Genomic DNA, 115,343 nt, shown 5'->3' with positions numbered 1-115,343 from the left:
CGACGAACTGTGGCTGGCCGGGTCCTCGACCCTGGAACCCGCGACGCTGTGGCTGACCGAGTCGGGGGCGGAGGAGGCGCCGCGCGTCGCTCGGCGCGCCCCCTCCTTCTTCGACGCCACCGGAATGACGACTCGTCTGCATTGGGCGACGTCGGCCGACGGCACGAAGATCCCCTACCGGATCACGGGGCTGCTGGACGACGACGGCGACGGCCGCGAAGGCGGCGCCGACGGCGGGGCCGACGACGAGTCCGGGGCCGTGTCCGGGGAAAACGAACCCCGCCCGACCCTCGTCCACGCCTACGGCGGGTTCGAGGTGTCGCTGGTGCCCGGGTATTCGGCCACGCGCGGCATGGGATGGATGGCCCGCGGCGGCCTGACCGTCGAGGCGAATCTGCGCGGCGGCGGCGAATTCGGGCCGGAATGGCATTCGCGGGCGGTGAAGCTCAACCGCGGGAAGGTCTACGAGGACCACCGTGCGGTGCTCGAGGACATCGTCGCCCGCGGCTACGCGACCCCGGAGACGCTGGCCATTCGCGGCGGCTCCAACGGCGGGCTGCTGTCGGCGGTGGCCCTGACCTCCTACCCCGAACTGCTCGGCGCCGTGGTCAGCCAGGTGCCGCTGGCGGACATGCTGCGCTACCACCGGCTGTCGGCCGGCGCTTCGTGGATGGCCGAGTACGGCGACCCCGACGACGACGCCGAGGGCGCGGCGATCCGGGAGTGGTCGCCGGTGCAGCGCATCGCCCGGCGCGAGGACCGCCCCTATCCCCCCGGCGCTGGTGACCACCTCGACCCGCGACGACCGCGTCCACCCCGCCCACGCCCGCTCGCTGGCCTGGCTGCTGCGCGAAGCCGGCCAGCCCGTCGATTACCACGAGAACACCGAGGGCGGCCACGCCGGCGCGGCGGACAATTCGCAGGTCGCGCACATGGAGGCGCTGATCCATTCCTGGCTGTGGAGGACCCTGTCATGAACGACGACGCCCATTCGCCGCGATCCGCCACCGCGTCGCTGGCGATCAGCGTGGCGGCGATCATCGTCACGCTCCTCGGCCCGCTGTCCGGGCTGGTCACCCTCGGCGGCCTGTTCATTCCCGTGGGCATCGCGGGCATGGTCGCCATGATCCTCGCCGCGGTGTCGCGGCACTGGATCCTCATCCTCCTCGGGGCGCTGACCGTGATTTTCCCGCTGATCACGCTGCTGGTGGTCTCGGAGACCTTCGGATTCGTGTAGTCCGTCCCCCGCTCCGTCCCCGCCGGCCCGGTCCGGGTGCACCGCACGGCGTCGACGTGGGCGTCGCAAAGCAATCATTTTCGCCCGCCCGGCGCCCCGCCCTCCCCACCCGTTTACAGTGATGGGCGTGCAACCGACCAACGACTACACCGGCATCCCGTTCAACCTCGGTTTCCGCGTCGACCACTACGACCTCGACCTCGACTACCGCGTCGGCCCGAACCGCCTGAAGGCGACGGCCGTGCTGCACATCGAGGTCAACGCGTACATCGACTCGCTGACGCTCGATTTCGCGGACGTCCTCGGCGTCGATTCCATCGACGCCGACACCGACGTGCGCAACTCAGACGTCGACGTCGCCCGCTGGCGGCAGTCGGGCCGGAAGCTGCGCGTGACGTTCGACCGGATGCTCGAGCCCGAGGAGACGCTGAACCTGACGGTGCGCTACTCCGGCAACCCGGGCCCCGTGAAGTCGAAGTGGGGCGAGCTGGGATGGGAGGAGCTGACCAACGGGTCGCTCATCGCCTCGCAGCCCATCGGCGCGGCCAGCTGGTTCCCCTGCGACGACGACCCGGAGACGAAGGCCCGGTACGACATCGCCGTGACCTGCGACGCGCCGTACACCGTCGTGGCCACGGGCCGCCCGGGCGCGCCGCAGAAGGTCGGGGGGTCGCGCCGCCGCTGGACCTTCGCCTCCGCCGAGCCGATCGCGTCCTACCTGGTCACCATCCAGATCGGCCAGTTCTCGCGCATCGAGCTGCCGTGCTCGGTCGCGCCGGTCATCGCCTACGCGCCGCCGCACCTGGTGCAGCGCGTCAAGCACGACTTCCGCGACCAGGGCCGCATGCTGGAGCTCTACCGCGACCTCTTCGGCGAGTACCCCTTCCCCGACTACCGGGTGGTCATCGTCGAGGACAACCTGGAGATCCCGCTGGAGGCCCAGGGCCTGTCGATCTTCGGCGCCAACCACGCCGACGGCAAGGACACGTGGAACCGCCTGATCGCCCACGAGCTGTCGCACCAGTGGTTCGGCAATTCGGTCGGGCTGTCGCAGTGGCGCGACATCTGGCTCAACGAGGGTTTCGCCTGCTACTCGGAGTGGGTGTGGGCGGAGGCCGCCGGCGGCCCGACCGCGGAGGAGTCGGCGAAGGAGCATTACGACGAACTGGCCGCCAAGCCCCAGGACCTGCGCATCGCCGATCCCGGGCCGGTCGACATGTTCGACGACCGCCTGTACAAGCGCGGCGCCATCACCGTCCATGCGCTGCGGCTGCTCTTCGGCGACGAGGTCTTCTTCGATTTCGTGCGCACGTGGACCGCGAAGAACCGCCATTCCGTGGTCGATGCGGTCGATTTCCGTGCGCTGGCCAACCGCATCTGCCGCGAGCGGGGCATCACCACCTCGCACCTCGACGCGATCTTCGATGCGTGGGTCAACCGCGCCGAACTGCCGCCCTTCCCCGTCGACCCGGCGGCGCGCCCGTGAAGTGGTTGACCCTGGCGACGCTCGTCGCCGCCGCCGGCAGTTTCGCCATCCTGTTCCTGTCGGCGTGGGGACTGGGCACGGACGTCAACCTGCAGTTCGTCGCCTACTGGGGCCTGTTCTTCGCCATGACGGGCGTCCTCGGCGGGCTGATGCAGGAAACCACGCGCGCGGTGGGTTCCTCGCTGCGGCCGGGTGCGGCGCCGGCGGCGGTTTCCGCTTCCCCGCTTGACGACGCCCCGATCTCCCCCGCCACACGCCCTGCCTCCGGCGGCGCCGGGCCGGTGCTCCGCGCCCGGCCGATCACGGTCGCCGCGGGAGTGGCGGCGGTGACGTTCGCGCTTTTCGCGGCGACGGGGCCGCTGTGGGTGGACCTCGTCGTCCACGACGGTCACGTCCTGGCGGTGCTGCTCATGGCAGGTGGCCTGGCCATGTACGCCATGCAGGCGGCGGTGTCGGGCGTGCTGTCCGGCGCGAAGCTGTGGGGGCAGTACGCGGCCCTGATCATCCTGGACATCGTCACCCGCGTCGTCCCCGCCGCCCTGGCCTGGTGGTTCGGGTGGGGGCTGGGCGCGTGGCTGTGGATCACCGTGATCGGCACGGTCAGCTGGCTGCTGTTGGCCGCGGTCTCCCCGGCCACCCGGCGGGCGATGGCGCTGCGCGCCGATGTGCCCGTGCGCCGCTTCATCCCGCTGATGATCACCGCCATGGGTGCTGCGGGCGCCTCGGCCGTGCTGGTCACGGGATTTCCGACGCTGGTGAAGATCAGCGCCGACCACGGCGCCGGTGCGCTGGGCGCGGTGACGGCCGCGGGCATCGCCTATGCGGTGACGCTGACCCGCGCACCGCTGCTGATGCCGCTGGAGAAGTTCCAGAACGCCATCATCGTCCACTTCGTCCACCGCGACGGCGGCCCGCTGGCCGCGCTGGCCAAGCCGCTGGGCGCGCTGTTCGCCTTCGGCCTGTTCGGGTCGGCGCTGGCGTGGCTGATCGGCCCCTGGATCCTCGAGGTCATCCTCCAGCCGGACTACTTCGTCCCCGGCCGCACCCTGGCCGGCCTGACGCTGGGCGCCACGTTCACCGCGGTGCTCATGGTCACCGGCGCGGTCACCCTGGCCGTCGGCCGCCACCGCGCGTACCTGATCGGCTGGTTGCTGGCCACCGTCGTCGCCGTGGCCATTCTCTTCGGCCCCGGCACCCTGGAGCTGCGCTCCGTGCTGGCCCTCATCGCGGGCCCGACGCTGGGCGTGCTGTTCCACCTCGTCGTGCTCAAGGCCGTGGTGCCGGAGGCTTCCGCGGACGAAGCCGCCGCCGCGCCGGTCACGCCGCCGCCCGCGCAAATCTAAGGTGAAGGCGTGACCGCCGACCGCAGCACCCCCGCGCCCCGCCCGGACCTCGCCGTCCTGATGACCGTCTACCACCGCGTCGACCCGCGCCATCTCGACGCGGCGCTGGAATCGCTGTGGTCCCAGACCGTCCGCGCCGGCCGCGTCGTCCTCGTCGGCGACGGGCCGCTGACACCGGAGCTCGACGCCGTCATCGCCCGCCAGACCGCGGCCCACCCCGAACTGGACTTCCGGCCGCAGCCGGAAAACCGCGGCTCCGGCCCCGCCTCGCAGACGGGCATCGAGCTCATCGACGAGCAGTGGTGCGCCCGCCTCGACGCCGACGACATCGCCGAACCGCACCGATTCGAGGAACAGCTGAAGGTCGCGGACGGCCGTGGGAGAACGTCGTCAAGCGAAAAAACGGCGACCACCGCCGACCCGCAGGCCCCCGACGTCATCGGCACCGCGATGGCCGAGTTCGACGACGACCGCGGTGGCGAGATCACCGGCGTCCGCGCGCTCCCCGAAAGCCATGCGGAGATCGCGAAATACGCGAAGCTGAACTCGCCGATCAACAACCCGTCCGTCATGTACCGCACCGCGCGCGTGAAGAAGGTCGGCGGCTACCGCGACGCGCCGTACATGGAGGACTACGACCTGTGGGCGCGGCTGCTCGCCGACGGCGCGCGGTTCGTCAACCTGCCGGAGCCAATGACCCGCTTCCGCGTCACCGGGATGCTCGATCGGCGGCGATCGACGGGGATCCTCGCGGCCGAGAAGCGGATGCAGGCGACGCTCGTGGAACTCGGGCTGGTGTCGCGGCCGCGGGCGGCGCTCAATTTCGTTGCGCGGTCGGCATTTCGGGCGCTGCCGACGGGACTGCTCGGCCGCGTCTACCGGGCGCTGTTCCACCGGGGCCGCTGACCGCCGACGGGTTCCTGGTGACTTCCCCGTGCCTTCCCGGCAGGTTCCCGTCGTGCTCCCGCCGGGCCCCCGGCCGCGCGCCATCGCTGATGAGGGCCCCCACCCGCTACGATGAGCCCATCATGGACCACAGCGCTACCACCCACGACGGCGGGACCGACCCCGCGAACCTGCCCGCACCGGGCGAGTTCGCGGACACCTGGCTCATCGTCCCCTGCTTCAACGAGGCCACCGTCATCCGCGGCGTCCTGGAAAACGCCCTGCGGACGTTCCCCAACATCGTCGCGGTCAACGACGGGTCGCGCGACGCCTCGGCCACCGAGATCCACGCCGCGGGCGCGCACCTGGTCAACCACCCCGTGAACCTGGGCCAGGGTGCGGCGATCCAGACCGGCATCGAATACGCCCGCGCGCAGGCCGACGCCGAGTACTTCGTCACCTTCGACGCCGACGGCCAGCACCAGGTCAAGGACGTCGTCGCCATGGTGCGGAGGCTGCGCGACGAGCCGATCGACATCGTCGTCGGCACGCGGTTCGGCCGCCCGAAGTCCGAGGACGACCAGGTGCCGCTGATCAAGCGCATCGTGCTGAAGACCGTCGTCGCGCTGTCGCCGAAGACCCGCCGCCTGGGCCTGACCGACGCGCACAACGGCCTGCGCGCCTTCAACCGCAAGGTCGCGCTGCAGACGAACCTGCGCATGAACGGCATGAGCCACGCGTCCGAGTTCGTCAACCTGATGGACGAGCTGGACTGGCGCGTCGCCGAGCAGCCCGTGGACATCCTCTACACCGAGTACTCCATGTCCAAGGGGCAGTCGCTGTTCAACGGCGTCAACATCCTCTCCGATTCGCTGATCGCCAGGAGGCTCCCGTGACCGCGACGATCATCCAGATTGTCCTGCTGGCGGCGATGGTCGCCCTGGTCTGGTACTTCGTGTCCAACCGCCGCAAGGCCCGCGCGAAGGCCGGCGTGAAGCTCGGCTTCCTTTTGTTCCTCGCCGCGTGCGTGTGGGCGATCGTGCGGCCCGACGACCTGACCGTGGTGGCAAACTGGGTCGGCGTCTCCCGCGGCACGGATCTGCTGCTGTACATGCTGGTGCTGGCGTTCGTGTTCACCACGGTGAGCTCCTACATCCGTTTCCGCGAGCAGGAGTTGCGCTACGCCCGGTTGGCGCGCGCCGTCGCGCTGCAGACGGCGGTCGTCCCCGGCGGCACCATGCCCGAGGCCACCGCGGGGCGCCCTTCCCGCGAGGATTGACGCCTGGGTCCGGGTCGGGAGGGATCGTGCGGGTCGGCCTCGTGGCCGGCCCGCTTTTTGCTTGACGACGACCCGGTTCAGCGTCCCCGTCGCCCACCCTGCACAATGGGCCGCATGACTCGACCCGACGATGCAGATCCCCGCACGCCCGACGATGCGAACGTGCCGGGCGGCCGTCCGGTCGGCGACTCCGGCGACGCCGGCCACGACGCTGACCACGACGGCGCCCCCGCCGGCACTCCCGGCGAGCCCGTCGAGCTGGGCTGGGGCCGGGACCCGGGCGATCCCGCCGGCCCGGCCGCCGTCGACGCGAATTCCACCGTCGGGGCGGTGTCCACCGCACAGGCGGCCGATGGCGACGACGCTGCTGGTGACGCTGCCGTTGGCGCGGCCGATGAGCGGCCCGCCGACGCCCGCTCCATGAAGACCGTTCCGCCCGCGTTGTGGGTGTGGTTCGCCGCGGTGCTGCTGCTGGTCGGTGGCCTGGGCTTCCTGGCGGGCGACCGTTTCGGACCCGGCGGCGGCGCCGGCGACGGCGTGAATCTCGCGGGCGCGACCGCGGGTTCGAACGACGGCGGCCCGGTGGCCAAGGAGGACGGCACCTACGACGCGACGATCATGGGCCCGCGCGCCGGGTCGGCGATCGCCACCATGGAGGACATCGCCGAGGTGCACCGCCGCGACGAGGCCGATCCCTTTGCCCTGGGCGCCGTCGACGCACCGGTCGTCATGACGATGTTCTCCGACTTCGAATGCCCCTTCTGCGCGCGCTACGCCCAGGACACGCAGCCGAACCTCATCGCGGACTACGTCGACTCCGGTCTGCTGCGCATCGAGTGGAACGACTCCGCCGGCACCCCGCCGTCGGCGCAGGCCGCGCAGGCCGGTCGCGCCGCTGCGGCCCAGGGCAAGTTCTGGGAGTTCCAGGATGCGGCCTTCGACGCGGCCGTGGCCAAGGGCAACGGCCACCCCGAATTCACGGTCGACGAGCTCGTGGAGATCGCACGCACCGCCGGCGTCGAGGACGTCGACCTGTTCAAGAAGCAGATCGAAGACGGCACGTGGGAGAAGCCCGTTCAGGAGGCCAACGCCTACGCACAGAGCATCGGCGTGCAGGGCACCCCGATGTTCGTCATCGGCGCCACTCCGCTGTCCGGCGCGCTGCCGGAGGAAAACTTCCGCGACACCATCGAGCTGGAGCTGATGAAGGCCGAGCGCGCCGAGCAGTAGTCCCCTCCCCCGCCCCGCCGCACCCAAGCCCGGACGCTTCCGCGTTTTCCCGCAACGAAAACGACGAAGCGTCCGGGCTTGGGTGCATCCGGGACCCGTCTACTCGTGCGGCGCCGAGTGGACGACAGGAGGGGCCCCGGCGCCGGACCCGGACCCGCTACCCGCGGAAGTAGTCCACGGTGCGGCGGACGCCCTCGGCGATGCCGACGCTCGGCGCCCAGCCCAGCACCTCTCCGGCCAGCGACGGGTCCAGCGCCGACCGCGGCACGTCGCCCTGCCGCGCCGGGGCGTGGTCGGGCTCGTCGGCGGCGCCGGCGGCCTCGGCGACCAGCGAATGCAGCTGCCGGTCGGTGGTCTCGACTCCGGTGCCGATGTTGAACCGCATCCCCGACCCCGCGGTCCCGGCCGCGCGGACGAACGCGTCGACGACGTCGCCGACGAACACGTAGTCGCGGGTGTTGCCGCCGTCGCCGAACACGCGGGTCCCCTCGCCGGCCAGCAGGCGCTGGGCGAAGATCGCCACGACGCCGGCCTCGCCGTGCGGGTCCTGCCGCGGCCCGTAGACGTTGGCGGGGGCGATGTGCGAGCAATCCAGGCCGTGCAGGCGGCGGAACATGTTCAGGTACTGCTCGGCCGCGGACTTCGACGCCGCATAGGGGCTCAGCGGACGGACTTCCTGGTCCTCGCCGACGGGGAAGGAATCCGGGGTGCCGGTAGATCGAGCCGCCGGAGGACGTGAACACGATCTTGCGCACGCCATGCCGGCGGGCGGCGTCGGCGATGCGGATGGTGCCGACGATGTTCAGCTCCGCGTCGTGCACCGGGTCGGCGACGGACTCGCGGACGTCGATCTGCGCGGCGAGATGGAAGATCACCTCGGGGCGCACGCGCTCGAGCAGCTCGTCCCAGTCGACGGCGAGGACGTCGGCCTCGACGAACTCGAAGCGGTCGGCGCCGGTCGCCCGCGCGCCCTCCAGGTTGGCGAGCTTGCCGTGCGACAGGTCGTCGACGACGGTCACCGCATGTCCATCCGCCAGCAGCCGGTCGACCAGCGTCGACCCGATGAACCCGGCGCCCCCGGTCACCAGCGCACGGCTGGGCGGAAAGGCGGTGGTGGGGGTGGTGTCACGCATGTCGGCGGGCATGAATCGCATGGTACGCCCACGGCCCGTGCTTTACGACGCCCCCGGCCGGGCACGTCGGCGTCGTCAAGCGAAATGGCCGGGGACCCATCCGGCCGGGGTCAGCCCTGCGGCAGCCCGCGGCGGGAATTGAGCGCGATGACGGCCGCCATGAGCACCGCGATGACCATGCCGCCGCCGAGCATGACGGGGTACGTCATCCACTCAATGGCCCCCGACAGCTCGGTCAGGATCGCCGGGAACGCGAAACCGATGTAGGTCAGGCAGTAGAAGACGCCCGTCAGGCCGGCGAGGTCGCGCGGGCCGGCGATGCGCTGGACCTCGTTGAGGCCGGTGAACATGGCCAGGCCGTAACCCATGCCCAGCACCAGCGCCGCGATGACCGCCGAGAGAACCGTCGGCGACGACGACATCCACATGGCCAGGCCCATGCCCACGATGACGATGCCCATGGCCGCCAGAGAACCGCGGGCGGACGTCTCCGATGCGATGGACGGCCCGAACTGCTGGATGGCGAAGCCGAAGAGCAGCGCGAAGAAGGTGATCAGCGCCGAGAAGAACACCGGCTGGCCGACCTCGTCCTGCATCAGCGTCGGGATGATGGCGTAGGCCACGCCGGCCGCGCCGAACACCCACGGCGCGACCATCGCCGCGACCAGCAGGAAACGCGGGCGCGTCACCGACGGGGTGCGCAACGACGACAGGATCGACTCGCGGGCGCCGCCGGCCAGATGCGGCGACTGGCGGGTCTCGGGGACGACGGTCATGGCGATGATCGTGGGGATGGTCAGCACGATGTGCAGGATGTACGGCAACTGGCCCGGCAGCGGCGCGAACTGCGCGAGCGAGCCGGCGATGCCCGCGCCGATGCCGAACCCCAGCGTCAGCGCCATCGACTGGCGTTTGGCGCCCGACGTCGACTTGGCCTTCTCGTCGAAGCGGGCGTGGGAGAGCTCCTTGACCCATGAACCGCCCACCGCCATGGCGATGCCGACGCCCACGCCCGACAGCGCGCGGCCGACCAGCAGCAGCGGGCCGGTGGTTTCGCCGGCGGCGATGAGCAGCGACCCTATGATGGAGAACACCGGCGCGGCCAGCATCACCGGCTTGCGGCCGATGCGGTCGGACAACGGGCCGGAGATCAACAACGCGGGGGCAATGCCCAGGGCGTAGATGAACAGCAGAAGGTCGACGAACACGAGGTCGAGTTCGCCGCCGAGGCGGTACATGACCATCAGCGGCGTGAACTGGTTGCCGCCCCAGGCCACCGCGAACACGGCGACGGCGACCAGGAACCAGGGCGGCATGGGGCTGCGGCGCGCGGCCGCTCCTTCGTGGCGTGGCATGCGGGACACTTTACGACTCGATCGCCCCCGTATTGCGCGTTGGGCCCAAACGCCGTTTGCCCGACCCCGATCAGGGTGGGGCATTCGCTAGTCTGGACCGCAACGACCGCATCCGGCGATCACCTGACCAATCCCGGAAATCCCGGCGGCGTTTTCGTCGCGCCCTGACACTTTTTCCGAGGAGCACCATGCACGAGCAGTCCCGATCGCAGTCCCGTTCGCTGTCCCTATCGCTGTCCCGATCGCGGTCCCGGTCCCGTTCGCTGTCCCGATCCCCGTCCACCTCCGGCCCCCGGCCCGGTTCCCGTTCCCGGTCCCGGTCCCTGTTGGCCGGCGCCGCCGCACTCGTGGTGTCCGCGCTGGCGCTGGCCGGCTGCGCCTCCGACGGCGAGGAGGCGCGCAGCGGCGCGGATTCCGGCGGCGGCGAGGGCAATTTCCCGGTGTCGGTGGCCACGGGCCCGGCGGGGTCGGGCCAGGAGCTGACCGTCGACGAGCGCCCGGAGCGCATCGTCAGCCTCTCCCCCACGGCGACGGAGTCTCTGTTCGCCATCGACGCCGACGATCAGGTCGTCGCCGTCGACGAGTACTCCTACTATCCCGCCGAAGCCCCCGTCGACGAGGGCCTGTCGGGATACCGCACCAGCGTGGAGGCGGTGCTGGCGCATGATCCGGACCTGGTGGTCATCGCGATGGAGGAGGACTCGCTGCTGCAGGGCATGGCCGCCGCCGACGTGCCGGTGCTGTTCATGCCGCCGGCGAAGAACCTGGACGACGCCTACGCGCAGATCGAGACCCTCGGCGTGGCCACCGGCAACGTCGGCGGGGCCGCCGAGGTGGTCCGCGACATGTCCCACGAGATCGGCGAGGCCATCCAGTCGGTTCCCGCGGAGATCCGCGACGCGGGGCTGAGCTACTACCACGAGGTCTCGTCGGACCATTACTCCATCACCGACGACACGTTCCTGGGCACGGTCTACGGCCAGTTCGGCCTGGAGTCCATCGCCACCGGCGACACCGAGTACCCGCAGCTCAACGCCGAGGCGATCGTCGGCGCGAACCCGGACCTGATCTTCCTGGCCAATTCCATGTCGGAGTCGATGACCGCCGAGGACGTCGCCGCCCGCCCCGGCTGGTCGGAGATCACCGCGGTGAAGGAGGGCCGGATCGAGGCGCTCGACGAGGATCTCGCGTCGCGCTGGGGCCCGCGCCTGCCGGAGTTCTTCCGTTCCATCGCGGCCGTGCTTTCCGACGCCGGCGTCCCCGCCGCAGCGGCCAACTAGACTCCGACCCCGGACATCCCCAGGCGAAGCGAAGGCCAGGCCCCATGACCACGGTGACCGAAGTTCGGCGGAGGCGCGTCGCAAAGCGGCCCCCCGCCCTGCCGACGATCGCCCTGTCCCTGCTGCTGCTGATCGGCGCGGCGCTGCTGTCGACGTTCACCGGCGCGGTGCGGCTGCCGGCGGTCGATGTGGCGCGGGAGTTGATCGGCGTCGGCGAGCTGTCGGCGCGCGACCACGCGATCCTATGGGACATCCGGCTGCCGCGCGTGGCCATGGGCATCGTCGTCGGCGCGACGCTGGCGGTGGCCGGCGCGGCGTACCAGGCGGTGTTCCGCAATCCGCTGGCCGACCCGTACCTGCTGGGCGTGTCCTCTGGCGCGGGCCTGGGCGTGACGCTGGCCGTGGTGGCCGGCGCGTCGATTGGGTTCGGCGGCGGCGGGGCCGGGGTGGTCGTGGCGGCGTTCGCCGGTGGCGTGGCCGCGGTGAGCGCCACGTACATGGTCAGCCGCGGCGTCGGCCACGGCGGCTCGGCGACCGTCGTGGTACTGGCCGGCGTGGCGGTGGCGGCGTTCGCCAATGCCGCGCAAACGTTCATCCAGCAGCGCAACATCGAGACGATCCAGCGCGTGTACTCGTGGATGCTGGGCAATCTGGGCGTGACGCGGTGGGGGTCGGTGGCGTTGGTCGCCGTGCCCGCCGTGATCTGCTGCGTGGCCGTGCTCGGCGCGGCGCGCGTGCTCGACGTCATGACCGTCGGCGATCTGGAGGCCCGCACGCTCGGCGTCGACCCCGCGTTCGCGCGGCTCGCGCTGGTGGCCGTGGCGACGCTGGGCACGGCGGCCGTCGTCAGCGTCTCCGGCCTGATCGGCTTCGTGGGCATCATCGTGCCGCACGCGCTGCGGCTGGTGGTCGGGCCGGGGCACCGGCTGCTGCTGCCGCTGACGTTGATCTGGGGCGCGATCTTCCTGCTGCTGGCCGATACCCTGGCCCGGACGATCATGGCGCCGGCGGAGCTGCCCGTCGGCGTGGTCACCGCCGCCGTGGGCGCGCCCTTCTTCCTCTTCATCCTGCGGCGGTTCAGCCGGGCTGCGAGGGCGGGCCAGTGAATCCGGTCAACGAGTCCCTCCCCGTGCCCGCGCATGCTCCCACGCATGCCCCCTCGGGCCCGCACGACGTCACCGTCGCCGCCCCGGCCACCGCCGTGGCGGACGTGGCCGCGCCGGCGGCCCCCGACAACTCGGTCCACTGTGACGGGGTCCGCGTCCGCCACGACGGCGCCGACCGCGACGCCGTGGCCGGGGTGACCTTCTCTGTCCCCGCCGGCGGCTGGCTGACGCTCGCGGGCCCCAACGGGTGCGGCAAGTCGACGCTGCTGCATGTGCTGGCGCAGGTGCTGGCCCCGTCGGCGGGCACCATCACCCTGGCCGGCCACGACATCGTCGGCGGCTCCGGCGCCCTGCACTCGCTGCGCAGCCTGTCCCCCGCGGCCGCCCGGCGCCGCCGGGAACTGGCGCGCACGGTCGCGTTGATGCCGCAGGTGCCCGTCATCCCCGAGGGCATGCGCGTGCGCGAGTACGTCCACCTGGGCCGCCATCCCCATGCCGGCGCCTTCGCGGCCGAGGACTACTCGGTCACCGATTCCTGCCTGGAGACGCTGAACCTGACGGCCTTCGCTGACCGCCCCGTGGCCGAGTTGTCCGGCGGAGAGCGCCAGCGCGTCACGTTGGCCCGCGCGCTGGCGCAGGAGCCGCGGATCCTGCTCCTCGACGAGCCGACCTCCGCCCTCGACATCGGCCACGCCCAGGATGTCCTGGAGCTCGTGGAGGGCGTCCGCGCCGTCCACGGCCTGACGGTCATCGCGGCCATGCACGATCTGACGCTGGCGGGCCAGCACGGGGACCGGGTGGCGTTGCTTCACCACGGCGCGCTCGAATGCGTCGGCATGCCGGACGAGATTCTCACGGCGCAGCGCATCTCCGACGTGTACGGCGCGGACGTGGAAATCCTGCATCGGCCGGATGGTCCGGTCGTGGCTCCCGTGCGCCGCCGCCGGCGCTGATTGCCCGCGCCATCCGGGCATAATCGGGGCACCGCCACCACGCGAACACCCCCGTACTGGGGTGGTCGAAACCCACCCCCGAATCGGGCTGCACATGCCCCGACACCCGGCCCGCAATCAGACCGTTGTCGTTCCGTGACCAACGCCGCAACATGCGACTCACGTACCCCATGCACCCCGCGCGACACGACCGGAAACCAGGCGGACCAGTTTAGTTATGTACTTATCCGGCGCACCCCGATCAGAGGTTCGCGCTGGTTGCGGATTCAACGCCGAACGGGGGCACCCGTCGCAAAGCAGAAGCGTTACCCCCGACCACTGCCCCCGCACGGTGGGCCCATGCCCGAGTCGCCCGAATGGGGTCGACGGCGGGCGCCCACGGGGTCACGAATCGACCGGAAATCCCCACCCCCGACCCCCGAAAACCCGATCTGCCCGGAAACCAAACAAGCTGCAGAGGACCCCGCCACTGTGTAAAAATACGATCCGCTCGCGACGCGTTCATGCGCCGCCCGCTTTCGTGGCATGCCAGCCGTGCCGCGCATCCGATTCCTCTCGCGGGAATTCGACCCCGGACAACGCCGCGCCCCACGGGGACGCCGCCGAAGACGGGGCCGAGCGACCGCGCCAGAAACGTTCCCAAAAGCCGGAGACTTCATGACCACGTCCCTCATCGCCGCTGATCCCAAGCAGCGCAAGCGCGTCCTGTCGGGCACGCTCGTCGGCACCACCATCGAGTGGTACGACTTCCTCATCTACGCGCAGGCCGCCGGCATCGTGCTGGCGCCCCTGTACCTGGAGCCCGCCGCCCAGGACAACGCGCAGTTCGCGCAGATCATCGCCTGGGCGACCCTGGGCATCTCATTCCTGTTCCGCCCGCTGGGCGCCGTCATTGCCGGCCACCTCGGCGACAAGTACGGCCGCAAGATGATCCTGGTGTTCACCCTCATCGGCATGGGCGTGGCCACCTTCCTCATCGGTCTGCTGCCGACTTACGACACCATCGGCATCGCCGCACCGATCCTTCTGATCCTGCTGCGCATCCTGCAGGGCGTCTCCGCCGGCGGCGAGTGGGGCGGCGCGGCCCTGATGTCCGTCGAGTACGCCCCGGACAACCGCCGCGGCCTGTTCGGCGCGTTCCCGCAGTCCGGCGTCCCGCTGGGCCTGACCATCGCCACCTCGGTCATGCTGATCACCATGGGCATCGTCGGCACCGAGAACTACCTCGCCTGGGGCTGGCGCATCCCGTTCCTGCTCTCCATCGTGCTGGTCGTCATCGGCTACGCCATCCGCCGCCTCGTCGACGAGTCCCCGGTGTTCCAGGCCATGCAGGCCGAGTCCGCCGAGCGTTCCGCCCCGCTGCCGCTGTTGTTCAAGAAGCACTGGGGCAAGGTCATCCAGGGCGCGCTGATCTTCGCCGCCCAGCAGGCCGCCGGTTACCTGGTCATCGCCTTCTTCGGTTCCTACGCGCAGAAGACGCTGGGCCTGTCCCCGGCCGTCGCGTGGACCGGCACCCTGGTCGGCGGCATCCTGTGGACGATCTTCATGTTCGTCGCCGGCGCGTGGTCCGACAAAATCGGTCGCCGCAACACGTTCATCATCGGCTACGTGCTGCTGGTCATCGTCGAGGCGATCATGTGGTTCCTCGTCGACTCCGGCAACCCGTTCCTGTACGTCCTGGCGATCGCCCTGCTGGCCCTGCCGCTGGCACTGACGCTCGGTCCCCAGCCGGCCATGTACGCCGAGATGTTCCCCGCCGACGTGCGCTACTCGGGCGTGTCCATCGCCTACGCCCTCGGTGCGGTCCTGGGTGGCGCGTTCGCCCCGATGATCGCCCAGCTGATCCTGGACTCCACCGGCCAGGCGTGGATGATCTCCATCTACCTGATCGGCCTGACCGTCCCGGCGTTCATCGCGCTGCTGATGCTGCCGAAGAACATGGAGGAGCGCGACCTCCTGACCATGCGCCACGAGGACGTGTAGTCCGCCTCCGCGCGGCTCTCCACCCACACCGCGCGATCTCCGGACCGCCCCCTGAGCGGCCCGCAGCGCGTCTCCGCTTCGACGCCCGCCCGCCCCGAGTTTTCGGCGCCGGCGGGTTTCGGCGTTGATGGGCCCCGGCGCACGAGAAAACCCCGGGCCAGAATCTGACCCGGGGTTTTGGCGGAGCCGCCTGCGAGAATCGAACTCGCGACCTTTTCATTACGAGTGAAGCGCTCTACCGACTGAGCTAAGGCGGCGTGGTCGCCACGACATGCGCGGTTACCGCCGAAATCTTAACGCACCGTCCGCGCGGCCCAAAATCCGGCCCCCACCGGCGCGAATCACGGGATCGCTTGACGACGTCCCACCGCTACCGCTGCCCCACCCCGCACGCCAATTGCAGCGTGCCCATCATCCCGTCGAGGGCGACGGCGGGGCGAACGTTGCGGCCCATGGCCTCGCGGGCGTCCATGACCGCGTCGATGCACGTGACGAGGCCTTCCGGCGACACCCGCCGCGCCAGCTCCAAGGACGTGCGGCAGCGATCCGGGTTGATGAGCGCCGGGCCGACCTCTGCGGCGTCGTCACCCGCGGCTGAGCCACCACCTGCACCACCACTGGCGCTACTGCCACCGCCCACGCCACCATTGCCCGAGCCGCCATCGACGTCGACGCCCGACGCCACCATCAGCGCATCGCGCAGCAGACCGACCATGTCCATCAACGCGATGTCCACCAGGTCGAACTCCTCGCGCTTGCGGCGGCGCTTCTGGTTCTCCTCCAGCTCCTTGATCACTCCGGCCGACCCGCGCGTGGCCGCCTGCGCGCCCTTGCCCTTCGCCCCGAGGCCGAGAGCATTGGTCAGCTGCTCCAGCTCCTTTTCCTCCTTGGGCTCGTTGCGCCGCTTCGACTCCTTCTCGGCTTCGGAGGACAACTCGCGCGTGCGCAGGTACGCGGTGGCGGGATCGAAGATCGCCTCGACCAGATCCAGCGCCCGCCCCCGCCACGCCCGCGTGCCCTCGTCGGTGGCCAAACCCTTCGCCCTCCCGATGTGGCCGTTGGCGATGGTCCCGGCCCATTCCGCCTGCTCCACGGTCAGCTCCGGATTGCCCATCCGCAGCGCGGCAACCACATGCGCCTTCGTCGGCGTGGGCACGTAGACGTGCCGGCAGCGCGACCGCAGCGTCACGGAGAAATCCGCCGGATCGGTCGTCGGTGCGGACAGCAGGAACACGGTGCGCTCCGGCGGCTCCTCCACCGCCTTCAGCAGCGCGTTGGCCGACTCGTCGTTGAGCCGGTCCGCGTCCTCGACGATCACCACCCGCCAATCCGCCGTCGTCGGCCGCCGGTGCGCCCACGGGATGACGTCCGAGCGCACCACCTTCACCTGGATCACCGACCCCTGCGTGGTCACCTTTTTCAAATCACCGTGCGTATCCGCCGCCACGGTCTGGCAGCCCCGGCACCGGCCGCACCCCACGACGTCCGGATCGGTGCACAACAGCGCCTGCGCGAACGCCTCCGACGCGATCGACCGCCCCGAACCCGGCGGCCCGGTGAACAACCACGAGTGCGTCATCGCCCCGTTCCGGTCCGCCGCCGCCCGCGCCCCCGGCTCATCCCCCGCCCGCGACATCGCCCGCGCCGCCCGCGCCGCGGCCTCCAACGTCGACCGGACCCCCGCGGCCTCGGTGACGCGGTCGAAAACGCTGGTCTGTTCCATGCGCACCACGATAGCGGGCGCGGCGGATCGGACCGTCGCAAAGCAACGCACCCGCACCGACGCCACCCCGCCCGCCCACCCACCGGCGGCGACCCAAGCCCCGGCGCGGGGCGATAAGGTGGACGGCATGCAACGGTTGTGGAGGAACCTCCGGTGGCTGCGCAGCACGCCCTGGCCCGCTTACGCGGCGGCGGTGTTCCTGTGCAACCTCATCGGCGCCGTCGGCGTCGGCCTGTTCCTCGGCGTGCTTCTGCCGCTGGAGGGGCTGTCCGGGTTCACCGAGCTGCCCGGGCCGGCGTTCATCGGCCTGCTGGTGTACCTCACCGCGGCGGTGGTCGCCGGCATCGGCACCACGTGGCTGCTGTTCAAACCCGTGCTGCGCTGGCAGCGGCACCCGGACCTCCACGACCCGCGGCGCGTGCGCTACCTGATCATGCGCATCCCCGTCTACCAGGCGATTCTCGGCGGGATCATCTGGGGCACCGGCGTGCTGCTGTTCGGCATCGTCGCGCTGGTGCACTCGCCGCGGCTGGGGCTGGTCGTCGTGATCACCTCGGTGTTCGGCGGGGCGATCGTCGCGCTGATGACGTACCTGATGGCCGAGCGCCTGGTCCGGCCCGTCGCCGCCGAGGCGCTGGCCCGCCGCGCGCCGGATTCGTCGCTGGAGCCGCCCATCGGCCAGCGCCTGCTGCAGACGTGGCTGCTGACCTCGGGCCTGCCGGTCGTCGCTATCCTGCTGGTGTTCCTCGCGCAGCGCCTGGGCTACTTCACCGACAACCTCGGCGACATCCTCCCGGCGATCCTCGCGCTGGCGGTGCTGGCGCTGGTGACGGGCTACGTGGGCACGACGCTGGCGACCATGAGCATCGTCGACCCCATCCGCGACCTCACCGGCGCCGTCAACCGCGTGCGCCGCGGCGACATCGACACCCGCGTGCCCATCTACGACGGCTCCGAGATGGGCGTCCTCCAGGCCGGCTTCAACGAGATGATGCGCGGCCTGCAGGAGCGCCAGCGCGTCCGCGACCTGTTCGGCCGCTACGTCGGCTCGGAGGTCGCCCGCAAGGCGCTGGAGGAGAAGCCGACGCTGGGCGGCGAGGATCGCCTCGTCGCGGTGCTGTTCGTCGACGTCATCGGGTCGACGACCTTCGCCGTGCAGAACTCGCCGGAGGTCGTCGTCCGCGAACTCAACGCGTTCTTCGAGCACGTGGTGGATTGCGTGCACCGCAACAAGGGGATCATCAACAAGTTCCAGGGCGATGCGGCGCTGGCGGTCTTCGGTGCGCCGCTGCCGCTGGACGACACCGCCGGCCACGCCCTGACCGCCGCACGCGAGCTGCGCCAGGAGCTGCGCGACCTGAAGCTGTCGGCGGGCATCGGCGTCGCCGCGGGGCGCGTAGTCGCCGGGCACATCGGCGCCCATGACCGCTTCGAGTACACCGTCATCGGCGACGCCGTGAACCAGGCCGCGCGCCTGACCGAGCTGGCCAAGGACACCCCCGGCCAGGTGCTGGCCACCGCGTCGACGGTGCGCCTGGCCAACGAGGACGAGCAGGCCCGCTGGACGTCGCTGAAGTCCGTCGAGCTGCGCGGCCGCACGCACATGACGCAGCTGGCGCGGCCGATTCGCGCGACGTTGGCGGATCGCTCCTAGTTTTTCGCTTGACGACGGGCCGGCCGCCCCACGACCGCCCGTTCCCCCTGGGCGCCGTGACAGTCGAGGGCGGCGCAGCCGTCGCCGGGTCCTGGAGCGTCGCAAAGTAGTGCCACGCCTCCACAAACCCCCAGGTCGCGGTTCTCGCGGCCACAAAAATGGGGACTTTCCGACGCCCGCAGCCCCCACGGCCGCGACCAGCTGCGGGCGCGGCGACGGCCCGGCTCCCCCGTCATTCGGCGGGGAGGCCGGGCCGTCGCAAAGCAACCGTGAAAAAACGCGCTAGGACTTCTTGGTGGTCTTCTTCGCGGTCTTCTTGCTCGACTTCTTGGAGGCCTTCTTCGTCGTCTTCTTGGCCGCCTTCTTGGCGGTCTTCTTCGACGACTTCTTGGCCGCCTTCTTCGCCGCGGGACCACCCGTCGCGGCCTCCTTCGCGCGGCGCTCCGACAGCAGCTCGTTGGCGCGCGCGTCGGTGAGCGTCTCGGGGTTGTCGCCCTTGCGCAGCGACGCATTCGTCGTGCCATCGGTGACGTACGGGCCGAAGCGGCCGTCCTTGACGCTCATCGGCTTGCCGGAGACGTCGTTGTCGCCCAGCTGCTTCAGCGGCGGCTTGGCTGCGGCGCGGCCACGGCGCTTCGGCTCCGCGTAGATGCGGCGGGCCTCGTCGAGCGTCACCGTGAACAGCTGCTCCTCCGACGACAGCGAACGCGAGTCCGAGCCCTTCTTCAGATACGGGCCATAGCGGCCGTTCTGGGCCGTGATCATCTCGCCGTCGCTCGGGTCCGTGCCGACCTCGCGCGGCAGCGACAGCAGCTTCAGGGCCTCTTCCAGGGTCACCGTGGACGGCTCCATGGACGCGAACAGCGACGCCGTCTTCGGCTTGAGCGTCTCCTCGACGATCTCCGCGATCCGCTTGGCCTTCTGGTTCGCCGCGGTCTTGGTGTCCCAGTTCTTCTTGCGCATGCCGTCGGCGGCGCGCTGGGCGTCTTCCGCGGCGCGCTCCTCCGCGACGATCTCCTCGGCCTTGACCTCGACGCCGGCCTTCTCCTCGTCGGTGACGATCTCGGTGACGTAGGGGCCGTAGCGGCCGTCCTTGGCCACGATCATGCGGCCGTTGGCCGGGTTCGGGCCCAGCTCGCGGCCTCCCTGCGGCATCGCCAGCAGCTTCTCGGCGGTCTCCAAGTCCAGCTCGTCCGGGGTCATCGACTCCGGCACGTTGGCGCGCTGCACCAGATCCGCGCCCGACTCGCCGGCGCCGGGGCGCACGCGCTCCAGGTACGGGCCGTAGCGGCCCACGCGCACCACGATCGGGTTGCCGTCGGCGTCGTCGAAGACGTGCAGCGAGTTGACCCGGCGGGCGTCGATGGCCTCGAGGTTGACGTCGATGATGTTCTTCAGGCCGCCGCGCGCCGCGATGACGTCGGCGCCGCCGGAGCCGTTCTCGTCCGAATCGCCGAAGTAGAAGCCGCTGAGCCAGCGCGTCCGGTCCTCGGAACCCGCGGCTATCTCGTCGAGCTCATCCTCCAGGTCGGAGGTGAAGTCGTAGTTGACCAGGTCGGCGAAGGAACTCTCCATCAGGCCGACGACGGCGAACGCCACCCACGACGGCACCAGCGCATTGCCGCGCGAGTACACGTAACCGCGGTCCTGGATGGTCTTGATGATCGACGCGTACGTCGACGGGCGACCGATGCCCAGGTCCTCCATCTTCTTCACCAGCGACGCTTCGGTGAAGCGCGCCGGCGGGTTAGTGGCGTGGCCCTCGGGCGAGACGGAATCGACGCCGAGGGACTGGCCGGACTCCAAGCGCGGCAGGCGGCGCTCGGCGTTGTCGGCGACCTTGCGGCCGTCGCCGGTCTCGGAGACCTCGACGTAGGCCTTCAGGAAGCCGGGGAAGGTGATGGTGCGGCCGGTGGCCGACAACTCGACGGCGCGGTCACCGCCGTCGGTCGCGGACGTGCCGGCGACGATGACCTTCATCGACGTGCCGCGCGCGTCGGTCATCTGGGAGGCGACGGTGCGCTGCCAGATCAGCTCGTAGAGCTTGAACTCCTCGGCGTCCAGGACACCGGCCAGCTCGCCGGGCGTGGCGAAACGCTCGCCGGCGGGGCGGATGGCCTCGTGGGCCTCCTGCGAGTTCTTGACCTTGCGCTGATACTGGCGCGGCGCGTCGGCGACGTACTCGCGGCCGTAGAGCTCCGACGCCTGGCGGCGCGCGGCCTCGATGCCCGACTTCGACAGCGTCGTCGAGTCGGTTCGCATGTAGGTGATGTGGCCGTTTTCGTACAGGCGCTGGGCGATGCGCATGGTGCGCTCGGAGGTGTAGTGGAGCTTGCGCCCGGCCTCCTGCTGCAGCGTCGACGTCATGAACGGCGGGTAGGGCCGGCGGGTGTACGGCTTCTCCTCGACGGAGGCGACCTGCAGGGTCGCGCCGGTCAGTCCGTCGGCAAGCGAACGGGCGTCGGCCTCGCGCAGGACGGTGACGCCCTCGGGCTTCTTCAGCTGGCCGCGGTCGTCGAAGTCGCGGCCGGCGGCGACGCGCTTGCCCTCGACGGCCGACAGGCGGGCGTCGAAGCGGCGCGGCTGGGTGCGGTCGGCGGGCTCGGACCCGGTGTCCAGCGTCGCGTCGAGGTCCCAGTAACCGGCGGAGATGAACGCCATGCGCTCGCGCTCGCGCTCGACGATGACGCGGGTGGCCACGGACTGCACGCGGCCGGCGGACAGCCGCGGCATGACCTTCTTCCACAGCACCGGCGAGACCTCGTAGCCGTAGAGTCGGTCGAGGATGCGGCGGGCCTCCTGCGCGTCGACCAGGTTCTGGTCGAGTTCGCGGGTGTTGTTGGCGGCCTCGAGGATCGCCGGCTTGGTGATCTCGTGGAACACCATGCGCCGCACGGGCACCTTCGGCTTGAGCACCTCGAGCAGGTGCCAGGCGATGGCCTCGCCCTCGCGGTCGGGGTCGGTGGCGAGGTAGAGCTCGTCGACGCCGGCCAGCAGCCGCTTCAGCTCGGCGACCTTCTTCTTCTTGTCCGGGCTGACCAGGTACAGCGGCTGGAAGCCGTTGTTCACGTCGACGCCGAGCCGCGCCCACGATTCCTTCTTGTATTTGGCCGGGATGTCGGCGGCGCCGCGGGGCAGGTCGCGGATGTGGCCGACGGACGCCTCGACGATGTAGTCGTCGCCGAGGTACGGCTGGATCTTCCGTGCCTTGGTCGCCGACTCGACGATGACGAGTCGCTTGGTGCCCTTTTCGTCTGCCACCTGGTAACTGCCCTGCAACTTTCACGGTCGATGTCGGGGCCCGAGGTCCGGGTTCCCTGGTGGGCCGATGTTGGCCCGAGCCGAATCTAAAGGGATACCGTACACATGACTTCCCCTGGTGCCGCCGAACAGGGGTGTGACGGGAATCCCCCTTCCGGGGGACGGTAGACGCCACTCACCATCGCTTGACCTGCGGGTTTGCGGGATGGTTTCACGTCCCGGGAAAACTTCGCGGCCGTGCTTGACGACGTCCCGGAAATGGCGTCGTCCTCCGTCGCCCGCGGTCGCTCGCCGCCGCATGGCGCACCCGGTGCGATTGCCCGGGAACGACGACGGCCCGCCGCGGAGCACCATCCCCGTGGGGACGGAACTTCACGACGGGCCGTTGGCCCCGCTTGCTTTCAGCGGAGCCGGCGTCTGTTCAGCTCAGGCGCGAACGCCCACAACCGATGTAGATGTGCCGAGATTTAGAGACCGTGGACGTTCAGAGCCTGGGGGCCCTTCTGACCTTCACCGATCTCGAACTCGACGGGCTGGTTCTCTTCGAGGGTCTTGAAGCCGGAACCCTGAATCTCAGAGTAGTGAACGAAGACGTCGTTGCCTCCGTCGGCCGGGGCGATGAACCCGAAACCCTTCTCCGAGTTGAACCACTTAACGGTGCCCTGTGCCATTGTTGATGTACCCCTTTAGGTTGTTGGACGTGAGCGCGCCGCCTTACAGACGACGATTCAGTAGGTCAGTGTGCCACGAATCGACCGAATGTTCTGCTTCCGGGGTAGATCGACCCTCGAAAAACACCGGCGACGGGGGCAATGGTTTTCCACGAGAAAGGCGGTCAAGTGCGAGGATTCGGTCGAGAATTGCTCGAACCCGTCATTTCCGCCCACCCCCGCGCGACCGTCACCCACATCGCGGATTTGCCCCCGCGGGAGGGTCGGGCGGTCGATTGGCCGTCGTGGGTGCCCTCCCATCTGGTCACCGCACTCGACGACAGGGGCATCGCCCGGCCCTGGACGCACCAGGCGATCACCGCCGACCACGCGTGGGCCGGCCGCCACTGCGTGGTGGCCACGGGCACGGCGTCGGGAAAATCCCTCGGTTATCTGTTGCCGGTGCTCACCGGGCTCATGGCGGATCCCGCCGCGACGGCACTGTATCTTTCGCCGACCAAGGCCCTGGGCGCCGATCAGCTCGCCGCCGCACGCGAACTCGCCCTCGATGCGGTGCGTCGGGGACGTGGCGGCGGGGCGTCGTCAAGCGATGAACCCGGCGACGTGCACGCCGTGCAGGTCGCGTCCTACGACGGGGACACCCCGAAGGACGTGCGGCGGGCGGTGCGCGAAGGTGCGCGGTGGATCTTCACCAACCCGGACATGCTGCACATCGGCATGCTCGCCCGGCACCAGTGGTGGGCGCGGGTGCTGCGGAAGTTGGAGTACGTCGTCGTCGACGAGTGCCACGCCTACCGCGGGGTCTTCGGCGCCAACGTCGCGCTGGTCCTGCGGCGCCTGCTGCGCATGGCCCGCCACTACGGCGCGAACCCCACGGTGGTGTTCGCCTCCGCGACGACGGCCGATCCGGCGGCGCAGGCCGCGCGGCTGATCGGCGAGCCCGTGGAGGCGGTGCTCGACGACGGCGCGCCGGTCGGCGAACGCACCATCGCCCTGTGGGAGCCCGGCCTGCTGCCCGACCTGACCGGCGAGAACGGCGCGCCCGTGCGCAGGCCCGCCGTGACGGAGGCCGCCGACATCATGGCGGACCTGCTCGTCGACGGCGCGCGGACGCTGACGTTCACGCGGTCGCGGCGCTCGGCCGAAACGATCGCCCTGGGCGTGCGGGAGCGCCTGGCCAAACGCGGCCGCGGCGACGTCGGCGACCGCGTCGAGTCCTACCGCGCCGGCTACCTGGCCGAGGACCGCCGCGAGATCGAGCGCCGCCTCGACGACGGCGATCTGCTCGGTGTGGCCACCACCAACGCCCTGGAGCTGGGCATCGACGTCGGCGGGCTCGACGCGGTGGTGCAGGCCGGCTTCCCGGGGACGGTGGCGTCGTTCTGGCAGCAGGCCGGGCGCGCGGGCCGACGCGGGCAGGGGGCGCTGGTGGTCATGGTCGCCCGCGACGACCCGATGGACACCTACCTGGTCCACCACCCGTCGGCCCTGCTGGGGCGCCCGGTGGAGGCCACCGTCTTCGACCCCGCCAACCCCCACGTGCTGCGGGGCCATCTTTATTGTGCGGCGGTGGAATTGCCGCTGACCGACGACGTGCTCGCCGGCTGGGATGCGCTGGACGTCGCCGCTGACATGGCCGCCGACGGTTGGCTGCGCAAGCGGGCCGGCCGCTGGTACCCCACCGACCGCGACGAGGGCCCGCGCATGGCCGGGGCGCACGGCGCGGTGGACCTGCGCGGCGGCAGCGGGCAGGACGTGGCGATCGTCGACGGCACCGACGGGCGGCTGCTGGGCACCATCGACGTCGGCCGCGCGATGCAGCAGATCCACGATGGTGCGGTCTACCTGCACCGGGGCGAGAGTTTCGTCATCGACCATCTGGACCTGGAGTCGCTGCTGGCCATGGCGCACCCGGAGGAGCCGGAATGGTCGACGCATTCGCGGATGGACACCGACATCCGGATCCTGGAAATCGACGTCGTGCGCGACGTCGCCCCGGGCATCCAGGTCGCCTCGGTGGAGGTCGAGGTCGAGCACCGGGTGACGTCGTACCTGCGGCGGCTGCCGTCGGGCGAGGTGCTCGATTCGGTGGAGCTGGATTACCCGCCGGAGGTTCTGGAGACCCGCGCCGTGGCGTACACGCTGTCACCGGCGGTGCTGCGGCGGTGGGGCGTCGACGTGGCCGACGTGCCCGGCGCACTGCATGCCGCCGAGCATGCCGCGATCGGACTGTTGCCGCTGGTGGCGACGTGCGACCGGTGGGACATCGGCGGGGTGTCCACGGCGGTGCACATCGATACCAAGCAGCCGACGGTGTTCGTCTACGACGGCCATCCCGGGGGCGCGGGCTTCGCCGACCGCGGTTTCGAGGCCTTCCCCGCCTGGATCCGCGCCACCCGCGACGCCGTGGCCGCGTGCGAGTGCGAGTCCGGCTGCCCGTCGTGCATCCAGTCGCCGAAGTGCGGCAACGGCAACGAGCCGCTGGACAAGGCCGGGGCGATCAAGGTCCTGTCCGGGCTGGCGGCGGCGCTGGAGGGCTGAGGTCGGGGGGGGGCGTGCCCGGGTCATCCCGGGTCGCCGGTCTTCGCGGCCTCCCGTGCGGCGACCGCCGGGCCGCACGATTAGTATTCCGAAACATGATCGACGCCGACCAGATCCCCGCCAACGCCCTGAAGGGCCTCAAGGTCCTCAACCTCGCCGTCAACGTCCCCGGCCCGTGGGCCGCGGCGCGGTTGGGGATGTTCGGCGCGGAGGTCACCAAGGTCGAACCGCCGACGGGCGACCCCCTCGAGGCGTGGTGCCCGTCCTGGTACGCCGAGATGGCGCAGGGTGCCACCGTCGAGCGCGTCGACGCCAAGTCCGGTGCCGGCCGCGCCCGGCTCAACGAGCTTTTCGACGGCGCCGACGTCCTGATCACCTCCGTCCGCCCCTCGGCGCTGGCGCGCATGGGCATCGCCGACGCCGTCGACGAGCACCCGCACCTGTGCCACGTGGAGATCGTCGGCGACTCCGAGGATCCCGAGCACCCCGGCCACGACCTGACCTACCAGGCCGCGGCCGGTTCCCTGAACCCGCCGTCGCTGCCGCGGGTGCTGCTCGGCGATCTTCTCGGCGCCGAGCGCGCCACCTCCGCCGCGCTGGCGCTGCTGGTGCGGCGCGGCGTCACCGGCCACGGCGGCCTGGCCCGCATCGGCCTGCGCCAGGCCGCCGATGCCGGCGCCGCCGGTCACCGCCACGGCATGACGTCCGAGGGCGGCATGCTCGGCGGCGGCGTGCCCACCTACGGCCTTTACGAGGTCGAGGACGGCTGGGTCGCCGTCGCCGCCCTCGAGCGGCATTTCCACTCCCGCCTGGAGGACCTGACCGGTGCCACCGACCGCGAGACGCTGGCGAAGTACCTCCGCAGCCGCAAGCGCGCCACCGTCCTGCGCTGGGCCCACGATCACGATCTGCCCATCGCCGCCGTCGAATAGGCCGGGCGCTGCCCTCGATCGCCTCCCTTCATCGCCTCCCTTCAGCGCTGCGCTTCATCGCTTCTCTTCAGCGCCTCCCTTCACCGCTTCCCGGCACCGCGTCACTGCATCGCTCCACCCCCTTCCCCGACGGGACCGGCCCGGGCGACCGCGGTTCTCTCGCCACGCTGGACGGTGACCTGCACGTCCTCGCCATCACGGGCGCACCCGGCCAGTTCCGAGCCGTTGGCCACCGCGATCTGACCGGCGGCGTCGCAGCCCCCTCCCCCTCGTTGCGCGTCGACGGCCCCGGCCACCGCCGCCAGGTCCGCCGCGATCCCCGCCCGACGCTGTTCCACCAGACCGGCTCCGGCGTGGATCGCCGCCAACGCCAGCGCCAGCACCAACGCGGTGATGAATGCGCCGGTCACCGTCGTCGAACCGCGGTCGTCGCGGAGCAGCCTCGATCCCGGCTCCGGTCCTGGCCCCGGATTCACTGGCCGGCCGGGTCTTCGATCAGGGCGGCGGCGCGGCCGGTGACGTCGTAAAGCGCGAGGCGTTTGGCCACTGTCACCTCGACCATGCCCGCGCGCTGCGCCACCGACACCTGCGCACCGCCGACCGCACTGCGCGCCGAAGCCGCCGCTTCCACGTCGCCCCGGGCCTCGGCGCGGGCGATGTGGCCGGCGGCGTCGGTGACCGCCAGATGCGTCGCCACCACCGCGATCGCGCCGAGGGCGACCATCAGCACGGCGATGAGCGTGGACAGCGCAAACGCCGTCTCCACCGTCGCCTGCCCCGAATCGCCGGCGAACAGGCGACGCACCCTGCGGATCATTGGGTGTTCAGCGCCCGCTCGATGATGTCGGTCAGGGCGTCGGTGATCTGGCCGCCCGTGACCACGGTGTACAGCAACGCGCCGAACGCCGCCGCGGCCACGGTGCCCAAGGCGTATTCGACCGTGCTCATCCCGTGGTCGTCGGCGGCGACGCCCAGCGCACGCTCGCGCAGCGTGCGGAACAGTCGGGCGACCGGGTTCGCGGCCGCCCGCGGGACCGCGGTGCCGGAGGTGGCGGTGCCGGTTTCGATTCCGGCGCCGGTGAGGATGCCGGTGCCGGCGGTGACAGTCGTGCCGGTGTCGGTGCTGGTCTCAATCTCGATGTCGGAGTCGATGTCAGCGGGGTTGCCGGTCCAGATGTCGGGGTCGATGGTGGTCATGGTTCCTCCTGAAAAGTGATGGATGAAAAGAAGCGGGTGAACAAGTTGCGTGGCAGTGTCGGGTGACAGTGCCCGATGAACGGGACCGGTGATTTTCCGGCTGTTCCCGCAGGTGACGTCGATGTATTTGACGTCGATGTGCTTGACGACGCCGGCGGCCCCCTGATCCGCCCGGCTCCCCCGGCATGCCCGATTCGCGTGCTCATGCCGGGCCGACCGTCAATGAGCCGAGCATCGTGCCCGCCAGCCCCGCGATGGTGGGGATCAGGCCCAGCACCACGAAGGCGGGCAGGAAACACAGCGCCAGCGGACCGGCGATGAGCACGCCCGCACGTTCGGCGGTCGCCTCCGCCGCATCGCCGGCGGCCGCCCTCCGTGCCACCGCCAACTCCGCCACGCCGGCGGCCATCGCGGCCCCCGAATCCCCGGAGCGGCGGGCCAACGCCACGAGGTCCGCCAGTTCCGGGACGGCGGCCAGCGCCGACCACGGGGCGGACGCCCCCAGCGACAATCGGCCCGCGACATCGGACAACGGGCGCGCCAACCGGGCGGGGACCGCCGACGCCGTCGCCGCCGCGGCATCTCCGGGAGGCATGCCGGAGTTCATGCAGGCGGCCAGCAGATCCAGGGCCGCGGCCGCATCGAGCAGCTCCATCGGATTCGGGGCCCTCGTCCGCGGTCCGGCCACCCGACGCAGCGCCGGTGGCAGGCGATCGAGCACTGCGCCGCGTGTTCCCCCGTCTACGGAGTCAGCGGGCGGCCCCTCGTCTTCGCCGCCGCCGGCCATCGCTTCGCGCTCACCGTCGATGCCCGGCCACCGATCCATCGAGCGGGCCCGGACCGGGATCAGCGCCGCAAGGGCCAGGAGCAGCAGCGCCCACGTCATGAGGCCCCCTCCGCCGTGGCCAGAATCCGCGTCCCCCACAGCACTCCCGCACAGGTCAGCCCCACCCCGACGACGAGAACGACCCCGCCCACACCGCCCCCGAACAGGAATTGCAGCGGCCGCGCGCCAAGCAGCTGCCCCATGACCACGCCGAACATCGGCAACGCCATGAGGATGAACATGGTCACCCGCGGGCCCGCCAACGCCGCCGCCGTCCGCGACCGGTGAGCCCGGCGCGCGGCGATGTCCCCTCGCCCGTGGTCGATGACGTCGGCCAACCGCAGCCCGTGGACTTCCGCGACCCGCCACGCATCGGCGAGCCTGCGCAGCTCGACCATGGCCGGCCCACCGCCGACGGCCCGGTCCAGCGACCCCGCCACCGCCCCTCCCAGCCGGGCGCGCGACGCCGCCTCCCCCAGCGCCCCGCCCAGCGGCTCGCCGGCTTCATCCGCCGCCGCGGTCAACGCCGACACCGGCGTGGCCCCGGCCCGCAGGTCGGCGGCGAGCACGTCGGCGGCCCGCGCGGCGGACGCCGTCCCTTCCTCGGCTCCCGCGCGCCGCCGGGCCTGCGACACCAGCGACATCGCGGTGCGCGCGACAATCACCGCCGCCAACGCCACGTGCGGTCCCGCCAACAGCAGTGGCGCCGCGGCGACGAACCATGCCCATCCGGGCAGCTTCACGACGCCGCCGCGGTCCGGTTCGCCGGCTCCGGGATCAAATTCGGGAAGCCGGTCACGGGCGTCGGGCGACGGCCACCCCCACAACGCCGCCGCGAACAACAGCGGCGCGAGCGCCGACGTGCCCATCATCGGGCCACCTCCGAGTCCGACGTGAGCCGCCGGAACGTCCCCATCGCCGCTCCTTCGCCGTCCCGGTGGTGCCACGCGGTGCGCACCGTCACGGGGTTGCCGTCGAGCACCCCGACCTGGGCCAATCGGCGCCGCCCCGCCGCACGCTCGACGGCCAGGACTATCCGCAGCGCAGGCGCCAGCTGTGCGTGCAGCGCAGTGCGCCCCAGACCGCCCAGCGCGCCCAACGCCTCGAAGCGCGCCGGCACGTCGGCCGCGGTGTTCGCGTGCACGGTGCCCGCCCCGCCGTCGTGGCCGGTGTTGAGCGCCGCCAGCAGATCGACGACCTCGCCGCCGCGGATCTCCCCGACCACGATCCGGTCGGGCCGCATGCGCAGCGCCTGCCGCAGCAGGTCCCTTTGGGTGATCTCGCCGGCACCCTCGATGTTCGGCGGTCGGGCCACCAGCTTCACCACATGCGGATGATCGGGGTGCAGCTCCGGGGTGTCCTCCACGCACAGGATCCGCTCGCGTGCGGGCACCTCGGCGAGCAGCGCCGACAGCAACGTCGTCTTTCCCGTGCCGGTTCCCCCGACGACCACGAAGGCTCGTCGTGACGCGATCACCCGCCGCACCAGATCCGCCGCGACCCCGGCCACCGACCCCGAAGCCACCAGGTCGTCGAGCCCCATCGCCGCGCGCCGCAGCACGCGCAAGCTGATCAGCGTGTTGCCGTCCGCCGGCGGCGACAGCATCGCGTGGACGCGCACGCCCGCATCACCGGCCCCGCCCGGCAGATGGCCGTCGACGAAGGGCTGCGCGTCATCCAGGCGCCGCCCGCATGCCGACGCCAACCGCACCGCCAACCGCCGGACCTCCGCATCGTCGCGGAATCCCACGTCGACGCGCTCGGGCCCGCCACCGCGGTCGATCCACACCGCATCCGGCGCGGTGACCAGCACATCCGTCACGCCGGGCAGACGCAGCAACCGGTCCAGCGGCCCCGCGCCGACCAGTTCACCGCGCAACGTCCGCAGCAGTGCCAGCAGTTCCGCATCACCGACGACGCCACCGGTTTCCTCCCGCACCGCCCGCGCTATGTCCTCCGCCCCGGTGCCCGCCGCCGATTCCACCAATCGCCTGCGCACCCGGTCGAGCAGTCCCGCGTCGATGGTCCCGGCCATCACCGTCACCACCGCTCCCCGCGGCCGCGCCCGTCTGCGAGGTCCAGCAGCGGTGCCACCGAACCGAGCAGCTTTCCGACGCTCCGCCCGAGTCCATCGACCTCGATCTCCCTGGGCAAACCCCGGATGTGAGGCAATTCGGCGACCACGTCGAGCCCCGTCGCAAAGCAAACGTCGTCGACCGTCACCCCGCCCGGGGCGGGCCACCTGACCACGGCCACCGGGTCCCCGCCCATGCGCCGCAGCGCCGATGCCCGGCGCGCCGCGGCGGCCAGGCCCCGGACGGTGGCGGGGACGACGATGGCCAGCGCGTCGGCGCGGGGTGCGACGACCTCCGCGATCGGTCCGGCAGCGGGCACGTCGACCACGGCGGTGCCGCCGGCGCCGACGACGGCGTCGATGACCGCCGCCACCGTCGGAGCAGATATCGACCACCCGTCGTCGGCGCGCGACCGCGGCCCCGTGAGAATCCCCGGCCCCGGCATTCCCGGGGCCCCGCCGAACTGCCCGGTCCCGCCGCGCATGCGGGCCGTCGGCACGGCCGCGAAGAGGGCCTCCGCGTCCAGGGCCCCGGCATCGGCGCGCACGTCGAGCCATCGCACGCCGGCTTCGGCTTCCGCCCCGAGCAGCAGGTCCGCACCGCCGGACCATTCGTCGGCGTCGACGAGCAGCGCATCACCGTCCCGGGCCGCGGCCAGCGCGATCACGGCCGCACACGTCGACGCGCCCGCCCCGCCGACCGCAGGGGTGCAGGCGATGACCCGCCCGGCGCGCACCATTCCGGGTCGCCCGATCCACCCCACCAGCTCCGCCCCGCAGGACGGCAACGGCACGGGATCGCCGCACCCCAGCTCGGCGGCCAGGCGCGCGGGAGGGTCGGAATCGTCGGAATGCAGCAGGTACAGGCCATCCCGGCCCAATCGGGCGGCATCACCGTGCAGAACGCCGCGCAGGCCTCCCCCAGCGCCGCTCCCCGCGCCGTCCCGGACCCCGGCGCGCTCCGCACGCTCCAGCAACCCCTTGGCCTGCCCCGCGTCGATCAGGATCGCCGCGCACCTGCGCCACGCGGCACCGCTCGGATCCGGGTCATCCACCCGCACCGCGCGCCGTCCCGTCGCCGCGATGATGGTCGCGGCCTCCTGCTCCAGCTCGGGGTCCTCGACGGCGATGATCACGTCTTCCGGGCCGGCGGGCCCGGTCGTCTGCTCGTCCATGCCCCGAACCATGCCGACGCGGCCGGAAATCCACGCGGCGGACGGCCGTCGCAAAGCCCCGGAATGTGGATGGATCCGCCCCTGTGGAAAACATTCACTTCGCATGGCTCCGCGCCCATTCGGCCGCGCGGCACGCGTGGAAATAGCGACGCCCCGCGCCGGGGGGGGGATTGGCGCGGGGCGTCTGACCCGGCTTCGGGGGGGGGTGAGCCGGGGGCGGCCGCACTGTATGTCGGGGCCAGCCAGGACAAGTATGACACAACACCAGAGGGCTGCCAACCTGAACGGGAAAAGCTTTCGCCGCTCTCGAAATCGCCCCGGATCACCGCCCGCACCTGCAGCGGAGCGTCACCGCGCACGGCGGACGCTCCCGGTGAATCCGTCACGTCGCTATGCTCGGCACCGTGACCGCAGAAGATCAGCGCCTTCCGACGCCGCCGCGCGCGACGTCGACCGTGGCCGCGTTCTTCGACCTGGACAAGACCATCATCGCCCGCAGCTCGGCCTACGCGTTCGGGCGGCAGTTCATGGAATCGGGCCTGCTCACGCCGTCGGGGATGATGCAGATGGCGCTGGGCCAGGCCATGTACATCTCCGGCGGCCACGACCACGACCAGATGGAGGCCGCCCGCGACCAGCTCTCGGCGATGGTCACCGGCTGGCGCGCCGACCACGTGCGCCGCATCGCCGAAGAGTCCCTGCACCAGGTGATTTCGCCGTACGTGTACAAGGAGGCCATCGAGCTGATCCGGCATCACCGGGCGCTGGGCCACGACGTGTTCATCGTGTCGGCCTCCGCCGCGGAGCTGGTCGAGCCGATCGCCGCGGCCCTGGGCGTGCGCGAGTGCGTGGCCACGCGCCTGGAGGTCGTCGACGGCGTTTACACCGGCGAGGTGCCCTTCTTCTGCCGCGGCGGCAACAAGGCCGCGGAGTTGCGCCGCATCGCCGCCGACCGCGGCTACGACCTGTCGCGCTGCTACGCCTATTCGGATTCGGGCACGGATGAGCCGATGCTCTCCGTCGTCGGCCACCCGGTGGCGGTCAACCCGGACAAGCCGCTGCGCAAGATCGCGGAGGAGCGCGACTGGCCGATCCGCATCTTCCGCAACCCCGAGCCCCTGTTCCGCCGCACGGGCCCGCGCGTGACGGGCATCGCCGCGGCGGCGGTGGGTGCGGCCGCGCTGGTGGCGGGCATCATTGCTTCACGACGCGGCGGGGACGGCGCATAACCGCCAACCCACTTCGCCGCGCCGCCGTGTGGCGCGGGCCTACACCGATTCGGCGATGCCGCGCGCCTCGACGGCACCGGCCTCGAGCCCGGCCAGGTGCAGCAGGATCCAGCGGCGCACGCCCTCCGGGCCGCCGGAGGCGAAGGCCTCCGCGGCGGCACGGTATTCGTCGCGGTGGCGGGTCCAGTGCACCTCCGGCACCGCCAATCCCCGGGGGTCGGAACCGCCGGCGATCGTCGTCAAGCGCGACGCCGCACGGGCCACGATGCCGTTGTTGGCGGCGAAGGGGCGCATGGTCAGCAGCTCGCCGTGGACGACGGCCGACAACACGGGGTCCGGGACCGACGTGCCGCCCGAGACCAGGTCGCCCAGCAGGTGCAGGCGCTGCTCCTTCATCGCCGCCGACAATTTGTCATCGCCGACGGGGCGGCCGGCTTCGGAGGAACGGGCGTCGGTGGGGGCGTCGGCGAGCTCGGGGCCGGTGGGCGACGCGATGAGCGCCAGGCGGGCCAGCACCTGGATCGGGGCGCGGCGCCACACGCGGACCGTTTCGTCGATGGCCTCCGGGGCGATGGGGTCGGCGGCGCGCAGTGCAGCGGCCAGCGTCGGGTCGGTGACGTCGCCGTCGGCGGGCAGGGCCGGCTCGCCGCCCTCCAGCCACGCGGAGGCGCGGGCGCCGCGCAGCACCGATTCGGCGCCGGTGACGGTCCACTTGCGCAGGTTGGCACGGTGGCGGTGCACCGCCGAGATGGCTTCGGCGGCGCGTTCGGCGGCCTCGGCGACGCCCTCCAGGTCCATCAGCGGGGCGAGGGGATCGGGTCGGGTGGTTCCGTCGGTCATGTCCCCAGATTAGGGGCGGCGCCCCGGCCCCCGGGCCAAAGGCCGGGAATTGCCGGCGGACCGCGGGGTGAATCGCGGTGAAAATGCGGACCAACCGCGCGCAGGCGGGCACAATGGGTACTATTGCCGGGAGAGTTGCGCCGTTGCCAATGGCGTCTCGGATCCCCAGCGGGCGTCCCACGGGCCGCCCCGCGAAGGCTCCGGCAGCATCGACAAGCAATCGACCGCACCGAGTACAGCACCGATTTACGCAGGAGGACGCACGTGAACAGCGACAACAAGAAGGGCCTTTTCACGGACGGCAGCGAGTCCGTGTCGCCGCGCGTGACGGCCGTGCCGCTGAGCGACGTGGACACCCACGCCCCGGGCGAGGCCAGCATCGGCACCCTGGTGCAGTCCGCGTCCGCGCAGGTTTCGTCGCTGGTCCGCGCCGAGGTCGAGCTGGCCAAGGCCGAGCTCGCGGGCGAGGCCAAGAAGGCCGGCGTCGGCGCCGGGTTCTTCGCCGTGGCCGGCGTCGTGGCCCTGTACTCCTCGTTCTTCCTGTTCTTCTTCCTCGCCGAGCTCATCGCCGAGTGGCTGCCGCGTTGGGCGGCGTTCCTCATCGTGTTCGTGCTCATGCTGGTCATCGCGGGCGTCGCGGCGTTCCTCGGCCTGCAGAAGGTCAAGAAGGTCGGCAAGCCGGAGAAGACCATCCAGTCCGTGCAGGAGCTCAAGACGGTCATCCCGTCCAGCGGCAACGCCTCGCGCAACCCGTCGCACGCCACCGCCGACGGCCTGTACACCTAGACCGGCCGGCGCGCGAGCGCCTTCCGGTCACCGGCTTCGACGCGAGGAATGACGCGGTGAACACCGAACTTCCCGGCGGCGCCGACGCCCCCGCCCCGCACCCCGACGACGTGCTGCTGGACGGACCGTGGACCCATCGCATGGTCCACGTCCGCGGCCAGCGGCTCCACGTCGCCGAGTGCGGGGCTTCGTCGTTTCCGCTGGTTCTTTTCCTGCATTCCGCCACGGGCGGCTGGTTCGATTGGCGGCGGGTGCTGCCGTTGCTGACGGACCTGCCCGTCCATGCCGTGGCGGTGTCGCTTCGCGGGTACGGCACGTCGGATCGGACGCCGTCGGGTTACCGGCCCGACGCCGCCGCCGATGATGCGGCGGGGCTCATCCGCGCGCTGGGCCACTCCAGCGCGATCGTGGTGGGCCAGGGTTACGGCTCGTTGGTGGCGTGGACGCTGGCCGCCCGCGCGCCCCGGCTGGTGTCGGGCGTGGTGGCCTGCGGCATGCCGCATCCGGTTGCTTGGCGACGGGAAGCGCTGCGCCGTCCCTTCTCCAAGCCGCTCAGGGCGTCATGGTCCTTCGGCAAGCACGCGACCATGTTCGGCAGGCTCGGCCGCGGGGGCCGTTCGGCCCGGGGCATCGTCGCCGATTCGATGAAGCTGTCGGGGCCGGGTTTCGCCGAGACCCCGGAGGGCCGGGAATCGGCCCGGCTGATGGACGCGTCGCTGCGGGCCGGTGCGCTGTCCCCCGCCCTGCGGCACCTGGAATGGCTCGCCTCCCCGACCGGCCCGTCGTGGCACCGCTGGATGTCCTCGTTGTCGGGGGCGGCCATGCCGCCGACGTGGATCGTCGTCGGCGCCGGCGATCCGCTCGTCTCGCGGCGGTCGCTGGCGGAGTCCCATGCCCTCGAGACGGTGATGCTGCCCGGCGTGGGCCATCACCCGCCGTTGGAGGCCCCCGACGAAGTCGCCGAGGTGATCGTCGCGGCCGTGCGCCGGGAGCACCCGGACCTGATCTGACCTTGCCCGATCGGGCGCAACCCGATCTCACTCCGCCCGGTCCGCGGCATCTCCGGGCCGCGGCGTGCCCAGGATCTACTGGGCCACGCACTCCCGGGTGTCGGCGGCCTCGATGAGGCCCCCGGCGGCGTCGATGTGGGCCCGGGCTTCCGCGGCGGTCAACGCGTAACCGGTCTGGTCGTCGTTGACGCCCGCGCCGAAGACCACGCCCAGCGCCTCACCCTGCGGGGTGATCAGCGGGCCGCCGGAGTTGCCGTGCCGGACGTCGGACCGCAGCACGTAGGCCTCGCGGTCGTGGCGGCTGGCGGCGTAGATGTCGGGGCCGCGGATCAGCAGCTTTTCCTCGATGCGCGCGGCGGTCGCCGTGAACGGGCCGGACTCGGGGAAGCCGAGCACCACCGCGCCGTCGCCCGGCGCGCCCTCCTCCGGCGCCCACGGCAGCGGATCCAGCGGCAGGTCCCAGGCGCGGAGGATTGCGATGTCGTCGAGCGGATCGAAGTACACCACGCGGGCATCGGCCATGCCGGCGACGGTTTCCAGGCGCACGGTCTCCACTCCGGCGACGACGTGGGCGTTGGTGACCACCAGATCCGGCGCCACCACGAAACCGGTGCCCTGCAGCAGGCGGCGGCACTGCGGCGCCTCGCCGAGCACGCGGACGATGGACGGCCGGATGCGGTCCACCACGGCCTGGTCGATGACCGCCGGGTCAGCGGGGGTGTCGTCGTGGACGGGCCGCTGGTCGAAGGGCGCGATGACGGCGGGCACGCCGGAATCGTCGATGCGGCGCACGATCGACGACGGCAGCCCCGCCCAGGACTCGGGCGCGACGCCGTCGACGGTGGCAAGGACGGTCGATTCGCGCACGGAGTCGCCGACCTGCCCTGGCATCACGGTGGCCAGCGGCAACGCCACCATCCAGGCCACCAGCAGCGTGGCCACGCCCTGCACCACGGCGCCGAATCCGGAGTCGAGGCCCACGGCCATGGGCGAGCGCATGCGGTTGCGCAGCGACTGCCCGGCCACCGCGCCGACCATGTGGCCGACGATGACCAGCCCGATGAGCACGCCGACGCCGACGATCAGCCGGGCCGCGCGTCCCTCCACCAGGTCCATGGCGATGGGCGCGAGCTCCAGGCCGACGATGCCGCCGGCGACGACGCCGATGATCGACAGCAGCGCCGCGACGGCCCCCTGCCGCCAGCCCAGGGCCATCGCGCCGAGGACGGCGAGCATCAGCAGCACGTCGAGCACGATTCCGCCGCTCATCGCCGCCATCATCGTCTGGTCCCGTCCATGCCGAAGGTTTCCCGGTTCGCGGACTTCGCGAGCGTCTCGCGCAAGTCCAGCACCGTGCCATCATCCCACGGCTCCGCCCAGCCGGCGCCTTCCAGCAGGTGATCGAGGACGCCGCCGGTGAACCCCCACACGACGAAGTCGCCGACGCGGAACGCCGGCCCGTTCCACGATTCCCAGCCGACGCGGATCCGGTTGGCGGGGTCGACCAGGTCGCTGATGCGCACGGGCAGCACTTCGGCGGTTTCGTTGGGGTCCATGGCGCGCAGGTCATGGGGTTCGTGCCAGTACGCCAGCACGGGGTGCACGGCGAAGCCGGTGCGGCTGATGTCGATGGGGTCGAGGACCTTCAGCGGCGTGACGGCGTCGGGCCGCAGCCCGGTTTCCTCCTCCGCTTCGCGCAGCGCGGTGTGCACGGCGTCGCGGTCGCCGGGGTCGCGGCGCCCGCCGGGGAAGGACATCTGCCCGGCGTGCCTGCGCAGGGTCGGAGCCCGGTGCGTGAGCACCACCAGCGCATCGTCGGGGCGTTCCGGCGCCGCGGGGTCGCCGCCGAGGAGCACCAGGACGGCCGATTCATCGGGGTTTTCGAGCGGCTCGTCGACGGTCGACGCCGCGCGCCGAAGGGCCGTCAATCCCGGGTCCTCCCCGTCTCCGAGCACCGGCGCCAGCCACGGCGGGGCGACCTCGAGGCGGTGGCGCACCGGTTGGATGCCGCTGCCGGCGGCGTCCGCCCTCACGCGAGCGCCCCGCGGACGGCGGCGTCGAGGTCGTCGACGGAATCGAATGCCCGCGGCAGCACCTCGGCCACCGAACCGTCGGCGCGCAGCACCACGGTGATGGGCACGACCCGCGGCAGCTCCAGCACGGGACCGACGGCGTCGAAACCGTCCTGGTAGGACACGAACGTCTCCACGCCGAGGTCCTCCAGCAGCGCCGAGCCCCGGGACTCGCTGGTGGCGGCCTGAACGCCGACGACGCGGACGTCGGGGTTGGCCGCCGCCCACTCCTCCAGCACCGGCAGCTCCTCGCGGCACGGCGCGCAGTTCCACGCCCACACGTTGACCACGGCGGGCTTGCCCGCCAGCGCGGCGCCGAGATCGATCTCGCCCTGCTGCCCGGCTCCCAGGCACGGCAGCGACACCCCGGCCAGCGGACCGGCACCGGTGACGCCCGGCGCGGCCTCGGGGCATTCGGGGCGCTCGGCCACGACGTCCTCCATCAAGGGCTCGTCGCCCTCGGCCGTCGCATCGGCACCGCCGCCCATGGTCTGGGACACCGCGAACCACAGCACCGCCACGGTGCCGATGACGGCCACCAGAACCGCGATGATCGTCGACGTCCTCGCCGATCCCCTGGGCACCGACACCGGCCCCACGGGCTCGCGTCCGTTGTCGTCGTTCACGCCGTCACGTCCTCACGTTGTTCGTCGCCGAGCCCCGCCATGGCCAGCAGATGGCCGCGGTCCGGGGACTTGATCAGCTTCTCCGCCGTCTCCGGTTCGGCGGGCCCGGCCAGACCATACGACGGGCAGTCCGCCGCCAGGAAACAGGCTCCGCACGCCGCACGCCGCGAATGGCACACGCGGCGGCCGTGGAAGATGATGCGGTGCGAGAACCACGTCCACTCGCGGCGCTCGATGATCTCCATCATCTCGCGCTCCACGCGGACCGGGTCCTCCTCCGCCGTGAATCCAAGGCGCCGCACCAACCGGCCGAAATGCGTGTCGACGGTCAGCCCGGGCACCCCGAAAGCATTGCCCAGCACCACGTTGGCGGTCTTGCGGCCCACGCCCGGCAGCGACGTCAGCGCCTCCAGCGACCCCGGCACCTCGCCGTCGAACCGCTCCACCACGCCCTGGGCGAAGCCGATGATGTTCGCCGCCTTGGCGCGGTAGAACCCCGTCGACCGGATGATCTCCTCGACCACCGCGACGTCCGCGCCGGCCAGCGCCACCGGATCGGAGAACGCGGCGAACAAACGCGGCGTGACCATGTTGACCCGAACGTCGGTGCACTGCGCCGACAGGATCGTGGCCACGGTCAGCTCGTACGGGTCCCGGAAATCCAGCTCGCAATGCGCGTCCGGGTACGCCACCGCCAGGGTCCGGTTGACCCGCCGGGCCCGGCGCACCATGCCGCGGCGCGTTTCCGCGCCTTTGGCGGCCGGGTGCGTCCCCGGCTTGCGACGCCGCGTGCCCGTCAGCGACCCCTCGGGGCGGGTCGGCTGCGGCACTGGCGTCGGGTCGGCGGACATGGCCACATCCTAGCGGCCCGCCCGGATCGCCCCGCGCGATCCGGGACGCGTGATCCGGGCCGCACCTGCTTTACACCGTCGGGCGGGCGACCGCCCCGCCCGCGATCGGCTCCTCTCCCCTCACTACGGGGGCATCCGGCGGGCGCACCCGCACCCCTCCCCGCCAACCGCGCCCCTCGCCCGAAATCGCCCCCATAACGGCCTCACCGGGGGTTCCCCGGCGCCCGATGTCGCACGCGGGCCGTCGCAAAGCGGAAAAATCCCCGGTTTGCGCTCCGCCCCCTCCCCATCAAAGAGGATATTCACCTAGAGTGGGATTCGTCACAGCACTGAGCGGCCAGACGCCGCTGAACTGCGGCGTGCCGCGAACCGGTGCGCCCCACCTTAACAATCAACGCCGCGATTCTGGCACGCGACAGGACAGGAGAACATGACCGTGGACGATGTACAGGAGATCCTCTCCCGCGCGGGAGTCTTCCAGGGAGTCGACCCGGAAGCGGTCCAGAACCTGTTGAACGAGCTGGAAACCGTGCGCTTCCCCCGGGGAACCACCATCTTCAACGAGGGTGAGCCGGGCGACCGCCTGTACATCATCATCGACGGCAAGGTGAAACTCGCGCGCCACTCCTCCGACGGCCGCGAGAACCTGCTGACCATCATGGGCCCCTCCGACATGTTCGGCGAGCTGTCCATCTTCGACCCCGGCCCGCGCACCTCCGCGGCCGTGTGCGTCACCGAGGTCACCGCCGCGTCGATGAACTCCGACCTGCTGCACCGCTGGATCGACGATCACCCGGACATTTCCGCCCAGCTGCTGCGCATGCTGGCCCGCCGCCTGCGCCGCACCAACAACTCGCTGGCCGACCTCATCTTCACCGACGTCCCCGGCCGCGTGGCCAAGGCGCTGCTGCAGCTGGCGAACCGCTTCGGCACGCAGGAGGGCGCGAACCTCCGCGTCACCCACGACCTCACGCAGGAAGAGATCGCGCAGCTCGTCGGCGCGTCCCGCGAGACCGTGAACAAGGCGCTCGCCGAGTTCGCGCACCGCGGCTGGATCCGCCTCGAGGGCAAGTCCGTGGTCATCTGCGACACGGAGCGCCTCGCCCGCCGAGCCCGCTAGATCGCACGGCCGGGCCATTCGGGCCCGGCACGCACTTCGCCCCGCCGCATGCTTTGCGACGAGGCGTTGTCCGTTGCCCGCCGTCCCCGCCAAGAAGGAGCGGGGACGGGCGGGGACGGGCGGAGCTACTGCGCCTGGAGGTACCGCATGGTCACGCGGGTCGACTGCTCGGCGGCGTGGCGCAGCACCGGGTCGACGTCGGTGTAGATCTCGTCGACGACCTGGCCGACGGTGGCGTCCTCGCCCAGCTTGTTCAGCGCATCCTTGACCTGCACCAGGCGCTGCTCGCGGCGCTCGATGTACTTCCGCGTCATCACCGTGATGTCCGGCAGATCCTCGCCGTGGCCCGGCAGCAGGCGCACGCCGGCGCCGCGTTCCTCGAGCATCTGCAGCGTCTTGATGTACTCGCCGAGATCGCCGTCGGTCTCCGAGATCATGGTGGTGTGGCGGCCGGCGATGGTGTCGCCGGTCATGATGCCCTCGACGTCATCGTCGCCGCCGCCGGTGTGCACGAAGAAGCAGACGGAATCGGCGGTGTGGCCCGGGGTCGCCACGACCTCCACCTGCGGGGTCACGCCATCGAGGACGATGCGCTCGCCGTCCTTCAGCGGCTCCTCGTTGCCGGAGCAGTACCGCTCGTCCAGCGCCCGGACGGGGGCGCCGGTGAGCTGGCGGAAACGGTGCGCGCCATCGGCGTGGTCGCCGTGGCGGTGCGTCAGCAGAATCAGCGCGACGTCGCCCGCGTAACGGTGCAGGACGTTGAGATGGCCCTCGTCCTCCGGGCCGGGATCGACGACGATGCTGCGCTCGTCGCCCTCCGCCTTGATGATGTAGGCGTTCGTGCCCTCCAGCGAGCTGTAACTGGGGTTCGGGCACAGGACGACGCCGACCGACTCGGTGATGGGACGCAGTTGGCTATACGCGGGATGCTCCATGACCACCATCCTACGTGCCCTCGCCGGGGGTTTCGCCGCCGACCACGTCACATCAGGGGAAAACGCCCCGTCCACGGCAGACGAAACCGCCCGGCGGATCATGCGGGCGCCGGGCGGTTGCGTCGTAAAGCGAAAAAGTGGTGCTAGGAACGGACCTGCACGATGATCTCGACCTCGACCGGCGTGTTCAGCGGCAGCTCGTTGACGCCGACGGCCGAACGGGCATGCTGGCCGGCGTCGCCGAAGATCTCGCCGAACAGCTCCGACGCACCATTGATGACGCCGGGCTGGCCGTTGAAGCCGGGCGCCGACGCCACGAAACCGGTGACCTTGATGATGCGCTCGACGTTGTCGATGCCCACCAGATCATCGACCGCGGCCAACGCATTGAGCGCGGCGACGCGGGCGGCGGCCTTGGCCTTCTCGGCCGACACCGAACCGGAGGAATCCGAATGGCCGGCGGCGGAGATGTCCTTCACCTTGCCGGAGTGAAGCAGCTCGCCGTCGACGAAGGGCAGCTGGCCGGAGGTGTAGACGAGGTCGCCGACTCGCACCGCCGGCACGTAGGCGGCGACGGGTGCGGCGACGGCGGGCAATTCGATGCCCAGTTCGCGGAGACGATCGGAAACGGTCATGGCTACTCCCCCTTGGGGCGCTTGAGGTAGGCGACGTGCTGTTCGCCGGTGGGCCCGGGAAGGACTGTGACGAGTTCCCAACCGTCCTCGCCCCAGGTGTCGAGGATCTGCTTGGTGGCGTGCGTGAGAAGCGGAACGGTGGCGTACTCCCAGTTTGTGCTCATGCTCACACAGTAACCGGCCCGCCCGTCTATCGTTGATGGGGTGAGCGATGGCAAAGCCCGGGCGAGCGCGGGACCAGGTGCGGGGCACGGAATTTCGGCGTCCCCGGGTTCGCCGTCCGCCGCCGCGGGGAGCCCTGATGCGGGAGGCTCGGCCGAGCCGGGTGCCGCGGCCGTGCACGTCATCACCGGCAAGGGCGGCACCGGCAAGTCGACGATCGCCGGAGCGCTGGCCCTGCGGTTGGCCGCCGGCGGCGGCCGGGTGCTGCTGGTCGAGGTGGAGGGCCGCCCGTCCATCGCGGCGACGCTGGGATTGCGCGAGTTCCCGGGCGCCCCGGCGAAGGTCGCCACGGCGGCCGGCGGCGGCGAGGTCCACGCCTGTTCGCTGGACGCCGAAGTGGTGTTGGAGGACTACCTGTCGTCGAACGTGGGGTCGTCGCTGGCCATCGCGGCGGCCCGGAAGTTCGGGGTCACCGAGTTCGCCACCACCATCGCGCCCGGCCTGCGCGACGTGCTGCTGTCCGGTTTCATCGTCGCCGAGGCGCGCCGCGGCGGGTGGTCGGCGGTGGTCGTCGATGCGCCGCCGACGGGGCGGGTGGCGCGGTTCCTCGACGTCACGCGTGCGCTCGGCGAAATCGCGACGTCGGGCCCCATTCACCGGCAGGCCGCGGACACCGCGGCGTTCCTGCGGTCGGGGTCGACGCGGGTGCACATGGTGACGTTGGCGGAGCCGCTGCCGGTGCGCGAGTCGATGGAGGCCCTCGACGAGCTCCGGGCCGTCGGCCTGCCGTTGGGTTCGGTGGTGGCCAACCGCCTGCTCGACGACGCCCTGTGCGACGCGGCCCTGTCCCTGTCCCACGACGATGTCACGGCGATTGCCGGCGACGGGCCCGTGGCGGCCGCGCTGGCCTCGGAGCTCGACGACGTCGCCGCCCGCGCGCGGGTGCAGCGCCGCTCCTTCGGCGATCTCGCCGCCGGCTGGCCCGGGCCGGTCGCGCGCGTGCCGGCGCTGCCCGGGGGCGTGCGGATCGAGGGGCTTTACGACGTCTCCGAACTCCTGTCCGACCTTGACCATCGGGAGGTGCGCGGTGAGTGACGAGAAGAGCGGCGCGGTGCACGAAGAGGAGAATCGCGCGGTGAATCAGCCGCGGGTGATAGTGATGGTCGGCTCCGGCGGCGTGGGCAAAACCACGTCGGCCGCAGCGTTGGCCGTGGGGCTGGCGGACTCCGGGCTGCGCACGGTGGTGTTGACCATCGATCCGGCGAAGCGGTTGGCGCAGGCGCTGGGGCTCGACGAGCTCGGCGGCGCCCCGCAGCCGGTGGCCGGCCAGGATGGGCTGCATGCCCTGATGCTCGACCAAAATGCCCGATTCGGGGCGCTGCTGGCGGAGGCCGGTGCGCCGGAGCTGGTGGACAACCGCGTGACCGGGACCGTCGCCCGCAGCTTCGGCGGCCTGCAGGAGTACCTGGCCATGGACCTGCTGGCGCAGTTGCACGATTCCGGAGAGTGGGACGCGATCGTGGTGGACACCCCGCCGGCGCTGTCGGCCCTGGACTTCCTCGACTCCGCCGACCGCGTGCGCCGCCTGGTGCGGCATCCGCTGATGAGGTTGCTGACGTCATCGTCGACGCTGGTCGGCACCGGCGTGATGCTGCTGGGGCAGATCGTCGGCAGCGACACCTTGGCGCAGGCGGCGACGTTCGCCCGCGGCATCCGGCCCGTGGCGGATTCCATGCTGGTGAGGTCACGGGCGATGCGCGACCGGCTGGGCGAGTCGGGCGAGTTCCTCGTGGTCACGGCGCCGACGGCGGAGGCGCTGCGCGAGGCGCGGTCCTTCGCCGACTCCCTGGGCGGCCAGGGCCTGCCCGTCACCGGCGTGGTGGTCAATCGGACGCATCAGGTGCCGGAGGCCCTGCGCGGCCTGGACCTGGACTTGGGCGGCGCCGCCTCCGATGACCCGCTGGCCGCCGCCCGCGCGGCGCTGCGGCTGATCCACGAATCCCGCGTCGAGCTGTCCAACGCGGAGGAGAAGCAGATCAACCGTTTCCTGCGGCGATTCCCCGAGGTGCCGTTGACGCATGTGCCGTCGACGCGCGGCGGGGTGACCAGCCTCGCCGACCTCCGCGGGCTGGCCCGCACCATCCTCCCCGCACTCGATTAGCCGGCGGGGCTCGACGGCGCACCGCCCCCGAGCACGGAAGAACCCCGGCGGATCATCGATCCACCGGGGTTCCGGAGCTGCGGGGCGCGCGCTGCGTTGGCCGCACCGCTCCTACTGCGCGCGCCGCACCTTCTGCGCGGCCTGCTGCGCCGCGACCTGCGAGGCGTAGTAATCGGCCCAGCTGGTGACCTCGGGGTGCTCGCGCAGCATCGCGCGGCGCTGGCGCTCGGTCAGCCCGCCCCACACGCCGAACTCGACGCGGTTGTCCAGGGCGTCGGCGCGGCACTGCAGCACGACGGGGCAGTGGCGGCAGATCACGGCGGCCTGGCGCTGGGCGGCGCCGCGGACGAAGAGCTCGTCGGGGTCGATGTCGCGGCACTTGGCGCGGGTGACCCATTCCTGGCGGTCGCGGAAACTGTCGGCGCCGTTGTCGCGCTCCTCCACGAGATCGCCGCCTCGGGCGGTGCGGTTCCGGTCTGAGATGGTGGCGGTCATCATGGCCTCCTTCGGTTTTCGGCTATCCCCCCGATTCGGACGGTGGGGGGTCGTTCCCCGGCCCGCATTTCGGGCCCGGTGTGCGGTTGCTTCCGGCGCGTGGTGCTGCCTGCCGGCGGTTCCGATACCAGCTCGGGAGGGTTCCCGGAGCCGATTCCGTGCTGATTTGTTGTTGTAAGTCTATTCACACAATTTAGACAATGTCACGCAGGTCACATCCCGGGGGTGATCGTGACACATTCCTCCAGGTCGTACCATTCGGGCGGACGGCCGACGGGGGTGGAGGGGGCATCCCCCGCGATGTAACGCCGAAGGCAATCCGGCTGATGTCGGCACTTCCCCCACGTTTTCGGCCCCCTCCGGCCGGGCCTCGTCGCCCACGTTGCTTTACGACGGCCACCGCCCCACCGGCACGGCCGGACATGGACGACGGTGACCGTCGTAAAGCAACCCGATGGCGCGGAAATTCCCGTGGCAGGCCCCTGCAACTAGGGTTGACCGCGTGAACGTGGGACGAAACCTGATGAAGCTCGCCGTGGCCGTGATGCTCGCCGGGCTCATCGTCGCCGCCGCGATCTTCCCCATCGCCGGCGGCGGCGGGTACCTGACGGCGCGCACGGCCGACGACCTGGCCATGTCCTCGCGCTCCGTCATCGGCGGCGAAGCCCCCGAGATCACCACCATCACCGACGCCAACGGCGACCCCATGGCCTGGCTGTACGACCAGCGCCGCACCTCCGTGGAGGAGTGGGAGATCTCGCGGGACATGAAGAACGCCATCGTCTCCATCGAGGACCGCCGCTTCTGGGACCACTCCGGCGTCGACTGGCAGGGCACGCTGCGCGCCGCGCTGGCCAACTTGACCTCCGGGTCCGTCCAACAGGGCGCGTCGACCATCGAGCAGCAGCTGATCAAGAACCACACCCTGCTCGTCGAGGCGGAGACCGAGGCCGAGCGCCGCGCCGCCACCGCCACCGACTACGGCCGCAAACTGCGCGAAATCCGCATCGCCCAGGACCTCGAAGACGAGATGACCAAGGAAGAGGTGCTCACCGGGTACCTCAACATCGTGCCGTTCGGCAACGGCGCCTTCGGCATCGAAAACGCGGCGCGCACGTACTTCGACGTCAGCGCCAAGGACCTCAACATCCCCCAGTCGGCGCTGCTGGCCGGGCTGGTGCAGCAGACCTCCGGGCTCAACCCGTACACCAACCCCGACGGCGCGATGGCCCGCCGCAACGACGTCCTGCGGGCGATGGCCGACACCGGGGCGATCACGCAGGCGCAGGCCAACGACGCCATCGCCACCGACCTGGGCGTCCTGCCCGAGCCGAACCGCCTGCCGCAGGGCTGCATCGCCGCCGGCGACCGCGGCTTCTTCTGCGACTACGCCATCGACTACCTGGCCACCCACGGCCTGGACCGCACCAAGCTCTCCCGCGGCGGCTACACCGTGAAGACCACCCTCGACCCGGTGGTGCAGGACAACGCCCAGCGCGGGCTGCGCGAACAGGCGTCGCCCACCGCCGGCGGCGTCGCCGAGGTGATGAGCATCGTCGAGCCCGGCGCCGATTCCCGCCGCGTGCTGGCGATGGCATCGTCGCGCGTCTACGGCCTCGACGCCGAAGCCATGCAGACCGTGCAGCCGCAGCCGTTCACCCCGGTGGGCAATGGCGCGGGGTCGATCTTCAAGATCTTCGCCGCCACCGCCGCCGTGGAAAAGGGCATGGGCATCGACACGTCTCTGCCGGTCCCCCGCCGCTACGAGGCGTCCGGCCTCGGCGACGGCGGAGCGGCGGGTTGCCCGCCGGGCCTGTACTGCGTCGAAAACACCGGCACCTTCCCGCCGTCGATGACGCTGCGCCAGGCGCTGGCCAAGTCGCCCAACACCCCCTTCGTCGCCATGAGCGAGCAGGTCGGCGTCGACGGCGTCGTGGACATGGCCGTGCGCCTGGGCATGCGCTCCTACACCGTGCCCGGCAGCTTCGACGGCGAGTCGTCGGTGGCGCAGTACGTCTCCGACAACACCCTCGGTTCCTTCGTCCTGGGCCCCACGCCGGTCGACGGCCTGGAGCTGTCCAACGTCGGAGCGACCCTGGCGTCCGACGGCCGCTGGTGCGAGCCCAACCCGATCGAGGAGATCACCGACCGCGACGGCAACCCCGTCCAGATCGACCGCCCCGCCTGCGAGCAGGCCGTCGACGCCGGCGTCGCCCACGCCATGGCGCAGGCCCTGTCGGCGGACACCGTCGACGGCACCGCCGAAGACGCCGCCCGCGCCTACGGCTGGGACGGCCCCGTCGCGGCGAAGACCGGCACCACCGAGTCGAACCAGTCGGCCGCGTTCCTCGGCTTCACCGCCGGCCTGGCCGCCGCGGTCTACGCCTACAACGACTCCCCCACCGTCACCGAGCTGTGCACGTCGCCGCTGCGCCAGTGCGGGTCCGGCGACCTCTACGGCGGCCGCGAGCCGGCGCGCACGTGGTTCAGCGCCGTGTCCCCGATCATCGAGGACCACGGCGGCAAGACGCTGCCGGAGATGGCCCCCGAGTACGGCGCCGGCACCGCCAAGGCGTCGCTGCCGCCGGTGGAGGGCATGCAGGAGGCCGACGCACGCAAAACGCTGGAAGACGCCGGCTACAAGGTCGACTCCGTCACCGCGTCGCAGACCGGCCGCCCCCGCGGCACCGTCACCGGCGTGCGCGTCCCCGGCCTGCTGCTCGAGGGCGGCACCGTGACGCTGGAAGTGTCCGACGGCTCCCGCCGCCCGCCGCCCCCGCGCACCACGCAGGCGCCGCCGCGGCCCGCCCCGGGCGGCGGGGCGCCGAACCTGCCCGATTCGATCAACATCCCGGGCTTCGGCCGCATCCCCTTGCCCCGGTAGCGCGGCGCCGGCTCATCGGGCTCCCGCAGCGCCGACCCCCAGTACCGCTCCCCGCGCCTACCCCTGCAGCCGCGCCTTCACGGCACCCGACAGTCGCTTGCCGTCGACGCGGCCGGCGGCCTTGGCCTGCGCCGCCTTCATGATCTGCCCCATCTGCTTCATCGACGCCGGCTCGTCCCCGCACACCTCGGCGACGGCGCCATCGACGAGTGCCGCGAGCTCGGCGTCGTCAAGCTGCTTGGGCTGGTAACGGGCGAAAACCTCCGCCTCCGCCAGCTCGTTGTCCGCCAACTCCTGGCGGCCATTGTCGGCGTACATCTCCGCCGACTCGCGGCGCTTCTTGATCTCCCGCTCGATGACCTTCAGCACCTCCGCATCCGTCAGCTCGTGCTTGGTGCCGGAGACCTCCTCGGTCTGGATCGCGGCCTTGAGCATCCGCAATGCGCCGACCGTGGCCTTGTCGCGGGCCTTCATGGCGGCGGTCATGTCGGAAACGATGGTTGCCTTCAGTTCGCTCATGGCAAAAACTCTACGCGCGCGTGCGGGGCGGTAGCGTGGCATCCGTGGCCAGAAACACCGAGAACGCTTTCCGACGTCCCCCGCGCGACCTCCCCACCCTCCCCGCCATCTTCGGCGGGCGGGGCGAATCGGCGGGGGCGGTGGCCGTCGTCAAGCGGGCCGCCCTGGTCGCGGGAGGAATCGTCGGCGGGCTCGGACTGGCCGGCGCGGCGACGTTCGTCTACGCCAACCAGATCGAGCTGAAGGCGTTCCGGCTCAAGCGCGTTCGCGTGCCCGCGCTGCCCGCAGGCCACCGGCCGCTGCGGATCCTGCACGTGTCCGACTTCCACATGACGCGGTCGCAGCGGAAGAAGCAGCGCTGGGTCGCCGGGCTCGACGCCCTGGAACCGGACCTGGTGGTCAACACCGGCGACAACCTCGGCGGCGCCTACGCCGTGCCCGCCGTGCTCACCGCGCTGGGGCCGCTGCTCAATCGGCCCGGCGTGTTCGTGTTCGGCACCAACGACTACTTCGGGCCGAAGCCCGTCAACCCGTTCCGCTACCTCACCGGCAAGAAGCGCCGGCCGTCCGCCGAGAAGCTGCCGTGGGAGGGCATGCGCGCCGCGTTCATCGAGCGCGGCTGGTCCGACGCCACCCACCGGCGACTCGAGTTCGTCGCCGGGGGCGTGCGCCTGGCTGTGACCGGCGTCGACGACCCCCACCACGGCCTCGACGACTACGACTCCGTCACCGGCGCGCCCAACGCCGACGCCGACCTGGCCATCGGCCTGTCGCACTCGCCCGAGCCGCGGGTGCTCGACCGCTTCGCCGACGACGGCTACGACCTGGTGCTGTCCGGCCACACCCACGGCGGCCAGGTGTGCCTGCCGTTCGAGCGGGCCATCGTGACCAACTGCGGCATCGACCGCGCGCGGGCGTCGGGACTGTCGCGCTGGACGGAGCGGATGTGGCTGCACGTCTCCAACGGTTTGGGGACGTCGCCGTACGCGCCGGTGCGGCTGTTCTGCCCGCCGTCGGCGACGCTCATCGAGGTGGTGGCGCGGGAAAGCTGAGGCGATACCGGCGGAGAGCTGCCGTTTTGCCTTTTCCGGCGGGGGCGGTCTAGAGTTGTCGACGTTGCAGCGTGCACCGCTGGTCCGAAATCGCGGCCCGGAAACGATGCGACTTTCTTTACCGGGGTATGGCGCAGCTTGGTAGCGCGCTTCGTTCGGGACGAAGAGGCCGTGGGTTCAAATCCCGCTACCCCGACCATGTGAATCAACCGCCGACCTGCGAAAGCAGGCGGCGGTTTTTTCGTGCGCGGGGGCGTGGGCGGGGCGGTCGCAGGTCGGCCGACGCGGGGCGGGCGGGCACCGCACACAACTCGATCGCACGGCGCGCAGGTTGGCCGGGGCCGGCGCGGGCGTGGGGCGTCGCAAAGTAGGGCCACGACTCCACAAAAGCCCAGGTCGCGGTTTTCGGGCGCGCAAAATTGGGGACTTTCTTACGCTCCGGCCCCTACCCGGCCCGCTCAATGCCGGTGGGGCCGCGTCGGGTGGCGGGAGTCAGGGTTCGTTTCGCTTGACGACGCCGCCCTCATCCCCGTCCGCCGGATCCCCGACTTCATCCCGGGCATCATCGCTGGTCGCACGGTCGTCGCCCGGGGTGGCGGCCTCGGCCTCGGCGGGTGCGGGGGATTCGGTGGTGGCCGGAGCGGTGGTCTTGGTGGTGGTCTTGGTCGTGGCCGGCTCGGGCGATGTGGTGGATGTCTTGGCGGCGGCTGCCGCGGCACGCCGGCGACCACCGCCGAACCGATCGATCAGCGCCCCAATGACCACCAGTGCCAGCAGCACGCCGGCGGACGTCCCCCACATCACCGTCGACCCGGCATTGCCCAGCGCCGTCAGCGCGGCCGTCGGGTGGTGCAGCGGCAACAGGGCGGCGGCCACTCCCCACGCGGTCGCCAACTCGGTGCCGCCGGACGCGGCCGTGGCGGCCGTCCGCCACACCCAACCGATGACGCCTACCTGCACCAACATGCCGGCCAGGATCACGGCGCGGCCCCACGCCGGACCGAACACGACCATCACCGCCCTCGACAACGCCGTCGCCGCCAGCGCCGCCAACGCCAACACGATCACGCTCGTCGCGCCACGCAGCAGGTCCATGCCGTCGGCCATGATGAACAGCACCAACGCACCAATGGCGACGATGCCCGCCAACGCACCGGCGAACGCACCGCCAGGCAGCACACGGCCCCACCAGCCGCCGCGCGAGGCGTCGGCGTCAAGATCTGCATCGGAATCGGGACTCGCGCCGACCACTCCCCGGCCACGACGCCGGGGCCCGTCGATCAGCCACAGGGCCGACGCCGCCAGCATCACCAGCGCGGAGACCATGAACGCCAGCGTCGGGGCCAGCGTCGCATTCGACCCGGCCGCCGCCCCTTCCCCGCCGTCTCCCGCATCTCCTGCCAGCCCGGCCGCCGCAAGCTGGTCGCCGGTGGGCACGGGCATCGCACGCTGGGCGTCGCCGATCTTGTCCACGGTGGTCTGGGCCATGTCGTCGAGGCGCCCCGCCCCCTCGTCGAGCTCGCGCAGTCCGCCGTCGAGCTTCTTCGCGCCTTCGTCGAGTTCCTCGGTCCCGGTCCGCAGCGCGGCGGCTCCGGCGGTGGCGTTGTAGATGCCGTCGCGGTACGGCGCGCCCGGGGTGTTGAGCTGGTTCGACATGTCATCGGCACCGCGCCGGAACCGCTCCGCCTCCCCGGCGATGGCGTCGAAGTCGACGGTGGCCAACTGCCGTTCCAGCGCCTCCAGGTCGGCGACGGCGTCGCCGGCATTCGGGTCGCCGGACGCGCGCAGCGCCTCCTTCGCCGGCCCGAGCGCCGCCTCGACCTGCCCGACGGCCACGTTGACCAGCCCGACGTTGTCGGCGATCGTCCCGGCGCCCGCGGCGATCTCCTTCGCCCCCGCACCCAGGCGCCCGGTGCCGGCCTGCAGTTCGGTCATGCCGGTCGCCAAATCGGCCGCGCCCTTGCGGACCTGCCCGGTGCCGTCGACGAGCTCGGTGCCGCCGTCCTTCAGTTCGCCGATGCCCTCGGTCGCCTGCCCCATCCCGGCGTTGAGGAACCCGGCCTGCGTGCCGGCCTCGCCGATCGCCCGGCGCGCATCCTGCACCTGCCCCACATCGATGCCGGGCACGGGTCCGGGGGCGCGCCCCTCCTCCGCACCGTCGGCGGTCCACGCGGCGGACGGGCCGATGCCCGCCCATCCGAGGTACGCCGCACCGGCGATCAGCGGCAGGATGAGGAGCAGGGACAACAGCGTGCGGCGGATGCCGCCCTTCCGGGGAGCCATGCTCTTCAACGTATCGCCCCGACCACGGATTTCGGGGCGCTACGCCGATGGTCGGCGGGTCCTGCTTTGCGACGCCCGCCCCTCCGCGCGGCGCCGATCATCGAATGGCACGCCGTGGGGGCACCCGACGGGACGTCGCAAAGCACGCAATAGAGATATATGAATCGGCCGATGTCGGGAAAGTGCGGCCCGTCATGGGGATTCGGGCCGGTTGATAGGGTGGAAAACGGTCAAATACCAGATTCGGGAGGCGTCCGCGCCCCCGGATCGTCCATTCGCATGCAGAAGGAAGGCGACCCCTGCCGTGACATTGCTCAGCGTCCCCGCCCTCGTGGCGGTAGCGCTGGCCCTCACCCCCTTGTTCGTGAAAGTTCTGGGCAGGCATGCCGGCTGGCCGATCGTGGCGTTTTTCGTCGCCGCGATCGTGCAGCTGGCGCGGCTGTCCGGCGGTGTCCTCGACGGGGATGCGGTCACGTGGCGGGCGATGTGGGCCGGTGCGCTGCTGCCGGGCGGACATGGGGTGGAGTTCGCGCTCCGCCTCGATCCGCTGTCCCTCGTATTCGCGCTGCTGGCGCTGGTGATCGGGTCGGCGGTGTTCATCTATTCCACCGCGTACCTGCCGCCGAAGGGCGGCACCATGAGTTTCTACGTCCTGATGACGGCGTTCATGCTGGCGGTGCTGCTGCTGGTGCTGTCCGACGACGTGGTGCTGCTGTTCGTTGGCTGGGAACTGGTGTCGATGGCGTCGTTCCTGCTCATCGCCCGGTCGGGCTCCTCCGGCGAGGCGGGGTCGCTGCGCACGCTGCTGCTGACGTTCACGGGCGGCCTGCTGCTGTTGGCCGCGCTGGGCGTGGCGGTGTGGGCGACGGGCACAACGAACCTCACCGACATGCTGGCCTCCGACGTGTGGTCGCCCGGCGCGGGCGGCGATGCGGCCGTGACGTCGACGGTGGCGGTGCTGGTGGCGCTGGGCGCGTTCACCAAGGCGGCGCAGCTGCCGTTCCAGGCCTGGTTGCCGGAGGCGATGGCGGCGGCGACGCCGGTGTCGGCGTTCCTGCACGCCGCGGCGGTGGTCAAGGCGGGCATTTACCTGCTCCTGCGCTTTTCGACGGCCTTCCACCACGTGCAGGCGTGGCAGATCCTGCTGATCGTCGTGGGCATGGCCACGGCCGTGTCGGCGGCGGTGTTCGCCATCCAGCAGACGGACCTGAAGCGCCTGGTGGCGTACTCGACGGTGTCGCAGCTCGGTTGGATCGTGGCGACGATCGGCGTGGGCACGCACTTCGCCATCGTCGCGGCGGTGGTGCACACCATCGCGCACGCGCTGTTCAAGTCTTCGCTGTTCATGCTGGCCGGCACGGTCGACCATCAGGCCGGCACCCGCGACATCCGCCGCCTGGGCCCGCTGTGGAACCGGATGCCGTGGACCTTCGGGTCGATGGTGATCGGCGCGGCGTCGATGGCGGCGATCCCGCCGACGCTGGGCTTCCTGTCCAAGGAGGGCATGCTCGAGGCGTTCACCGATGCGCCGCTGGCGGATGCGGGCGTCGTGGTGCTGCTGGTCGCGGCGACGATCGGCGCGATCGCGACGTTCACGTATTCGGCGCGGCTGATCTTCGGCGCGTTCGTCGACGGCCCGCGCGACATGTCGGAGGTCCGCGAGGCCCCCGTCGCGCTGTGGCTGCCGGCCGCGGTGCCGGGCGTGATCTCGCTGCCACTGGCGTTCTTCATCGGCCCGATGCTCGACGGTCCCCTGGATTCCGTGGCCCGCACGGTGCTCGGCGGCGACTACGCCGAGACGCACCTGGCGCTGTGGCACGGCGTCAACGTGCCGCTGATGATTTCGGTGGGCGTGCTGGTCGCCGGCGTGCTGCTGGTGCTGGTGCGCGGGCGCATGAACGAGGCGCTGGCCGGCCGGAAGCTGTTCCCGTTCTCCGGTGTGCAGGCGCTGTCGTTCGGCACGCGCTGCTCCGGCCGGGTGGGCCGCTGGTTCGCGGCGATCGGCGATTCGCATGCGCCGACGCGGCACCTGCTGCCGATGCTGTCGGTCATCGTGCTCTACGCCGGCGTCATGTTCTTCGTCCCCGGCATCGGCGGCATGGAGATGCCGGACAAGATCGACGGCATCGATTCCTGGATGGATCTGATCCCGCTGACCATCATCGTCATCGGCGTGGCGGCGACGCTGCGGGCGCGCAATCGCCTGCAGGCGGCGGTGCTGTTGGGCGTGACCGGCACGGGCGTGACCCTGCAGGTGCTGCTGCTCGGCGCGCCGGACGTCGCCATGACGCAGTTCCTGGTCGAGATCCTGACCGTGGTGCTGATGATGCTGGTGCTGCGCCACCAGCCCCGCGCCTTCTCCGGCACCGGCCGCAATCGCCGCATGGTCGCGGCGGTGGTCGGCGTCGGCGTGGGCCTGGCCACCTTCGGCGCGGTGTGGACCCTGACGGGCCGCCGCGGCAAGCCGGAGGTCGCCCAGTGGTACCTGGAGGAGGGCCCGAAGATCACGTCGGAGAACAACGTGGTCAACACCATCCTCGTCGAGTTCCGTGCCTTCGATACGTTGGGCGAGCTGGCGGTGCTGGGCATGGCGGGCATCGCCATGGCCGCGGTGGTGTCGTCGATGCCGCGCTGGCCGCAATACCCGGGCCGCCCGGGGCCGCTGCCGCAGGCCGGCCTGAACTCGCTGCCGCTGCGCAAGCTGGTGCAGTGGATGACGCCGCTGCTGTTCGCGCTGTCGCTGATCGTGCTCTACCGCGGCGGCAACGAGCCGGGCGGCGGCTTCAACGCGGCGCTGATCGGCGCATCGGCGCTGATGCTGAAGTACCTGTCCCAGCCGGATGACCGCCCGCTGATGGGCCGCAACATCCCGTACCTGTTCAGCGGGTTCGGCGTGATCGTGGCCATCGGCATCGGTTTCGTCGGGTACGTGGACGGGTCCTTCCTGGCCCCGCTGCATGGCACGGTCGCCGGGCAGCACCTGACCACGGCGCTGATCTTCGACGTGGGCGTGTACCTGGCGGTGCTGGGCATCGTGGCCACGGCGCTCAATCATCTGGGCGGTCCGACCCGCCCGGGTTCGCCGAAGACCGACGACGAGCTCGGCCCGCGGATCGTCCACCGCACGAGCATGCACATCCCGCCGCGGCAGAAGCCCGGCGAGGCCGGTGCCCCGGATTCCGCGTTCGGGGATCCGGCGGGCGAGGGCGTCCCGGATGAGCTTTACGACGGACCAGGCGGGCGCGTTTCGGCGTCCGGCTCCGGTTCCACCGACAACGAGGAGGTGCGGGCATGATCATCGCCCTCATTGCGGCCGTGCTGGCCGGCGGCGGCGCGTATCTGGTGCTGCAACGCGGCATGGTGCGCATCATCATCGGGATGACGTTCATCTCGCACGCCGCGAACCTGATCATCTTGTCGGCGGGCGTGGGCGCCTGGCGGCAGGAACCCCTGATGGCGCGCGCGGAGCCGGAGACGGCCGCCGATGCGCTGCCGCAGGCGTTCGTGCTGACGGCCATCGTCATCACCATGGCCGTGACGGCCTTCATGTTGGCGATGGCGGCGCTGGGCCGCGACGACGACACCCGCATCCACGAGGACCGCGAGGCCAACGCTCAGTTGTCGACGGCCGGCCGCGAGGCCCGCCGCCTGCGTCCGGTCGACGCCGGTTCCGGTGCCGGGTCGATCCGCCACGACAACTACCCGCCCGAGTCGCCCCAGGACGGTGATCGGCGATGACCGGCATGTCCGCGGAGACCCTCTCCGCCCTGCTGCCCCTGGTGGCGATCATCCCGCTGCTGCTCGCCGGCGTCGCCGCGGTTCTGCCGTGGGCCCCGGCGCGGGTGGCCCTGTCCATCGGCACGCCGGTGGCGGTGTCCGCCGTGGCGTTCGCGCTGCTGTACCGGGTGATGGATTCCGGGCCGATCGGCCACAACGTCGGCGGTTTCCCCGGCGGCGTGTCCATTCCCTTCGTCGCCGACGCGTTCGCCCTGCTCATGCTGGGCGTGGCGTCGCTGGTGGTCTTCGCCGGCTCGTGGTTCGCTCAGGTCGCCGGCGAGAACAAGTCGCGCTTCTTCCCGGCCCTGACGCTGATGATGCTGTCGGGTATGACGGGTGCGTTCCTCACCGCCGACCTGTTCAACTTCTTCGTGTTCATGGAGGTGATGCTGCTTCCGTCGTACGGCCTGATCGCCGTGACGGGCACGTGGCACCGCCTCGCCGCCGGCCGGTCCTTCGTGCTGGTCAACCTGATGACCTCCACGGTGCTGCTCATCGGCGTCGCCCTGGTCTACGGTTCGGTCGGCTCGGTGAACATCGCGCTGCTGGCGGGCATGGCCTCCGGCGGCGGCCCGGGCGCGGTGGCGCTGGGGCTGGTCATCATCGCGCTGAGCGTGAAGGCCGGCCTGGCTCCGGTGCACACGTGGCTGCCGCGCACCTACCCGTCGACGTCGCCGGCGGTGATGGCCCTCTTCTCTGCGGTGCACACCAAGGTCGCCGTGTACATGCTGTTCCGCATCTACGTGGTCATCGTGGACATGGAGCCGTCGTGGCACTGGCCGATCATCGCGCTGATGGCGGTGTCCATGCTGCTGGGCGCCTACGCGGGCCTGGCGGAGACGACCATGCGCCGGGTGCTGGCGTACCAGATGGTCAACGGCATGCCGTTCATCCTGGTCGTGCTGGCCTTCACCGACGGCGACGCCCGCGCGGTGCTGGCCGCCGGCATCTTCTACGCGGTGCACCACATGGTCACCGTCGGTTCGCTGGTGCTGGTTTCCGGCGCGATCGAGGAGACCTACGGCACGGGCACGCTGTCGCGCCTGTCGGGCCTGGCCCGCCGGGACCAGCTGGCTGCGTGGGTGTTCGCGGCGATGGCGTTTTCCATCGTCGGTTTCCCGCCGTTTTCCGGCATGTGGGGCAAGGTCGGCGTCGTCTTCGCGGCGGCGTCGTCCGGTGACGCCCGCTCCGTCGTGGTCATCGCGGTCATCGTCCTGGCGTCCCTGGGCGCCATGCTGGCGATGATCCGCGTGTGGCGCGGCGTGTTCTGGGGCCGCCCGATGCAGGGCGTCGACGACTCGCTGCGCGTGCGCGGCGCCCTCGTCGCCCCGTCGGCGTTCCTGGCCGTGGCCGGCGTGGCCATGTTCGTCTTCGCCGGCGTCGTCGCCGGGTGGACGGGCGCGGCCGGCGACGCGCTCGTCGACGTGCCCGCCTACGTCGAGGCCGCCCTCGGCGACCCGTCGGAGGCGGTCTCGTACGGCAACCTGGAGAACGTCACCACCGACACCGCCGCAGCCACCGACACCGACACCGTCCGGGAAGGGGCGACCCGATGAGCATCCTGCACATTCCCGTCTACGGGGCATGGCTGACCGGACAGGTCGTCATCGCCTCGACGCAGGTGATGGCCGACGCGTTTCGCCGGCACCAGAAGCAGAAGCCGATCCTGATCGGCATGCCGCTGCGCATCACCTCCGACAACGAGATCGTGGGCCTGTCGGCGTCGATCACCATGACGCCGGGCACCCTGGTGTGCGGCACCCGCGGGCTCGAGGGCGGCGGCCGCATGTTCATCGTCCACGCGATGTTCGGCGCCGACCCGGAGGCCCTGTACGACTCCCTCTACGACATGGAGGAGCGCCTGGCCCCGCGGGTGCGCGACCTGCCCCGGCCGCAGGGGTTCATCTTCGAGGGCTACGACCCGGGCGCCCATTCCGACCCCGGCGAAACCATCGGCACCGCCGCCGAAACCGAGGCGGGGCTGCCGGGCCTGCCCGACTCGGTGATCGTCGTCGACGATCCGGCGGAGGACGACGTCATCCCGGAGCAGACCGCCGCCAATCGGGGCGGGCCGGACGATCCGACGGTGGACGTCGTCAAGCACGACGACGCAGACCATCCGCGCGGCGAGGCTTCGGCCACCCGCGACGGCAAGAAGGAGGCGGGCCATGAGTGAATCCGTGGTGCACATCATCGGCGGCATCGGCGTCGCCCTGTGCGCGCTGGCGTTCCTGCTGGTGGTGATCCAGGTGTTCCGCGTGAAGGGCAACGTCTCGCGCGCCGTGATGTCCGACGTGGCGTTCTTCTCCATGGTCGGCGTGTTCCTGACCACCGCGCTGTTCCGCGAAACGGCGATCACGTTCGACATCGCGATGCTGGCGGGCCTGCTGGGCATCCTGTCGACCGTCGGCCTGGCGCGCGTGATCTCGCGGGGAAGGAGGTAGGCCATGGGAATCGGAACCGTGATCACGACGATCCTGTTCGGCCTGACCGTCATCGGTGGCTCGCTGTACCTGCTGGGCGCGGCCGTGGCGATGTGGCGCGCGCCGGACGCCCTGTCGCGCATGAACCAGCTGTCCGCCGGCGTGGTGTTCGGCGTGCCGTTGCTGGTCGTGGGCAACGCGATCCTCGAGTTCGACCAAGGGACGCTGACGGTGGGCAAGGTGCTCACCGGGTTGCTGGCGATCGTGGCGATGCTCGTCGTCGCGTCCGTCGCGTCGGAGGTCCTCGCGCGTGCCGTGTTGGGCTCGCGCGACGGATCCTCGGAGGATCATTCCGACCGACACTGAGTGCTTTGCGACGGCCGCCGGGCCCCTCTTCCCCGTTTTCGCGGGAGAGGGGCCCTCCGTCATTCGGGGTGCCGGACGGTGGCGGCGGGGACGCGGATGAGCGCCGCAGAATTGCGCGTTACAGGGGTCGGGCGAAATACCCCCGAACGGGGTGAATGAGCTGCATCGCGATCGGGCTGCGAATGTGCGTTAGGTCACATTAACCGACGTAACGCGGAAGTTAATTCGAACGATCGGGGGACGTCGCGATGAACGCCCGGAAAGGCGCCACCCGGGCCCCAAATTAGGTCAGGCTCACTTTGGCGAATAGCGTTACTCAACCATTTCCCCAGGCAGCGTCAAAATCGAGGCACGGATACACCGTTAGCCACCCGGCGAGCGAAAATGAACACCACGTAAACAACCGGCACGCAGCGCTTTTAGGGATACATCAATAAACCCCATAACCGTGCCCGAAACCGGCGTTTTCGGCCCCTGATACGGCCGTGGAAACGATTGCGCAATGCCAAGAACGGTCTTAGTCTCAAGCCCGAGAGATTCAGGGAGGCCTCAGGGGGCCGACCACCGCAGGGGGCAGCCCCGGCACGTTCTCGCCACCACATCATCTTCGAAAAAGGGGAGTCGTCACATGGACGCCAACACCATTTCCGCCATCGCCGAGGTCGTCGAGGCCCTGCCCGCCGGCCCGTACATCACCTTCGAGACCCCGTTCCCGGCCCTGGAGCAGATCGCCGGCCGCGACATCAACCTGGGCTCCACCTTCGGTAACGTCAACATGCCGTTCGGCGAGGACTTCCTCGACGTCCACACCGAGGAGACCACCGACGAGTCCATCAACGTCACCTTCGGCGACGTCGGCTAAGTGATGTGCCCGGGTCGCTGACCCGGTCTCCGCGCGAAGGTGATTCGCGCGGGCGGGGTTTCCCGCCACGACATCTGCCCCGGAGCGCTTCGGCGCCCCGGGGTCGCTTTTGGCCGAAATATTATTGCATCCCCGGTGTAACCCCGGCTGCGGCCCAGGCCCCGCCGGAACCCCGACGCCCATCGCCACCGCCGTATCGACGGTCGGCGCCGGGCCGGTTTCCCTCACAATTCGCTTACAGCTCCACACACAAAGGAAGCGCTTCATGGACGCCGCCACCATCTCCGCCATCGCCGAGGTCATCGACGCGATTCCGGATGGCCCCTACATCGTCGTCGAGTCCCCGTTCCCCGCTCTCGAGCAGATCGGCGGCGGCGACATCAACCTGGGTTCGACCTTCGGTGACGTCAACTTCCCGTTCGGCGAGGACTTCCTCGACGTCCACGACGAGACGACCACCGACGAGTCCACCAACATCTCGGTCCTCGACGTGGGACCGGACGTGGTCGTCGATTCCGCCATCGAGCCGACCCCCGAGCCCGAGACGGGTGAGCTGGTCGCCGACTCCGCCATTGAGCAGCCCGAGGTCATCATCGACGAGACCGTCGCCGATTCCGCCATCGAGTCGGCCGTTGCCGGCGAGCCCGGCGAGAACGTCGTCGATTCCGCGATCGTGCCCGCCGATACCGGCGAGATCGCCATGGATTCGGCCGTCGAGCCCGGCGAGGAGGCTGACCCGGACGGCTTCGGCGAGCCCGCCAAGCCGATCTTTGGTTCGCTCTAAAAAGCCGAGTACCGCACCAGCCCGTCCGCGGGCGTCGTCGAGCTTCTGGTTCGCGGCGTCATGCGGGCGGGTTTTGCTTTGCGACGTCTGCCCGCACCCCATTTGGCCGCCACCGCCACCGCTCCCGCGGTCCGGCACTTCGGCATTCCCCCGCCCCGCCCGCGCCCACGCCCCGTCGAGCCGCCGGCCCTCCGGCACTCCCTCGCCCCACCCGCGCCCCACACCCTTCAAGCCTCACGCGCCAGCTCGTGCCGAGGAGATGACAACGCCGCGTCGACAACCACGTTTCCCCAGGTCGCGGTTTTCGGTGGCATCTCCTCGGCACGAGACTGCCGGCCACCACCGCCCTGATCGTGATGCCGGCCACCACCGCCCTGATCGTGATGCCGGCGGATGCGCGGCCCGACATTGTCCACGAGATCGCGATTTAACGCCCCGATCGTTATCTCGTCGGATGTGCAGCCTCGGCCAGATGAGAAGACCCCCGCCGGCGGGTGCCGAACCACGGGATCAACATCGATCCCGTGGTTTAGATCCCGTGGTTTGGGCGGAGGGGCCCCTAGCCCCCTACGCGCCCTTGTTGGCGGTGAAGCGCTTGCGCACCTCGGCGCCGAGCCACTCGTCGACGTTGGTCCAGTACTGGTAGACGCGCTCCTCGATCTCCGGCGAGACACCCTCCATGGCACCGGCGATGTTGCCGGCCAGGCGATCGCGCGCGGCGTCATCGAGGACCTCGCGGACGAGGATGCCGGGCTGGATGAAGTCGTCGTCCTCCGGGTGCTGCAGGTACGCGCCGCGGAACGGCTCTTCGCCCTCGGCGGCCCACAGGCCCAGGTCACCGTGGTCGGCGGTCTCCTGGGAACCGCGGCCGGCGGCGTTGGAGCCATGGACGGGCAGCTTCGGGTCGGCGAAGCGGTGGGTGGCCGCGCCATCCTGCGCGAAGCTGTTCACCTGGCTGACCGGGCGGTTGACGGGGATCTGGTCCGAGTTGGCGCCCAGGCGGTAACGGTGGGCGTCGGCGTAGGAGAACGCGCGGGCCAGCAGCATCTTGTCGGGCGAGAAGCCGATGCCCTCGACCAGGTTCGACGGCGCGAACGCGGCCTGCTCGATCTGGGCGAAGAAGTTGCGGGGGTTCTCGTTGAGCGTGAAGTGGCCGACCGGGATGAGCGGGTAGTCCTTCTGCGACCAGGTCTTGGTCAGGTCGAACGGGTTCCAGCGGTAGTCCGCGGCCTCGTCGAACGGCATGATCTGCACCTTGACGTCCCACGTGGGGAAGTCGCCGCGCTCGATGGCCTCGAACAGGTCCTTGCGCGAGTGGTCGGTGTCCTGGCCGACGACCTCGGCAGCTTCGTCGTCGGTGAGGAAGTCCCAGCCCTGGCGGGTCTTGAAGTGGTACTTCACCCAGAAGCGCTCGCCGGCTTCGTTGATCCACTGGTATGTATGCGAGCCGAAGCCGTCCATGTTGCGCCAGGTCTTCGGGATGCCGCGGTCGCCCATCAGGTAAGTGACCTGGTGGGCGGACTCCGGCGAGGAGGTCCAGAAGTCCCACTGCATGTTGGCGTCGCGCAGGCCGGTGTCGGGGAGGCGCTTCTGCGAGTGGATGAAGTCGGGGAACTTGATGCCGTCGCGGATGAAGAACACCGGGGTGTTGTTGCCGACGAGGTCGTAGTTGCCCTCTTCGGTGTAGAACTTCAGCGAGAAACCGCGCACGTCGCGCCAACCGTCGGGCGAACCCTGCTCGCCGGCGACGGTGGAGAAGCGCGCCAGCATCGGGGTGACGGTGCCGGGCTGGAACAGGCCGGCCTTGGTGTACTTGGAGACGTCCTCGGTGACGGTCAGCTCGCCGAATGCGCCGCCGCCCTTGGCGTGGACGACGCGCTCCGGGATGCGCTCGCGGTTGAAGTGGGTCAGCTTCTCGATCAGGTGGACGTCGTGGACGCTGACGCCGCCCTGGGGGCCGGTGGTGATGGAGTGCTGCTCGGAGGAAACGGGTGCGCCGTTGAGTCGGGTGGTGGCGCCGGTGGAGGTTCCGGTGTCCATGCCCTGGTCGGCGATGTCCTTGCTCGAAGTCATGGGTGATTCTCCTTCTTGCTTCGATGGCGGCTCGTGCCGCGCGGGGGCCGGCGGTGGCGAAGCCGGCATCACCGTCCAGCATACAGAACTTATCAGTTTTGCGCTATCTATAAGCCGAAATTGATGGGGGTTAGCCTATATGACGCAAGTCACGTTCGATGGTTCGGGCCGAGAACCCTTGCTTGACGACGTCCCGGCGCCGCACCCCCACGCCCGTCCGGTCGCCGGGGCGACGTCCCCGAACCCCGCGTCCCCGCCGGCGGAACCGCTGGTAGGGTGTCCGACATGACCGATAGGCAGCGCGAAGACGACCGCGTCACCGCCCTGGCCCTCAAGGCCGGGCGCGGCGACCGCGCCGCGCTGACCGAGTTCATCCGCGCCACGCAAAACGACGTGTGGCGGCTGCTGGCCCACCTGGCAAACGCCGACGTCGCCGATGATCTGACGCAGGAGACCTACCTGCGCGTGATGTCGGCATTGCCCCGGTTCGCGGGGCGGTCGTCGGCGCGGACGTGGCTGCTGTCGCTGGCCCGCCGCGCGTGGGTCGATTCGGTGCGCCACGACATGGCCCGCCCCCGGAAGTCCGCCGTGGAGTGGGAGGACGCCACCCACGCGTCGTCGACGGGAACGTCGTGGGCGGAGCTCGTCGATGCGCGGGTGCTCATGGAGGCGCTGGATCCGAACCGCCGTGAAGCACTGATCTTGACCCAGGTGCTCGGCTACACCTACCAGGAAGCGGCGGACATCGCGGGCGTGCGCGTGGGCACAATCCGCTCTCGCGTGGCCCGGGCCCGCCAGGACCTGGTCGCGGCGACGGAGGCCCGGGGCGACGACCCCGCCGACGACGAGGACGAGCCGAGCAACCGCCACCTCACCGCGATGTGACGGGACAGAACGCGCCCCACGGCCGGGCGCGCGGAAGCTACACCAGCAGCTCGGCGATCTGCACCGTGTTCAGTGCCGCGCCCTTGCGCAGGTTGTCGCCCGACACGACCAGAACCAGGCCGCGCCCCTCCGGCACCGACTGATCCACGCGGATGCGGCCCACCAGGGACTCGTCGATGCCCGTCGCCGCCAGCGGGGTCGGCACGTCGACGACCTTCACGCCGGGGGCGTCGGAAAGCAGCTCCGTCGCGCGCTCGACGTCGATGGGACGCTCGAACTCCGCATGCACCACCAACGTGTGGCCCGAGAACACCGGCACGCGCACGCACGTGCCCGCCACCGCCAGCTCCGGAATGTCCAGGATCTTGCGGGACTCGTTGCGGAGCTTCTGTTCCTCGTCCGTCTCCAGCGAGCCGTCGTCGACCAAACCGCCGGTCAGCGGCAGCGCGTTGAACGCGATCGGCTCGACGTACGGGCCCAGATCACCGGCCTGCAGCGCCGAACCGTCGGTGGCCAGCTGCTCCATTCCGGCCTCGTTGGCGCGGACCTGATCAGCCAGCGTCGACACGCCCGCCAGCCCGGAACCCGACACCGCCTGGTACGACGACACCCGCAGACGCTGCAGGACCGCCTCGTCGTGAAGCGGCTTGAGCACCGGCATCGCCGCCATGGTCGTGCAGTTCGGGTTGGCGATGATGCCCTTCGGCGTGTTCTTCGCCGCAGCCGGGTTCACCTCGGAGACCACGAGCGGCACCTCCGGGTCCTTGCGCCACGCCGACGAGTTGTCCACGACCGTCGCGCCGGCCGCCGCGAACCGCGGCGCCTGCTCCTTCGACAGCGTGCCGCCGGCGGAGAACAGGGCGATGTCGATGCCCTTCAGATCCTCGTCCGACGCCGCGGCGACGTCCTCGACCACGACGTCCTCGCCGCGGTACTCGATGGTCTTGCCCGCCGAACGAGCCGACGCGAAGAAACGGATCTTGTCCGCCGGGAAATCCCGCTCGGCGAGAATGCTGCGCATCACGCGGCCAACCTGGCCCGTGGCACCGACGATGGCGATGGTGGTCATGTGAAACCCTCCTGGGGTTCCGGCCCCGCAGCCGCGGAACCGAAAAGTGTCAAACGTGAAAACTCGTGTACGGGGTCGGTGAACCCGACCCGCGCGAACCTGACGCCGGTGGGCCGGGTGGAAAACCCGGCCCGCCGGCCGCCCCTCCGGCCAAGTCTAGCGGCCGGTGCCGGCGTAGACGACGGCCTCTTCCTCGCCGCCGAGCTGGAACGCCTCGTGCAGCGCACGAACCGCCGTATCCAGATCGGTGTCGCGGATCAGGACCGAAATGCGGATCTCCGACGTCGAAATCAGCTCGATGTTGACGTCCGACTGGGCCAGCGCCTCGCAGAACGTCGCGGTGACGCCGGGGTGCGACTTCATGCCGGCACCGACAAGCGACACCTTGCCCACGTGGTCGTCGTAAAGCACATCCTGCCAGTCGCCCTCGACCTGCAGCTTCTTCAGCAGCTCCAGCGCACGCGGACCATCCTCGCGCGGGCACGTGAACGTGATGTCCGTGCGGTTGTCGTCGATCGACGACACGTTCTGCAGAACCATGTCGATGTTGATCTCCGCATCCGCCACCGCGCGGAACACCTGCGCCGCCTGGCCGGCGACGTCCGGGATGCCCAAGATGGTGATCTTCGCTTCCGAGCGATCGTGCGCGACGCCGGTGAGAACTGCTTCTTCCACGGGAATATCCTCCACTGATCCGTTGACGAGGGTGCCGATTTCATTGCTGTAGGACGACCGCACGCGCAGCGGCACATTGAACGCCCGCGCGTACTCCACGCAGCGCAGCTGCAGGATCTTCGCGCCTACCGCCGCCAGCTCCAGCATCTCCTCGAAGGAGATGGTGTCCAGGCGCTGGGCGTTAGGCACGATGCGCGGGTCGGCGGTGTACACGCCGTCGACGTCCGAGTAGATCTCGCACACGTCGGCGTTGAGCGCGGCCGCCAGCGCGACGGCCGTGGTGTCCGAGCCGCCGCGGCCCAGCGTGGTGACGTCCTTGGTCTCGCGGTTGACGCCCTGGAACCCAGCGACCAGGCAAATGTGGCCCTCGTCCAGCGCCTCGCGCACGCGGCCCGGGGTCACCTCGACGATGCGGGCGTTGCCGTGACGCTCTGTGGTGATCACGCCGGCCTGCGAGCCCGTGAACGACCGCGCCGACGCGCCCAGCGACGCGATGGCCATGGCCACCAGCGAGTTCGAGATGCGCTCGCCCGCCGTCAGCAGCATGTCCATTTCGCGCGCCGGCGGCACCGGGTTGACCTGGTTGGCCAGATCCAGCAGCTCGTCGGTGGTGTCGCCCATCGCCGAGCAGACGACCACGACGTCGTTGCCCTGCTTCTTGGTCTCCACGATGCGCTCCGCCACGCGGCGGATGCGCTCCGCGTTCTCCAGCGATGAACCACCGTACTTTTGTACGACCAATGCCATGGTCGGCGTCCTCCAGACCTCATCGTCCGTCAGCCCGGGCGCAGTCCGCCCGGACGGTTGCCTTCGCGCACGAACACGCGCGCTCGGGTTTCCCGTAAACGATACAACAGTGGTCGCCGCCGCGACTCGCCGAGTTTCCCGTGGCCGCACGCGCTTTGCACCCCCATTGCACATTCGGCCGATGCGACCGCTTTACGACGCCCACGCACGGGTAACCTGGCGTCGTGCACAATCAACTCCTCGCGGTCTTGCTGGGCCTCGGCTCGGCGTTGACCATCGCGTGGGGGACGGTCATCCGCCACCGGCTCGCCGACGAGCTGCCCGACGGCGCCGGCACCATGTCCGGGGTGTGGGCCGTGGTGTCGCGCCCGAAGTGGTGGGCCGGGGTCATCCTGGCGATGACCGGGTACGGGCTGCAGATCGCAGCGCTGGCTTTCGGCACGTTGCTGCTGGTCCAGCCATTGCTGGTGATGTCGCTGATGTTCACCCTGCCGCTGGCCGCGAAGATCGCGGGGCGGCGGATATCCAAGTCGGAGACCGCGTGGGCGATCCTGCTGACCATCGCCGTCGCCGTGCTGGTGATTCTCGGGCGACCGCTGCCGGGCGACCCGCAGCCGCCGTTGTCGCGGTGGATTCCGGCGCTGATCGTCGGCGCCGTGGTGTTCGCCGTGACCTACCACGCAGCGGGCACGCTGCTGAGGTCGGAGAAGGCGCTGGTGCTCGGCTTGGCCACGGGCTGGCTGTACGGCTTCGTCGCCGTGTTGTCGAAGGCCGTGGTGGACATCTGGGTCACCGAGGATCTGGCGACGTTCCTCCGCGCATGGGAGCTGTGGTCGCTGATCGGCGTGGCGGTGCAGCAGGCGTCGTTCAATGCCGGGGCGCTGCGCAATTCGCTGCCGGCCATGACGTGCGCCGAACCGGTGGTGGCGTTCGTGCTGGGTTACGTGGTGCTCGGCGAGAAATTCCAGGCGCAGGGCACGCAGTGGATCTGGATGGCCGCGGCCCTGGTGGCCATGATCGCCTCCACCGTCGTGTTGTCCCGCAAGAGCGTGTAACCCCGCCCCGTCAGATCGCCCACGGTCAGATCGCCCCGTCAGATCGCCCCGTCAGATCGCCCACGGGAATGGCACGAGCAGATATGCGCCGACCCACGCGGAACCGAAGATCCAGGCGGCGAGGATCCAGAAGCGATCGAAACGCCGCATCCTCGCGAGCACCGGCGCGAACACCAGCAGCACCAGCACGCCGGACAGGAACAACCGCGGCCGCGAATGCATCAGCCCGTCACTGACCAGCACCTGCCCCACCGCCAGGCACGAGAACAGCAGCACCGGCCAGCATGCGCCCCATCGATCCGGGAAAGTGCGGGCCGAGTCGTCGAAATCTGAGGCGTCGGCGGAGTCGGCAACCGAAGCGGCCCGCCGCACCCGCGCGGCCCCGATCCGCGCCAGCGCCCAGCCGACGAACGCCCACGCCAACGTCGCGGCCACCGCCACGATGATCACCGCCGACACGGCGTACCCGGTCTCCCGCGAGGTGCCCAGGCTCTCCCACAACCAGCGCAGCGTCGCCGCACCGCCGTCGACCTCGGAGTTCCAGCCGCGCGCCTGCGCCCCGAAATACCCGCCGGCGTCGCGAAGCTGCGCCGACGACCACAGCAGATACGCCGCCCACCCCAGCGGCGCCACGGCGACGGCCGCCCACGCCCTCGGATTGCGGCGGTCCCCCGCGATCACCGCCACGGCCAGCACGATGAACAGCCCCAGCGCCGTCGACCTGGTCAGCCCCGCAAGCAGGAACAGCAGCCCGGCGCGGCCCCATCGCTTGTCGACGACGCCCACCAGCCCCCATGCCGCCAACGCCAAAAACAGCGCCTCCGTGTAGGGCATCAGCATCACGACGGCCATCGGCGCCGTGGTTGCCAGCACCGACGCGAGGATCATCGAGCGGCGGAGCATCCCCATCCGGCCGGCGAGGGCCGCGGCCGCGAACGCGAACGACGCACCGGCCACGACCGAGATGATCACGCCCGACACCGCCGCCGGCAGGGCCGTCACCGCCGACAACGCCTTCATGGCGAACGGCATCAACGGGAAAAACGCCAGCGACCGCCAATGCCCCGGGTCCCCGTCGACGTCCTCGAGGCCGAAATACCCGCGCTCGGCGATGTCGCGCATCCACGCCGCATCCCACGAGTTGAGCGCCGCCCACGTATCCCGGGCCACGCCCGGCCACGTCACCGGCCACCCCTGGCCCACGAGATCCGCCACCACCGCCAACGCCACTGCGGCGATCAACACCACGCGGGTGGCCGCGTACCAGGCGATCACCGGCACCGTGACGGACCTCAACCGCGCCCCTCCACCGGAAGCGCCGCCCGCGCGCACCACTCCACCACGACGTTCGTTGTCGACCACCAACACAGGATGGCACGGGCATGGGCGTCGCAAAGCAAAGCAACCGGCGTTCCCCCCACATGCGCAATCGTGTTGGGCCACCCCCACCCCGTGTGTAGGCTGCATCACATGCAGCGCGCACTCCTCCTTCTGTGCCGCGGCGGGGCTCGACTGTAAAGGGCCGGCTCCCCGTCGCGGGTTTTTCCACGTGCCGGCCAGCTGCCCTTTAAACCCCCGCATACCGCGATCCCCCACACCCGCCCCCCCCGGAGCCGGGGCCACCACAGGCCCCCGCCCACCGCAACCGGGCGACCACGGGAAGAGCATCGCCCCGAAAGGTAAAGTCGAACCCCATGTCCCCCACTGACGCCTTCATCTCCGCCCCCTCCCGCATCACCACCCCCGACGGCGACGTACCCGAGGGCCAGGCCCCCTGGAACAAGCAGCGCAACTCGGCCATGCCGACCAACCGCTACCAGCCCTACGACGTCGAGGTGCAGGACTTCCAGCTGCCCGACCGCACCTGGCCGGACAAGCGCATCACCAAGGCCCCCCAGTGGTGCGCCGTCGACCTGCGCGACGGCAACCAGGCGCTGATCGACCCCATGAGCCCCGAGCGCAAGCGCCGCATGTTCGAACTGCTGGTGCAGATGGGCTACAAGGAAATCGAGGTCGGCTTCCCGTCGGCGTCGCAGACCGACTTCGACTTCGTCCGCGAGATCATCGAAAAGGGCATGATCCCCGACGACGTCACCATCCAGGTGCTGGTCCAGGCGCGCGAGCACCTGATCCGCCGCACCTTCGAGGCGTGCGAGGGCGCGAAGAACGTCATCGTGCACTTCTACAACTCGACGTCGATCCTGCAGCGCGACGTGGTGTTCCGGAAGAACCGCGACGAGATCAAGAAGATCGCCACCGACGCCGCCGAGCTGATCAAGACCATCGCCGCCGACTACACCGGCACCAACTGGCGCTGGGAATACTCGCCGGAGTCCTTCACCGGCACCGAGGTCGAGTACGCCAAGGAGGTCTGCGACGCCGTCACCGCCGTCATGCAGCCCACCCCGGACAACCCGATGATCCTGAACCTGCCGTCGACGGTCGAGATGATCACCCCGAACGTCTACGCCGACTCCATCGAGTGGATGGACCGCAACCTGGAGCGCCGCGACTCGGTGATCCTGTCGCTGCACCCCCACAACGACCGCGGCACCGGCGTCGCCACCGCCGAGCTGGGCTACATGGCCGGCGCCGATCGCATCGAGGGCTGCCTGTTCGGCAACGGCGAGCGCACCGGCAACGTCTGCCTGGTCACCCTGGGCCTGAACATGATGACGCAGGGCGTCGACCCGCAGATCGACTTCGGCGACATCGACCAGATCCGCCGCACCGTCGAGTACTGCAACCAGCTGCGCGTGCCGGAGCGCCACCCCTACGGCGGCGACCTGGTGTTCACCGCCTTCTCGGGCTCGCACCAGGACGCCGTGAACAAGGGCCTGGACGCCATGGCCGACAAGATCCGCCCGGGCGCCGACCCGAAGAAGCTGACCGACGACGAGCTGCGCGCCGCCGTGTGGGAGGTCCCGTACCTGCCCATCGACCCGAAGGACGTCGGCCGTTCCTACGAGGCCGTCATCCGCGTGAACTCGCAGTCCGGCAAGGGCGGCGTGGCGTACATCATGAAGTCCGACCACGGCCTGAACCTGCCGCGGTCCATGCAGGTCGACTTCTCCTCCGTCGTGCAGGCGGTCACCGACTCCGAGGGCGGCGAGGTCAACTCCAAGGCGATGTGGGACATCTTCGCCGGCGAGTACCTGGACCGCGAGGCCCCCGTCGAGCAGATCGCGCTGACCGTGGACGCGCCGCAGGTCGAGTCCGATGACACGAAGGTCCAGGCCCGCGTGGTCTACCAGGGCTCGGAGCAGGTCGTCGCCGGCCACGGCAACGGCCCGCTGGCGGCCTACGCCAACGCGCTGGAGCAGCTGGGCATCAACGTCGAGGTGCAGGAGTACAACCAGCACGCCCGCACCGCCGGTGACGACGCCGAGGCCGCCGCGTACGTCCTGGCCGACGTCAACGGCCTGAAGGTGTGGGGCTGCGGCATCGCCGGCTCCATCACGTACGCCTCGCTGAAGGCCGTCACCTCGGCCGTCAACCGCGCGCTGGCCGGGGCGTAAATGCCGCAGCTTCCGGATGGGGAGCCGCGGGTGGACGACGATTCGCCGTACGTCGCGGCGGTCGCCAAAACCACCGGCATTCACCCGAAGACCGGCCGCATGGTGTCGTTGGGCTTGGCGACGTTTTCCGCCGACGGCGAGATCATCCGCACCTGGCACGGGGTGTTCACCATCGGCGAGGATCCCGGCCCGGTGCACCTGCACGGCCTCGAGCCGCATGAGCTCGATGGGGCGCCGAGGTTCGGGACCACCCTCGGCACCGTGGGAGATTTCCTCGACGGCCGAGAGCTGATCACCCATGACCTCCCCCTGACCTGGGGTTTCATTGTCGAAGAGGCCAAGCGTGCGCGTCGTCACGCAAACCGCGCCAACCGGGGCCGGCGTGGCCGCGGGCGCGGACGCGTGCGCGCCGGACGCATCCCCGCGCCCGCGTCGGTGACGGACACCCTGGTCACCGCGCGCCGCCAGGACATCCAGCTGGCCGACACCCGCCTGCGTGGCGTGGCCCGCGCCTACGGGTTGGACGCGCCGTCGCCGGTGGCCAGCGTCGACAACATCGGCGTGCCCGAGCGCGACCGGACCATGGGCGACGTCGAGTTGCTCGTGGGGCTATGGCGCGCCCAGCGCGAGCGCGGTGCTTCGGGCGCCGATGGGACGCACGGCGGAGATGGGGAGGCGGGGACGTCGTCAAGCATCTTCGCCACCTGGCCCACCGACGACCTGCGCGCCGACCACGTCGGCCTGCAACGATCCAGCGTCCGCGTCGACGCGATGGAGGCGCCCCGCCCGGCCCCGAACCCCGGCAAATACGCGCCCGGCGGGAAGCTGAAGGCCGGCATGGAGTTCGCCATCGCGCCGGAGCTGACGTCGCCCGCCGACGACCTCATCGGCGCCGGCGTCGCGGCGGGGCTGGCGTATTCGGAGAAGGTCACGCGCGAGACGTCGCTGCTCGTGTGCAACCGGCCCGCCGACGTCACGCCCGAGGAGCTGACCGGCAAGGCCATGCACGCCCACCGCAAGGACATTCCGCTGGTCAGCGACGAGGCATTCCTGCGTCTGCTCGACCAGATGTAGCCGCCGGGCGGCAGCAGGGCGGTAGATCGTGCGGCGGGGCGTGGCAAAGTCCCCATTTTCGATCGCCCGAAAACCGCGACCCGGGGGTTTGCGGCGGGGTGGCACCACTTTCCGACGCCTCGCACCGCCGCCGGGCCGTCGTCAAGCGAAAAGGCCCGGAAGTAACAAGCCCTTAACGGCGCGGAGAACGGCCCCCGCCCACCGAGGGCCTAGAATGCCCCCATGACCAAGAGCAGCAAATCCCGCCGCATGAGCCCCCGGTCGCGCATCGCGACGGCCGCGGCCAAGGCGGCGACGTGGGCGTCGCGGCGCACCGGCCGCGGCTCCGGCGGCATGATCGGCGGGCTGATCGCCCAGAAGCTCGACCCCCGCATCCTGGGGCAACTCGGCGGCGGGCGGCCGGCGGCGATCATCACCGGCACCAACGGCAAGTCCACCACCACCCGCATGCTCGCCGCCGCCATGCGCGCCGCCGGCGACACCGTGGCCACCAACGAGGGCGGCGACAACATGGACGCCGGCGTGATCTCGGCGCTGATGGCCTCCCCGGATGCGGACACGCTGGTCCTGGAGGTCGATGAGCTGCACGTCGCGCACATCGCCGCGGACCTGAAGCCGAAGGTGCTGCTCCTGCTGAACCTGTCGCGGGACCAGCTCGATCGCGTGGGCGAGATCAACAAGATCGAGGGTTCGCTGCGCGCGGCCGTCGACGCGAATCCGCAGGCCACGGTCATCGCGAACTGCGACGACCCGTTGATCGCCTCGGCCGCCTGGGACGCGAAGAACGTCGTGTGGGTGTCGGCCGGCGGCGGTTGGACCAACGATGCGACGAGTTGCCCCCGCACCGGCGGGCCGATCATCCGCGACGGCGACGACTGGTACGCGGTGAAGGAGCTCCCCGGTGGCGGTGCTTTCCGACGGCCCGCCCCGGCGTGGACCATCACCGGCGACGGCATCGCCACCCCGTACGGCACGACCATCCCCCTGGATCTGACGCTGCCGGGCGCTGCCAACCGCGGCAACGCCACCCTGGCCACCGCCGCGGCGGTCGAGCTCGGCGCCGAGGCGACCGTCGCCGCGACGGCGACGGAGGGCGTCGACAACGTCGCCGGCCGCTACTCGACGGTGCGGGTCGGCGACCACGAGGTCCGCATGCTCCTGGCGAAGAACCCCGCCGGCTGGCAGGAAGCGCTGTCGATGGTCGACCGCGATGCCGATGGCGTGGTCATCGCGGTCAACGGCCACGTCGCCGACGGCGAGGACCTGTCGTGGCTGTGGGACGTGGTGTTCGAGAACTTCGGCGGCATGTCCGTCATGGCGTCCGGCGAGCGCGGCACCGATCTGGCCGTGCGCCTGCTCTACGCGGGCATCGAGCACGACCTGCTGCACGATCCGCTGGAGGCCATCGCCGCGTGCCCGCCGGGCCGAGTGGAGGTCCTGGCGAACTACACGGCGTTCCGCGACTTGAAGAAGGCCATCGAGCGTCGCGCCGCGGCGTCGGAAAGCGAGCGAAGCTGACCATGACCGACCTGAACATCGGCCTCATCCTCCCGGACGTGCTGGGCACGTACGGCGACGACGGCAATGCCCTGGTGCTGCGCGAACGCGCCCGCCGCCGCGGCTTCGACGCGAAGATCACGCCCATCAAGCTCGGCGAGCCCGTGCCGGAGGGCCTGGACGTCTACACCATCGGCGGCGGCGAGGACGTCGCGCAGACCATCGCGGTCGAGCATCTCTCCAACGACGGCGGCCTCGCGCGCGCCGCGGCGGCCGGCCGCCCGATCCTGGCCATCTGCGCCGGCTTCCAGGTCCTCGGCGAGTCCTTCCGCGCGGGCGGCCGGGAGGTCGCGGGCCTCGGCCTGATCGACTGCCGCACGCGGTCGCTGGAGACCCGCGCCATCGGCGAGATCCGCACGTCCCCGCTTTCCGACGAGCTGACCGCCACCCTGACCGGCTTCGAGAACCACATGGGCCTCACGGAGCTCGGCGCGGACGCGCGGCCGTTGGGCCGGGTCATCCGCGGCATCGGCAACGAGGGCCCCGAGCGCCAGCCCGAACCGGGCCGCGCGCCGGGTCCGGTGCGGGCGGCGGATGGCGGGAAGGTGGGCGTCGTCAAGCACGAAGCGACCGAAACCCCCACCGGCGGCGCCGAGGGCGCGGTGCAGGGCAGCGTGGTGGCCACGTACCTGCACGGGCCGGTGCTGGCGCGCAACCCCGAACTGGCGGATCTGCTGCTGGCGCGGGCGATGGGCGTCGACGCCGCGTCGCTGGAGCCGCTGGAGCTGCCGGTGATCGACCGGCTGCGCGCCGAGCGCATCGCGTCGAAGCCGCGGCCGAAGAGCGAGCGGTAGGTTTCGGGCGCGCGGGACTACGATTCCCGCGTGCAATCGATTCTCCCCGGCTTCCTGGTGTCGATCTCGCTGATCGCGGCGATCGGCGCCCAGAACGCCATGGTCCTGCGCCACGGCATCGCCCGCAGCCACGTCGCCGCAGTCGCCGCGTTCTGCATCGTCTCCGACGCCATCCTCATGTCCGCGGGCACCGCCGGATTCGGTGCGGCGCTGCAGGCCAACCCGCGGGTGCTCACGGCGGTGACGCTGCTCGGCGTCGCGTTCCTGCTGGTCTATGGCGCGATATCGCTGCGGTCCGCGTGGAAGTCGCTGCAGGCCAGGGCCACCGCGTCTGCCGCCGCCTCGGCCACCGCATCGGCCGGCGGACCAGGTTCCGCGCCGGGATCGTCGGAAAGCAACGGCACCCACGGCGACCCGCAGGAAGGCGAAGGCCTGTCCGCGAAGGGGACCGTGGCGCGCACCCTGCCGGGCGCCATCGCCGGCGTCGCCGCGGTGACGTGGCTGAACCCGCACGCGTACCTGGACACGGTGGTGCTGGTCGGGTCGGTGGCGGCGTCCTACGGCGAGCAGCGGTGGTGGTTCACGCTCGGCGCGATCATGGCGTCGGCGGTGTGGTTCAGCACCCTCGCTACCGGGGCTCGCGCGTTCAGCCGGCGGCTGGCGCGGCCGCGGACGTGGACGATCATCGATGCACTGACCGGACTGGTCATGATCGGCATCGCGGTCAAGCTTCTCGTCGGCCTGGCCTGACGCTCGACCCGCCGACCCGCCACATTTGACGCGGCTCTGCAGAAATGTCGTTTACGCGGCGAATCACAACGGTGAACGTAACCGCCGACACATCATCGTGAGATCAAACCCTCATCATCGGCCGCTCCACTTGTCATGACCAGTCGTACAATGGATGGCATGACCTCCTCCCCCGAGCAGCGCACGCTGGCCCTCCTGTCGCGACACAGCATCGAGCACGGGCCGACGCCGAAGCACGCGCAGCTCAAGGCCATTCTCACCGAGGTCTGCCACGACGATCTGCGGCCCGGCGATTCACTGCCCAGCGAGCGCGTCCTGGAGGAGGTCTTCGGCGTCTCCCGCATCACGGTGCGCCGCGCGATCAGCGACATGGTCGCCGACGGCACGGTGGAGAGTTTCCGCGGCAAGGGCACCTTCGTCGCCCATCGGCCGCTGCGCTCCGACCTGCACCTGGCCAGCTTCACCGCCGAGATGAAGCAGAAGGGCGCGGAGCCGTCGGCGATGATCCTGGTCTCCGAGAAGGCCGAGCCGCCGGAGTCCGTGGCCGAGTTCCTGGGCGATGGCCCCCACCTGCATCTGACGCGCGTGCGCCTGGGCGATGGCCTGCCGTATTCGGTCGACGACGCCTGGTACAGCGCGACGCTCGCCCCGGATCTGCTGGACAAGACGGTGCACAAGTCGGTGTATTCGATCCTGGCGTCGGACTACGGCCTGCCCATCGACGAGGCCGAGCAGGTCTGCACCGCGGCGGCCGCGACCGCGGACATCGGGCGCGCGCTGGGCCTCGACGCCGGCCAGCCGGTGCTGCGCATCCGCCGCATGTCCTACAGCCACGGCCGCCCGGTGGAGGTCTGCACGTCGACCTACCGGCCGGACCGCTACACGCTGCGCATGCACTTGCGCGACGGGCAGGCGTAGCCCGGGGCCTTCGCTTGACGACGGCCCGGCCGCCCCGCGAAGCAGCGCCCCGACGGATGTGCCGCGGCACGTCGCAAAGCAACGGGGTCAGGCGAGGAACAGCGGGTCCCCCATGGCGACGGGGGTGCCGGGGGCCGCGACGTCGCCGATGTCTTCGGCGACGGATTCCATGATGACCACGGGGCAGATGGGGTCGTGGCCGGCGGCGCGGATGGCGGCGACGTCGGCGGTGATGAGCACGTCGCCGACTTCCACGCGATCCTTCTTCGCCGCATGGACCATGAAGCCTTCGCCCTTCATGTGCACCGTGTCGATGCCGACGTGGACCAGCACGCCCCGGTTTTCCGGGGTCATGATGACCAGTGCGTGCGGCATGATCCGCATGACCTTGCCGGCCACCGGCGCCGCGACGTCCATGACGCCCTCGGCCGACGGCACGACCGCCAGGCCCGCGCCGACCATGCCGGAGGCGAAGACCTCGTCGGGCACGCCGGCCAGCGACGCGGCCACGCCGTCGATGGGCGAGCAGACCGCGGTCACAGAAGGTCCTCGATGTCCTCCGCGATCAACTCCGCTTCCGGGCCGACCACGACCTGGACGATGTCGCCCGTCGCCACGACCCCCATGGCCCCGGCCCTGGTCAAGCCATCCTTGTCCACCAACGACGGGTCGTTGACCACCGTGCGCAGGCGGGTGATGCAGCCTTCGATTTCGTCGATGTTGCCCGCGCCGCCGAGCCCGGCGACGATGCCGTCGATGTTGATCCTGGACATGGTGTTCCTCCTGGGGTTGCGGCGGACCCTCCCGACGATCGGGTGCGGGGCGGCCATCCGCCGTCCACCATCCGCCGTCCGCGGCCCACGCGGCTTTCGCGCGTCACGGCCCACGGTACCGATCGATCCCCGGAACGTGGGAAATTTGACCAAGTTGTCATGGTTGGTCATTACCAGCGCGGTACACTGACGGGGAGTTCAACTCCGCACGCCCCTCCGGCGCAGGTCAACGGCCGGCGGGCCATGAGTGAAAGGGACGACGATGTCCTCCACCGCCAACACGCCCGGGGGCGAGGCCGCCTCGGCCGGCACCGCCGCAGCGCACCCCGCACCACGCAACGACGCGACGCCGAAGAAGAAGTCGGCCGCGATGAAGAACCTGCAGAAGCTCGGCCGCAGCCTGATGCTGCCCATCGCCGTGCTGCCCGCCGCCGCGCTGCTGCTGCGCCTCGGACAGGCCGACATGCTGGGCCGGTGGGAGGACGTCACGGTCCTCAACTGGCTCGCCGCGATCCTCGCCGCCGGCGGCGGCGCCCTGTTCGACAACCTGCCGCTGCTCTTCGCCGTCGGCGTGGCCATCGGCTGGGCCAAGAAGGCCGACGGCTCCACGGCCCTGGCGGCCGTCGTGGGTTATCTCGTGCTCACCGGCGTGTTCAAGGCGCTGTCGCCGATGGTGCTCGTCGACCAGGTCGACCAGAACGGCGACCAGCTGATGATCAACTACGGCGTCCTCGCCGGCCTGATCATCGGCCTGGTCTCGGCGATCCTGTGGCAGAAGTACCACCGCACGCGCCTGCCGGAGTACCTCGGGTTCTTCAACGGCCGCCGTTTCGTGCCCATCGTCGTCGGTTTCGCCGCAGTGATCATCGCCATCCCGATGGTGCTGGTCTACCCGTGGTTCAACCAGGGCCTGACGTGGTTCGGCGACATGATCTCCGACAACACCGTCGGCGGCGGTTTCATCTACGGCACCGTCAACCGCCTGCTCATCCCCATCGGCCTGCATCACCTGCTCAACTTCGTCCCGTGGTTCATGCTCGGGTCCTTCGAGGGCGACACCGGCGTCGTCCACGGCGACATCGCCCGCTTCCTGGCCGGCGACCCCACCGCCGGCGCGTTCATGACCGGCTTCTTCCCGATCATGATGTTCGCCCTGCCGGCCGCCGCGCTGGCGATGTACCACACGGCCCGGCCGGCCCAGAAGAAGATCACCGGCGGCGCCATGGTGTCGCTGGCGCTGACCGCGTTCCTCACCGGCATCACCGAGCCGCTGGAGTTCGCGTTCATGTTCCTGGCGTGGCCGCTGTACGTGGCGCACGCGGTGCTGACGGGTTCGTCTCTGGCGGTGATGAACCTCATCGGGGCCCGCGACGGCTTCGGCTTCTCCGCCGGCGCCATCGACTTCCTGCTCAACCTCGGCATCGCCGAGAAACCGTGGGCGATCATCGTGGCGGGCCTGATCTATGCGGTGATCTACTATGTGATCTTCCGCTTCATGATCGTCAAGCTCGACCTGAAGACCCCCGGCCGCGACCCCGAGCAGGATCCCGCACCGGAGGCGGGCGCCAAGACGGAAGCGGCGTAGCGCCATGGCTTCGCTTGACGACGGCCACGTCATCGGCCGAGCCATCACCCCGGAGGGCGTGCTGCCGGACGCCTACGTGGCGTGGCGGGGCGGCGTCATCTCCGAGGTGCGCCCGGCGGCCCCGGGTGACCGGTCCCCCGAGCAGGTGCCGGGCGGTGCGCCCGATGATGCGCCCGGGGCCGATCCCCTGATCCTGCCGGGGCTCGTCGACGTCCACGATCACGGGGCGCTCGGCCACGGATTCCCCGGTTCCGACGCGGAGGGGTGCGCCGCCGCGGCCGCCCATCACCGCAGGTGGGGCACCACGACCCTGTTCGCCTCGACCGTGTCGGCGCTGCCGGCGGATCTGGCCCGGCAGGTGGCGGTGCTCGCCGACGTCGCCGACGACGGCCACATCGACGGCATCCATCTCGAGGGGCCGTTCATCAACGCATGCCGCTGCGGTGCCCAGGACCCCCGCGCCATCGTCCCCGGCGATCCCGCCGCCCTGGAGATGCTCCTCGACGCCGGCCGCGGCCACGTCCGCGCGGTCACTCTCGCCCCGGAGACCGACCGCATCGGCGACCTGCTGCGCATCTGCGCCGAACGGGGCCTGGTGGCCTCCTTCGGCCACACCGACGCCGGTTACGACCTCACCGCCCGCACCATCGACGCCGCCAACGCACTGGGCCTGACGGTGACGGCCACCCACTTGTTCAACGCCATGCCGCCCGTCCACCACCGCGAACCCGGTGCCGCCGGGGCACTGCTGGCCGCGTCGGCCCGCGGCGAGGCGATCGTCGAGCTCATCGCCGACGGCGTCCACCTGTCCGACGCCATGGTCGACCTCGTCCGCGCCACCACCGGCGCCGACGGCATCACGCTGGTCTCCGACGCCATGGCCGCCGCCGGCATGCCCGACGGCGACTACGTCCTGGGCACCTTGCCCGTCATCGTCGACGGCGGCGTCGCCCGCCTGAAGGACGGCGGCAACATCGCCGGCGGCACCTCCACCATCTTCGACCAGGTCATGCGCATGCTCCACCGCGGAATCGACCCCGCCGACATCGCGCGCATGGCCTCGGCGACCGGGGCGAAAGCAACGGGGTTCGCCGATCGGGGGGCCGTGGCCGTCGGCAAGCGCGCGGATTTGCTACTTTGCGACGATGCCCCCGAAGGCACCCCGCCCCACCACCACGGAGGGGCCACCACCCCGCCGACCGTGATCGTCGCGGGAGAGCGAAAGGAACGCTGACGTGGAGATCATCATCCTGGACACGCCGGAAGAGGTCGGGCTGCTCGCCGCCGACGTCATGGCGCGCTACGTCGAGCAGGGCGCCACCCTCGGCCTGGCCACCGGATCGACTCCCGTCGGCGCGTACCGCGAACTGGTGCGCCGCCACAAGGAGGAGGGCCTGTCCTTCGCGAATTGCCGCGCGTTCCTGCTCGACGAGTACATCGGCCTCGGGCCCGACCACCCGCAGAGCTACCACGCCACCATCCGCCGCGAGCTGACCGACCACATCGACATCGAAGACGCCCTGGTCCAGTCCCCCAACGGGCTCGACCCGCGGCACGCCCACGACTACGACCGCGCCATCACCGCCGCCGGCGGCATCGACGTCCAGTTGCTCGGCGTCGGCACCGACGGGCACATCGGGTTCAACGAGCCCGGCAGTTCGCTGGCGTCCGGCACCCGCGTGAAGACCCTCCACCCGCGCACCATCCAGGACAACGCCCGGTTCTTCGACTCCATCGACGACGTCCCCCATCACGTGGTGACCCAGGGCCTGGCCACCATCGGTCGCGCACGGCACCTGCTGCTGCTGGCGACGGGCATAGTCAAGGCCGAGGCCGTCGAGGCGCTGTGCGAGGGGCCCGTGTCCGCGCTGTGCCCGGCGTCGGTGCTGCAGTACCACCCGCACGCCACCGTCATCGTCGACCAGCAGGCGGCATCGCAGCTGGAAAACGCCGAGTACTACCGCTACGCCTTCCAGTGCAAGCCGGAGTGGCAGGAGATTTAGCGGCCATGCCCCGGTAGGTGCGGGCGCCGCCGGCCGGGACGCCGCGCGACCACGCGGCGCGGCACCGCCATGAGGGGCGGGGCGGGCCTAGATGGCCAGACGGCCGGTCAGGGCGCGCGACAGCGTCAGCTCGTCGACGTACTCCAGGTCGCCGCCCAACGGCATGCCCGACGCCAGGCGCGTGACAGCCAGCCCGGGGAAGTCCCGCAACAGGCGGGCCAGGTACGTCGACGTCGCCTCACCTTCGGTGTTGGGGTCCGTCGCGATGATCACCTCGGTGATCTCCGGCGGCGGCACGTTGCCGTCCGCGTCGATGACCCCGCTCGGCGAATCGTCGCCCGGGCCGAATCCCGGGGGCGCCGGGACGTCGGCAAGCACCCCGCCGATGCGCTGCAGGAGCGTGCGGATGTTGAGCTCGTTGGGCCCGATGCCGCCCAGCGGGTCCAGCGCCCCGCCGAGGACGTGGTAGCGGCCCTCGAACTCGCCGGTGCGCTCGATGGCCTGGATGTCGCGGGCTTCCTCGACGACGCAGATCAGACCGCGATCGCGGCGGGTGTCGGCGCAGTACCGGCACACCTCGTCGGCGGAGATGTTCCCGCAGACGCGGCAGAAGTGCACGCCGTCGCGCACCCGCGCCAGCGCCGACTGGAGGCGGTCGACGTCCTCCGGGTCCACCTTGAGCAGGTGGAAGGCGATGCGTTGCGCGCTTTTCGGCCCGATGCCGGGCAGGCGCGCGAACTCATCGATGAGATCTTGAAGAGGTCCTTCGAACAATTCGGGGCGCCGGTCCTAGAAACCGAGGCCGGAGGGGCCGTCGCCAAGCGCGCCGAAGCCCTGCGACAGCGGGCCCATCTTCTCTTCGGCCAGCGCCTGCACCTTGTGGGTGGCGTCGCCGAAGGCACCCAGGATCAGGTCCTGCAGGCCGTCGACGTCCTCGGGGTCGACGACCTTCGGGTCCAGCTCGATGTCGACGACCTCGCCGGAACCGCGCATGGTGACCTTGACCAGGCCATTGCCGGCCTCGCCGACGACGGAGGCGGCGACGATCTCGGCCTGCGCGGCTTCGAGCTGCGCCTGCATCTGCTGGGCCTGGGCGAGGATGGCGTTCATGTCGGGCTGGCTCATGGCATGTCCTTTTGGGTTGGTGTCGTGGGCGCCCGCAGTGTGGGGCCGACCGTACGGTGACGGCCGCCGCGTTCCCGCGGGGGTCGCCGCCGATTGTAGCGGCGCCCCCGGATGACCCCGCCCAGGCGCGAGGGGTTTTCGAACGCGTTCGCGCTGGGCGAATGGTGCCGGACGGAAACCCCGGCTTACAGCGGTTTCGCGCCGAGCTCCTTGGCCAGCAGTTCCATCACGACTTCCTTTTGATCACGGTGGTCCAGCTGGCCCGGCGTCAGCGCGGCGTCGAGCAGTTCCCGCTCGTCGTCGTCGAGGCCATCGTCCGGAGCCGAGTCGGCCGGAGCCTGCGCAGACTGCGGGGATTGCGGTGACTGCGGAGCCTGCTGCGACGTCGGAGCTGCCGAAGCCTGCGGAGTCTGCTGCCCCGGCGCCACCTGCTGTGGAGCCTGCGAATGCTCGGCCGGCTGGGACGGCTGACGCCCCTGCGCCCCCTGACCTCCTTGCGCAGGTTGCGCAGGTTGCGAACCGTAGCCGCCGTAGCCGCCGTCGTCCGGGTACCCGCCGTAGTCGGGTTCCGGGGGCGGAGGCACGTCGTCGTAGGGCTCGGGCGGCGGCGGGATGTCGTCGTGACGGCGCCGGCGCACGCCCTGCGTTCCCGCGGCGGGCGGCGGCGGGACGTACTTGCGCTTGCCGGCGTCCTCCGACTGGGATTGTGCCTGCGTGACGACGGTGTTCCGCGCATTGGCCAATCCGGAGGTGGCACCGGCCGCACCATTTCCGGCCGCACCTTCCCGGCCACCGGCAGCGGACGGCGAACCGGCGTCGGCGGCGCTTCCTGCTCCGGGCGCACCAGCCGCCCCGTTGCCCGCCGCGGCATTCTGCGCAGCCTCCATCGCCCGACGGCGCTCCTCGAGGATGCGTCGGTAAGCGGGAACGGGCTTGCCGGAATCGGCGGGCGGAGCCTGAGGCGGAACCGACTGCTTCGAATCCCCGCCCGCGGACCGTTCCGCGTCCTCGCGGGCCTGCTGCTGCGCGTCCTCGCGCTGTTCGACGCGGCGTTCCGCCTCTTCTTTCGGCATCTCCGTGATCGGGGCCTCTGCATCGGGGGCCGAGTGACCTCCGGCCATCCCCGCAGGTAAAACGTCGTCGTCGGCCGGCCCAATTGTTGGCCGCGACTGACCATCTGCGTTGTCTGACTTTTCCGCAGTCGGTTTCGCGTCCTCCGAACCCTCGGCGGCGGGCGCCTGATGTTGGCGGGGTCGCGCGCCGGAACGATCGGCACCGCCGCGCGGCGACGTACCCACGACGCATCGCACCTCGACCTCGATGCCCTGCACCCGCTGGACCGCCGCGCCGAGCGCCGCCGCATTGGCGGGATCGTTGAGCCGGTTGGCCAGCGCACCGGTGTGGTGTCCGATGGTCAGCACGCCGGCTTCCAACGAAATCGGCACCGCCTGCGCCGCCATGACTCGCACGGGGATGTTCGACTCGCCGGCGTACTCGACGACCTGCTGCCATCCGCTGCGAAGCTCACCGAGAACATCGCTTCCCGACGCCTCCGTCTCCGGCTCGTCCGCCTCTGCGGCGGGCTGCGGCGCAGGCTGTTCTGCCTGTGGCTGCGACGTCTGAGACGGCGGCGTCTGCCCCGTCTGTTCCTGCTGCGCCTGCTGCTCCGGGCGTTCGACGGGCACGGCACCGTCTTCACCCTCGGCGGCCCGGGTCGCGGCCTCGCGCTCCTTGGCGATGCGCTCGCGCTCCGCCCGCTCATGCTCCCGAGCCTGCTCCTGCATGCGTCGGGAGATCTCGCGCATCTCGCGCGCCTTGCGGGCCTGCTCCTCCTGGTCGGAGACCTCGGGCGCACCGGACTGCTGCCCGGTCTCCGGCTGAGGCGGCTGCTGAGACTGCTGCGGTGCCGGCGTCGGCTCCGCGGGCTGCGTCGGCTGCGGCACCGATGGCTGGGCGGGCTGCTGAGACTGCTGCGGTGCCGGGGTCGGCTCCGCGGGCTGCGTCGGCTGCGCAGGCTGTGCCGGTTGCTGCTGCGGCTTCGGCTGCCGTGCAAGGCGGGCACGCTGCAACGGAGACAGGTTCGCGTCATCGGGAATGTTCGCCGCCGGAGCCGACTGCCGCGGCGCAGCAGTCAGCGCTTGACCAGCCGGCGACTGTCCGGCAGGGGGCTGTCCGGGCTGCTGCGTGGACTGCGTCGGACGCGCCGCCGCACCGGCGCCGCCGGCCGCAGCACCTCCACCAGCGACCACACCGCCACGCTCCAACGCCTCGATGCGCTGGATCAACGACTCGACCGACTGCTCAGAGGCCGGCAGCAGCATCCGCGCGCACAGCACCTCGAGCAACAACCGCGGCGACGTCGCACCCGACATGTCCGGCAGCCCGCGCTGCAGCACGTCGGCGAAACGCGTCAACGTCCCGGTGGGCACCGCCGTCGCCTGCTCGCGCATCGCGTCCACGCGATCCTCCGGGGCATCGACCAGCCCCTCCTCCATCGCATTGGGCACCGCGGCGATGACCAGCAAGTCACGCACGCGCCCCAGCAGATCCTCGGCGAACCGCTTCGGGTCCTGCCCCGACCGCACCACGCGGTCCACGCACCCGAACAGCGCCGCACGATCGGTCTCGGCCAGCGCGCGCATCGCGTCATCGAGCAGGCTCTGGTCGGTCACGCCGAGCAGCCCCGCGGCGAGGTCGTACGACACGCCCTCCGGGCCCGCACCGGCGAGCAGCTGGTCCATCACGGACAGCGAGTCACGCGGCGAACCACCGCCCGCGCGCACCACCAGCGGATACACGTCGTCGGCGACCGGCACGTGCTCCTCGCCGACGATGCGCTCCAACAGCCCGCGCATCAGATTCGGCGGCAACAACCGGAACGGATAGTGGTGCGTGCGCGACCGGATGGTGGTCAGCACCTTCTCCGGCTCCGTGGTCGCGAAAATGAAAATGAGGTGCTCCGGCGGCTCCTCCACGATCTTCAGCAGCGCATTGAAGCCCTGCGGCGTGACCATGTGCGCCTCGTCGATGACGAAGATGCGGTACCGCGACTCCGCCGGCGCGTACATCGCCTTGTCGCGCAGATCGCGCATGTCGTCGACGCTGTTGTGCGACGCCGCGTCGAGCTCCACCACGTCGAGGTTGCCCGGGCCACCCGGCCCCAGCGCCATGCACGACGCGCACTTTCCGCACGGCGTCGCCGTCGGCCCCTCCACGCAGTTGAGGCTGCGCGCCAAAATGCGCGCCGACGACGTCTTGCCGCAACCGCGCGGCCCCGAGAACAGGTACGCATGGTTGATTCGGTCCGGGGCCCCGTCCGCGCCACGCGATTCCAGGGCCGCGGACAGGGGGTCGGTCACGTGCCGCTGCCCCACGACCTCGGCAAACGTCGCTGGACGATACTTCCTGTACAGAGCCACGCGCCCAGCCTACCGGCCCCGCCGGATCACCGACCGGCCGCGTTCGAACAACTCCGGCTGCTTTACGACGCCCACCGGGACCCCATTCACCGTCCCAACCAAAAAGGGGCGGGAGAACTCAGGCCACGACGGATGCGCGGCGCAGATCCCGCAGATCCGCATCGGCCGCGGCGAGCATCTGCATCAGCGAGTCGACGCCGCGCTCGTTGGCGTGGGCGTACTCGGCGTCGGTGATCGGCACCAGCTGGGTCACCGTGGTCAACCGGGCGCCACCGGTGACGGCGTCGGGGAAACCGGCGGTGCCCTCGTCCTCGTGCAGGGAAATCTTGCCCGGCTCCTCGGTGATGGTCGGCACCCCGTCCGGCCACACGTAGGGCACCACGCACAGCAGATGCGGCGTCGTCGAACCCGAGGCGGCGAAGCCCGATTCAGCTTCCTCGGCCTCCTGGCCGGCGGTGGAGCCCTGCCCCGCGTTCGGCTCGGAATCCTGCCCCGCGTCCAGCCCCACGCGCACCGCATCGGGGATGACGGAACCCGGCGTCGGGCGCGCGGCCTCCGGATCATCGGCGATCAACGCGGCGGCACCCGCGACGGCCCGGGCGACGACGGAATCTTCGGTCGCCGCCGCCTCCGCGCCGTCACCGACGCCCACCGAATCCGGGTACGCCACCAGGAACATCTCCACGCGGACATCCCCGCCGTCCGGGGCGCGCAGCCCCAGATCGACCCGCCCGAAATTCACGGTGAATGCGGCGATCTCGCGGCGCGGACCATCGATCTCCGCGGCGGCCGGTGCACCGTCGAAGGCCCCGGCCGAACCATCGGCGACGTCGGGAATGGCGTCGGGGTCGCTCGAGGCGTCGTAAAGCGAAAACTCGGCGACCTTCACCGGAATGCCCGGCCGCGACCTGCGGCGCCGACGACCCGGCAACCACGCCTGACGCACGCCGATGCGCACCGCCCCCGGAAAGAGGCGGCGCGCCCAAAAAGCGGTCTCGCGCAGATCCACGGATCTCCCGCTAGCGCGTCGAGAACTGCTCGGCCGCGGCCAGCAGCACGCACGTGGCAACGCCGTCCATCGCCGCCTCGAGCTCCTCGATCGGCGGCAGCGACGGCGCCAGGCGGATGTTGCGGTCGTTCGGGTCATCCTTCAGCGGGAACGACGAGCCCGAACCCGTCAGCGCGATGCCGGCTTCCTTGGCCAGCTCGATCACGCGGCGCGCCGTGCCGTCGACGACGTCGAGCGAAATGAAGTAGCCTCCCTTCGGGGTCGTCCACTCCGCAACGCCGTACTCGCCCAGGCGCTTCTCCAGCAGCTCCAGCACCCGATCGAACTTCGGCGCCAGCGACTCCTTGTGGCGCAGCATCTGCGCGCGCACGCCATCGGCGTCGCCGAAGAACTTCAGGTGCGCCAGCTGGTTGACCTTGTTCGGGCCGATGCCGCGGATCGACGCGTGGGACACGTAGTCGGCGATGTTGGCCTCCGACGACGCGAAGAACGCCACGCCCGCGCCCGCGAACGTGATCTTCGACGTCGACGCGAACTCCCACACGCGGTTGCCGTGGCCGGCCTCCTCGGCCCACGCGACGACGGGGTGGTTCACCGGGAACTCGTCGGTCAACGTGTGCACCATGTACGCGTTGTCCCAGACGATGCGGAAATCCGGGGCGGCGGTCGGCATCTCCACCAGGCGGCGGCACACCTCCTCCGAGTACGTCACGCCCGTTGGGTTGGAGAACACCGGCACGTTCCACATGCCCTTGATCTGCGGGTCCGCCGCGACCAGGCGCTCGACCATGTCCATGTCCGGGCCGTCCTCGTTCAGCGGCACGGGGATCATCTCGAAGCCGAAGTGCTCCGTGATGGAGAAGTGGCGGTCGTAGCCCGGCACCGGGCACAGCCACTTGAGCACCGGCTCCTCGTTCCACGGGCGCTCCGAATCGACGGTGCCGAACTGCATCGCCCAGCTGATCAGGTCGAACTGGATGTTCAGGCTCGACGCGTCGCCCGCGATGACGTTGTCCACCGGCAGGCCCAGCAGACCGGCCCACAGCTCGCGGATCTCCGCGATGCCCTTGAGGTTGCCGTAATTGCGGGTGTCCTCGCCGCCATCGGTCTTGTAATCCGGGGCGGGCAGACCCAGCAGCGGATTGGCGAAGTCGAGCTGCGCCGCCGACGGCTTGCCGCGGGTCAGATCGAGCTTCAGGCCCTTGGCCTTCAGATCCGCGTACTCCTTCGCGAAATCATCCTTGAGCTGCGCGAGCTCGTGGGAATCGTACGCATCCAGCTTCATGGCAGGCATCCTTCGCAGTCGACGGCGCGATCGGGCCGCCCGGGATGACGGCCACCGTGGATCGGCGCAGTTGTCACCGGAAAGGATAGAGCACATCGGCGTTCGCGCGCGACGGCGCGGCCGCGCGGGGACCGGGCACGGGGCGGGCCGGGGCGTCGCAAAGCAAAAGCGGGCCGGCGACGAGCCGGCCCGCAAGATATAAGGGGACCCCACGCACCCGCCAGAGCCCGCTGACCCTTGCTGCATTCCTGCCCTGGGGGAGTTCACGAGATGGACGCCGCGTGGGGTCCGGAACACACCTTAACCCAGCCGGGGCGACCGACGCCAACCCCGCGGGCACCATGGACGAAGAGCCTGCGCATAATGCCAATCGCGTAATTTTCAGGGCGCCGGCGGCGACCGCCGGACATATTGACAGGGCCGGAGCCTGAGCAGAAACTAAGAAACTATGAACTCCCGTTTCTTGCGCCCCATGCGCCTCGCCAACCTCTTCCGTAACTCGTTGAAGGCGACGAAGGCGCCCGCCATCGCCCTCACCGCCGCAGCGGCCTGCGCGGCGGGCATGGTCGCGGTCGCCCCGACGGCGGCGGCCCAGCCGGGCGGCAAGGACCTCGTCGTCTTCGGCGACTCCTTCACCGCCAACCCGACGCTGCCGCCCAACCACATCATCGCCGGCACCGGCCCCACCAGCGGCTCGCGCGTGCCGGTGCCCGGCGCCGGCGGATGCCCGCAGGACGCGGAAAACTGGTCGCGCGTGACTGCGGGGATCCTCCGCGTGTCCATGGCGGACTACTCGTGCAACGGCCTGGGCCGCGTTCCGCGCACAGACCTGATCAACACCGTCGTCGACGCCACGAACAAGGGCGACCTCGGCCCGACCACCCGCAAGGTCGTGCTCATGTACGGCGGCCTCGACGTGCTGCAGTGGGTCGACACCGGCACGCACGTCCTCGGCGTCGCCGGCAGCCTGCCCAGCGGTTACCAGGCGACCATCACCGACGCCCGCGACCGCATCCGCGCCGCCGCCCCCAACGCCGAGATCGTCATGGCCGGCTACCCGGAGCTCGGCGACGGCGACAACCTCTGCGTCATCAACGTCACGCCGAACACACCCGCGCCGATCACCGTGCCGGGCGCCGGCGGCATCGAGATGGCCCTGCAGGCCAGCATCCGCACCGCCGCCAACGTCAATGGCCTGCGCTTCATCGACATGAAGGCGCTCACCCGCGGCCACGGCACCTGCGCTGCGCCCGATTCGCAGCGCTACGTCTCCGGCATCTTCGACACCACCAGCGACCACAACATGAAGCTCCACCCGACGCTGGAGGGTTCGCGCGCCATGGGCCGCATCATGGCCGACCAGCTGCGCTGACCCGCGGCTTGGCCACGGCGGGGCCACGGCAGGGCCACGGCGGGGCCGGTCCTTCACTAGATTCGGTGGGGATCGCCCCGCCACGTCGAAGGGAGGCGCAATGACGGCCCCCGGCCATGATCCAGAGCCCGTCGGCGCTGCCGACGCTCCGGGCGCTCCGGGCCCCGCATCGGGTGCGACCCGCGTCCCCCGCCGCGTGGGCATTCCCAAGTGGTGGGACGAGCACCAGGTCGCGCTGTATTTCGCGGCGATCGCGGTCGGCGCGGCGGTCGGTTTGGGCGCCGAGGCCGCCGGCTGGGCCGGATTGCCCGCCGTACTGGCGTGGTGGGTCACCCCGACCCTGGCGCTGTTGCTGTTCGCCACGTTCCTGTCCGTGCCGATGATCCGCGTCGGCCTGGCCTTCCGCGACATCCGCTTCGGGGCGGCGATCGTGGGCGTGAATTTCTTCGTCATCCCGTGGATCGTCTTCGTGCTGTCCCGGTTCGTGGTCGATGACCGGGGCCTGCTCATCGGCGTGCTGTTGGTGCTTCTCGCGCCGTGCATCGATTACGTCATCCCGTTCACGGGCCTGGCCGGCGGCGCCCGTGCGCGTTTGCTCGCGGCGACGCCGCTGCTGCTGGCCCTGCAGATGGTGTTCCTGCCGGTGTATCTGCTCATGTTCGTCGGGCCGGGCCGCCTTTTCGCCGGCGAGGCGCTGGATGGCTTCCTCGACCCCGGCCCGTTCATCGCCGCGTTCGCGTTCCTGATCGTGGTGCCGCTCGCCGCGGCAGCGGTCGTGCAGGCGGTCAGTGGTCGCGCGGATTCGCTTGACGACGCCCCGACCCTCCCCGCAACCGCCCCTCAGCGGGCGGCGCGCGGCGTGGAGCGCGTCATGGCGGCCGCGATGGTGCCCTTGCTGATGGCGACGTTGGCACTGGTCATCGCTTCCCAGATCGCCGAAGTCGGTTCCGAGTTCGGACGGCTCGCCCGCCTGGTGCCCATCTACGCGGTGTTCGTGCCGCTGGCCCTGCTGTTCGGCGTGCTCACGGCCCGCCTGGCGCGCCTCGACGTCCCGGCCACCCGGGCCGTGGGCTTTTCGGCGGTGACGCGCAATTCGCTGGTGGTGCTGCCGTTGGCGCTGGCTCTTCCGGAAGGGCTGGAAATCGCCGCGCTGGCCGTCGTCACGCAGACGATGGTGGAACTGGTGGCGATGGTGATCCTGGTGAAGCTGGTGCCCAGGCTCATCGGCGAGCGCGCCACCGCCGACTAACGACGGCGGCCGAATGGGGATCGGCCGAGCCAAGAGCGGCTGAGACGCGACCGAATCGCGGTACGGACATGCGAAAACCCCCTGGTCAGAAGACCAGGGGGTTCTCTTTGGCGGAGGATAGGGGATTTGAACCCCTGAGGGATTGCTCCCAACTCGCGTTCCAGGCGAGCGCCATAGGCCGCTAGGCGAATCCTCCGCGTCGAAGATTACCCAAGGGGTCCAGTTTCCACAAAATCCCTGGTCACCCCGGCGGGACCTTCAACGCCTGCGCCCGGCGCGCTACTTGGCCAGGCGGCGGATGGCGTCGGAGGCTTCCTCGAGTTTCACGTCGAGCTCGTCGCCGCCGTCCTGCGCGGCGGACACCACGCAGTGGCGCAGGTGATCGTCGAGCAACGCCAGCGACACCGACTTCAGCGCGGAATTCAGCGCGGAGATCTGGGTGAGGATGTCGATGCAGTACTTCTCGTCGTCGATCATCCGCTGCACGCCGCGGACCTGGCCCTCGATGCGCTTGAGTCGCGCGAGGTAGCGCTTCTTGTCGCTGATGTAACCGTGGTGCGAGCAACCGCAGGATCCGTCGGCGCACCCGCCGGCGTCACCGGCACCGGCCAGGATCGCCGCCTCGGCGGGGCTCTCCCCGGCGGCGGTCGAAGCGTGGCCGCCTCCGCAGCAGGACACGGCTTCCTCGGCGGGGCTGATCCCGACCTCGGTCAAGGGCAGCTCATGGCGGACATCGCCACCGTCGAGGTCCTGGAGATCGTTGCGCATTTACGCCACCGCCTTCGCATTGTCGGAACGGTCGGAATTGTCGGAACGGTCGGAATGGTCAGTGCGGCCCGCCGAGTCGTTGACGCCGGCGGCCTTGCTGCGGAATCCCTTCAGCCGGAGGCTGTTGGACACCACGAACACCGACGAGAACGCCATCGCCGCGCCGGCCAGCATCGGGTTGAGCAGCCCCAGCGCGGCCAGCGGGATCGCCGCCACGTTGTAGGCGAACGCCCAGAACAGGTTGCCCTTGATGGTGCCCAGCGTCCGCCGGGCCAAACGCACCGCATCGACGGCGGCCATCAGATCGCCGCGCACCAGGGTGATGTCGGCGGCCTCGATGGCGGCGTCGGTGCCCGTGCCCATGGCCAGACCCAGGTCGGCCTGCGCCAGCGCGGCGGCATCGTTGACGCCGTCGCCGACCATGGCCACGACCCGGCCCTCCGCCTGCAGCGCCTTGACCACGTCGACCTTGTCGGCCGGCATGACCTCGGCTCGGACATCGTCGATGCCGACTTCATCCGCGACATGCTTTGCGACGACCGCGTTGTCGCCCGTCAGCAGCACCGGTTCCAAACCGAGCGCCCGCAGTTCGGCGATCGCCGCCGCCGAGGTCGGCTTCACCTGGTCCGAGACGACCAGCACGCCACGCGCCCGGCCATCCCAGGCGACCGTCACGGCGGTGCGGCCCGCGTTGACGGCGTCGTCGAAACGGCCGGCGAGGTCGTCCGGCAGCTCACCGAGATTGCGGCCGACCGTCACCTCGACGCCGTCGACGCTCGCCCGGACGCCCTGGCCCGGGAGATTGACGAAGTCGCCGACCGCCGGCAGTTCACCGACGTCCGCCTTCGCACCGTCCGCGATGGCGCGGGCGATGGGATGCTCCGACGCCGATTCGACGGCCCCGGCCCGGCGCAGCAGCTCGTCCCGGTCGACGCCCTCGCCGGCCCAGACCTCCGCCAGCGCCATGTCACCGCTGGTGACGGTGCCGGTCTTGTCCAGCACCACGGTGTCGATGCGCCGCGTGGACTCCAGGACCTCGGGGCCCTTGAGCAGCACGCCCATCTGCGCGCCGCGGCCGGTGCCCACCAGCAGCGCCGTCGGCGTCGCCAGGCCCAGCGCACACGGGCACGCGATGATCAGCACGGCCACCGCCGCGGTGAACGCCGCCGACACGGGGAAGCCCGCGCCGAGCCAGCCGCCCAGGGTCGCCACGGCGATGGCGATGACGATGGGCACGAACACGCCGGAAATTCGATCCGCCAGACGCTGGACCTCGGCCTTGCCGGACTGCGCGTCCTCGACCATCTTCGCCATCTGCGCCAGCTGCGTGTCGGAACCGACGCGGGTGGCCTCGATGACCAGCCGGCCCGACGCGTTGACCGTCGCACCGGTGACCTCGTCCCCCGGCACGACCTCCACGGGCACGGACTCGCCGGTCAGCATCGATTCGTCGACCGCCGACTTGCCGTCGACCACCAGGCCGTCGGTGGCGATCTTCTCGCCGGGCCGCACCACGAAGCGGTCCCCGACCTTCAACTGCGACGCCGGAACCAGCTGCTCGGTGCCGTCGGAAAGCAGACGCACGTCCTTGGCACCCAGGTCGAGCATGGCCCGCAGGGCGGCGCCGGCGCGGCGCTTGGACCGCTTCTCGAAGTACCGCCCGCCCAGCACGAACATGATCACGCCCGCCGCAACTTCGAGGTAGATGTTGGCGGCGCCATCGGTCGGCGCGACGGACAACGTGAACTCGTGCTTGAGCCCCGGCGTGCCCGCGGTGCCCAGGAACAGGGCGTAGAGCGACCACAAGAATGCCGACAGGGTGCCCACGGTGATCAGCGTGTCCATGGTCGCCTCACCGTGGCGCAGGTTCTTCCACGTCGCGCGGTGGAACGGCCACCCGGCCCACACCACCACCGGCGCGGTCAGCGTGAGCACCAGCCACTGCCAGTTGGTGAACTGCAGCGCCGGGAACATGGAAATGGCGATGACCGGCACGGACAGCGCCACGGAGCCGATCACCCGGTTGCGCAGGGCCTCCAGCTCGCGGTCGGCGGGCGTGTCCGCGTCCTCGCTCGACGACGCCCCGGCGCCCGCACCGTCCTCCGCCTTCGGCTTCGGCAGCGTGGCCCCGTAACCGGCGGCGTCGACGGTGTCGAGCAGCAGCTGCGGGTCGTAGCCATCCGGCGCCGTGACATGGGCGCGTTCCGTGGCGTAGTTGACCGACGCGGTGACGCCATCGAGCTTGTTGAGCTTGCGCTCGATGCGGTTGGCGCACGACGCGCAGGTCATGCCCGTGATGTCGAGGTCGACCTCGAGACCCGGGACGGCGAACCCCTGCGCCGGCGCGGAGGAGTTCTTCTCCCCGGAAGCGCCGGACGAGGCGGTGGCCCGGTCGCGGGTGTCGGCGGGTGTCGACATGATCATTCCTTCTTTCCTGTGAATCAGTGCCCGTGGACGTTCGTCGACGCGGAATCCATCCACGCCTGCACCACCCCGTCGGGGACGAAGATCCCCGCGAGGAAGTACGCCGCGACGAACACCACGGCGAGGATCAGCGCATATGCGCCGAGCCGGACGGCGGGGTTCACGCGCCCGCCGGGCGAGCCTCGTACCCGGCCTCCTCGACCGCGGCGATGACCTTGGCCTGGTCGATGGACTCGTCGGACACCACGGTCATCGCGTCGTTCGCGCGATCGACCTCGACGGCGGTGACGCCGGGAACCTCCGAGACCTCCTCCTTGACGGATGCCTCGCAGTGGCCGCAGGTCATGCCGGTGACGGTGTAGTTCGTCTTGATGCTCATGGTGATGCTCCTCGTCGTCGGCCGCGGATCCGCGGCCATGTGGTCGATGGCCGCCGGTCGACGGCCCTCTCGCTGCTTGCACCGCCGACGTTATACCCATAGGGGGTATGACGCAAGGCGTTTTCCAGCACCACCCCCATACCCACCCGGGGTATGTGCCGCTTTGCGACGTTCCCGCCGCGCAACGAGGGTGCCGACACCGTCGCAAAGCCCGGGTTTTTGCTTGTGAACTGCACTTTTGAATGTCATTATCTCCGGTTTGGCTGAAATTGGGATTAATTTTCAACAACTCCGCGGAAATCGGGAACTTTACGACCGACACCCCGTTGTAATCACTGAAATCCACCGCCCGACCGGACCGCCGGCGCCACCTCCGGCTCGGCGCCCGCCGTCTTCGGCGCCGGCGTCTCCGGGGCCCTCGACGCAGGCATGACCGCCGACGGCGACGGGGCCGGTGACGGCGCCGAGGCGGCCGCCAACTGGGTCACGCAGTCCAGCAAGCTCATCCAGAACGCCCTCAACCTGGTCACCGACGGCAAGTTCATCGGCCTGCTGACCATCATGTTCGGCATCGGCCTGCCCATCGATTGGTACCTGCGCCTGTCCGACCATGGCTTCGCCGGCACGACCCGCTACATCACCTCGGCGATGGTCGCCTTCGGCGTCCTGGCGCTGGTCGCCGAGTTCTACGTCCGCCGCGCCCGCCGCGCCGACGCCGGCGACATCCCCGCCGACAAGGTCGTCGGCCCCGTCGGCCGCGCCCTGTCCCTGGTCGGCCGCATGGCGCTGACCTGTTACATCGGCCAGAACCTGATCGCGTCGATCATCTTCTACCAGTGGGGCTTCGGCGTCGCCGACATGATCGCCGGCCAGTGGTACACCTACTGGACGCTGCTGATCTACCTCGGCATCGCCGCCCTGCTGATCGCGTTCTCCGCGCTGTGGCTGCGCCGCTTCCCCCGCGGCCCCGTCGAGCTGGTGTGGCACTGGTCCTACGAGGCCATCTGCGCCGCGCTGGACCGCCGGAAGGAAAAGAAGGTGGCGAAGGCCGCGGCGAAGAATGCCGCCGCCGGCGAGACGAACAGCGCAGCCGCCGCCACTGGCTCCGCTTCTCCCTCCGCGACCTAGCGGAACGCCACCTCGCCCACCGGCCGGCGGAGTTTGCGGGAATGCAACTCCGCCGGGTTGGAGGACATCGCCTCGCAGGCCCGCACCGCCGTCATCAGATGCTCGACCTTCGACGCCTGGTAAAACGCCCGCGCGGCCTTCGGCAGCTTCGGCTGGTCGTGCAGCGGCATGTCGGACACGCTCAGCAACGCCCCATACGGCACGCGGAAGCGATACCCGTTGGCGGCGATGGTCGCCGACTCCATCTCCACGCCGATGGCCGTTGATTTCTGCAGCTCACGGTAAATGTCCGACTGCGCCCGCCACTCCCAGTTGCGGTCCGACGTCGACAGCACCGTGCCCGTGCGCAACCGCTTGCGCAGCTCGTCGCCGTCGAGCCCGGACACGCGCCGCAGCGCCGCCGTCACCGCCATCTGCACCTCGGCGATCGGCGGGATCGGCTTCTCCAGCGGCACCAGGTCATCCAGCACCCCGTCGGAGCGGTCGTAGCCGTTGGCCAGGATCATGTCGCCGATCCGCATCCGCCCGTCCAGGCCCGCGCAGTGGCCGACCATCATCCAGCAATGCGGCCGCAGCACCGCCAGACAATCGGTGATGGTCTTCGCGTTCGAGGGACCGACGCCGATGTCGATGATGGTCACTCCCAGCCCGTCCTCCCGCACCAGGTGGTACGCGGGCATCTGCGCCGACGACGCATGCGCGCGGCACTCCGCCGGCCCCGGCACCTCGCCGATGGGGAAGGACACGTCGCCCGGGCAAATCAGATGCGTGTACGGGCTTTGCGACGTCCCGCCGCCCGCCACCGAGTCCTCGTCCACCTCGGTGCCTGCGTCCGGGCCCGCGGCCTCGATGAAAGCCGGCCCATCGAAGTCGGCGGCGGACGCGGGGGGCACCGTGCCGTCGTCAAGCGAATCCGCCAATGACGCCGCGTATTCCAGGAACACGTCCGTGTGCAGCTGGTAATTGGTGAACAGCACGAAACGCTGAATGTGCTCCGCGCTGGACCCCGTGTAATGCTCCAGGCGCTGCAGCGCGAGATCGACGCGCGGCGCCGCGAAAAGACTCAGCGGCTTGATCGGCAGCGACAGGAAATCGGCCTCGCCATCGGCGATGACGTCGTCGACGAACGCCGAATCCACCGGCGTGAAACCCCGGTCGATCACCGCCAAATCGATCGCGTCCAGGCCCTCGACCGGCGGCGCGTCGTCGAACGTCGGCGTCAGGCGCAGCGGGATCGGCGTATCCGACACCCGGACCTCGATCTCGCCGCCGTGGCTGGCTAGCAAATCCCCGATCTGCTCGCGCAGATAACGCGCGAACAGGCGCGGCCGCGCAATGGCCGTCGCGTACGTGCCCGCGCGATCGACGAAACCGTGCGACAGCGCCGCATCGACGCCCTCCACCACATCCACCGTGAACCGCAGCTCCGGGTAGCAGGCCGTCACCGGCGCCGGGGCCTCCCCGCCGGCAGCCCGGTCACCGCAGGCGTCGGCGTAGCAATCGACCAGGTAGGAGGTGTTGGCGTCGTAGATCTCGATCAGCCGGTCGACTGCCGCAGCCGGGTCATCGTAGAATTCGCCGTCGCCCGTGGTGGTGGCGAAAGGGGCGCTCATCGGGGGTCCTCCATCGTCGGGTCCGTTGTCGGGTCCGTTGTCTGGTCCGTTGTCTGGCCCATTGTCGGGTCCATCAGCAGGGCGGCCATCGTGCCGCCGAGTTCCAGCAGCTTTTCGTTCGTCGCGTCGTCGGGTTCGCCGACGAACTCCACCGGCTCCGCCGCGATCTCCCAGCCGAAACCGGTGGTCAGCGAGCGAATGGCCTTCGCCGCGCCGGCGACGTCGTAACCGCCGCGGATCCACCACGACACCGGGCGCCCCTTGGGCACGTCGCCGGCCTCCGCGGCCGCGTTGTACTCGGCGAACGTCGAGTCGAAGAAATGCTTCAGCGCGCCGGAGATGTAGCCGAAGTTCGCCGACGTCCCCAGCAGGTACGCGTCGGCGGCCAGCACGTCGGCGGCCGCGGCGTCGAGGGCCTCGACCACGCGGACGTTGACGCCCTCGATCTCGGGGTGGCGGGCGCCGTCCAGCGCGGCGTCGCGCACGGCCCGGAGCAGCGGCGTCGGCGAATGGTGCACGACCAGTAGCGTCGGCCGGGAATCGTTCGTGGGGTTCATGGCCCCAGGCTAGCGACGGCGCGGACCACCCGCAGCGCACGACAGTGCCGAAACGGCGCCGCCATCGGCCCGCTCCATGGCTAACCCACCCCGAATGGTGTAACCCACCCGTTACAGCGGGTGGGTTACACCATTCGGGGTGGGTTACGCACGGCGAGCTGGGCGGGCATGCGGAAAACGGCGGGGCGGGCACGGCGGGTGCAGCGGCGGGCGCGACCGGTCAGCGGAAAACGACCTGCTCGCGGGGGATGGCCATCAGGTCGAACACCTCGGGCAGGTCGGCGATGCGATCCACATCGCTCAAATCCATGCCCATCAGCCCTTCGGCGACGGCGTCTTCGCCACCCGCGCCACCGCCGGCACGCAGCGAATCCAGGATCCACCGCTGGGCCTCCCCGGCCGAGATGTCGCGCAGCGTCACGTCGCCGTCGCGCTTGGCCAGCCGCCGCCCCTCGCCGTTGACCACCAGCGGGACGTGCGCGTACGTCGGTTCCGGTGCCCCCAGCAGGTGCGCCAGATACGCCTGGCGCGGCGCGGAACTCAGCAGGTCATCGCCGCGGACGATCTCGGTGACGCCCTGGTCCGCGTCATCGACGACGACGGCCAGGTTGTACGCCCACATCCCGTCGGCGCGCCGCAGCACCATGTCATCGACCGCATCGACGATCGTGCCGTGCAGCGCGTCCTCGGCCCGCCATTCGCGCACGTCGGCGCGCAATCTCAGCGACGGCCCCCGCCCGGACGCCGCGAGCTCCGCCGTCTTCTCGGCCCGCGCCGCCTCCGACAGGTCGCGGCAGGTCCCCGGGTACGCGCCGGGTGCGCCGTGCGGTGCCCCGCCCATTTCCGCCAACTCCCGCTGGATGTCCTTGCGGGAGCAGAAGCAGGGGAAGGTCGGCAAACGGCGCAATGCGTCGTCGTAAAGCGAATCGCGCTCGGACTGGCGCACGGGCTCGCCGTCCCAGTCCAGGCCGATGGCCGCGAGGTCGGCGAGTTGCTGCTCCTCGAATTCGGGGCGGGACCGCTGCCGGTCGATGTCCTCCACGCGCACCAGGAACCGCCCGCCGACGGACCGCGCCCGCGCCCACGCGATCGCCGCCGTCCGCAGATTCCCCAGGTGCAGGTGCCCGGTCGGCGACGGCGCGTAGCGGCCGACGTACGCGGGCCCGGCGCCCCGATCAGCTTCGTCCATGTCCCCACACTAAAACGGGTTGGCTTGACGACGCCCACCTCCCCGCGTCCGGCCAGGCGCCGCGGCTGCGCCGCCGATTCACGACCGGGCATCCGGCGGTATCGTTGACACATGAGCAACTACGTCATTTTCCTCGGTTCCCTCCGCAAGGAATCGACCAACCGACAGTTGGCCGAGGCCTTCATCCACCACCTGCCGGAGGGCGACACCGCCGCCGTCTTCGAGCGCCTTCGTGACGTGCCGTTCTACGACCAGGACCTCGACGTCCCCGGCCAGGAGCCGGACGCCGCCCGCGAGCTGCGCGAGGCCGTGCGCGACGCGGATGGCCTGGTCATCATCACCCCGGAGTACAACCACACCGCGCCGGCCGTGATCACCAACGCCATCGACTGGTGCTCCCGCCCGATGGGCTCCGGCGTGCTCATGGGCAAGCCGTCGCTGGTCATGGGCTTCACCCCGGGGCCGCGTGCGCTGGTCGGCGCCACCGCCGTGCTGCGCGAGGCGCTGGAGACCGTGCAGGCCAAGTGCGTCGCCACCGATTACACGTGGGGCGACGCGTACACCCTGCTCGATGGCCGCCACCCGAAGGACGTCGACGAGGTCGTCGGCATCCTGAACAAGGCGCAGGCCGAGCTGGCCAAGCTGGCCGACGCGACGCCGGACCGCGTCGATCCCCGCGCCGGCGGCGGCATCGGGGCGGAGTAGGCCGGACTCCCGGGGCGCCCGCCGCCGGATGTGGCGGGCGACCGGCGGGAAAGTAGACTCTCCCGCCATGACCAACTCCGATTCCCCCGCCCACGGTTCTGGGCCGGGCGCTGCCGCGGCCACCGCGTCCACGCCCACGAACTCCCCCCGCACCGCGACCACCGGCGGCGACGCCGCCGCCAAGCACGGCACCTCCAAGTACGACCCCGCGATCGAATCCGACGCGCCCCGCCACGTTGCGGTGCCGCGCTCGATGTACCCGATCCTCGTGGGCATCTTCACCGGCGTGCTGTTGATCTCGAACATCACCGCCACCAAGGGCGTCGAGTTGTTCGGCCTGGTCACCGACGGTGCGTTTTTCCTTTTCCCGCTGAGCTACATCATCGGCGACGTGCTGTCCGAGGTCTACGGTTTCCGTGCGACCCGCCGCGCCGTGTACACCGGCTTCGCGGTGCTGGCCATCGGCATGGCCAGCTTCTTCATCGCCATCAAGCTGCCGCCCGCCGATTTCTACGAGAATCAGGCCGCGTTCGAAACGGTCCTGGGCACGGTGCCCCAGTTGGTGCTCGCAGGCCTGGCCGGTTACCTGGTCGGGCAGCTGCTCAACGCGTGGTCGCTGACGGCCATCAAGCGCCGCACGGGCGAAAAATCCCTGTGGATGCGCCTTCTCGGCTCCACGGTGGTCGGCCAGTTCGCCGACACCCTCATCTTCTGCTCCATCGCCGCCCCCGCGATCGGCATCTCGACGTGGGGCGACTTCGTCAACTTCGTCGTCGTCGGCTTCCTGTGGAAGACGGGCGTCGAGGTCGTCATCCTGCCGATCACCTACCAGGTCATCGCCTGGGTGAAGAAGCGCGAGGGCTACTACGACCAGCCCGCCGCGCAGTAGCGCGATCCGCGGCCGCTACTTCTTCTTGCCCGCGTAGTAGCGGCCGAGGAACTCGTCGCGGTACTCCTCGAAAGTGCCGTCGATGATCGAGGCGCGGATGTTCTCCACCAGCTTCACCATGAAGTACACGTTGTGGATGGTGCACAGCGTGCCGGCCAGGAACTCCTTCGCCTTGAGCAGGTGGTGAATGTACGCCCGCGAGTAATTCAGCGTCGTGTACGACTCCACCTCCGGGTCGATCGGCCCGAAGTCGGTCTTGAACCGCGCGTTCGTCAGCGTGATCTTGCCGTCGAGGGTGTACACGCCGCCACGGCGCGCCAGCCGCGTCGGGGCCACGCAGTCGAAGGTGTCGGCGCCGGCGGCGACGGCCGCGAAAATGTCGTCCGGCTCGGAAATGCCCAGCAGGTGGCGCGGCCGGTCGTCGGGCAGCTCATCGGTGACCCAGCGGCAGATCTCGCCCAGGCGCTGCTTTTCCAGCGCGCCGCCGATGCCGTAGCCGGCGAATCCCCGCTTCCCGGCGGCTTCGGCGGCGTCGGAAAGCTCGACCAGGCCCCGCGCGGCGCCGCGCCGCAGGTCCTCGTACTGGGCGCCCTGCACCACGCCGAAGAGCTGCTGGAGCGGGCGCTCGCCCTCGGCGAGATCACCGGCGAGCCCGGGCACCTGGTTGCGCTCGCGGGTCAGGCGATCGTGCTCGTCGAGGCAGCGCTGCGCCCAGCGGTGCGTCCGCTCGACGGAGGATTCCTGGTATTCGCGGGTGTTCATCAGCGTGGTCAGCTCGTCGAACGCGAAGATGATGTCCGCGCCGAGCTTGTGCTGGATGCCCATGGAAAACTCCGGCGTGAACCGGTGCGAGCTGCCGTCGATGTGGCTGCGGAAGGTCACGCCCTCCTCGTCGACGAACGCGTTGCGTTCCTTGCCGGGGGCGAGGATGTCGTCGTTTTGCAGGCCGGTGACGTCCATGGCCAGGGTTTTGCGAAAGCCCACGCCCAGGCTCATGACCTGGAACCCGCCGGAGTCGGTGAACGTCGGTCCGTTCCAGTTCTCGAACCGCGTCAGACCGCCCGCCGCCTCCACGATGTCGGGGCCCGGCTGCAGGTACAGGTGGTACGCGTTCGACAGCACCGCCTGCGCGCCGGTGTCCCGGATCTGCTCGGGCGTCAGCGTCTTCACCGTCGCCTTCGTGCCCACCGGGATGAACGCCGGCGTCTGCACGTCCCCGTGCGGGGTGCGGATGATTCCGGCTCGCCCCGGCTCACCGTCCATCTGCTTGACGACGCTGAAGTTGCCCTGGTCCGCCGTTGAATCCGTCACTGGGTGGGTCTCCTGGAAATGTGGTGGCCCGGCCGGGTTGTCCGGTCGGGCGTGGGTGGTGGGGCGCGGCCCGGGTCCGGCCCGGCCGCGCCCCGGCCGTGGAAGTGGTGGGGGTGGAAGTGCAGGGGGTCGAGGTTAGTCGGCCCCGTCCGTTTCGTCGTAGTCGCGCGGGTCCCACAGGGCGCGGCGACGGCGCGGGCGGGCATGGCCCCCCTCGCGCTTGATCAGGTCCTGCACCGAAATCGACTCGTCGGCGGGTTCCGGGGCCCACACCTGACGCCGCTGCGGCTCAGGCTTGGGCGTGCGCTTGGGCTCCGGCGCCGGCTCCGGAGCCGCCTCCGACTTCCGCGCATTCTCCTGCTGCATGCGGCGCGCGGCGTAGGGGCTGCTGAACGGGGTGCGCGGGACCTCGCCCGCCGCCGACGTCGGGCCACGCCACGGCGCCGACTCCGCGGGCCGGGCGGGCTGCGAGGGCGCGCCGCGCTTCTTCTCCGCCGCCGGCTCGTCGACCAGCTCGGCGTCGACGATGGGGAACTGCATGGTCGCCTCATCATCGACCGAGCGGACGGGCGCCGGGGCCTCCGAAGCGGTGGTGTTCTCGGCCTTCTCGGCCTTCTTGGCCTTCTTCCCCGGCTTCTCGCCCTTGCACCGCTTCGTGCGCTCGGCCGGTTCGGCTGCCGACGAGCCGTCGTCAAGCGACGACGCCTCGCGCTCCGCCTTGCCCGCCGCCACCAAGTCGTCGGCCTTGCTCTCCAGCGCCGAACCCTCGACGTCCACCGACGGCAGGATCTTGTCCAGCCACTTCGGCATCCACCACGTGGAACGGCCCAGCAGGAACATCGACGCCGGAATGAGCGTCATGCGCACCAGGAAAGCGTCGAACAGCACCGCCGCGCCGAGGGCGAAGCCGAAGACCTTCACGAACGCCAGCGGCTGGCCGATGAAAGCCACGAACACCGCGATCATGATGATCGCCGCCGCCGTGACCACGCGGGCGCCCAACGAGAAGCCCTCGATGACCGACTCCTCGACGGCGTTGTACTTCGAACCCGGCCGCGACCGCCCCTTCGAATGCGTGAAATGCTCGCGCATTCTGGACACCAGGAACACCTGGTAGTCCATGGCCAAACCGAAGGTCACGCCGATCATGAAGATCGGGATGAAACTGACCAGCGGGCCCGGCGTATGCACCAGCCCCCACAGGCCCTCCTGCCAGAACAGCACCGTCACGCCGAACGCCGCGCCGACCGAGAGCAGGAAGCCCAGGCCCGCCGTCAACGGCACCACCAGCGAACGGAACACCAGCAGCAACAGCACGATGGCCAGACCGATGACCACGGACAGGTACACCGGCATCGCGTCGGACAGACGCTGCGTGATGTCCTGCTCGATGGGGATCAGACCCGTCACGCCCGTGACCAGGCCGGTGGCCTCCTTTATCTGGTTCTGCTGCGCGCGCAGCGCCGAAATCAGGGCGCCCGTCTCGCTGTCCAGGGGGCCGGCCTTCGGCGTGAGCATCATCATCACGCCGGTGCGGTCGCGGTTCATGCCGATCATCTGCACGTGCTCGACGTCGACGTTGTTCTTGAAATTGTCCAGCGCGTAGCTGAACGACGCCGTGCGCGCCGCCTGCTCCGGCGACAAGTTCGGGTCGCCCGCCATCAGGCCCTGCGCCAGCGGCTGCAGCGCCGGGGCCTCCGGGTCGACGCCCTCGGCGTCGGCGATGATGAGCATCTGCGCATTGCGGCCCGGGCCGAAGCCCTCCGCCGCCATGGCGATGGCGTTGCGCTGCGTCGACCCGTACGGCGACGTGGAGTCCGACGGCAGCGCCAGCTGCAGGTTCGCCGCCGGCACCGACAGCGCCACCAGCACGCCCACCGCACCGACCAGGAACAACCCGGGCGCCTTGTGGACGGCCTCGACCCAACGCCGGCCCATCGTCTTGCCGCCGAACAGCGGACGGCGGCCGCCCTTGAGCGGGTTGCCCGCGATGCCGGGGATCTTGCCCGCGAAAATCTTGCGGCCGAACAGGGCCATCAGCGCCGGCAGCAGCGTCAGCGAAATGATCACCGCGATGCCCACCGTGATCGCCGCCGAAATGCCCATCAGCGACAGGAACGGCACCTGCGCGATGACCAGCGCCGCCAGGGCCACGATGACCGTCAGGCCGGCGAACACCACCGACGAACCGGCCGTGCCCGTGGCCATGCCGACGGCATCCGGTTTGGTCAGCCCCCGCGACCGCTCCGCCCGGTACCGCGACAGGATGAACAGCGCGTAGTCGATGCCGACTGCCAGGCCGATCATCACGGCCAGCACCGGCGTGATCGAGTTGACCTCGGTGAACGCCGTCATGAACACGACGATCAGCGAACCGATGGCGATGCCGACGACCGCCGTGATCAGCGGCAGGCCCGCGGCCACCAGCGAACCGAAGGTGATCACCAGGACCGCGGCGGCGATGGTGATGCCGATGATCTCCGACGTCGCGCTCACCGCGACCGGGTCCATCATGCCCGGGCCCATCGCGTCGACCTTCATGCCGGCGTCGCGGCCGATCTGCATGGCGTCGAACAGCGCCTGGCGGTTCTCCGGGGTGATGTCCTTGGGCACGCGGACGTCGAAGGCGAACTGCGCGATGCCGTGACGGCCGTCATCCGACAGCATCCGGATGGCGTGGGCGTCGGCTTCGGCGACGGCCTGCGGCAGACCCGAGCGCGTGCCGGTCTCCACGACGGTCTTCTGCAGCTCGGGGTTCAGCCGCACCGGGTTGACCAGCATCTCGTCGGCGGTCAGCTGGGTGATGTTGTCCTTGATCGACGCCACCACCGCATCCGCGGCCGCGAAATTCTCCGGGTCCTCGAGTTTCTCGCCCTCCGGCGCCTCGAACACCACGTACACCGTTTGTTCGCGGATGGGGTTCGGTTGATCGGGGAACTTCTTCTCGATCATCTGCGACGCGATCGACGACGGCATGCCGGGGATCGAGAACTGGTCGTCGAATCCCTTCTGCATCGTGCCGGCCAAACCACCGACGACACCGAGAATCAGCGCCCAAGCGACGATGACCGTCCATTTATGCAGGTAAGACCACCTGCCGAGGTTGAACAGGACCTTCGCCATCGCTCAACTTCCCCTATCATCCGCGTCGAATCGCGAGCGCGGGCCCGGCGGACTCGCCGCGGAGCGCGCGCACCACCAACCCAGGATACGTGCCCGGGGGTTCCCGGTGTCACAACAGGCGAAACAATCGCCCCAGGAAACACATCGGCGGGCAGGCGGGCGCGGGCGGGCCGGACAGGGGGCGTCGGAAAGTGCAACAATCCGCACGGCCCGAAAGTCGCGACCAGCGGGTTCGCGCAGCGGTGGCACTACTTTGCGACGGCCCGGCGCCCAGACCAGTCCGTCGTCAAGCAAAAAGCAGCCGGTCCCCTGCTCCGCTACCGCTCCACCAATCCTTGACTAACTCTTGACCTGGAACTCGTCGACCATGGTCCGCAGCCCCTCGGCGTAATCGGCGTTGTCCGCATCTGCGGACTGGGCGCTGAGGACGGCCGTCATAAAGCCATCGGCGACCGGAACGCTGACGATCAACGCGGTCACGGCCGTGACGATGCCGTTCGGGCCCTCCATCTCGTACTCGATGACCTGGCTCTCGTGGCCGCAGGTCGTGCCCGGCTCCCGTTCGGTCACGGTCCCCGGGCGGCCGAGCTGCTCGACCATCGCCAGCTGCCGATCGAACTCCTGCTCGCCGCCGACCTGCGACGGCTCGATGGTCAGCACCGCGGTCGGGGTGAAGCCGTCCGCGGACAGACCCTGGTTCGCGAGGGCGAGGGGGATCATGTCGCTCTCGAATTCGCCGACGCGATTCCAGCCGTCGGGGAGGGGGACGCCGAAGGTCGGGCCTCCGTCGGCGCCGCCGGCTTCCTCGACGGCGACGGTCGCGGGGGCGCATTCGCCGGCCGCCGCCGTCTCGGTGGCGGTGTCCTCGGCGGTGGAAGTTTCGGCGGCGGCGGTCTCGGAGTCGGTGGTCCCGTCCTGCGCCGACTCCTGCGCCGACTCCGTAGCCGTGTTCGTGGTGGTGTTCGTATCCGTGGTGGCGTCGCCCTCGTCGCCCTCGTCGCCCGAGCCGCAGCCGGCCAGCAGCAGCGCCATCGCCGACGCTCCCGCCACGGCGATCCTCGCGCGCTTGCCCATTCGCATCTTCGTCATGACGTTCCCTTCATCCGCTTCCTCAGTCGGCCACTTCGTCGGCACCACTTCAATCACTGCTGCAGCCACCGCTCCCGTCACTCCGGTCACGGCTTCAGCGCTCGACGCCCAATATTTTCTCCGTGTGAACCATGGTAACGGGCAGCCCGGCGCAGCCGACCACTTTTCGGGGCGGGTGGGCGCCCGAGATCACGCCAGCCGGCGGGACTGCACCCAACCCCGGACGCTTCCGAGGATCCGTGCAACGAAAAGCCGGAAGCGTCCGGACTTACGTGCAGTGAACATGACTACCCCCCCCATCCGGCGGCGAATGGCGGCGCGCGGCGGCGGATCGAGGCCGCGCATGTCGAAGCCGGGTCACGGGCAGCGGATCGGGGCCGCGAACTCGGATCAGGGCCGCGGGCGTCGGAAAGCCCACATTTTGCGCGGCCCGAAAGTGGCGACCTGCGGGTTCGCGGAATGGTGGCACTACTTTGCGACGTCCCGGCACGGCGAGCGGTGATTGTGGGCAAAACGTGGGCAGACGCGATTCACCTACGGCTGATCCGGGCACGAAAAAATCCCCCCACCTGCACAAGCAGGCGGGGGGATCATTGGCGGTGGCGGAGGGATTTGAACCCTCGGTTGGGGGTTACCCAACACTCGCTTTCGAGGCGAGCACCTTCGGCCGCTCGGACACGCCACCGCGAAAGAACTTATCGGAGTGCGCCCCCGGCGGACAAATCGCCAGGTCACGGCGATTCCGCCCAGCGAAACGGGCCACCGCGGCATGCGGTGGCCCGATCGTGAAATGCCGGAGGGGACCGGCGATCGACTAGCGGTCGTCGCCCTTGAGCTTGCCCAGGCCCTCGGTCACCTTGTCCTTGGCGTCCTCGACGCCCTGCTTGGCGTTGGCCTTGACCTGGTCGCCCTTGCCCTCGTTCTCGAGGTTGTCGTTGCCGGTGGCCTTGCCGGCGGTTTCCTTCGCCTTGCCGCCCAGCTCGTCGGCCTTGTTCTGGAAGTCACCCATGTTGGTCTCCTAACGATTTCGCTGACGTTTCACCAACGACGATAAACGCGATTCATCGGACCTCGCCATGAACGTTCCCGCCTTTTGGCCGAACCGTTACCGCCCCGTCACCGCACTTTCGAAGCCCCGGCGGGTGCGCCGTCACCGCTTGCCGCGGAAAAACTCCGGCAGCAGGTCCTCGCACTCGCCGGCCAGCACGCCCCCGCGCACGTGCGGCGCGAAGGGATGGGCGGGGTCGCGCACGACGTCGGCGATCGACCCGCACGCCCCGGTCTTCGGCGACCACGCGCCGAACACGATCCGCCCGACCCTGGCCATGACGGCGGTGCCGGCGCACATGACGCACGGTTCCAGCGTCACCACCAGGGTGCAGTCCTCCAGCCGCCAGCCGTCGCCGTGCGCGCGGGCGGCGGCCCGGATGGCCAGGACTTCGGCGTGGGCCAGCGGGTCGGCGTCTGCTTCACGACGATTCGACGCCTCCGCCACCACCGTGCCATCCGGGCCCACGACGATCGCGCCGACCGGCACGTCGCCGGGCGGGGTGCGCCGGGCGACGTCGATGGCCAGGCGCATCCACGCCTCGTCGCGCAGGTCGGCGTCCGGGCGCGGCAGTGCTCCCCCGCCGGGTCCGCCGCTCCCGCCGCCGGCGTCTCCGTCAGTCGTCGTCATCCCCGTCGCCACCGTCGTCGGCGTCGTCGACCTCCACGCCGGTCTCGTCGGCGAGCGCTTCCTCGAAGCCCAGCTCGGCGGCGATGGCGTGGAGCTGCTCCGACGCCCACAACGACTGGTCGTCGCAGATCACCGACAGCACGTCCTCGGCCACCCCGAGGTCCGACAGAATCTCCAGGTCGCCCTCCGGCCACGAGTCGACGTCGTCCAGCTCGTCTTCGTCGAGGTCGGGGATGTCCTCGTCGAGCTCGTCCATGACGTCCGCGGCGATGTCGTCGGTCACGGCCGCGGTGGCGTCGGAAAGCAAAACGCGCACGCCGCCCGGCATCGGGCGCAAAAGGATGAAGTAGTCGTCGTCGATGTTGAGCATCGCGAACGACGCCCGCTCGGCGCGCAGGCGGCGCATCTGCGCGGTGGCGTCGGCGAGGGAATCCAGCGCCGCGTCGCCGAGCTCGCGCACGGACCAGCCGTCATCGCCCTGGATGACCGCCACCGCGTACGAGCGATCGTCGTCGTCGCCGCGCGGGTCCTGGTCGGGGCGCGAAGGCCCCGGAAAAGTCGTGCTCATGCCACCCCACGCTAGTCGTGGTGTGTCATCCTTGTCAAGTGACCAACGACTCTCTCGCCACACCGACCTGCATCCTCGGACTCGGGCTGATCGGCGGATCGCTCATGCGCGACCTCGCCGAGGCGAATGCGCCGGTCTACGGGTGGAATCGCTCGGCTGCGACTGCGGAGGCCGCCACCGCCGAAGGCTTCGACGCGTCGACGGATCTGACCGCCGTGCTGCGCCGGGCCCAGGAGGACCGGGCGCTGTTGGTCGTCGGCGTGCCCATGTTCGCCGTCGGCGGGTTGCTGGACCAGATCGCCGAGCATGCGCCGGATTGCGGCATCACCGACGTCGTCAGCGTCAAGCGCGCGATCCTCGACGAGGTCAATGCGCGCGGCATGGGCGACCGGTACGTGGGCGCGCACCCGATGGCCGGGTCGGAGGAGTCCGGGTGGGACGCCACCAGGACGGGGCTTTACGACGGCGCGGCGTGGGTCGTCTGTTTCGACCGGGCCGACGACGCCCGGCGCGGCGGGACGGAGGTTCCGGAGTCGTGGACGCGGACCTTCCGCGACGTCGTGGCGCTGGGCAAGCTGGTGCGCTCCGAGGTGATCCCGGCCCTGGCCGACGACCACGACCGCGCCGTCGCCCGCATCTCCCACATGCCGCACCTGCTGGCGTACGCGCTGGCCGTGGTCGGCGACGACGGTGGCCCGCTGACGCTGTCGCTGGCCGCGGGGTCGTTCCGCGACGGCACGCGCGTCGCCGGTGCGGAACCGGACATGGTGCGCTCGTGGTGCGAGAACAACGTCGCCCCCGTCGTCGAGGCCGTCGACGAGGCCATCGCGCTGCTGTCCGCCGCCCGCGACGAACTGGTCGGCGAGGGCACGGCCGCGGCCCTGTCCGAAGCGGGTTTCCAGGCCCACGGCCGCTACCGCGCCCGATCCGGCACCCGCGTCCTCGACGGTGGCGTGAAGCTGTCGCACCGCCCGGTCATCCGGGTCAGCCCCGGCGCCGGCGACTGGATCGGCGAATTGGAGCACGCCCAGGAGCTCGGCGGGCGCATCGAGATCTTCTAGGCCGCACCGTTTACCCTGGGGGTCGACACGATTCCCGCGCCCGACGCGGGAGCTCCGACGAAAGGACCCCCATGATCCGCGCCGCCATCATCGGTTACGGAAACCTCGGCCGCAGCGTCGAGCGCGTCATCGCCGACCAGCCCGACATGGAGCTCGTCGGCGTGTTTTCGCGCCGCGATTCCCTGGACACCGACGCGAAGGTGCTGCCGGCGGCGGACGTCGACGAGCACGCGGACGACGTCGACGTGCTGTTCATCTGCCTCGGCTCGGCCACCGACGTGCCGGAACAGGCGCCGGAGCTGGCGAAGCTGTACACGACCGTCGACACCTACGACAATCACCGCGACATCCCCCGCCACCGCGAGGCCATGGACGCCGCCGCCCGCGCCGGCGACCAGGTCGCGGTCATTTCCACCGGCTGGGACCCGGGCTTCTTCTCGCTCAACCGCGTCTACGGCGCGGCGGTGCTGCCGGGCGCGGACCAGATGACGTTCTGGGGACCGGGCCTGTCGCAGGGCCACTCCGACGCGGTGCGCCGCGTGCCGGGCGTGAAGAAGGGCGTGCAGTACACCAAGCCCAACCCCGACGCGATCGCCGCGGTCAAGCGCGGCGAGGGCGGCGACCTGGACGCCAAGAAGTGCCACATCCGCCACTGCTACATCGTCGCGGACGAGGCCGACCAGGATGCGATCCGCGAGGCGATCGTGACCATGCCGGACTACTTCGTCGGCTACGAGACCATCGTCGACTTCATCTCCGACGAGGAGTTCGAGCGCGACCACCAGGGCATGCCCCACGGCGGCAACGTGGTGACGCAGGGCCGCGCCGGCACGTCGCGCCACGTCATCGAGTTCGGCCTGGAGCTGGAGCGCAACCCCGACTTCACCGCCGCGGTGCAGGTCGCCTACGGTCGCGCGGCGCACCGCCTGCGCGAGGCCGGTGAGCGCGGCGCCCGCACGGTCCTGGAGATCGCCCCCTACCTGCTGTCGCAGACGCCGCTGGACGAGCTGATCAAGAACGACGTGTAGGGCGAAAACGCGGAGGCGCCGGGCCGTCGTAAAGCGAAAGTTGCTTTGCGACGGCCCGGCGCATTCATGTCCTGCCCCGACCCGGGCACGGAGCCGGGGCCTGAGTCATGGGAGTACGCGTAGTCAGATCGTTGGCGTTCCGCGCCACATCGGCGATCACCGTGGTGCCCAGCACGACGACCAGCACCGCCGCGATGGCCAGCACGATCTTCCACGGGAACTTCTTCTGCCCGCCGTCACGAGCCCCCTGGGAGCCGAGGCCCTGCGCCCCTGCGGGCCGTACGGACCATACGGTCCCGGCTGGAACGCGGCACCGTACGGGCCGGGCTGCCCCGGCTGGACCTGCTGACCGCAGGGGCCAGCTCGCCGCCCCACCCCGGCCCCCCGCCCGTAGGGGCCCGACGGGCCCAGCTGGCCCGATTGTCCGAATCGGCCGCCGCCATTGCCCGGTGGCTTATCTTTCATCGCCCGAAGTAACATCGCCGAGACGGATCCGACAGCAGATGTTCCACGCCGACCGTCGTCAAGCAAACCCGAGCCGGTCCCGCGAAGCGTCGCGATGCACCTAACCCCGGCGACGAAAACCCCGGCAGACGATGTCTGCCGGGGCAACCGTGCGCCCGAAGGGATTCGAACCCCTAACCTTCTGATCCGTAGTCAGATGCTCTATCCGTTGAGCTACGGGCGCATTCGCTGTCCGGGCTTGGCCCGTGCAACGGGATGTAACGATACCCCGCGCCCCGGCACCGAACAAATCCCCAGTTCAGGAGTTAATTCCGGGGGCCTGAAAGGTCGCGCCGGGAGGGCTCGCGAAGCTGGTCGACGGCCGGACGGGCGATGCGGCGGCGGGCGATGCGGGGACGCTCCGGCTCATGCGGGGCGGCGGATGCTCGACGACGCCCACCGGGCACCCGGTTCGCCCGCCCCCTCGGCAGCGACGGCGGGTACAGCGCCCAATTGAGCACCGGGATCTTGCCCACCACGTACATGCCGAAACCGGCCATCACGCACAGCAGCAGGTTGAGCAGGATGCGGACATCGGCCTCGGCAAAGGACCCGGCGCCGCGGGCGACGACGAAATCCCCCAGCGGCGCGCCGACCATCCAGATCGCGATGGGGTGCGAGACGTAGATCGGGAGCGTGTTGCGGCCGATCTCGCCGAGCACCCGTGAGACGACCGGCACCTTCGACAGGTGCACGGCCGCAACGATCGCGATGGGCACCGCCAGCACCACGCCGCTCATGCGGCCGATGACGTAGCCCAGGAACCCCGTGGTCGTGGCGTCGAGCACCCACCACGACAGGTACGCGCCCGCCGCCAGCGCCGCGACGGCGTACGCGGCGAACGGGGATCGCGACCGGTCGGGATCGGCGGCCTCGCCCAACCGAAGCCACAGCCGACGAGCGTGCAGGCCGATCATGAACGCCGGCAGGTAGAGGACGATGTGGTTGATCTCGTTGAACGTCTCGAACTCGTCGAGCCGCAGCGCTCCGTACGCCAGCCCCGGCACGAACGACAACGCCACCACCAGCGCCGGCGGCACCTTCCGCAGCAACCATGCAATGAGGTTGAACGCCATCAACGCGTACAGGAACCACAGCCCCGGGTCGCCGACGACGACGGAGCGGAGGAACTCGCGCATGGTCTGGTAGCCGGGGTCGACGATCTCGCGGAGCCCGGCGTTCAGCCCCTTGAACGCCAGGTACGGCACCAGCAGGAACCAGATGCGCCGGAAGAACAGGTCGGGCAGGCTGCGCGTGATCACGCGGTGGGCGAACAGCCCGGACACCATGAAGAACAGCGGCATCCGGATCGGGTCGAGCACCTGGTAGACGGCTTTCCACGTGGTCTGGTCACCGCCGGGCACGGCGATGATGGCGTGGAGCACGCAGACGCCGATGATGGAGATCGCCTTGGCGGCGTCGGCCCATTCGACGCGGCCCGGGCTGGTGGCGCGGGTCATGGTGGTGAGGGTCCCTTCTGACAGGGGGCGCGCAGGGGACGCGCCGTCTTACCGGGGGCGCCGCGCGGGCTGGCGCGGGCTGACGTTGGCTGGCTTTGACCGTCGTGACCGGCGGATGCTCGGCCGGCCGCCGTATCCCCCCGTGGGCATCAAACGCTATCGCCCATTTAGACGAACATCAATTTAGTGTGGGGGCATGCCCCTCTCTTCGACCCCCGCTCATCAGGTGGTCATCGTCGGCGGCGGCCAGGCGGGACTCGCCACGGCCCGCTACCTGTTGCGCGCCGGCATCGACGTGCTGGTCCTGGACGATCAGGACGGTCCCGGTGGCGCGTGGCGGCACGTGTGGCCGTCGATGACGCTGTTTTCCACCGCCGAGTTCTCGAACCTGCCGGGCATTCCGATGCCTCCGTTCGACGGGTTCCCGCCGGCATCGCACGTCATCGAGTACCTGCGCGCGTACGAGGACCGCTACGACATCCCCGTCGAGCGCCCCGTGCACGTCACGCGGGTCGAGTTCCGGGGCGGGGCAGGCGATTCTTCGCTTGACGACGCCTCGTCCACCCCGGAATCCCACGCCGGCCGGTTCCTCGTCCGGTCGGAGGATCGGGCGTGGACCGCGGATCATGTCGTTGCCGCCACCGGCACGTGGTCCGCGCCGTTCGTGCCGCGGGTGCCGGGACGATTCGTCGGCAAGCAGTGGCATTCGGCGAATTACCCGGGTGTGGAACCGTTTCGGGGAACGAGAGTGGCGGTGGTCGGCGGGGCGAATTCGGCGGCGCAGATCGCGGCGGAGCTGACGGACGTCGCCGAGGTCACGTGGTTCACGCGCCGCGAGCCGCAGTGGATGCCCGATGACGTCGACGGCCGGGTGCTGTTCCGCCGCAATCGGGAGCGGATGCTGGCGATCTTGCGCGGCGAGGAGGATCCTGGGGCGGATTCGCAGTTGGGGGACATCGTGATGCTGCCCGAGGTGCTCGCCGCCCGCGATGAGGGACGGCTGCGGGCGACGCCGATGTTCGACTCGCTCGACGAGCTGAATGGCGACGGTGGTGGCGATGACGACGGCAGCGGTGGCGGCTTCGACCACCTGATCTGGTGCACGGGCTTCCGCCCGGCGCTGGGGCCGGTGCGGTCGCTGCTCGATGGCCGCGCGCCCGCCGTTCCGGGCCTGCACCTGGTGGGATACGGCGATTGGGCGGGGCCGGGGTCCGCGACCATCACCGGCCTGGGCCCTCATGCGAAGGCCGCCGCCGCCGCGATCGCGGAGACCTACGGCAAGCGGGTCCGCTGAGCTTTTCCGTCAGGCGCCCCGGTCAGGCGCCCAGGCCCAGCGCCTGCGCGGTGAGCTCGACCGAGCGGAGACGATCGTCCAGCCGCGTGGCCTGGTGGACGACGATGAGCTCGTCGGCGGTGGAGAACCGCCCGAACTCGGCGATCTGCTCGCGGACGCGTTCCGGCTTGCCGACGGCGACGTGCCCGAACATGTTCTTCACCTTCATTCCCTGCGGGGTCTCCAGGAGCATGTCGGCCTCCTCATCGGTGAGTCGCTGGTCACCGCGCGCGAGCATCGACCGGACCAGGCCGCGCTGCACTGCGATGAGCTGGCGGGCGGCGTCATCTTCGTCATCCGCGGCGATGACGTTCATCGTGGCGAAGGCGTGTGGTTCCGACAGCACCTCGGACGGCTTGAAGTTCTCGCGGTAGACCTCCATCGCCTGCAGCATCGCATCGGGCGCGAAGTGGGAGGCGAAGGCGTAGGGAAGGCCGAGTGCCGCCGCGAGCTGCGCACCGAACAGCGACGACCCGAGGATGTACAGCGGCACGTTCGTCCCCTTGCCGGGGATCGCGTTGATGCCGGGGATGAGGGTTTCGTCGCCGAGGTACCCCTGCAGCTCCTGGACGTCCTGCGGGAAAGAGTCGGCGGATCGCGGATCGCGGCGCAGTGCGCGCATGGTGCGCTGGTCCGTGCCCGGCGCGCGGCCCAGCCCCAGCTCGATGCGGCCGGGGTGGAGGTTCGCGAGGGTGCCGAACTGCTCGGCGATCGTCAGCGGGGAGTGGTTGGGCAGCATCACGCCACCCGAACCGAGCTTGATCTTTTCCGTCCGAGCGGCGATCGCCGCGATGAGCACGGCCGGCGCCGACGACGCGATGGTCGGCATGTTGTGGTGCTCCGCGTACCAAATCCGCTCGTACCCGGCCTTCTCGGCGGTCTGCGCCAACGCGATGGAACCCTGCAGGGCTTCGGCGTGGGTCTGCTTCCCGCCGATGGTGGCCAGGTCGAGGATGGTCTCGGTGCGGATCATGGTCGCTCCTTGCAGATCGGGGGCAAGCTTCCTTCTCCGCACAACGCGGCGGAACCGATATTTATTGCCGTGTCAGCAACATCGCCTCCCCCACCATCGAATTCTGCGGCGGCGCCAGAGCCGGCCGCGGGGTCCGGACCAGCGACCACGCCCACCATGCGGCGCCCGCGAACAGGACCACGCCATGCGCGACCCGGAGCTGCGGCGCGACGAAGAACTGCGGCAGGTACGTGACCAGTGCGAAGGAGAGAAGCATGGCCGAACGATCTCGGCGGGCGAGCAGGACTGCGCCGACGGCGATGAGCAACAAGCCCGCGGCGAACATGGTCAACTGCACGGTGCCCTCGCGAATGGCGTTGGCCGCGGCGATCGCCTGACCCTGCGGCGCGCTGCCGGCAATGACGTGCAGCCCGAATGTCTCCGCACCGAAGAACGGCAGCATCAGCGCGACACCCGAGGCCACCCACCATGGAATCCCGCCCGCATTCGCACCGTGGCGCCGCCGCCACGCCACCACCGCCGCGGCCAGGAACACGAACCCGCCCATGCCCGCCACATGCGCGGCAACCCACATCGGCGACGCGAACGCGTCCACCATGTCCGCCGGGCCACCGGCCTTGTCGCCCCACGGGCGGATCAGGGGAAACGCCGCCAGCAGCGCGCCTCCCGCCACCGCGAATGCCTCGGGCGCACGCTTCCGGACCGCACCCATCTCGATTCCGTTCAGATGTGCCATCGCCTTCTCCTTCATTCGCCAACCGGGGGCCGAATCCTGGAGCGATGCGGCGACCGTTCTCGGAAACGCGAGCACCGCCCTTTCTTTCACCGCCCAATGTAGAGCACTGCTCTCACTTTCACAAGAGCAGTGCTCGCTTTTTGCGGGAATTTCATGCAAGACTGGCACCATGACGGGAAAACGCGAGCTCAACCGGCTCAAGCTGGAGAAGGACATCCGCACGATCGGCCGGAAGCATCTGGCCGAGGTCGGCCCCGTCGCACTGTCCATGCGCGCGATCACGCGAGAACTGGGCATGGCGTCATCGGCGGTCTACCGCTATTACCCCAGCAAGGCAGCCCTGCTCACGGCACTGATCGAGGAGAGCTACGCCGACTTGGCCGCCCGCCTCGAGGCCGTCGACGTCCCTTCCCCCGCCGAAACGTGGCTGCGCCGGGCCAATGAACTCCGGGAGTGGGCACGGGAATCCCCGCATGATTTCCAGCTGATCTACGGCACCCCGATCCCCGATTACGCAGCGCCCCCGGAGACGATCCCCCTGGCCGAGCGCGTGGCCCGCTGCTTCCTCGACCTCGCCCCCGCCACCCCGGCGTCCCCCGTCGAGGCCGCGTTGGCGGCGCAGCTCGCCCCCGTCGGCGGCGACCGCGCTGCCCCCGTGTTCGCGGCGTTGTCGCAGATGATCGGCGCGCTGACCCTCGAGCTCGGCGGGCATTTCGTCGGCACGGCGGACCCGGCGGATCACCTGTGGACGCACGTCGTGCACACCCAGATCCGGAACCTCGGACTGGATTCCGCCGGTTCCCCGCACCCCGGCACCCGCCCCCGACAAAAGCAATAACCCCGGCACGCTGTCACGTACCGGGAAATGTGGTGCGCCCGAAGGGATTCGAACCCCTAACCTTCTGATCCGTAGTCAGATGCTCTATCCGTTGAGCTACGGGCGCTTGTGGCGGAGGCGAGAGGATTCGAACCTCCGGCCCGTCGTAAGACAGGCAACTCCTTAGCAGGGAGCCCCATTCGGCCGCTCTGGCACGCCTCCGTGCACCAGGGGGATTCTAGCCGAGGGTCTCGCCGCGTGGCAAAAACCCGCCGGTGAACGCCGGAGTCGGGCGGACGAGTAGGGTTTTCGCCATGACCGGCAGCACTTCCCCCGACCAGGCCCGCCCGTTGACCCGCGAGGATCTGAGCCTGATCCCCTCGTATCTCCCCGGCAAGACGACGCCCGGCGCGTTGAAGCTGGCGAGCAACGAGATGACTCAGGGACCACTGCCGTCCGTGCGCGACGCGATCGTCGATGCGGCGTCGGGCGTGAACCGGTACCCGGACATGGCGGCCGTCGACGTGCGCGCCACCATCGCCGAGCACCTGGGGCTGTCGACGTCGCAGGTCGCGGTGGGGTGCGGTTCGTCGGCGCTGTGCCAGCAGCTGATCCAGGCGACCTGCGCCGATGGCGACGAGGTCATCTTCGCGTGGCGCAGCTTCGAGGCGTACCCGATCCTCGCGCGCGTGGCCGGGGCGGTGCCGGTGGCGGTTCCGCTTGACGACGCCCACCGCCACGACCTCGACTCCATGGCCGCGGCGATCGGCGAGCGCACCCGTCTGGTGTTCGTCTGCAACCCGAACAACCCGTCGGGCACGACGATCACGGCCGCGGAGTTCGAGGCGTTCATGGCGAAGGTCCCGTCGGACGTGCTGGTGGCGCTGGACGAGGCGTACATCGAGTTCGTGCAGCCCGCCGAGGGCGATCTCGGCGCGGCCGGGCGCGCGACCGGCGTGGACACCCCGAACGCGGTCGACGCGATCGCGGAGTACCCGAACGTCGTGGGCCTGCGGACGTTCTCCAAGGTCTACGGCCTGGCGGGGCTGCGCATCGGCTACTGCTTCGGTGCGGCGGAGCTGATCGAGTCGCTCAACAAGGTCTGCATCCCCTTCTCCGTCAACGCGTTGGCGCAGGTCGCGGCGATCGAGTCGCTGCGCGCCGTCGATGAGCTGGAGGCCCGCATCGCGGGCGTCCGCGACCAGCGCGTCCGCGTCACCGCCGCCATCAACGGCGCGGCTGGCGCGGAGGTGGTCATCCCCGATTCGCAGACCAACTTCGTGTGGCTTCCGCAGGAGCGTCTGGCTTCGCTGGCCGGCGCGGGTTCGCTTTCCGACGCCGACGTCGCCGATTCCCAGTCGCTCGGCCAGTTTTTGGCGGACAAGGGCATCGTGGTGCGCGTCTTCCGGGGCGAGGGCGTCCGCATCACCATCACCGACGAGGCCGAGACCGACCGCCTGCTGGCGGCGCTGGGCATGTAGGGGCTCACCTCGCCCGGGTCGACGTTGACGCGGGCGTCGAGCTCGACGTGGCCTCCTACGTCGCCTCCCCCGACCGCTTAGACGTCACCGGCGCGGTTTCGCAGTCCCCGCCGTGGGGCATGCGCTCCATCAGCGCGTGGGCGATGTCGTCGAGCATCTCCCGTGCGGTGTCGTCGGTGCCGTCGCCCGGGCGGGCGGCGATGGCCACGCCGATGACGCCGCCGCCGGAGGCCGGGATCACGCCGAACTGGCGGCTCAGGTAGCCGCCGTCGTAGTCCGGCCCCCATCCGCCCTTGAAGCGGGCGCCGTCGATCTCGCCGAGCCCGTAGGACTGGTAGTCGACGATCTCCCCCATCGCCTCCACCACCGGCTTCGCCCCGTCGATGCAGGTCAGGTTC

Annotated in this window: 100 protein-coding genes, 7 tRNA genes, 1 other RNA gene and 3 pseudogenes (2 of these 111 cut by a window edge); 53 read left to right on the top strand and 58 right to left on the bottom strand. The window is 70.5% G+C overall.

Going from position 1 to position 115,343, the window contains the following annotated elements; translation table 11 throughout:
* The 8 genes and pseudogenes from CX1_RS08055 to CX1_RS08020 form a co-directional block, all read left to right on the top strand.
* Positions 1–977 (top strand): annotated as a pseudogene (locus CX1_RS08055) (prolyl oligopeptidase family serine peptidase) (it extends 1,211 nt beyond the left edge of the window).
* Positions 974–1,237, top strand: coding sequence for a hypothetical protein (locus CX1_RS08050; protein WP_046651020.1), 264 nt, complete (start codon positions 974–976; stop codon positions 1,235–1,237). Before CX1_RS08055 ends, CX1_RS08050 begins: the two are co-directional and overlap by 4 nt.
* Positions 1,238–1,364: 127 nt before the next feature.
* Entirely contained in the window at positions 1,365–2,723 is a 1,359-nt protein-coding gene (locus CX1_RS08045; protein ID WP_371440297.1) for a M1 family metallopeptidase, read from the top strand.
* Complete coding sequence (locus tag CX1_RS08040) at positions 2,720–4,066, top strand: hypothetical protein (RefSeq protein WP_046651018.1); 1,347 nt, start codon at positions 2,720–2,722, stop codon at positions 4,064–4,066. The genes CX1_RS08045 and CX1_RS08040 overlap by 4 nt, the downstream gene beginning before the upstream one ends.
* A 9-nt stretch (positions 4,067–4,075) precedes the next feature.
* Positions 4,076–4,972, top strand: a complete 897-nt coding sequence (locus tag CX1_RS08035; protein WP_244465519.1) for a glycosyltransferase — start codon at positions 4,076–4,078, stop codon at positions 4,970–4,972.
* Positions 4,973–5,094: 122 nt separating this feature from the next.
* A complete protein-coding gene (gene ppgS / locus CX1_RS08030) occupies positions 5,095–5,847 on the top strand; it encodes a polyprenyl-phospho-N-acetylgalactosaminyl synthase PpgS (protein ID WP_082719233.1) in 753 nt (250 codons plus the stop codon).
* On the top strand, positions 5,844–6,230 hold the full coding sequence (locus tag CX1_RS08025; RefSeq protein ID WP_046651016.1) for a DUF2304 domain-containing protein: 387 nt from the start codon (positions 5,844–5,846) through the stop codon (positions 6,228–6,230). The genes ppgS and CX1_RS08025 overlap by 4 nt, the downstream gene beginning before the upstream one ends.
* Positions 6,231–6,344: 114 nt before the next feature.
* The gene (locus CX1_RS08020) at positions 6,345–7,460 is read left to right on the top strand and encodes a DsbA family protein (RefSeq protein WP_146780668.1); all 1,116 of its coding nucleotides are present in this window, start codon (positions 6,345–6,347) and stop codon (positions 7,458–7,460) included.
* Positions 7,461–7,617: 157 nt separating this feature from the next.
* Here the strand turns inward: CX1_RS08020 and CX1_RS08015 are convergent.
* Together CX1_RS08015 and CX1_RS08010 are read right to left on the bottom strand one after the other, a co-directional pair.
* Positions 7,618–8,593, bottom strand: a pseudogene (locus CX1_RS08015) (NAD-dependent epimerase/dehydratase family protein).
* 110 nt (positions 8,594–8,703) lie between these two features.
* Complete coding sequence (locus CX1_RS08010) at positions 8,704–9,948, bottom strand: MFS transporter (RefSeq protein ID WP_046651448.1); 1,245 nt, start codon at positions 9,946–9,948, stop codon at positions 8,704–8,706.
* Positions 9,949–10,136: 188 nt separating this feature from the next.
* On the opposite strand from CX1_RS08010, the gene CX1_RS08005 reads away from it, so the two are divergent.
* The 4 genes from CX1_RS08005 to CX1_RS07990 all read left to right on the top strand — a co-directional run bounded on the left by CX1_RS08005 (position 10,137) and on the right by CX1_RS07990 (position 15,270).
* The gene (locus CX1_RS08005) at positions 10,137–11,228 is read left to right on the top strand and encodes an ABC transporter substrate-binding protein (RefSeq protein ID WP_082719232.1); all 1,092 of its coding nucleotides are present in this window, start codon (positions 10,137–10,139) and stop codon (positions 11,226–11,228) included.
* 44 nt (positions 11,229–11,272) lie between these two features.
* Positions 11,273–12,334: a FecCD family ABC transporter permease gene (locus CX1_RS08000; RefSeq protein ID WP_046651447.1), complete on the top strand. Its 1,062-nt coding sequence runs from the start codon at positions 11,273–11,275 to the stop codon at positions 12,332–12,334.
* A gap of 95 nt (positions 12,335–12,429) precedes the next feature.
* Positions 12,430–13,287: an ABC transporter ATP-binding protein gene (locus CX1_RS07995; protein WP_371440305.1), complete on the top strand. Its 858-nt coding sequence runs from the start codon at positions 12,430–12,432 to the stop codon at positions 13,285–13,287.
* A gap of 657 nt (positions 13,288–13,944) precedes the next feature.
* Complete coding sequence (locus CX1_RS07990) at positions 13,945–15,270, top strand: MFS transporter (RefSeq protein WP_046651446.1); 1,326 nt, start codon at positions 13,945–13,947, stop codon at positions 15,268–15,270.
* Positions 15,271–15,454: 184 nt separating this feature from the next.
* Here the strand turns inward: CX1_RS07990 and CX1_RS07985 are convergent.
* Positions 15,455–15,527: transfer RNA gene (locus CX1_RS07985), tRNA-Thr, on the bottom strand.
* Between the two features lie 113 nt (positions 15,528–15,640).
* A complete protein-coding gene (locus tag CX1_RS07980; RefSeq protein ID WP_060925509.1) occupies positions 15,641–16,993 on the bottom strand; it encodes a DNA polymerase III subunit delta' in 1,353 nt (450 codons plus the stop codon).
* Positions 16,994–17,120: 127 nt separating this feature from the next.
* Here CX1_RS07980 and CX1_RS07975 point away from each other — a divergent pair, with 127 nt between their 5' ends.
* A complete protein-coding gene (locus CX1_RS07975; RefSeq protein WP_046651449.1) occupies positions 17,121–18,647 on the top strand; it encodes an adenylate/guanylate cyclase domain-containing protein in 1,527 nt (508 codons plus the stop codon).
* 282 nt (positions 18,648–18,929) lie between these two features.
* On the opposite strand, the gene topA is transcribed toward CX1_RS07975, so the two are convergent.
* Both topA and CX1_RS07965 read right to left on the bottom strand, forming a co-directional pair.
* Positions 18,930–21,908 (bottom strand): type I DNA topoisomerase, encoded by a 2,979-nt coding sequence (topA, locus tag CX1_RS07970; RefSeq protein WP_046651444.1) that lies wholly within the window; start codon positions 21,906–21,908, stop codon positions 18,930–18,932.
* 467 nt (positions 21,909–22,375) lie between these two features.
* On the bottom strand, positions 22,376–22,579 hold the full coding sequence (locus tag CX1_RS07965) for a cold-shock protein (RefSeq protein WP_046651443.1): 204 nt from the start codon (positions 22,577–22,579) through the stop codon (positions 22,376–22,378).
* Positions 22,580–22,720: 141 nt separating this feature from the next.
* Between CX1_RS07965 and CX1_RS07960 the strand changes: the two genes are divergently transcribed.
* Together CX1_RS07960 and CX1_RS07955 are read left to right on the top strand one after the other, a co-directional pair.
* A complete protein-coding gene (locus tag CX1_RS07960; RefSeq protein ID WP_060925508.1) occupies positions 22,721–25,120 on the top strand; it encodes a Zn-binding domain-containing protein in 2,400 nt (799 codons plus the stop codon).
* A 95-nt stretch (positions 25,121–25,215) separates the two neighbouring features.
* Positions 25,216–26,052 carry a CoA transferase gene (locus CX1_RS07955; protein WP_060925507.1) on the top strand — a complete coding sequence of 279 codons (837 nt, stop codon included), beginning with the start codon at positions 25,216–25,218 and terminating at the stop codon, positions 26,050–26,052.
* 101 nt (positions 26,053–26,153) lie between these two features.
* Here CX1_RS07955 and CX1_RS07950 read toward each other — a convergent pair whose 3' ends face one another.
* The 7 genes from CX1_RS07950 to CX1_RS07920 form a co-directional block, all read right to left on the bottom strand.
* A complete protein-coding gene (locus CX1_RS07950) occupies positions 26,154–26,528 on the bottom strand; it encodes an Rv3654c family TadE-like protein (RefSeq protein WP_052753378.1) in 375 nt (124 codons plus the stop codon).
* On the bottom strand, positions 26,525–26,869 hold the full coding sequence (locus tag CX1_RS07945; RefSeq protein ID WP_052753379.1) for a TadE family type IV pilus minor pilin: 345 nt from the start codon (positions 26,867–26,869) through the stop codon (positions 26,525–26,527). The genes CX1_RS07950 and CX1_RS07945 overlap by 4 nt, the downstream gene beginning before the upstream one ends.
* Complete coding sequence (locus tag CX1_RS12925) at positions 26,866–27,054, bottom strand: DUF4244 domain-containing protein (protein ID WP_120984302.1); 189 nt, start codon at positions 27,052–27,054, stop codon at positions 26,866–26,868. Before CX1_RS12925 ends, CX1_RS07945 begins: the two co-directional genes overlap by 4 nt.
* Before the next feature lie 397 nt (positions 27,055–27,451).
* Positions 27,452–28,135: a type II secretion system F family protein gene (locus CX1_RS07935; RefSeq protein WP_052753380.1), complete on the bottom strand. Its 684-nt coding sequence runs from the start codon at positions 28,133–28,135 to the stop codon at positions 27,452–27,454.
* Complete coding sequence (locus CX1_RS07930; protein WP_060925506.1) at positions 28,132–28,947, bottom strand: type II secretion system F family protein; 816 nt, start codon at positions 28,945–28,947, stop codon at positions 28,132–28,134. Before CX1_RS07930 ends, CX1_RS07935 begins: the two co-directional genes overlap by 4 nt.
* On the bottom strand, positions 28,944–30,110 hold the full coding sequence (locus CX1_RS07925; protein ID WP_060925537.1) for a TadA family conjugal transfer-associated ATPase: 1,167 nt from the start codon (positions 30,108–30,110) through the stop codon (positions 28,944–28,946). The genes CX1_RS07930 and CX1_RS07925 overlap by 4 nt, the downstream gene beginning before the upstream one ends.
* Positions 30,111–30,115: 5 nt before the next feature.
* A complete protein-coding gene (locus tag CX1_RS07920; RefSeq protein ID WP_060925505.1) occupies positions 30,116–31,324 on the bottom strand; it encodes a CpaE-like family protein in 1,209 nt (402 codons plus the stop codon).
* A gap of 392 nt (positions 31,325–31,716) precedes the next feature.
* On the opposite strand from CX1_RS07920, the gene CX1_RS07915 reads away from it, so the two are divergent.
* Positions 31,717–32,553 (top strand): HAD family hydrolase, encoded by an 837-nt coding sequence (locus CX1_RS07915; RefSeq protein ID WP_046650086.1) that lies wholly within the window; start codon positions 31,717–31,719, stop codon positions 32,551–32,553.
* A 39-nt stretch (positions 32,554–32,592) separates the two neighbouring features.
* Here CX1_RS07915 and CX1_RS07910 read toward each other — a convergent pair whose 3' ends face one another.
* Complete coding sequence (locus tag CX1_RS07910; protein ID WP_060925504.1) at positions 32,593–33,393, bottom strand: Fic family protein; 801 nt, start codon at positions 33,391–33,393, stop codon at positions 32,593–32,595.
* A gap of 264 nt (positions 33,394–33,657) precedes the next feature.
* Here CX1_RS07910 and CX1_RS07905 point away from each other — a divergent pair, with 264 nt between their 5' ends.
* Together CX1_RS07905 and CX1_RS07900 are read left to right on the top strand one after the other, a co-directional pair.
* Positions 33,658–34,179, top strand: coding sequence for a phage holin family protein (locus CX1_RS07905; RefSeq protein WP_046650085.1), 522 nt, complete (start codon positions 33,658–33,660; stop codon positions 34,177–34,179).
* Between the two features lie 56 nt (positions 34,180–34,235).
* A complete protein-coding gene (locus CX1_RS07900) occupies positions 34,236–35,189 on the top strand; it encodes an alpha/beta fold hydrolase (RefSeq protein WP_052753139.1) in 954 nt (317 codons plus the stop codon).
* 75 nt (positions 35,190–35,264) lie between these two features.
* On the opposite strand, the gene CX1_RS07895 is transcribed toward CX1_RS07900, so the two are convergent.
* From CX1_RS07895 to nth, 4 genes are read right to left on the bottom strand one after another with little or no spacing between them, the layout of a single operon-like run.
* Positions 35,265–36,458, bottom strand: coding sequence for a MarP family serine protease (locus CX1_RS07895; RefSeq protein WP_046650122.1), 1,194 nt, complete (start codon positions 36,456–36,458; stop codon positions 35,265–35,267).
* 8 nt (positions 36,459–36,466) lie between these two features.
* Complete coding sequence (locus CX1_RS07890) at positions 36,467–37,222, bottom strand: NUDIX hydrolase (protein ID WP_046650084.1); 756 nt, start codon at positions 37,220–37,222, stop codon at positions 36,467–36,469.
* On the bottom strand, positions 37,219–37,887 hold the full coding sequence (locus CX1_RS07885) for a TlpA disulfide reductase family protein (RefSeq protein ID WP_060925503.1): 669 nt from the start codon (positions 37,885–37,887) through the stop codon (positions 37,219–37,221). The genes CX1_RS07890 and CX1_RS07885 overlap by 4 nt, the downstream gene beginning before the upstream one ends.
* A complete protein-coding gene (nth, locus tag CX1_RS07880; RefSeq protein ID WP_060925502.1) occupies positions 37,884–38,738 on the bottom strand; it encodes an endonuclease III in 855 nt (284 codons plus the stop codon). Before nth ends, CX1_RS07885 begins: the two co-directional genes overlap by 4 nt.
* 436 nt (positions 38,739–39,174) lie before the next feature.
* On the opposite strand from nth, the gene glxR reads away from it, so the two are divergent.
* Positions 39,175–39,858, top strand: a complete 684-nt coding sequence (gene glxR, locus CX1_RS07875; RefSeq protein ID WP_046650121.1) for a CRP-like cAMP-activated global transcriptional regulator GlxR — start codon at positions 39,175–39,177, stop codon at positions 39,856–39,858.
* A 125-nt stretch (positions 39,859–39,983) separates the two neighbouring features.
* On the opposite strand, the gene CX1_RS07870 is transcribed toward glxR, so the two are convergent.
* The 3 genes from CX1_RS07870 to sp36 all read right to left on the bottom strand — a co-directional run bounded on the left by CX1_RS07870 (position 39,984) and on the right by sp36 (position 41,598).
* Positions 39,984–40,793, bottom strand: coding sequence for an MBL fold metallo-hydrolase (locus CX1_RS07870; RefSeq protein WP_046650120.1), 810 nt, complete (start codon positions 40,791–40,793; stop codon positions 39,984–39,986).
* A 143-nt stretch (positions 40,794–40,936) separates the two neighbouring features.
* Positions 40,937–41,428, bottom strand: coding sequence for a RidA family protein (locus tag CX1_RS07865; RefSeq protein WP_046650082.1), 492 nt, complete (start codon positions 41,426–41,428; stop codon positions 40,937–40,939).
* Between the two features lie 2 nt (positions 41,429–41,430).
* Positions 41,431–41,598, bottom strand: a complete 168-nt coding sequence (sp36, locus tag CX1_RS12440) for a Sp36 family protein (RefSeq protein ID WP_102213437.1) — start codon at positions 41,596–41,598, stop codon at positions 41,431–41,433.
* Positions 41,599–41,632: 34 nt separating this feature from the next.
* Here sp36 and CX1_RS07860 point away from each other — a divergent pair, with 34 nt between their 5' ends.
* Positions 41,633–42,685: an ArsA family ATPase gene (locus CX1_RS07860; RefSeq protein WP_082719230.1), complete on the top strand. Its 1,053-nt coding sequence runs from the start codon at positions 41,633–41,635 to the stop codon at positions 42,683–42,685.
* Entirely contained in the window at positions 42,678–43,751 is a 1,074-nt protein-coding gene (locus tag CX1_RS07855; RefSeq protein ID WP_046650081.1) for an ArsA family ATPase, read from the top strand. The genes CX1_RS07860 and CX1_RS07855 overlap by 8 nt, the downstream gene beginning before the upstream one ends.
* Positions 43,752–43,862: 111 nt before the next feature.
* Here CX1_RS07855 and CX1_RS07850 read toward each other — a convergent pair whose 3' ends face one another.
* Positions 43,863–44,246, bottom strand: coding sequence for a WhiB family transcriptional regulator (locus CX1_RS07850; protein WP_046650119.1), 384 nt, complete (start codon positions 44,244–44,246; stop codon positions 43,863–43,865).
* Positions 44,247–44,769: 523 nt separating this feature from the next.
* Between CX1_RS07850 and CX1_RS07845 the strand changes: the two genes are divergently transcribed.
* Positions 44,770–47,130 (top strand): transglycosylase domain-containing protein, encoded by a 2,361-nt coding sequence (locus CX1_RS07845; RefSeq protein WP_432264147.1) that lies wholly within the window; start codon positions 44,770–44,772, stop codon positions 47,128–47,130.
* Positions 47,131–47,187: 57 nt separating this feature from the next.
* On the opposite strand, the gene CX1_RS07840 is transcribed toward CX1_RS07845, so the two are convergent.
* Positions 47,188–47,649, bottom strand: a complete 462-nt coding sequence (locus tag CX1_RS07840) for a GatB/YqeY domain-containing protein (protein ID WP_060925499.1) — start codon at positions 47,647–47,649, stop codon at positions 47,188–47,190.
* A gap of 164 nt (positions 47,650–47,813) precedes the next feature.
* Between CX1_RS07840 and CX1_RS07835 the strand changes: the two genes are divergently transcribed.
* Complete coding sequence (locus CX1_RS07835) at positions 47,814–48,701, top strand: metallophosphoesterase (protein WP_046650117.1); 888 nt, start codon at positions 47,814–47,816, stop codon at positions 48,699–48,701.
* A gap of 122 nt (positions 48,702–48,823) precedes the next feature.
* Positions 48,824–48,900: transfer RNA gene (locus tag CX1_RS07830), tRNA-Pro, on the top strand.
* A gap of 293 nt (positions 48,901–49,193) precedes the next feature.
* Here CX1_RS07830 and CX1_RS07825 read toward each other — a convergent pair.
* Positions 49,194–50,984, bottom strand: coding sequence for a YhgE/Pip domain-containing protein (locus tag CX1_RS07825; RefSeq protein ID WP_060925498.1), 1,791 nt, complete (start codon positions 50,982–50,984; stop codon positions 49,194–49,196).
* A 304-nt stretch (positions 50,985–51,288) separates the two neighbouring features.
* On the opposite strand from CX1_RS07825, the gene CX1_RS07820 reads away from it, so the two are divergent.
* From CX1_RS07820 to CX1_RS07785, 8 genes are all read left to right on the top strand, one after another.
* On the top strand, positions 51,289–54,279 hold the full coding sequence (locus CX1_RS07820) for a DUF4040 family protein (protein ID WP_244465434.1): 2,991 nt from the start codon (positions 51,289–51,291) through the stop codon (positions 54,277–54,279).
* Positions 54,276–54,722, top strand: a complete 447-nt coding sequence (locus tag CX1_RS07815) for a cation:proton antiporter subunit C (protein WP_046650078.1) — start codon at positions 54,276–54,278, stop codon at positions 54,720–54,722. Before CX1_RS07820 ends, CX1_RS07815 begins: the two co-directional genes overlap by 4 nt.
* Positions 54,719–56,317 (top strand): monovalent cation/H+ antiporter subunit D family protein, encoded by a 1,599-nt coding sequence (locus CX1_RS07810; protein ID WP_113570011.1) that lies wholly within the window; start codon positions 54,719–54,721, stop codon positions 56,315–56,317. Before CX1_RS07815 ends, CX1_RS07810 begins: the two co-directional genes overlap by 4 nt.
* Complete coding sequence (locus tag CX1_RS07805; RefSeq protein WP_082719226.1) at positions 56,314–56,937, top strand: Na+/H+ antiporter subunit E; 624 nt, start codon at positions 56,314–56,316, stop codon at positions 56,935–56,937. Before CX1_RS07810 ends, CX1_RS07805 begins: the two co-directional genes overlap by 4 nt.
* Positions 56,930–57,205 carry a monovalent cation/H+ antiporter complex subunit F gene (locus tag CX1_RS07800; protein ID WP_046650077.1) on the top strand — a complete coding sequence of 92 codons (276 nt, stop codon included), beginning with the start codon at positions 56,930–56,932 and terminating at the stop codon, positions 57,203–57,205. Before CX1_RS07805 ends, CX1_RS07800 begins: the two co-directional genes overlap by 8 nt.
* Positions 57,206–57,208: 3 nt before the next feature.
* Complete coding sequence (locus tag CX1_RS07795) at positions 57,209–57,550, top strand: monovalent cation/H(+) antiporter subunit G (protein ID WP_046650076.1); 342 nt, start codon at positions 57,209–57,211, stop codon at positions 57,548–57,550.
* Between the two features lie 628 nt (positions 57,551–58,178).
* A complete protein-coding gene (locus tag CX1_RS07790) occupies positions 58,179–58,412 on the top strand; it encodes a hypothetical protein (RefSeq protein ID WP_046650075.1) in 234 nt (77 codons plus the stop codon).
* A gap of 265 nt (positions 58,413–58,677) precedes the next feature.
* Positions 58,678–59,196: a hypothetical protein gene (locus tag CX1_RS07785; RefSeq protein WP_052753134.1), complete on the top strand. Its 519-nt coding sequence runs from the start codon at positions 58,678–58,680 to the stop codon at positions 59,194–59,196.
* A gap of 567 nt (positions 59,197–59,763) precedes the next feature.
* On the opposite strand, the gene CX1_RS07780 is transcribed toward CX1_RS07785, so the two are convergent.
* Entirely contained in the window at positions 59,764–61,269 is a 1,506-nt protein-coding gene (locus CX1_RS07780; protein WP_046650074.1) for a catalase, read from the bottom strand.
* A 285-nt stretch (positions 61,270–61,554) separates the two neighbouring features.
* On the opposite strand from CX1_RS07780, the gene CX1_RS07775 reads away from it, so the two are divergent.
* Positions 61,555–62,154, top strand: coding sequence for an RNA polymerase sigma factor (locus tag CX1_RS07775; protein WP_046650111.1), 600 nt, complete (start codon positions 61,555–61,557; stop codon positions 62,152–62,154).
* Between the two features lie 37 nt (positions 62,155–62,191).
* Here CX1_RS07775 and CX1_RS07770 read toward each other — a convergent pair whose 3' ends face one another.
* Both CX1_RS07770 and CX1_RS07765 read right to left on the bottom strand, forming a co-directional pair.
* Entirely contained in the window at positions 62,192–63,223 is a 1,032-nt protein-coding gene (locus CX1_RS07770) for an aspartate-semialdehyde dehydrogenase (protein WP_046650073.1), read from the bottom strand.
* A 156-nt stretch (positions 63,224–63,379) separates the two neighbouring features.
* Positions 63,380–64,645: an aspartate kinase gene (locus tag CX1_RS07765; RefSeq protein WP_046650072.1), complete on the bottom strand. Its 1,266-nt coding sequence runs from the start codon at positions 64,643–64,645 to the stop codon at positions 63,380–63,382.
* 224 nt (positions 64,646–64,869) lie between these two features.
* Here CX1_RS07765 and CX1_RS07760 point away from each other — a divergent pair, with 224 nt between their 5' ends.
* Positions 64,870–65,700: a DMT family transporter gene (locus tag CX1_RS07760; protein ID WP_060925496.1), complete on the top strand. Its 831-nt coding sequence runs from the start codon at positions 64,870–64,872 to the stop codon at positions 65,698–65,700.
* Between the two features lie 51 nt (positions 65,701–65,751).
* Here CX1_RS07760 and CX1_RS07755 read toward each other — a convergent pair whose 3' ends face one another.
* Positions 65,752–67,062, bottom strand: coding sequence for a hypothetical protein (locus CX1_RS07755; protein ID WP_146780670.1), 1,311 nt, complete (start codon positions 67,060–67,062; stop codon positions 65,752–65,754).
* 332 nt (positions 67,063–67,394) lie between these two features.
* Here CX1_RS07755 and leuA point away from each other — a divergent pair, with 332 nt between their 5' ends.
* The 6 genes from leuA (at position 67,395) to CX1_RS07725 (ending at position 74,311) form a co-directional block, all read left to right on the top strand.
* Positions 67,395–69,218: a 2-isopropylmalate synthase gene (gene leuA / locus CX1_RS07750; RefSeq protein WP_046650071.1), complete on the top strand. Its 1,824-nt coding sequence runs from the start codon at positions 67,395–67,397 to the stop codon at positions 69,216–69,218.
* A gap of 30 nt (positions 69,219–69,248) precedes the next feature.
* Entirely contained in the window at positions 69,249–70,292 is a 1,044-nt protein-coding gene (locus CX1_RS07745) for a hypothetical protein (protein WP_060925495.1), read from the top strand.
* Positions 70,293–70,514: 222 nt separating this feature from the next.
* Positions 70,515–71,810, top strand: coding sequence for a MurT ligase domain-containing protein (locus CX1_RS07740; RefSeq protein ID WP_046650069.1), 1,296 nt, complete (start codon positions 70,515–70,517; stop codon positions 71,808–71,810).
* Positions 71,811–71,812: 2 nt separating this feature from the next.
* The gene (locus tag CX1_RS07735) at positions 71,813–72,643 is read left to right on the top strand and encodes a type 1 glutamine amidotransferase (RefSeq protein ID WP_060925494.1); all 831 of its coding nucleotides are present in this window, start codon (positions 71,813–71,815) and stop codon (positions 72,641–72,643) included.
* A gap of 30 nt (positions 72,644–72,673) precedes the next feature.
* Positions 72,674–73,393, top strand: coding sequence for a LysE/ArgO family amino acid transporter (locus CX1_RS07730; RefSeq protein WP_046650066.1), 720 nt, complete (start codon positions 72,674–72,676; stop codon positions 73,391–73,393).
* A gap of 159 nt (positions 73,394–73,552) precedes the next feature.
* A complete protein-coding gene (locus CX1_RS07725; RefSeq protein ID WP_046650106.1) occupies positions 73,553–74,311 on the top strand; it encodes a GntR family transcriptional regulator in 759 nt (252 codons plus the stop codon).
* A gap of 87 nt (positions 74,312–74,398) precedes the next feature.
* Here the strand turns inward: CX1_RS07725 and CX1_RS07720 are convergent, their stop codons facing one another.
* Both CX1_RS07720 and CX1_RS07715 read right to left on the bottom strand, forming a co-directional pair.
* Positions 74,399–74,851, bottom strand: a complete 453-nt coding sequence (locus CX1_RS07720) for a PTS sugar transporter subunit IIA (protein ID WP_046650065.1) — start codon at positions 74,849–74,851, stop codon at positions 74,399–74,401.
* Positions 74,848–75,084 (bottom strand): PTS sugar transporter subunit IIB, encoded by a 237-nt coding sequence (locus tag CX1_RS07715; protein WP_046650105.1) that lies wholly within the window; start codon positions 75,082–75,084, stop codon positions 74,848–74,850. The genes CX1_RS07720 and CX1_RS07715 overlap by 4 nt, the downstream gene beginning before the upstream one ends.
* Positions 75,085–75,454: 370 nt before the next feature.
* On the opposite strand from CX1_RS07715, the gene CX1_RS07710 reads away from it, so the two are divergent.
* From CX1_RS07710 to nagB, 3 genes are read left to right on the top strand one after another with little or no spacing between them, the layout of a single operon-like run.
* The gene (locus tag CX1_RS07710) at positions 75,455–76,669 is read left to right on the top strand and encodes a PTS transporter subunit EIIC (RefSeq protein WP_046650103.1); all 1,215 of its coding nucleotides are present in this window, start codon (positions 75,455–75,457) and stop codon (positions 76,667–76,669) included.
* Positions 76,670–76,673: 4 nt separating this feature from the next.
* Entirely contained in the window at positions 76,674–77,903 is a 1,230-nt protein-coding gene (locus tag CX1_RS07705) for an N-acetylglucosamine-6-phosphate deacetylase (RefSeq protein WP_082719225.1), read from the top strand.
* Between the two features lies 1 nt (position 77,904).
* Positions 77,905–78,672 carry a glucosamine-6-phosphate deaminase gene (nagB, locus tag CX1_RS07700; protein ID WP_060925493.1) on the top strand — a complete coding sequence of 256 codons (768 nt, stop codon included), beginning with the start codon at positions 77,905–77,907 and terminating at the stop codon, positions 78,670–78,672.
* An 87-nt stretch (positions 78,673–78,759) separates the two neighbouring features.
* Here the strand turns inward: nagB and recR are convergent, their stop codons facing one another.
* The 6 genes from recR to ffs form a co-directional block, all read right to left on the bottom strand.
* Entirely contained in the window at positions 78,760–79,446 is a 687-nt protein-coding gene (gene recR / locus CX1_RS07695) for a recombination mediator RecR (protein ID WP_046650064.1), read from the bottom strand.
* Between the two features lie 15 nt (positions 79,447–79,461).
* Positions 79,462–79,797, bottom strand: coding sequence for a YbaB/EbfC family nucleoid-associated protein (locus CX1_RS07690; protein WP_046650063.1), 336 nt, complete (start codon positions 79,795–79,797; stop codon positions 79,462–79,464).
* Between the two features lie 185 nt (positions 79,798–79,982).
* A complete protein-coding gene (locus CX1_RS07685) occupies positions 79,983–83,216 on the bottom strand; it encodes a DNA polymerase III subunit gamma and tau (RefSeq protein ID WP_255217649.1) in 3,234 nt (1,077 codons plus the stop codon).
* A gap of 118 nt (positions 83,217–83,334) precedes the next feature.
* The gene (locus CX1_RS07680) at positions 83,335–84,225 is read right to left on the bottom strand and encodes a suppressor of fused domain protein (RefSeq protein ID WP_046650061.1); all 891 of its coding nucleotides are present in this window, start codon (positions 84,223–84,225) and stop codon (positions 83,335–83,337) included.
* 10 nt (positions 84,226–84,235) lie between these two features.
* The gene (locus CX1_RS07675; RefSeq protein ID WP_046650060.1) at positions 84,236–85,510 is read right to left on the bottom strand and encodes an aspartate aminotransferase type Ic; all 1,275 of its coding nucleotides are present in this window, start codon (positions 85,508–85,510) and stop codon (positions 84,236–84,238) included.
* A gap of 197 nt (positions 85,511–85,707) precedes the next feature.
* Positions 85,708–85,804, bottom strand: an RNA gene (gene ffs / locus CX1_RS07670) — signal recognition particle sRNA small type.
* A 154-nt stretch (positions 85,805–85,958) separates the two neighbouring features.
* Between ffs and CX1_RS07665 the strand changes: the two genes are divergently transcribed.
* Both CX1_RS07665 and CX1_RS07660 read left to right on the top strand, forming a co-directional pair.
* Entirely contained in the window at positions 85,959–86,882 is a 924-nt protein-coding gene (locus CX1_RS07665) for a GDSL-type esterase/lipase family protein (protein ID WP_052753131.1), read from the top strand.
* A gap of 100 nt (positions 86,883–86,982) precedes the next feature.
* Positions 86,983–88,131, top strand: a complete 1,149-nt coding sequence (locus CX1_RS07660; protein WP_082719223.1) for a hypothetical protein — start codon at positions 86,983–86,985, stop codon at positions 88,129–88,131.
* A gap of 108 nt (positions 88,132–88,239) precedes the next feature.
* Here the strand turns inward: CX1_RS07660 and CX1_RS07655 are convergent.
* The 5 genes from CX1_RS07655 to CX1_RS07640 form a co-directional block, all read right to left on the bottom strand.
* A tRNA-Ser gene (locus CX1_RS07655) sits at positions 88,240–88,327 on the bottom strand.
* A gap of 83 nt (positions 88,328–88,410) precedes the next feature.
* Positions 88,411–88,743, bottom strand: coding sequence for a metal-sensitive transcriptional regulator (locus CX1_RS12840; protein ID WP_046650098.1), 333 nt, complete (start codon positions 88,741–88,743; stop codon positions 88,411–88,413).
* A 156-nt stretch (positions 88,744–88,899) separates the two neighbouring features.
* On the bottom strand, positions 88,900–91,188 hold the full coding sequence (locus CX1_RS07645) for a heavy metal translocating P-type ATPase (protein ID WP_046650097.1): 2,289 nt from the start codon (positions 91,186–91,188) through the stop codon (positions 88,900–88,902).
* Positions 91,189–91,340: 152 nt separating this feature from the next.
* Positions 91,341–91,487 carry a hypothetical protein gene (locus CX1_RS12435; protein ID WP_156425059.1) on the bottom strand — a complete coding sequence of 49 codons (147 nt, stop codon included), beginning with the start codon at positions 91,485–91,487 and terminating at the stop codon, positions 91,341–91,343.
* Complete coding sequence (locus CX1_RS07640) at positions 91,484–91,702, bottom strand: heavy-metal-associated domain-containing protein (protein WP_046650096.1); 219 nt, start codon at positions 91,700–91,702, stop codon at positions 91,484–91,486. The genes CX1_RS12435 and CX1_RS07640 overlap by 4 nt, the downstream gene beginning before the upstream one ends.
* A gap of 429 nt (positions 91,703–92,131) precedes the next feature.
* Here CX1_RS07640 and CX1_RS07635 point away from each other — a divergent pair, with 429 nt between their 5' ends.
* Positions 92,132–92,830 (top strand): DUF418 domain-containing protein, encoded by a 699-nt coding sequence (locus CX1_RS07635; protein ID WP_060925490.1) that lies wholly within the window; start codon positions 92,132–92,134, stop codon positions 92,828–92,830.
* Here the strand turns inward: CX1_RS07635 and CX1_RS07630 are convergent.
* The 3 genes from CX1_RS07630 to gluQRS form a co-directional block, all read right to left on the bottom strand.
* A complete protein-coding gene (locus CX1_RS07630; RefSeq protein WP_060925489.1) occupies positions 92,827–94,443 on the bottom strand; it encodes an AMP nucleosidase in 1,617 nt (538 codons plus the stop codon). The two genes, CX1_RS07635 and CX1_RS07630, sit on opposite strands and share 4 nt — an antisense overlap.
* On the bottom strand, positions 94,440–95,000 hold the full coding sequence (locus tag CX1_RS07625; RefSeq protein ID WP_244465433.1) for a flavodoxin family protein: 561 nt from the start codon (positions 94,998–95,000) through the stop codon (positions 94,440–94,442). The genes CX1_RS07630 and CX1_RS07625 overlap by 4 nt, the downstream gene beginning before the upstream one ends.
* Positions 95,001–95,220: 220 nt before the next feature.
* Complete coding sequence (gene gluQRS, locus CX1_RS07620; protein ID WP_046650053.1) at positions 95,221–96,189, bottom strand: tRNA glutamyl-Q(34) synthetase GluQRS; 969 nt, start codon at positions 96,187–96,189, stop codon at positions 95,221–95,223.
* A gap of 111 nt (positions 96,190–96,300) precedes the next feature.
* Between gluQRS and CX1_RS07615 the strand changes: the two genes are divergently transcribed.
* Positions 96,301–96,894: an NAD(P)H-dependent oxidoreductase gene (locus tag CX1_RS07615; RefSeq protein ID WP_046650052.1), complete on the top strand. Its 594-nt coding sequence runs from the start codon at positions 96,301–96,303 to the stop codon at positions 96,892–96,894.
* 67 nt (positions 96,895–96,961) lie between these two features.
* Positions 96,962–97,783, top strand: a complete 822-nt coding sequence (locus CX1_RS07610; protein ID WP_052753130.1) for a queuosine precursor transporter — start codon at positions 96,962–96,964, stop codon at positions 97,781–97,783.
* 15 nt (positions 97,784–97,798) lie between these two features.
* Here the strand turns inward: CX1_RS07610 and tgt are convergent, their stop codons facing one another.
* From tgt to CX1_RS07575, 7 genes and pseudogenes are all read right to left on the bottom strand, one after another.
* Positions 97,799–99,094, bottom strand: a complete 1,296-nt coding sequence (tgt, locus tag CX1_RS07605) for a tRNA guanosine(34) transglycosylase Tgt (RefSeq protein WP_082719221.1) — start codon at positions 99,092–99,094, stop codon at positions 97,799–97,801.
* A gap of 723 nt (positions 99,095–99,817) precedes the next feature.
* Positions 99,818–102,217, bottom strand: a pseudogene (locus CX1_RS07600) (MMPL family transporter); the annotation flags it as partial.
* Positions 102,218–102,556: 339 nt separating this feature from the next.
* On the bottom strand, positions 102,557–103,306 hold the full coding sequence (locus CX1_RS07595) for a hypothetical protein (RefSeq protein WP_060925487.1): 750 nt from the start codon (positions 103,304–103,306) through the stop codon (positions 102,557–102,559).
* A 594-nt stretch (positions 103,307–103,900) separates the two neighbouring features.
* Positions 103,901–103,991: transfer RNA gene (locus CX1_RS07590), tRNA-Ser, on the bottom strand.
* Between the two features lie 129 nt (positions 103,992–104,120).
* Positions 104,121–104,315 (bottom strand): CsbD family protein, encoded by a 195-nt coding sequence (locus tag CX1_RS07585; protein WP_046650048.1) that lies wholly within the window; start codon positions 104,313–104,315, stop codon positions 104,121–104,123.
* A 141-nt stretch (positions 104,316–104,456) separates the two neighbouring features.
* Positions 104,457–104,888, bottom strand: a complete 432-nt coding sequence (locus CX1_RS07580) for a nucleoside deaminase (RefSeq protein ID WP_046650047.1) — start codon at positions 104,886–104,888, stop codon at positions 104,457–104,459.
* A gap of 82 nt (positions 104,889–104,970) precedes the next feature.
* Positions 104,971–105,552, bottom strand: a complete 582-nt coding sequence (locus tag CX1_RS07575) for a tRNA adenosine deaminase-associated protein (RefSeq protein ID WP_046650046.1) — start codon at positions 105,550–105,552, stop codon at positions 104,971–104,973.
* Between the two features lie 38 nt (positions 105,553–105,590).
* Here CX1_RS07575 and CX1_RS07570 point away from each other — a divergent pair, with 38 nt between their 5' ends.
* Both CX1_RS07570 and CX1_RS07565 read left to right on the top strand, forming a co-directional pair.
* Positions 105,591–106,613, top strand: a complete 1,023-nt coding sequence (locus CX1_RS07570; protein WP_046650045.1) for a prephenate dehydrogenase — start codon at positions 105,591–105,593, stop codon at positions 106,611–106,613.
* Between the two features lie 71 nt (positions 106,614–106,684).
* Positions 106,685–107,641 (top strand): diaminopimelate dehydrogenase, encoded by a 957-nt coding sequence (locus CX1_RS07565; protein WP_046650044.1) that lies wholly within the window; start codon positions 106,685–106,687, stop codon positions 107,639–107,641.
* Positions 107,642–108,256: 615 nt separating this feature from the next.
* Here CX1_RS07565 and CX1_RS07560 read toward each other — a convergent pair.
* Together CX1_RS07560 and CX1_RS07555 are read right to left on the bottom strand one after the other, a co-directional pair.
* Positions 108,257–108,329, bottom strand: a tRNA-Arg gene (locus tag CX1_RS07560).
* Between the two features lie 82 nt (positions 108,330–108,411).
* Complete coding sequence (locus CX1_RS07555) at positions 108,412–109,605, bottom strand: acyltransferase family protein (protein WP_060925486.1); 1,194 nt, start codon at positions 109,603–109,605, stop codon at positions 108,412–108,414.
* Positions 109,606–109,801: 196 nt separating this feature from the next.
* Between CX1_RS07555 and CX1_RS07550 the strand changes: the two genes are divergently transcribed.
* Entirely contained in the window at positions 109,802–110,899 is a 1,098-nt protein-coding gene (locus CX1_RS07550) for an FAD-dependent oxidoreductase (RefSeq protein ID WP_046650043.1), read from the top strand.
* A gap of 22 nt (positions 110,900–110,921) precedes the next feature.
* Here CX1_RS07550 and CX1_RS07545 read toward each other — a convergent pair whose 3' ends face one another.
* Positions 110,922–111,911 carry an LLM class flavin-dependent oxidoreductase gene (locus CX1_RS07545; protein ID WP_046650042.1) on the bottom strand — a complete coding sequence of 330 codons (990 nt, stop codon included), beginning with the start codon at positions 111,909–111,911 and terminating at the stop codon, positions 110,922–110,924.
* Between the two features lie 61 nt (positions 111,912–111,972).
* Positions 111,973–112,662, bottom strand: a complete 690-nt coding sequence (locus tag CX1_RS07540; RefSeq protein WP_052753128.1) for a hypothetical protein — start codon at positions 112,660–112,662, stop codon at positions 111,973–111,975.
* A 154-nt stretch (positions 112,663–112,816) separates the two neighbouring features.
* Here CX1_RS07540 and CX1_RS07535 point away from each other — a divergent pair, with 154 nt between their 5' ends.
* Complete coding sequence (locus CX1_RS07535) at positions 112,817–113,485, top strand: TetR/AcrR family transcriptional regulator (protein WP_046650041.1); 669 nt, start codon at positions 112,817–112,819, stop codon at positions 113,483–113,485.
* A gap of 30 nt (positions 113,486–113,515) precedes the next feature.
* Here CX1_RS07535 and CX1_RS07530 read toward each other — a convergent pair.
* Positions 113,516–113,591, bottom strand: a tRNA-Arg gene (locus CX1_RS07530).
* 3 nt (positions 113,592–113,594) lie between these two features.
* Positions 113,595–113,686: transfer RNA gene (locus tag CX1_RS07525), tRNA-Ser, on the bottom strand.
* Between the two features lie 92 nt (positions 113,687–113,778).
* On the opposite strand from CX1_RS07525, the gene CX1_RS07520 reads away from it, so the two are divergent.
* Positions 113,779–114,945 carry a histidinol-phosphate transaminase gene (locus tag CX1_RS07520; protein ID WP_046650040.1) on the top strand — a complete coding sequence of 389 codons (1,167 nt, stop codon included), beginning with the start codon at positions 113,779–113,781 and terminating at the stop codon, positions 114,943–114,945.
* Positions 114,946–115,000: 55 nt separating this feature from the next.
* Here CX1_RS07520 and CX1_RS07515 read toward each other — a convergent pair whose 3' ends face one another.
* Positions 115,001–115,343: the final stretch of a serine hydrolase gene (locus CX1_RS07515; RefSeq protein WP_060925485.1), read on the bottom strand. Its footprint extends 674 nt past the window's final position; the window shows 343 of its 1,017 coding nt (coding positions 675–1,017); its start codon lies off the right edge, out of view — the gene reads right to left on this strand; the stop codon is at positions 115,001–115,003.

It is taken from the genome of Corynebacterium xerosis NBRC 16721 = ATCC 373 (genome assembly GCF_001552415.1).
In the GTDB taxonomy this organism is placed as follows: domain Bacteria; phylum Actinomycetota; class Actinomycetes; order Mycobacteriales; family Mycobacteriaceae; genus Corynebacterium; species Corynebacterium xerosis.
Note: the sequence above shows the minus strand (reverse complement) of the source record. Positions and strands in the feature narration are given on the sequence as shown.

What these genes read in the sequence shown, in the direction of transcription:
- CX1_RS08050 (WP_046651020.1), top strand. Translation starts at nt 974, where the DNA reads ATGAACGACGACGCCCATTCGCCGCGATCCGCCACCGCGTCGCTGGCG.
- ppgS (WP_082719233.1), top strand. Translation starts at nt 5,095, where the DNA reads ATGGACCACAGCGCTACCACCCACGACGGCGGGACCGACCCCGCGAAC.
- CX1_RS08020 (WP_146780668.1), top strand. Translation starts at nt 6,345, where the DNA reads ATGACTCGACCCGACGATGCAGATCCCCGCACGCCCGACGATGCGAAC.
- CX1_RS08010 (WP_046651448.1), bottom strand. Translation starts at nt 9,948, where the DNA reads ATGCCACGCCACGAAGGAGCGGCCGCGCGCCGCAGCCCCATGCCGCCC.
- CX1_RS08005 (WP_082719232.1), top strand. Translation starts at nt 10,137, where the DNA reads ATGCACGAGCAGTCCCGATCGCAGTCCCGTTCGCTGTCCCTATCGCTG.
- CX1_RS08000 (WP_046651447.1), top strand. Translation starts at nt 11,273, where the DNA reads ATGACCACGGTGACCGAAGTTCGGCGGAGGCGCGTCGCAAAGCGGCCC.
- CX1_RS07990 (WP_046651446.1), top strand. Translation starts at nt 13,945, where the DNA reads ATGACCACGTCCCTCATCGCCGCTGATCCCAAGCAGCGCAAGCGCGTC.
- CX1_RS07980 (WP_060925509.1), bottom strand. Translation starts at nt 16,993, where the DNA reads ATGGAACAGACCAGCGTTTTCGACCGCGTCACCGAGGCCGCGGGGGTC.
- CX1_RS07975 (WP_046651449.1), top strand. Translation starts at nt 17,121, where the DNA reads ATGCAACGGTTGTGGAGGAACCTCCGGTGGCTGCGCAGCACGCCCTGG.
- CX1_RS07965 (WP_046651443.1), bottom strand. Translation starts at nt 22,579, where the DNA reads ATGGCACAGGGCACCGTTAAGTGGTTCAACTCGGAGAAGGGTTTCGGG.
- CX1_RS07960 (WP_060925508.1), top strand. Translation starts at nt 22,721, where the DNA reads ATGGTTTTCCACGAGAAAGGCGGTCAAGTGCGAGGATTCGGTCGAGAA.
- CX1_RS07955 (WP_060925507.1), top strand. Translation starts at nt 25,216, where the DNA reads ATGATCGACGCCGACCAGATCCCCGCCAACGCCCTGAAGGGCCTCAAG.
- CX1_RS07945 (WP_052753379.1), bottom strand. Translation starts at nt 26,869, where the DNA reads ATGATCCGCAGGGTGCGTCGCCTGTTCGCCGGCGATTCGGGGCAGGCG.
- CX1_RS07935 (WP_052753380.1), bottom strand. Translation starts at nt 28,135, where the DNA reads ATGACGTGGGCGCTGCTGCTCCTGGCCCTTGCGGCGCTGATCCCGGTC.
- CX1_RS07930 (WP_060925506.1), bottom strand. Translation starts at nt 28,947, where the DNA reads ATGATGGGCACGTCGGCGCTCGCGCCGCTGTTGTTCGCGGCGGCGTTG.
- CX1_RS07925 (WP_060925537.1), bottom strand. Translation starts at nt 30,110, where the DNA reads ATGGCCGGGACCATCGACGCGGGACTGCTCGACCGGGTGCGCAGGCGA.
- CX1_RS07920 (WP_060925505.1), bottom strand. Translation starts at nt 31,324, where the DNA reads ATGGACGAGCAGACGACCGGGCCCGCCGGCCCGGAAGACGTGATCATC.
- CX1_RS07915 (WP_046650086.1), top strand. Translation starts at nt 31,717, where the DNA reads ATGCTCGGCACCGTGACCGCAGAAGATCAGCGCCTTCCGACGCCGCCG.
- CX1_RS07910 (WP_060925504.1), bottom strand. Translation starts at nt 33,393, where the DNA reads ATGACCGACGGAACCACCCGACCCGATCCCCTCGCCCCGCTGATGGAC.
- CX1_RS07895 (WP_046650122.1), bottom strand. Translation starts at nt 36,458, where the DNA reads ATGAGCGGCGGAATCGTGCTCGACGTGCTGCTGATGCTCGCCGTCCTC.
- nth (WP_060925502.1), bottom strand. Translation starts at nt 38,738, where the DNA reads ATGTCCGCCGACCCGACGCCAGTGCCGCAGCCGACCCGCCCCGAGGGG.
- CX1_RS07870 (WP_046650120.1), bottom strand. Translation starts at nt 40,793, where the DNA reads ATGGAGCATCCCGCGTATAGCCAACTGCGTCCCATCACCGAGTCGGTC.
- CX1_RS07865 (WP_046650082.1), bottom strand. Translation starts at nt 41,428, where the DNA reads ATGACCGTTTCCGATCGTCTCCGCGAACTGGGCATCGAATTGCCCGCC.
- CX1_RS07850 (WP_046650119.1), bottom strand. Translation starts at nt 44,246, where the DNA reads ATGACCGCCACCATCTCAGACCGGAACCGCACCGCCCGAGGCGGCGAT.
- CX1_RS07845 (WP_432264147.1), top strand. Translation starts at nt 44,770, where the DNA reads ATGAAGCTCGCCGTGGCCGTGATGCTCGCCGGGCTCATCGTCGCCGCC.
- CX1_RS07840 (WP_060925499.1), bottom strand. Translation starts at nt 47,649, where the DNA reads ATGAGCGAACTGAAGGCAACCATCGTTTCCGACATGACCGCCGCCATG.
- CX1_RS07825 (WP_060925498.1), bottom strand. Translation starts at nt 50,984, where the DNA reads ATGGCTCCCCGGAAGGGCGGCATCCGCCGCACGCTGTTGTCCCTGCTC.
- CX1_RS07815 (WP_046650078.1), top strand. Translation starts at nt 54,276, where the DNA reads ATGATCATCGCCCTCATTGCGGCCGTGCTGGCCGGCGGCGGCGCGTAT.
- CX1_RS07810 (WP_113570011.1), top strand. Translation starts at nt 54,719, where the DNA reads ATGACCGGCATGTCCGCGGAGACCCTCTCCGCCCTGCTGCCCCTGGTG.
- CX1_RS07805 (WP_082719226.1), top strand. Translation starts at nt 56,314, where the DNA reads ATGAGCATCCTGCACATTCCCGTCTACGGGGCATGGCTGACCGGACAG.
- CX1_RS07800 (WP_046650077.1), top strand. Translation starts at nt 56,930, where the DNA reads ATGAGTGAATCCGTGGTGCACATCATCGGCGGCATCGGCGTCGCCCTG.
- CX1_RS07795 (WP_046650076.1), top strand. Translation starts at nt 57,209, where the DNA reads ATGGGAATCGGAACCGTGATCACGACGATCCTGTTCGGCCTGACCGTC.
- CX1_RS07790 (WP_046650075.1), top strand. Translation starts at nt 58,179, where the DNA reads ATGGACGCCAACACCATTTCCGCCATCGCCGAGGTCGTCGAGGCCCTG.
- CX1_RS07785 (WP_052753134.1), top strand. Translation starts at nt 58,678, where the DNA reads ATGGACGCCGCCACCATCTCCGCCATCGCCGAGGTCATCGACGCGATT.
- CX1_RS07780 (WP_046650074.1), bottom strand. Translation starts at nt 61,269, where the DNA reads ATGACTTCGAGCAAGGACATCGCCGACCAGGGCATGGACACCGGAACC.
- CX1_RS07775 (WP_046650111.1), top strand. Translation starts at nt 61,555, where the DNA reads ATGACCGATAGGCAGCGCGAAGACGACCGCGTCACCGCCCTGGCCCTC.
- CX1_RS07770 (WP_046650073.1), bottom strand. Translation starts at nt 63,223, where the DNA reads ATGACCACCATCGCCATCGTCGGTGCCACGGGCCAGGTTGGCCGCGTG.
- CX1_RS07765 (WP_046650072.1), bottom strand. Translation starts at nt 64,645, where the DNA reads ATGGCATTGGTCGTACAAAAGTACGGTGGTTCATCGCTGGAGAACGCG.
- leuA (WP_046650071.1), top strand. Translation starts at nt 67,395, where the DNA reads ATGTCCCCCACTGACGCCTTCATCTCCGCCCCCTCCCGCATCACCACC.
- CX1_RS07740 (WP_046650069.1), top strand. Translation starts at nt 70,515, where the DNA reads ATGACCAAGAGCAGCAAATCCCGCCGCATGAGCCCCCGGTCGCGCATC.
- CX1_RS07735 (WP_060925494.1), top strand. Translation starts at nt 71,813, where the DNA reads ATGACCGACCTGAACATCGGCCTCATCCTCCCGGACGTGCTGGGCACG.
- CX1_RS07725 (WP_046650106.1), top strand. Translation starts at nt 73,553, where the DNA reads ATGACCTCCTCCCCCGAGCAGCGCACGCTGGCCCTCCTGTCGCGACAC.
- CX1_RS07715 (WP_046650105.1), bottom strand. Translation starts at nt 75,084, where the DNA reads ATGTCCAGGATCAACATCGACGGCATCGTCGCCGGGCTCGGCGGCGCG.
- CX1_RS07710 (WP_046650103.1), top strand. Translation starts at nt 75,455, where the DNA reads ATGAAGAACCTGCAGAAGCTCGGCCGCAGCCTGATGCTGCCCATCGCC.
- CX1_RS07705 (WP_082719225.1), top strand. Translation starts at nt 76,674, where the DNA reads ATGGCTTCGCTTGACGACGGCCACGTCATCGGCCGAGCCATCACCCCG.
- CX1_RS07690 (WP_046650063.1), bottom strand. Translation starts at nt 79,797, where the DNA reads ATGAGCCAGCCCGACATGAACGCCATCCTCGCCCAGGCCCAGCAGATG.
- CX1_RS07675 (WP_046650060.1), bottom strand. Translation starts at nt 85,510, where the DNA reads ATGAAGCTGGATGCGTACGATTCCCACGAGCTCGCGCAGCTCAAGGAT.
- CX1_RS07665 (WP_052753131.1), top strand. Translation starts at nt 85,959, where the DNA reads ATGAACTCCCGTTTCTTGCGCCCCATGCGCCTCGCCAACCTCTTCCGT.
- CX1_RS07660 (WP_082719223.1), top strand. Translation starts at nt 86,983, where the DNA reads ATGACGGCCCCCGGCCATGATCCAGAGCCCGTCGGCGCTGCCGACGCT.
- CX1_RS07645 (WP_046650097.1), bottom strand. Translation starts at nt 91,188, where the DNA reads ATGACCTGCGCGTCGTGCGCCAACCGCATCGAGCGCAAGCTCAACAAG.
- CX1_RS07640 (WP_046650096.1), bottom strand. Translation starts at nt 91,702, where the DNA reads ATGAGCATCAAGACGAACTACACCGTCACCGGCATGACCTGCGGCCAC.
- CX1_RS07635 (WP_060925490.1), top strand. Translation starts at nt 92,132, where the DNA reads ATGACCGCCGACGGCGACGGGGCCGGTGACGGCGCCGAGGCGGCCGCC.
- CX1_RS07630 (WP_060925489.1), bottom strand. Translation starts at nt 94,443, where the DNA reads ATGAGCGCCCCTTTCGCCACCACCACGGGCGACGGCGAATTCTACGAT.
- CX1_RS07625 (WP_244465433.1), bottom strand. Translation starts at nt 95,000, where the DNA reads ATGAACCCCACGAACGATTCCCGGCCGACGCTACTGGTCGTGCACCAT.
- gluQRS (WP_046650053.1), bottom strand. Translation starts at nt 96,189, where the DNA reads ATGGACGAAGCTGATCGGGGCGCCGGGCCCGCGTACGTCGGCCGCTAC.
- CX1_RS07615 (WP_046650052.1), top strand. Translation starts at nt 96,301, where the DNA reads ATGAGCAACTACGTCATTTTCCTCGGTTCCCTCCGCAAGGAATCGACC.
- CX1_RS07610 (WP_052753130.1), top strand. Translation starts at nt 96,962, where the DNA reads ATGACCAACTCCGATTCCCCCGCCCACGGTTCTGGGCCGGGCGCTGCC.
- CX1_RS07595 (WP_060925487.1), bottom strand. Translation starts at nt 103,306, where the DNA reads ATGACGAAGATGCGAATGGGCAAGCGCGCGAGGATCGCCGTGGCGGGA.
- CX1_RS07585 (WP_046650048.1), bottom strand. Translation starts at nt 104,315, where the DNA reads ATGGGTGACTTCCAGAACAAGGCCGACGAGCTGGGCGGCAAGGCGAAG.
- CX1_RS07580 (WP_046650047.1), bottom strand. Translation starts at nt 104,888, where the DNA reads ATGCGCCTGGCCATCGACGTCGCCCGGCGCACCCCGCCCGGCGACGTG.
- CX1_RS07575 (WP_046650046.1), bottom strand. Translation starts at nt 105,552, where the DNA reads ATGAGCACGACTTTTCCGGGGCCTTCGCGCCCCGACCAGGACCCGCGC.
- CX1_RS07565 (WP_046650044.1), top strand. Translation starts at nt 106,685, where the DNA reads ATGATCCGCGCCGCCATCATCGGTTACGGAAACCTCGGCCGCAGCGTC.
- CX1_RS07555 (WP_060925486.1), bottom strand. Translation starts at nt 109,605, where the DNA reads ATGACCCGCGCCACCAGCCCGGGCCGCGTCGAATGGGCCGACGCCGCC.
- CX1_RS07550 (WP_046650043.1), top strand. Translation starts at nt 109,802, where the DNA reads ATGCCCCTCTCTTCGACCCCCGCTCATCAGGTGGTCATCGTCGGCGGC.
- CX1_RS07545 (WP_046650042.1), bottom strand. Translation starts at nt 111,911, where the DNA reads ATGATCCGCACCGAGACCATCCTCGACCTGGCCACCATCGGCGGGAAG.
- CX1_RS07540 (WP_052753128.1), bottom strand. Translation starts at nt 112,662, where the DNA reads ATGAAGGAGAAGGCGATGGCACATCTGAACGGAATCGAGATGGGTGCG.
- CX1_RS07535 (WP_046650041.1), top strand. Translation starts at nt 112,817, where the DNA reads ATGACGGGAAAACGCGAGCTCAACCGGCTCAAGCTGGAGAAGGACATC.
- CX1_RS07520 (WP_046650040.1), top strand. Translation starts at nt 113,779, where the DNA reads ATGACCGGCAGCACTTCCCCCGACCAGGCCCGCCCGTTGACCCGCGAG.